At 61.1% G+C, this 112,600-nt stretch carries 106 protein-coding genes, 1 pseudogene and 1 riboswitch (2 of these 108 running past the window's edge); of the genes and pseudogenes, 57 read left to right on the top strand and 50 right to left on the bottom strand.

Annotation, left to right across the window (positions count from 1 at the left end; genetic code table 11):
- Window positions 1–470, top strand: partial view of a DNA polymerase III subunit delta' gene (locus BLJAPNOD_RS14155; RefSeq protein WP_077503537.1) — the 3' portion only. The gene continues 562 nt to the left of window position 1, outside the view; 470 of the gene's 1,032 nt are visible here — the last part of the coding sequence; the start codon falls outside the window, past its left edge; its stop codon occupies window positions 468–470.
- Here the strand turns inward: BLJAPNOD_RS14155 and BLJAPNOD_RS14150 are convergent.
- Window positions 465–770 (bottom strand): pyrophosphatase, encoded by a 306-nt coding sequence (locus tag BLJAPNOD_RS14150; RefSeq protein ID WP_115420263.1) that lies wholly within the window; start codon window positions 768–770, stop codon window positions 465–467. The genes BLJAPNOD_RS14155 and BLJAPNOD_RS14150 overlap by 6 nt on opposite strands.
- A gap of 180 nt (window positions 771–950) precedes the next feature.
- Here BLJAPNOD_RS14150 and metG point away from each other — a divergent pair, with 180 nt between their 5' ends.
- From metG to BLJAPNOD_RS14135, 3 genes are read left to right on the top strand one after another with little or no spacing between them, the layout of a single operon-like run.
- Window positions 951–2,504, top strand: coding sequence for a methionine--tRNA ligase (metG, locus tag BLJAPNOD_RS14145; RefSeq protein WP_115420262.1), 1,554 nt, complete (start codon window positions 951–953; stop codon window positions 2,502–2,504).
- Window positions 2,505–2,516: 12 nt separating this feature from the next.
- A complete protein-coding gene (locus BLJAPNOD_RS14140) occupies window positions 2,517–3,296 on the top strand; it encodes a TatD family hydrolase (RefSeq protein WP_115420261.1) in 780 nt (259 codons plus the stop codon).
- A gap of 1 nt (window position 3,297) precedes the next feature.
- Entirely contained in the window at window positions 3,298–4,134 is an 837-nt protein-coding gene (locus BLJAPNOD_RS14135) for an MBL fold metallo-hydrolase (protein WP_077503541.1), read from the top strand.
- Window positions 4,135–4,168: 34 nt separating this feature from the next.
- On the opposite strand, the gene BLJAPNOD_RS14130 is transcribed toward BLJAPNOD_RS14135, so the two are convergent.
- Window positions 4,169–5,116, bottom strand: coding sequence for a phosphoribosylaminoimidazolesuccinocarboxamide synthase (locus tag BLJAPNOD_RS14130; RefSeq protein ID WP_077503899.1), 948 nt, complete (start codon window positions 5,114–5,116; stop codon window positions 4,169–4,171).
- Window positions 5,117–5,349: 233 nt separating this feature from the next.
- On the opposite strand from BLJAPNOD_RS14130, the pseudogene BLJAPNOD_RS14125 reads away from it, so the two are divergent.
- Window positions 5,350–5,481: pseudogene (locus BLJAPNOD_RS14125) on the top strand (helix-turn-helix domain-containing protein); the annotation flags it as partial.
- A gap of 332 nt (window positions 5,482–5,813) precedes the next feature.
- Window positions 5,814–6,236 (top strand): DUF4864 domain-containing protein, encoded by a 423-nt coding sequence (locus BLJAPNOD_RS14120; protein ID WP_115420260.1) that lies wholly within the window; start codon window positions 5,814–5,816, stop codon window positions 6,234–6,236.
- A 13-nt stretch (window positions 6,237–6,249) separates the two neighbouring features.
- Here BLJAPNOD_RS14120 and tgt read toward each other — a convergent pair whose 3' ends face one another.
- The 5 genes from tgt to coaD all read right to left on the bottom strand — a co-directional run bounded on the left by tgt (window position 6,250) and on the right by coaD (window position 10,177).
- Complete coding sequence (tgt, locus tag BLJAPNOD_RS14115) at window positions 6,250–7,380, bottom strand: tRNA guanosine(34) transglycosylase Tgt (RefSeq protein ID WP_115420259.1); 1,131 nt, start codon at window positions 7,378–7,380, stop codon at window positions 6,250–6,252.
- Window positions 7,381–8,463, bottom strand: coding sequence for a tRNA preQ1(34) S-adenosylmethionine ribosyltransferase-isomerase QueA (gene queA / locus BLJAPNOD_RS14110; RefSeq protein ID WP_115420258.1), 1,083 nt, complete (start codon window positions 8,461–8,463; stop codon window positions 7,381–7,383).
- 78 nt (window positions 8,464–8,541) lie between these two features.
- Window positions 8,542–9,051 (bottom strand): peptidylprolyl isomerase, encoded by a 510-nt coding sequence (locus tag BLJAPNOD_RS14105; protein WP_077503544.1) that lies wholly within the window; start codon window positions 9,049–9,051, stop codon window positions 8,542–8,544.
- A gap of 22 nt (window positions 9,052–9,073) precedes the next feature.
- Window positions 9,074–9,646 (bottom strand): peptidylprolyl isomerase, encoded by a 573-nt coding sequence (locus tag BLJAPNOD_RS14100; RefSeq protein ID WP_115420257.1) that lies wholly within the window; start codon window positions 9,644–9,646, stop codon window positions 9,074–9,076.
- Window positions 9,647–9,682: 36 nt separating this feature from the next.
- Window positions 9,683–10,177, bottom strand: coding sequence for a pantetheine-phosphate adenylyltransferase (gene coaD / locus BLJAPNOD_RS14095; RefSeq protein WP_077503546.1), 495 nt, complete (start codon window positions 10,175–10,177; stop codon window positions 9,683–9,685).
- Between the two features lie 361 nt (window positions 10,178–10,538).
- Here coaD and BLJAPNOD_RS36380 point away from each other — a divergent pair, with 361 nt between their 5' ends.
- Entirely contained in the window at window positions 10,539–10,667 is a 129-nt protein-coding gene (locus tag BLJAPNOD_RS36380; protein ID WP_256372323.1) for a hypothetical protein, read from the top strand.
- Between the two features lie 133 nt (window positions 10,668–10,800).
- On the opposite strand, the gene BLJAPNOD_RS14090 is transcribed toward BLJAPNOD_RS36380, so the two are convergent.
- The 3 genes from BLJAPNOD_RS14090 to BLJAPNOD_RS14080 form a co-directional block, all read right to left on the bottom strand.
- Window positions 10,801–12,198 (bottom strand): MATE family efflux transporter, encoded by a 1,398-nt coding sequence (locus BLJAPNOD_RS14090; RefSeq protein ID WP_115420256.1) that lies wholly within the window; start codon window positions 12,196–12,198, stop codon window positions 10,801–10,803.
- Between the two features lie 142 nt (window positions 12,199–12,340).
- Window positions 12,341–13,639: a TCR/Tet family MFS transporter gene (locus BLJAPNOD_RS14085; RefSeq protein WP_115420255.1), complete on the bottom strand. Its 1,299-nt coding sequence runs from the start codon at window positions 13,637–13,639 to the stop codon at window positions 12,341–12,343.
- Window positions 13,640–13,806: 167 nt separating this feature from the next.
- Window positions 13,807–14,715 carry a LysR family transcriptional regulator gene (locus BLJAPNOD_RS14080; RefSeq protein WP_115420254.1) on the bottom strand — a complete coding sequence of 303 codons (909 nt, stop codon included), beginning with the start codon at window positions 14,713–14,715 and terminating at the stop codon, window positions 13,807–13,809.
- A 115-nt stretch (window positions 14,716–14,830) separates the two neighbouring features.
- On the opposite strand from BLJAPNOD_RS14080, the gene BLJAPNOD_RS14075 reads away from it, so the two are divergent.
- A complete protein-coding gene (locus BLJAPNOD_RS14075; protein ID WP_115420253.1) occupies window positions 14,831–15,826 on the top strand; it encodes an aldo/keto reductase in 996 nt (331 codons plus the stop codon).
- A gap of 69 nt (window positions 15,827–15,895) precedes the next feature.
- On the opposite strand, the gene BLJAPNOD_RS14070 is transcribed toward BLJAPNOD_RS14075, so the two are convergent.
- Complete coding sequence (locus BLJAPNOD_RS14070; RefSeq protein WP_115420252.1) at window positions 15,896–16,843, bottom strand: neutral zinc metallopeptidase; 948 nt, start codon at window positions 16,841–16,843, stop codon at window positions 15,896–15,898.
- A gap of 102 nt (window positions 16,844–16,945) precedes the next feature.
- Window positions 16,946–17,467 carry a DUF2306 domain-containing protein gene (locus tag BLJAPNOD_RS14065; RefSeq protein WP_115420251.1) on the bottom strand — a complete coding sequence of 174 codons (522 nt, stop codon included), beginning with the start codon at window positions 17,465–17,467 and terminating at the stop codon, window positions 16,946–16,948.
- A gap of 90 nt (window positions 17,468–17,557) precedes the next feature.
- On the opposite strand from BLJAPNOD_RS14065, the gene BLJAPNOD_RS14060 reads away from it, so the two are divergent.
- The 4 genes from BLJAPNOD_RS14060 to BLJAPNOD_RS14045 all read left to right on the top strand — a co-directional run bounded on the left by BLJAPNOD_RS14060 (window position 17,558) and on the right by BLJAPNOD_RS14045 (window position 23,792).
- Window positions 17,558–18,394, top strand: a complete 837-nt coding sequence (locus BLJAPNOD_RS14060; protein ID WP_115420250.1) for a LytTR family DNA-binding domain-containing protein — start codon at window positions 17,558–17,560, stop codon at window positions 18,392–18,394.
- Between the two features lie 84 nt (window positions 18,395–18,478).
- Window positions 18,479–19,507 carry a zinc-dependent alcohol dehydrogenase family protein gene (locus BLJAPNOD_RS14055; protein ID WP_115421293.1) on the top strand — a complete coding sequence of 343 codons (1,029 nt, stop codon included), beginning with the start codon at window positions 18,479–18,481 and terminating at the stop codon, window positions 19,505–19,507.
- Window positions 19,508–19,725: 218 nt separating this feature from the next.
- Window positions 19,726–23,217, top strand: coding sequence for a carbamoyl-phosphate synthase large subunit (carB, locus tag BLJAPNOD_RS14050; protein ID WP_115420249.1), 3,492 nt, complete (start codon window positions 19,726–19,728; stop codon window positions 23,215–23,217).
- Window positions 23,218–23,471: 254 nt separating this feature from the next.
- Window positions 23,472–23,792: a hypothetical protein gene (locus BLJAPNOD_RS14045; RefSeq protein ID WP_199565940.1), complete on the top strand. Its 321-nt coding sequence runs from the start codon at window positions 23,472–23,474 to the stop codon at window positions 23,790–23,792.
- Here BLJAPNOD_RS14045 and BLJAPNOD_RS14040 read toward each other — a convergent pair whose 3' ends face one another.
- Window positions 23,793–25,283 carry an MFS transporter gene (locus BLJAPNOD_RS14040; RefSeq protein WP_115420248.1) on the bottom strand — a complete coding sequence of 497 codons (1,491 nt, stop codon included), beginning with the start codon at window positions 25,281–25,283 and terminating at the stop codon, window positions 23,793–23,795.
- Between the two features lie 294 nt (window positions 25,284–25,577).
- On the opposite strand from BLJAPNOD_RS14040, the gene greA reads away from it, so the two are divergent.
- Window positions 25,578–26,054, top strand: coding sequence for a transcription elongation factor GreA (greA, locus tag BLJAPNOD_RS14035; protein ID WP_077503904.1), 477 nt, complete (start codon window positions 25,578–25,580; stop codon window positions 26,052–26,054).
- Between the two features lie 85 nt (window positions 26,055–26,139).
- Window positions 26,140–27,195 (top strand): glycosyltransferase family 4 protein, encoded by a 1,056-nt coding sequence (locus tag BLJAPNOD_RS14030; protein WP_115420247.1) that lies wholly within the window; start codon window positions 26,140–26,142, stop codon window positions 27,193–27,195.
- A 20-nt stretch (window positions 27,196–27,215) separates the two neighbouring features.
- Here the strand turns inward: BLJAPNOD_RS14030 and BLJAPNOD_RS14025 are convergent, their stop codons facing one another.
- The 3 genes from BLJAPNOD_RS14025 to BLJAPNOD_RS14015 all read right to left on the bottom strand — a co-directional run bounded on the left by BLJAPNOD_RS14025 (window position 27,216) and on the right by BLJAPNOD_RS14015 (window position 29,621).
- Window positions 27,216–28,238, bottom strand: coding sequence for a glycosyltransferase (locus tag BLJAPNOD_RS14025; protein ID WP_115421291.1), 1,023 nt, complete (start codon window positions 28,236–28,238; stop codon window positions 27,216–27,218).
- A 7-nt stretch (window positions 28,239–28,245) separates the two neighbouring features.
- A complete protein-coding gene (locus tag BLJAPNOD_RS14020) occupies window positions 28,246–29,067 on the bottom strand; it encodes a glycosyltransferase family 2 protein (protein ID WP_115420246.1) in 822 nt (273 codons plus the stop codon).
- A gap of 83 nt (window positions 29,068–29,150) precedes the next feature.
- Entirely contained in the window at window positions 29,151–29,621 is a 471-nt protein-coding gene (locus tag BLJAPNOD_RS14015) for an Lrp/AsnC family transcriptional regulator (RefSeq protein ID WP_053247447.1), read from the bottom strand.
- Between the two features lie 734 nt (window positions 29,622–30,355).
- Between BLJAPNOD_RS14015 and BLJAPNOD_RS14010 the strand changes: the two genes are divergently transcribed.
- Window positions 30,356–31,108, top strand: a complete 753-nt coding sequence (locus BLJAPNOD_RS14010) for a class I SAM-dependent methyltransferase (protein WP_147294548.1) — start codon at window positions 30,356–30,358, stop codon at window positions 31,106–31,108.
- Between the two features lie 12 nt (window positions 31,109–31,120).
- On the opposite strand, the gene BLJAPNOD_RS14005 is transcribed toward BLJAPNOD_RS14010, so the two are convergent.
- Window positions 31,121–31,945: a polysaccharide pyruvyl transferase family protein gene (locus tag BLJAPNOD_RS14005; protein WP_158556126.1), complete on the bottom strand. Its 825-nt coding sequence runs from the start codon at window positions 31,943–31,945 to the stop codon at window positions 31,121–31,123.
- 375 nt (window positions 31,946–32,320) lie between these two features.
- Here BLJAPNOD_RS14005 and trxB point away from each other — a divergent pair, with 375 nt between their 5' ends.
- The 5 genes from trxB to BLJAPNOD_RS13980 all read left to right on the top strand — a co-directional run bounded on the left by trxB (window position 32,321) and on the right by BLJAPNOD_RS13980 (window position 37,273).
- Window positions 32,321–33,295 (top strand): thioredoxin-disulfide reductase, encoded by a 975-nt coding sequence (gene trxB, locus BLJAPNOD_RS14000; protein ID WP_115420243.1) that lies wholly within the window; start codon window positions 32,321–32,323, stop codon window positions 33,293–33,295.
- 116 nt (window positions 33,296–33,411) lie between these two features.
- Entirely contained in the window at window positions 33,412–34,308 is an 897-nt protein-coding gene (locus BLJAPNOD_RS13995) for a LysR family transcriptional regulator VtlR (RefSeq protein ID WP_077503906.1), read from the top strand.
- Window positions 34,309–34,947: 639 nt separating this feature from the next.
- On the top strand, window positions 34,948–35,238 hold the full coding sequence (locus BLJAPNOD_RS13990) for a metalloregulator ArsR/SmtB family transcription factor (RefSeq protein ID WP_115420242.1): 291 nt from the start codon (window positions 34,948–34,950) through the stop codon (window positions 35,236–35,238).
- A 43-nt stretch (window positions 35,239–35,281) separates the two neighbouring features.
- On the top strand, window positions 35,282–36,403 hold the full coding sequence (locus BLJAPNOD_RS13985; RefSeq protein ID WP_115420241.1) for an alkene reductase: 1,122 nt from the start codon (window positions 35,282–35,284) through the stop codon (window positions 36,401–36,403).
- 66 nt (window positions 36,404–36,469) lie between these two features.
- Window positions 36,470–37,273, top strand: coding sequence for an aminoglycoside phosphotransferase family protein (locus tag BLJAPNOD_RS13980; protein ID WP_115420240.1), 804 nt, complete (start codon window positions 36,470–36,472; stop codon window positions 37,271–37,273).
- On the opposite strand, the gene BLJAPNOD_RS13975 is transcribed toward BLJAPNOD_RS13980, so the two are convergent.
- Window positions 37,270–37,845: an XRE family transcriptional regulator gene (locus tag BLJAPNOD_RS13975; RefSeq protein ID WP_115420239.1), complete on the bottom strand. Its 576-nt coding sequence runs from the start codon at window positions 37,843–37,845 to the stop codon at window positions 37,270–37,272. The genes BLJAPNOD_RS13980 and BLJAPNOD_RS13975 overlap by 4 nt on opposite strands.
- A 36-nt stretch (window positions 37,846–37,881) precedes the next feature.
- Between BLJAPNOD_RS13975 and BLJAPNOD_RS13970 the strand changes: the two genes are divergently transcribed.
- Window positions 37,882–38,391, top strand: coding sequence for a GNAT family N-acetyltransferase (locus BLJAPNOD_RS13970; RefSeq protein ID WP_115421290.1), 510 nt, complete (start codon window positions 37,882–37,884; stop codon window positions 38,389–38,391).
- A gap of 79 nt (window positions 38,392–38,470) precedes the next feature.
- Window positions 38,471–39,424 carry a lytic transglycosylase domain-containing protein gene (locus tag BLJAPNOD_RS13965; RefSeq protein WP_115420238.1) on the top strand — a complete coding sequence of 318 codons (954 nt, stop codon included), beginning with the start codon at window positions 38,471–38,473 and terminating at the stop codon, window positions 39,422–39,424.
- On the opposite strand, the gene BLJAPNOD_RS13960 is transcribed toward BLJAPNOD_RS13965, so the two are convergent.
- Complete coding sequence (locus BLJAPNOD_RS13960; RefSeq protein ID WP_115420237.1) at window positions 39,414–40,448, bottom strand: SDR family NAD(P)-dependent oxidoreductase; 1,035 nt, start codon at window positions 40,446–40,448, stop codon at window positions 39,414–39,416. The genes BLJAPNOD_RS13965 and BLJAPNOD_RS13960 overlap by 11 nt on opposite strands.
- A gap of 93 nt (window positions 40,449–40,541) precedes the next feature.
- On the opposite strand from BLJAPNOD_RS13960, the gene BLJAPNOD_RS13955 reads away from it, so the two are divergent.
- Window positions 40,542–41,438, top strand: a complete 897-nt coding sequence (locus BLJAPNOD_RS13955; RefSeq protein WP_115420236.1) for a LysR family transcriptional regulator — start codon at window positions 40,542–40,544, stop codon at window positions 41,436–41,438.
- Between the two features lie 64 nt (window positions 41,439–41,502).
- On the opposite strand, the gene gyrA is transcribed toward BLJAPNOD_RS13955, so the two are convergent.
- Window positions 41,503–44,280: a DNA gyrase subunit A gene (gyrA, locus tag BLJAPNOD_RS13950; protein ID WP_077503568.1), complete on the bottom strand. Its 2,778-nt coding sequence runs from the start codon at window positions 44,278–44,280 to the stop codon at window positions 41,503–41,505.
- Between the two features lie 324 nt (window positions 44,281–44,604).
- On the opposite strand from gyrA, the gene BLJAPNOD_RS13945 reads away from it, so the two are divergent.
- Entirely contained in the window at window positions 44,605–45,234 is a 630-nt protein-coding gene (locus tag BLJAPNOD_RS13945) for a MarC family protein (protein WP_077503569.1), read from the top strand.
- A 262-nt stretch (window positions 45,235–45,496) separates the two neighbouring features.
- On the opposite strand, the gene BLJAPNOD_RS13940 is transcribed toward BLJAPNOD_RS13945, so the two are convergent.
- Window positions 45,497–46,042 (bottom strand): single-stranded DNA-binding protein, encoded by a 546-nt coding sequence (locus BLJAPNOD_RS13940; RefSeq protein WP_115420235.1) that lies wholly within the window; start codon window positions 46,040–46,042, stop codon window positions 45,497–45,499.
- A gap of 280 nt (window positions 46,043–46,322) precedes the next feature.
- Here BLJAPNOD_RS13940 and uvrA point away from each other — a divergent pair, with 280 nt between their 5' ends.
- The 6 genes from uvrA to BLJAPNOD_RS13905 all read left to right on the top strand — a co-directional run bounded on the left by uvrA (window position 46,323) and on the right by BLJAPNOD_RS13905 (window position 56,481).
- On the top strand, window positions 46,323–49,244 hold the full coding sequence (uvrA, locus tag BLJAPNOD_RS13935) for an excinuclease ABC subunit UvrA (RefSeq protein ID WP_077503571.1): 2,922 nt from the start codon (window positions 46,323–46,325) through the stop codon (window positions 49,242–49,244).
- A gap of 47 nt (window positions 49,245–49,291) precedes the next feature.
- Entirely contained in the window at window positions 49,292–49,762 is a 471-nt protein-coding gene (locus tag BLJAPNOD_RS13930; RefSeq protein WP_115421289.1) for a GNAT family N-acetyltransferase, read from the top strand.
- Window positions 49,763–49,798: 36 nt separating this feature from the next.
- Window positions 49,799–50,602 carry a DUF72 domain-containing protein gene (locus BLJAPNOD_RS13925; protein WP_115420234.1) on the top strand — a complete coding sequence of 268 codons (804 nt, stop codon included), beginning with the start codon at window positions 49,799–49,801 and terminating at the stop codon, window positions 50,600–50,602.
- A gap of 789 nt (window positions 50,603–51,391) precedes the next feature.
- Window positions 51,392–55,195, top strand: a complete 3,804-nt coding sequence (locus tag BLJAPNOD_RS13920) for a vitamin B12-dependent ribonucleotide reductase (RefSeq protein WP_115420233.1) — start codon at window positions 51,392–51,394, stop codon at window positions 55,193–55,195.
- A 182-nt stretch (window positions 55,196–55,377) separates the two neighbouring features.
- On the top strand, window positions 55,378–55,800 hold the full coding sequence (locus BLJAPNOD_RS13915; protein WP_147294547.1) for a carboxypeptidase regulatory-like domain-containing protein: 423 nt from the start codon (window positions 55,378–55,380) through the stop codon (window positions 55,798–55,800).
- 252 nt (window positions 55,801–56,052) lie between these two features.
- Window positions 56,053–56,481, top strand: coding sequence for a GNAT family N-acetyltransferase (locus BLJAPNOD_RS13905; RefSeq protein WP_115420230.1), 429 nt, complete (start codon window positions 56,053–56,055; stop codon window positions 56,479–56,481).
- Window positions 56,482–56,663: 182 nt separating this feature from the next.
- Here BLJAPNOD_RS13905 and BLJAPNOD_RS13900 read toward each other — a convergent pair whose 3' ends face one another.
- Window positions 56,664–57,833 carry a PHB depolymerase family esterase gene (locus BLJAPNOD_RS13900; RefSeq protein WP_115420229.1) on the bottom strand — a complete coding sequence of 390 codons (1,170 nt, stop codon included), beginning with the start codon at window positions 57,831–57,833 and terminating at the stop codon, window positions 56,664–56,666.
- 410 nt (window positions 57,834–58,243) lie between these two features.
- Between BLJAPNOD_RS13900 and BLJAPNOD_RS13895 the strand changes: the two genes are divergently transcribed.
- Complete coding sequence (locus BLJAPNOD_RS13895) at window positions 58,244–60,340, top strand: catalase (RefSeq protein WP_115420228.1); 2,097 nt, start codon at window positions 58,244–58,246, stop codon at window positions 60,338–60,340.
- Window positions 60,341–60,560: 220 nt separating this feature from the next.
- On the opposite strand, the gene BLJAPNOD_RS36375 is transcribed toward BLJAPNOD_RS13895, so the two are convergent.
- Together BLJAPNOD_RS36375 and BLJAPNOD_RS13890 are read right to left on the bottom strand one after the other, a co-directional pair.
- Entirely contained in the window at window positions 60,561–60,692 is a 132-nt protein-coding gene (locus BLJAPNOD_RS36375; protein ID WP_256372322.1) for a hypothetical protein, read from the bottom strand.
- A gap of 299 nt (window positions 60,693–60,991) precedes the next feature.
- Entirely contained in the window at window positions 60,992–61,234 is a 243-nt protein-coding gene (locus BLJAPNOD_RS13890; protein ID WP_077503577.1) for a hypothetical protein, read from the bottom strand.
- A 252-nt stretch (window positions 61,235–61,486) separates the two neighbouring features.
- Here BLJAPNOD_RS13890 and BLJAPNOD_RS13885 point away from each other — a divergent pair, with 252 nt between their 5' ends.
- Together BLJAPNOD_RS13885 and BLJAPNOD_RS13880 are read left to right on the top strand one after the other, a co-directional pair.
- Complete coding sequence (locus BLJAPNOD_RS13885) at window positions 61,487–62,407, top strand: J domain-containing protein (RefSeq protein WP_115420227.1); 921 nt, start codon at window positions 61,487–61,489, stop codon at window positions 62,405–62,407.
- Window positions 62,404–62,718 carry a chaperone modulator CbpM gene (locus tag BLJAPNOD_RS13880; protein ID WP_115420226.1) on the top strand — a complete coding sequence of 105 codons (315 nt, stop codon included), beginning with the start codon at window positions 62,404–62,406 and terminating at the stop codon, window positions 62,716–62,718. The genes BLJAPNOD_RS13885 and BLJAPNOD_RS13880 overlap by 4 nt, the downstream gene beginning before the upstream one ends.
- On the opposite strand, the gene BLJAPNOD_RS13875 is transcribed toward BLJAPNOD_RS13880, so the two are convergent.
- Window positions 62,682–63,149 (bottom strand): nuclear transport factor 2 family protein, encoded by a 468-nt coding sequence (locus BLJAPNOD_RS13875; RefSeq protein ID WP_115420225.1) that lies wholly within the window; start codon window positions 63,147–63,149, stop codon window positions 62,682–62,684. The two genes, BLJAPNOD_RS13880 and BLJAPNOD_RS13875, sit on opposite strands and share 37 nt — an antisense overlap.
- Window positions 63,150–63,439: 290 nt before the next feature.
- Between BLJAPNOD_RS13875 and BLJAPNOD_RS13870 the strand changes: the two genes are divergently transcribed.
- Window positions 63,440–63,799 carry a hypothetical protein gene (locus BLJAPNOD_RS13870; protein WP_115420224.1) on the top strand — a complete coding sequence of 120 codons (360 nt, stop codon included), beginning with the start codon at window positions 63,440–63,442 and terminating at the stop codon, window positions 63,797–63,799.
- A gap of 31 nt (window positions 63,800–63,830) precedes the next feature.
- On the opposite strand, the gene BLJAPNOD_RS13865 is transcribed toward BLJAPNOD_RS13870, so the two are convergent.
- Window positions 63,831–64,808: a DUF1775 domain-containing protein gene (locus BLJAPNOD_RS13865; RefSeq protein WP_115420223.1), complete on the bottom strand. Its 978-nt coding sequence runs from the start codon at window positions 64,806–64,808 to the stop codon at window positions 63,831–63,833.
- A gap of 94 nt (window positions 64,809–64,902) precedes the next feature.
- The gene (locus BLJAPNOD_RS13860) at window positions 64,903–65,292 is read right to left on the bottom strand and encodes a hypothetical protein (RefSeq protein WP_115420222.1); all 390 of its coding nucleotides are present in this window, start codon (window positions 65,290–65,292) and stop codon (window positions 64,903–64,905) included.
- 161 nt (window positions 65,293–65,453) lie between these two features.
- Window positions 65,454–65,541, top strand: a riboswitch (glycine riboswitch).
- A gap of 145 nt (window positions 65,542–65,686) precedes the next feature.
- Between BLJAPNOD_RS13860 and gcvT the strand changes: the two genes are divergently transcribed.
- The 3 genes from gcvT to gcvP are packed head-to-tail and all read left to right on the top strand — an operon-like array spanning window position 65,687 to window position 70,069.
- The gene (gene gcvT, locus BLJAPNOD_RS13855) at window positions 65,687–66,826 is read left to right on the top strand and encodes a glycine cleavage system aminomethyltransferase GcvT (protein WP_115420221.1); all 1,140 of its coding nucleotides are present in this window, start codon (window positions 65,687–65,689) and stop codon (window positions 66,824–66,826) included.
- Between the two features lie 16 nt (window positions 66,827–66,842).
- A complete protein-coding gene (gcvH, locus tag BLJAPNOD_RS13850) occupies window positions 66,843–67,205 on the top strand; it encodes a glycine cleavage system protein GcvH (protein ID WP_025427112.1) in 363 nt (120 codons plus the stop codon).
- Window positions 67,205–70,069, top strand: coding sequence for an aminomethyl-transferring glycine dehydrogenase (gcvP, locus tag BLJAPNOD_RS13845; protein ID WP_115420220.1), 2,865 nt, complete (start codon window positions 67,205–67,207; stop codon window positions 70,067–70,069). The genes gcvH and gcvP overlap by 1 nt, the downstream gene beginning before the upstream one ends.
- A gap of 47 nt (window positions 70,070–70,116) precedes the next feature.
- Here gcvP and BLJAPNOD_RS13840 read toward each other — a convergent pair whose 3' ends face one another.
- The 10 genes from BLJAPNOD_RS13840 to BLJAPNOD_RS13795 all read right to left on the bottom strand — a co-directional run bounded on the left by BLJAPNOD_RS13840 (window position 70,117) and on the right by BLJAPNOD_RS13795 (window position 79,285).
- Window positions 70,117–70,545 carry a response regulator gene (locus BLJAPNOD_RS13840; RefSeq protein ID WP_115420219.1) on the bottom strand — a complete coding sequence of 143 codons (429 nt, stop codon included), beginning with the start codon at window positions 70,543–70,545 and terminating at the stop codon, window positions 70,117–70,119.
- Between the two features lie 10 nt (window positions 70,546–70,555).
- Window positions 70,556–71,359 (bottom strand): ATP-binding protein, encoded by an 804-nt coding sequence (locus tag BLJAPNOD_RS13835; protein ID WP_115420218.1) that lies wholly within the window; start codon window positions 71,357–71,359, stop codon window positions 70,556–70,558.
- 2 nt (window positions 71,360–71,361) lie between these two features.
- Window positions 71,362–72,060 carry a PAS domain S-box protein gene (locus BLJAPNOD_RS13830; RefSeq protein WP_115420217.1) on the bottom strand — a complete coding sequence of 233 codons (699 nt, stop codon included), beginning with the start codon at window positions 72,058–72,060 and terminating at the stop codon, window positions 71,362–71,364.
- A 92-nt stretch (window positions 72,061–72,152) separates the two neighbouring features.
- The gene (gene sufA / locus BLJAPNOD_RS13825) at window positions 72,153–72,545 is read right to left on the bottom strand and encodes a Fe-S cluster assembly scaffold SufA (protein WP_077503588.1); all 393 of its coding nucleotides are present in this window, start codon (window positions 72,543–72,545) and stop codon (window positions 72,153–72,155) included.
- Window positions 72,546–72,642: 97 nt separating this feature from the next.
- Complete coding sequence (locus tag BLJAPNOD_RS13820) at window positions 72,643–73,023, bottom strand: SUF system Fe-S cluster assembly protein (protein WP_115420216.1); 381 nt, start codon at window positions 73,021–73,023, stop codon at window positions 72,643–72,645.
- A 71-nt stretch (window positions 73,024–73,094) separates the two neighbouring features.
- On the bottom strand, window positions 73,095–74,336 hold the full coding sequence (locus BLJAPNOD_RS13815; protein ID WP_115421288.1) for a cysteine desulfurase: 1,242 nt from the start codon (window positions 74,334–74,336) through the stop codon (window positions 73,095–73,097).
- A 27-nt stretch (window positions 74,337–74,363) separates the two neighbouring features.
- Window positions 74,364–75,641 carry a Fe-S cluster assembly protein SufD gene (sufD, locus tag BLJAPNOD_RS13810; RefSeq protein ID WP_115420215.1) on the bottom strand — a complete coding sequence of 426 codons (1,278 nt, stop codon included), beginning with the start codon at window positions 75,639–75,641 and terminating at the stop codon, window positions 74,364–74,366.
- A gap of 22 nt (window positions 75,642–75,663) precedes the next feature.
- Window positions 75,664–76,419, bottom strand: coding sequence for a Fe-S cluster assembly ATPase SufC (sufC, locus tag BLJAPNOD_RS13805; protein ID WP_112804995.1), 756 nt, complete (start codon window positions 76,417–76,419; stop codon window positions 75,664–75,666).
- Between the two features lie 77 nt (window positions 76,420–76,496).
- Entirely contained in the window at window positions 76,497–77,966 is a 1,470-nt protein-coding gene (sufB, locus tag BLJAPNOD_RS13800; protein WP_077503592.1) for a Fe-S cluster assembly protein SufB, read from the bottom strand.
- Window positions 77,967–78,118: 152 nt separating this feature from the next.
- The gene (locus BLJAPNOD_RS13795) at window positions 78,119–79,285 is read right to left on the bottom strand and encodes a cysteine desulfurase family protein (RefSeq protein WP_115420214.1); all 1,167 of its coding nucleotides are present in this window, start codon (window positions 79,283–79,285) and stop codon (window positions 78,119–78,121) included.
- Between the two features lie 222 nt (window positions 79,286–79,507).
- Between BLJAPNOD_RS13795 and BLJAPNOD_RS13790 the strand changes: the two genes are divergently transcribed.
- Window positions 79,508–80,185, top strand: coding sequence for an alpha/beta hydrolase (locus BLJAPNOD_RS13790; protein ID WP_025427123.1), 678 nt, complete (start codon window positions 79,508–79,510; stop codon window positions 80,183–80,185).
- 18 nt (window positions 80,186–80,203) lie between these two features.
- On the opposite strand, the gene BLJAPNOD_RS13785 is transcribed toward BLJAPNOD_RS13790, so the two are convergent.
- Window positions 80,204–81,403 (bottom strand): GGDEF domain-containing protein, encoded by a 1,200-nt coding sequence (locus BLJAPNOD_RS13785; RefSeq protein ID WP_115420213.1) that lies wholly within the window; start codon window positions 81,401–81,403, stop codon window positions 80,204–80,206.
- Between the two features lie 137 nt (window positions 81,404–81,540).
- On the bottom strand, window positions 81,541–82,677 hold the full coding sequence (locus BLJAPNOD_RS13780; protein WP_115420212.1) for an anhydro-N-acetylmuramic acid kinase: 1,137 nt from the start codon (window positions 82,675–82,677) through the stop codon (window positions 81,541–81,543).
- 124 nt (window positions 82,678–82,801) lie between these two features.
- On the opposite strand from BLJAPNOD_RS13780, the gene tyrS reads away from it, so the two are divergent.
- Window positions 82,802–84,055 (top strand): tyrosine--tRNA ligase, encoded by a 1,254-nt coding sequence (gene tyrS / locus BLJAPNOD_RS13775; protein ID WP_115420211.1) that lies wholly within the window; start codon window positions 82,802–82,804, stop codon window positions 84,053–84,055.
- A 49-nt stretch (window positions 84,056–84,104) separates the two neighbouring features.
- Here the strand turns inward: tyrS and BLJAPNOD_RS13770 are convergent, their stop codons facing one another.
- Entirely contained in the window at window positions 84,105–87,551 is a 3,447-nt protein-coding gene (locus BLJAPNOD_RS13770) for a DUF3971 domain-containing protein (RefSeq protein WP_199565939.1), read from the bottom strand.
- 276 nt (window positions 87,552–87,827) lie between these two features.
- Between BLJAPNOD_RS13770 and BLJAPNOD_RS13765 the strand changes: the two genes are divergently transcribed.
- From BLJAPNOD_RS13765 to BLJAPNOD_RS13745, 5 genes are all read left to right on the top strand, one after another.
- Window positions 87,828–88,295, top strand: coding sequence for a peroxiredoxin (locus BLJAPNOD_RS13765; protein WP_115420209.1), 468 nt, complete (start codon window positions 87,828–87,830; stop codon window positions 88,293–88,295).
- 20 nt (window positions 88,296–88,315) lie between these two features.
- Window positions 88,316–89,146, top strand: coding sequence for a ferritin-like domain-containing protein (locus BLJAPNOD_RS13760; RefSeq protein WP_077503599.1), 831 nt, complete (start codon window positions 88,316–88,318; stop codon window positions 89,144–89,146).
- A gap of 88 nt (window positions 89,147–89,234) precedes the next feature.
- Complete coding sequence (locus BLJAPNOD_RS13755) at window positions 89,235–90,566, top strand: M23 family metallopeptidase (RefSeq protein ID WP_115420208.1); 1,332 nt, start codon at window positions 89,235–89,237, stop codon at window positions 90,564–90,566.
- 198 nt (window positions 90,567–90,764) lie between these two features.
- Window positions 90,765–92,273, top strand: a complete 1,509-nt coding sequence (locus BLJAPNOD_RS13750; protein WP_115420207.1) for a DEAD/DEAH box helicase — start codon at window positions 90,765–90,767, stop codon at window positions 92,271–92,273.
- A 7-nt stretch (window positions 92,274–92,280) separates the two neighbouring features.
- Window positions 92,281–92,718 carry an NUDIX domain-containing protein gene (locus BLJAPNOD_RS13745; RefSeq protein ID WP_077503602.1) on the top strand — a complete coding sequence of 146 codons (438 nt, stop codon included), beginning with the start codon at window positions 92,281–92,283 and terminating at the stop codon, window positions 92,716–92,718.
- A 97-nt stretch (window positions 92,719–92,815) separates the two neighbouring features.
- On the opposite strand, the gene BLJAPNOD_RS13740 is transcribed toward BLJAPNOD_RS13745, so the two are convergent.
- The 7 genes from BLJAPNOD_RS13740 to BLJAPNOD_RS13710 all read right to left on the bottom strand — a co-directional run bounded on the left by BLJAPNOD_RS13740 (window position 92,816) and on the right by BLJAPNOD_RS13710 (window position 98,577).
- The gene (locus BLJAPNOD_RS13740; protein WP_077503603.1) at window positions 92,816–93,133 is read right to left on the bottom strand and encodes a TfoX/Sxy family protein; all 318 of its coding nucleotides are present in this window, start codon (window positions 93,131–93,133) and stop codon (window positions 92,816–92,818) included.
- Window positions 93,134–93,137: 4 nt separating this feature from the next.
- Complete coding sequence (locus BLJAPNOD_RS13735) at window positions 93,138–94,754, bottom strand: molybdopterin-binding/glycosyltransferase family 2 protein (RefSeq protein ID WP_115420206.1); 1,617 nt, start codon at window positions 94,752–94,754, stop codon at window positions 93,138–93,140.
- Window positions 94,751–95,458 carry an XdhC family protein gene (locus tag BLJAPNOD_RS13730; RefSeq protein ID WP_115420205.1) on the bottom strand — a complete coding sequence of 236 codons (708 nt, stop codon included), beginning with the start codon at window positions 95,456–95,458 and terminating at the stop codon, window positions 94,751–94,753. The genes BLJAPNOD_RS13735 and BLJAPNOD_RS13730 overlap by 4 nt, the downstream gene beginning before the upstream one ends.
- A gap of 3 nt (window positions 95,459–95,461) precedes the next feature.
- Window positions 95,462–95,794, bottom strand: coding sequence for an XdhC family protein (locus tag BLJAPNOD_RS13725; protein ID WP_077503606.1), 333 nt, complete (start codon window positions 95,792–95,794; stop codon window positions 95,462–95,464).
- A gap of 1 nt (window position 95,795) precedes the next feature.
- A complete protein-coding gene (locus BLJAPNOD_RS13720; RefSeq protein ID WP_115420204.1) occupies window positions 95,796–97,073 on the bottom strand; it encodes a VWA domain-containing protein in 1,278 nt (425 codons plus the stop codon).
- A 2-nt stretch (window positions 97,074–97,075) separates the two neighbouring features.
- Window positions 97,076–98,005: a MoxR family ATPase gene (locus BLJAPNOD_RS13715; protein ID WP_115420203.1), complete on the bottom strand. Its 930-nt coding sequence runs from the start codon at window positions 98,003–98,005 to the stop codon at window positions 97,076–97,078.
- 122 nt (window positions 98,006–98,127) lie between these two features.
- Window positions 98,128–98,577 carry a flavin reductase family protein gene (locus BLJAPNOD_RS13710; RefSeq protein ID WP_077503609.1) on the bottom strand — a complete coding sequence of 150 codons (450 nt, stop codon included), beginning with the start codon at window positions 98,575–98,577 and terminating at the stop codon, window positions 98,128–98,130.
- 339 nt (window positions 98,578–98,916) lie between these two features.
- Here BLJAPNOD_RS13710 and BLJAPNOD_RS13705 point away from each other — a divergent pair, with 339 nt between their 5' ends.
- The 7 genes from BLJAPNOD_RS13705 to BLJAPNOD_RS13675 all read left to right on the top strand — a co-directional run bounded on the left by BLJAPNOD_RS13705 (window position 98,917) and on the right by BLJAPNOD_RS13675 (window position 104,953).
- A complete protein-coding gene (locus BLJAPNOD_RS13705; RefSeq protein ID WP_115420202.1) occupies window positions 98,917–100,005 on the top strand; it encodes a branched-chain amino acid ABC transporter substrate-binding protein in 1,089 nt (362 codons plus the stop codon).
- A complete protein-coding gene (locus BLJAPNOD_RS13700) occupies window positions 100,002–101,009 on the top strand; it encodes a P1 family peptidase (protein WP_199565938.1) in 1,008 nt (335 codons plus the stop codon). Before BLJAPNOD_RS13705 ends, BLJAPNOD_RS13700 begins: the two co-directional genes overlap by 4 nt.
- A gap of 74 nt (window positions 101,010–101,083) precedes the next feature.
- On the top strand, window positions 101,084–101,758 hold the full coding sequence (gene rpe, locus BLJAPNOD_RS13695; RefSeq protein ID WP_077503612.1) for a ribulose-phosphate 3-epimerase: 675 nt from the start codon (window positions 101,084–101,086) through the stop codon (window positions 101,756–101,758).
- Complete coding sequence (locus BLJAPNOD_RS13690) at window positions 101,758–102,501, top strand: DUF2259 domain-containing protein (protein WP_115420200.1); 744 nt, start codon at window positions 101,758–101,760, stop codon at window positions 102,499–102,501. Before rpe ends, BLJAPNOD_RS13690 begins: the two co-directional genes overlap by 1 nt.
- On the top strand, window positions 102,498–103,058 hold the full coding sequence (locus BLJAPNOD_RS13685) for a hypothetical protein (RefSeq protein ID WP_244610937.1): 561 nt from the start codon (window positions 102,498–102,500) through the stop codon (window positions 103,056–103,058). The genes BLJAPNOD_RS13690 and BLJAPNOD_RS13685 overlap by 4 nt, the downstream gene beginning before the upstream one ends.
- A 63-nt stretch (window positions 103,059–103,121) precedes the next feature.
- The gene (purB, locus tag BLJAPNOD_RS13680; RefSeq protein WP_115420199.1) at window positions 103,122–104,423 is read left to right on the top strand and encodes an adenylosuccinate lyase; all 1,302 of its coding nucleotides are present in this window, start codon (window positions 103,122–103,124) and stop codon (window positions 104,421–104,423) included.
- Between the two features lie 224 nt (window positions 104,424–104,647).
- Window positions 104,648–104,953 (top strand): PilZ domain-containing protein, encoded by a 306-nt coding sequence (locus BLJAPNOD_RS13675; RefSeq protein WP_115420198.1) that lies wholly within the window; start codon window positions 104,648–104,650, stop codon window positions 104,951–104,953.
- A gap of 56 nt (window positions 104,954–105,009) precedes the next feature.
- On the opposite strand, the gene BLJAPNOD_RS13670 is transcribed toward BLJAPNOD_RS13675, so the two are convergent.
- Entirely contained in the window at window positions 105,010–105,825 is an 816-nt protein-coding gene (locus tag BLJAPNOD_RS13670) for a DUF2189 domain-containing protein (protein WP_115420197.1), read from the bottom strand.
- Between the two features lie 161 nt (window positions 105,826–105,986).
- Here BLJAPNOD_RS13670 and BLJAPNOD_RS13665 point away from each other — a divergent pair, with 161 nt between their 5' ends.
- Both BLJAPNOD_RS13665 and BLJAPNOD_RS13660 read left to right on the top strand, forming a co-directional pair.
- The gene (locus tag BLJAPNOD_RS13665) at window positions 105,987–106,541 is read left to right on the top strand and encodes an alpha/beta hydrolase (RefSeq protein WP_077503618.1); all 555 of its coding nucleotides are present in this window, start codon (window positions 105,987–105,989) and stop codon (window positions 106,539–106,541) included.
- A 90-nt stretch (window positions 106,542–106,631) separates the two neighbouring features.
- On the top strand, window positions 106,632–109,184 hold the full coding sequence (locus BLJAPNOD_RS13660) for an EAL domain-containing protein (RefSeq protein WP_158556125.1): 2,553 nt from the start codon (window positions 106,632–106,634) through the stop codon (window positions 109,182–109,184).
- A gap of 57 nt (window positions 109,185–109,241) precedes the next feature.
- Here BLJAPNOD_RS13660 and BLJAPNOD_RS13655 read toward each other — a convergent pair whose 3' ends face one another.
- Entirely contained in the window at window positions 109,242–109,556 is a 315-nt protein-coding gene (locus tag BLJAPNOD_RS13655; protein ID WP_077503910.1) for an ATPase inhibitor subunit zeta, read from the bottom strand.
- Between the two features lie 391 nt (window positions 109,557–109,947).
- Here BLJAPNOD_RS13655 and purC point away from each other — a divergent pair, with 391 nt between their 5' ends.
- The 4 genes from purC (at window position 109,948) to BLJAPNOD_RS13635 (ending at window position 112,382) form a co-directional block, all read left to right on the top strand.
- The gene (gene purC / locus BLJAPNOD_RS13650) at window positions 109,948–110,712 is read left to right on the top strand and encodes a phosphoribosylaminoimidazolesuccinocarboxamide synthase (RefSeq protein ID WP_025427151.1); all 765 of its coding nucleotides are present in this window, start codon (window positions 109,948–109,950) and stop codon (window positions 110,710–110,712) included.
- 32 nt (window positions 110,713–110,744) lie between these two features.
- The gene (purS, locus tag BLJAPNOD_RS13645; protein WP_077503620.1) at window positions 110,745–110,987 is read left to right on the top strand and encodes a phosphoribosylformylglycinamidine synthase subunit PurS; all 243 of its coding nucleotides are present in this window, start codon (window positions 110,745–110,747) and stop codon (window positions 110,985–110,987) included.
- Between the two features lie 260 nt (window positions 110,988–111,247).
- Window positions 111,248–111,919 carry a phosphoribosylformylglycinamidine synthase subunit PurQ gene (gene purQ / locus BLJAPNOD_RS13640; RefSeq protein WP_115421286.1) on the top strand — a complete coding sequence of 224 codons (672 nt, stop codon included), beginning with the start codon at window positions 111,248–111,250 and terminating at the stop codon, window positions 111,917–111,919.
- A gap of 55 nt (window positions 111,920–111,974) precedes the next feature.
- Entirely contained in the window at window positions 111,975–112,382 is a 408-nt protein-coding gene (locus BLJAPNOD_RS13635; RefSeq protein ID WP_115420195.1) for a hypothetical protein, read from the top strand.
- 105 nt (window positions 112,383–112,487) lie between these two features.
- On the opposite strand, the gene BLJAPNOD_RS13630 is transcribed toward BLJAPNOD_RS13635, so the two are convergent.
- On the bottom strand, window positions 112,488–112,600 hold the final stretch of the coding sequence (locus BLJAPNOD_RS13630) for a DUF1127 domain-containing protein (RefSeq protein ID WP_077503912.1). 142 nt of this gene lie beyond the right edge of the window; only the last 113 of its 255 coding nucleotides appear in the window; its start codon lies beyond the right edge, outside the window; its stop codon occupies window positions 112,488–112,490.

Here is a 112,600-nt window from a genome sequence, read left to right as displayed (position 1 = left end):
GCCTGCCGCTGCGGTTGAAGCCGCTGGAGCCGCCGGCGCTGCGCCAGGCGCTCGACCACCTTGGCTTTGATCTCCAGAGCGAGAATGCCGACCGCATTCTGGCCTCGGCCAACGGCAGCGTCGCGGAGGCGCTGAAGCTGATCAACTACGGTGGTCTGGAGATTGCCGCGACCTTCGAAGGTATCCTTGCTGGGCAGGGGCCAGCGATCCGCAAGGACATGCACAAGCTTGCCGACGTTCTCTCGGCAAAGGACAGCGAAACGATCTTCGACTTCTTCACATCGCTGCTGACCGGTCGGCTCATGCGCGAGGCCCGCGATGCGGCCGTTGCCGGCGATATCATGCGCGCTGAACGTTTCGCCCGGCTTTCGGCCGCGACCGGCGAACGTCTCACGGTTAGCGACGCCTACAATCTCGATCGCAAGCAGACCATTCTTTCGCTGCTGGACGACGTCAAGGCGGCGCTATAGATCGACCCGAAACTTCCATTTGCGTTTGATCGCCGCGACGAGATCGAGATCGTGATGGTGGGCGAAAAGCAGCACGTGACCCAGCAGATCTGCCGCTTCGTTCGCCATATCGGTCTGGATTTCGTCTTCTGACTTTCCATGCCGCCTGCCGCGGCCGCTGCGCTTGTTCCAGGCTTGGGTCAGTTCGCCGATTTCCTCCTGCATCTTCAGGATAAACCAGTCGGCATCCCGCTCGATGCCGTTGTCTTCGGCGTAGCGGGCAGACGCTGCTTCAAATTGACGTTCAAGACGGCGCAGCATGGCGATTCCCCCTGTGTTCGTTTCCGTTTTGTTCTATTGTTTTGTTCGCTTTTGCACAAGCAGGCGTAGCGTCCGGCCAGTGCTTTCCAAGCGGGCTTTTCTCCCATCTCCCGGTTCCTTCCTTGCCGCGTATGCGCTAAGAGCGTCGGTAGCTTCATCCGAGATAGATTGAATCCGCCTATGAGAGACACGTCCCCCTTTTACATCACCACCGCGATTTCCTACCCGAACGGCAAGCCGCATATCGGCCACGCCTATGAGCTGATCGCAACGGATGCAATGGCGCGCTATCAGCGCCTGGACGGACGAGATGTCTTTTTCCTGACGGGCACGGACGAACACGGTCAGAAAATGCAGCAGACGGCGCGCCGGGAAGGCGTGACTCCGCAGGAGCTTGCCGATCGGAATTCCTTGGAATTCCAGAAGATGGCAGTGCTACTGAACGCATCGAACGATGATTTCATCCGCACCACCGAGAAGCGACACCACGAGGCGTCGCAGGACATCTGGGTCCGCATGGGCGAGGCGGGGGATCTCTACAAGGATTCCTATGCCGGCTGGTACTCGGTGCGTGACGAAGCCTACTACCAGGAAAACGAGACAGAGTTGCGTGCCGATGGCGTGCGCTATGGTCCGCAGGGCACGCCGGTCGAATGGGTCGAGGAGCAGAGCTACTTCTTCAAACTGTCGGAGTACCAGGACAAGCTTCTGAAGCACTACGAGGAGAACCCTGATTTCATCGGCCCGGCCGAGCGCCGCAACGAGGTGATCTCCTTCGTCAAATCAGGCCTCAAGGACCTGTCGGTTTCGCGCACCACCTTCGATTGGGGCATCAAGGTGCCGAACGATCCCGGCCATGTCATGTATGTCTGGGTAGACGCGCTCACCAACTACATCACCGCGACCGGTTACCTCGACAATCCGCAGGGACCGCGCGCCAAGTTCTGGCCGGCGAACATTCACATCATCGGCAAGGATATCATCCGCTTCCACGCGGTCTATTGGCCCGCGTTCCTGATGTCGGCCGGCCTGCCGCTGCCCAAGCGCGTCTTCGCGCACGGCTTCCTGCTCAACAAGGGCGAGAAGATGTCGAAGTCGCTCGGCAACGTCGTCGATCCCTTCAATCTCGTCGAGCATTTTGGCCTCGACCAGATCCGCTACTTTTTCCTGCGTGAAGTTTCCTTCGGTCAGGACGGAAGCTACAGCGAGGAGGGGATCGCAACCCGCATCAACTCCGACCTTGCCAATGGCATCGGCAATCTCGCCAGCCGCTCGCTGTCGATGATCGTCAAGAACTGCGACGGCCAGATCCCGGTCTGCGGTGCGCTGACCGACGAAGACAAAGCGATGCTGGCTGCTGCCGACGCCCTGCATGAGATTACCCGCGACGAAATGGGCAAGCAGATGATCCACCGCGCACTGGCGGCGATCATCGCGGTCGTTTCGGAGACTGATCGCTACTTCGCCGGCCAGGAGCCCTGGGCGCTGAAAAAGACCGATCCCGCGCGTATGGCAACCGTGCTTTACGTCACCGCAGAGGTCGTGCGCCAGATCGCCATCCTCTTGCAGCCGTTCATGCCGGAATCCTCCAGAAAACTGCTCGACCTCGTAGCGGCCCCAGCCGACAAGCGTGACTTTGCGGCATTGGGCGAGGCAGGACGCCTGGTTTCCGGAACGCCCCTCGAAGCGCCGAAGCCGGTCTTTCCGCGTTACGTCGCGCCGGAAGCCCAATAAGGCACGATCAGCATGCTTATCGATACCCATTGCCATCTGGATTTCCCCGACTTCGAGGCCGAGCGCGACGCGATCATCGAGCGCGCGCGTGCGGCCGGAGTCGGCCAGATGATCACGATCTCCACCCGCGTGAAGCGCTTCGACACGATCCTGGCGATCGCCGAGGCTTATCCGAACGTCTTCTGTTCCGTCGGTACTCATCCGCACAATGCGGATGAGGAGCTCGATATCACGGTGGACGATCTCATCCGGCTTTCGGCGCACCCGAAGGTCGTGGCGATCGGCGAGGCGGGTCTCGACTACTTCTACGACAACGCACCGCGCGACGCGCAGGTCGAAGGTCTGCGCCGGCACATAGCGGCGGCGCGCGAAACCGGCCTGCCGCTCGTCATCCACAGCCGCTCGGCCAACGACGACATGGCGGCGATCCTGACCGAGGAGATGGGGAAGGGCGCCTTCCCTTTCCTTCTGCATTGCTTCTCGTCGGGGCCGGATCTGGCCCGCATCGGCGTCGAACTCGGTGGCTACGTCTCTTTCTCGGGCATTCTGACCTTCCCGAAATCGGAGGAATTGCGCGAGATCGCCAAGACCGTTCCGCATGACCGGATGATCGTCGAAACCGATGCGCCGTATCTTGCGCCCAAGCCGTTCCGCGGCAAGCGCAACGAGCCCGCCTATGTGGCGCACACGGCTGACGTCCTGGCCGAAACGATCGGCGTAACCAAGGACGAGATTGCAGCGATCACCACGGAAAACGCGTTCCGCATCTTCTCCAAGATGCCGAGGCTCTGACGTGGCATTCAGGCGCGCCTTCACCATTCTCGGCTGCGGGTCGTCGCCTGGTGTGCCGCGCATCACCGGTGATTGGGGTGCCTGCGACCCTGAAAACCCGAAGAACCGTCGCATGCGTGCGGCCTTACTGGTGGAGCAGATCGCGCCGGATGGCGGCAAGACGACAGTGGTCATCGATACCGGTCCGGACTTTCGTGCTCAGATGGTGGCGGCAAATGTCCGTCACATCGATGCCGTGCTCTACACACATGCCCATGCGGATCATCTTCATGGTATCGACGACCTGCGCGGCTTTGTTATTGAAAACAAGAAGCGCGTGCCGATCTGGGCCGATGCCTTTACGATGGGCAGGGTCCGCGAAGGCTTTCGCTACTGCCTGGAATCGCCACCGGGAAGCGGTTATCCGCCGATCGTCGATGCACACATTATCACCGACGACCTTTCACCGGTCGTCATTTCAGGCGCCGGCGGGCCGATCGCATTCCAGCCGTTGATGCAGTTTCACGGCAACATTCATTCGCTGGGATTTCGCGTCGGCGACTTTGCCTATTGCAGCGATGTCAGCGATTTTCCGCCGGAAACGATCGGCAGGTTGGCCGATCTGGACCTTCTGGTGCTCGATACGCTGCAATACAAGTTCCATCCGAGCCACCTGTCGCTGGTGCAGTCGCTCGGCTGGATCGAGCGGCTTCGCCCGAAGCGTGCCGTTCTGACACATATGCATGTGCCGCTCGATTACGACACCGTCCAGGGCGAAACGCCTGACCATGTCGAGCCGGCATATGACTTGATGCGGCTCGAGTTTGAGGTCGACGTCACGGTACTCGGCGACGCCTGAATTTTGTTGAATTCGAAATTACTAATATATCGACTTACTTCGAAAAATAGGGCGCCAGGTTCTTGCGAATGCGCTCTAAGACGGTGCCGCCCGACAGGTTTGGCACGAATGTCCTGCCGGTGATCTTTTCATAGGCTTCGATGTAGACAGCCGATGTCTGCTCGACCAGTTCCTGCGGGATTGCCGGGACGGGATCCTTGTAGGGGTCGCAGCGCTCGGTTACCCACGCGCGTACGAAGTCCTTGTCGAAGCTTTTCGGGCGTTCGCCGGCTTCAAAGCTCTGCTGATAGCTGTCGGCGATCCAGTACCGGCTGCTGTCGGGCGTGTGGATCTCGTCGGCGAGGATGATGGTGCCATCCTTGTCGGTGCCGAATTCATACTTTGTGTCGACCAGGATGAGGCCGCGCTCGGCGGCACGCGCCTGGCCGCGGGCAAACAGCGAGAGTGCGTAGCTCCACACGGTATCGAGTTGCTCTCTCGTCAGCAGGCCTTGCTCGAGAATCTCGTCTGTTGAAAGCGGCTCGTCATGGCCGCCGTCGAAGGCCTTGCTGGTCGGCGTTATGATCGCCTGCGGAAGTTTTTGATTGTCGCGCAGACCATCAGGCAGACGGATGCCGTACATGTCACGTTCGCCGTTGCGGTACTTCGTCAGGATCGAGGTGCTGGTGGTTCCGGCGAGATAACCGCGCACGACGATTTCGACCGGCAGGATATCGAGCCGCTTGCCGATGACGACATTCGGGTCGGGATAGCTGAGCACATGGTTCGGGCAGATGTCTGCAGTTTCCTCGAACCAGTAGCGTGCCGTCTGCGTCAGCACATGGCCCTTGTGCGGAATGGACGTCAGGATGATGTCGAAGGCGCTGAGCCGGTCTGTCGCGATGATGATGCGTTCACCACCGGGAAGATCATAGTTTTCACGCACCTTGCCATTGTAGCGGTTTGGCAGTTCCGGAATGAAAGCATCTGAAAGAACGCGCAATTCGCTCATCGCATAGGGCCTTGCAAAACGAGGTTTCGTGGTGAACGACTAACCAGTCGGCAACGGCTGGGTCAAGCCAAGAGTGAGTGCAATATGCCCGGAAACCAGCATTTAGGCCTATCTGGTAGTTCCATAATCTATCTTATCCGATCTTTCTATGTGGGGGGTGCATTCAAGGATGAAGTGCGACTTGCGATAGATACCAATGGTTTGTCACTCGCAAGGAATGGTTCATGAGACGCACCTACTCCCAAATCGACATGGCTGAACGTCGTAGGATCGCCCGCTGGCGAGCGGCCGGCCTTAGTACCACTGTTATCGCCGAGAAGCTTGGACTGCATCGCTCGACGATTTTCCGAGAACTTAGCGGCAAGGCAACCGACCGGCCGTCGAACAGGCATCCATCGGTTACGCTCGCTTGCGAATGACAAACCGGTTGATTTCGGAATGTCCGGCCGGCAGCGGCATCGACCGTGAATGCCGGAGCGTTCTATCAAGGCTCAGTGACGAATATCACCAAGTTATGATGTTTAAAGTCGTTTGTATGAAAGTATCGACTAATGTGTTGAATAGGCGTGATGTTGGAACTCGGGAGTTAAAGGCAAATGCATTTGGCCGCCGTCCGCACCATTTCCAGGGGCCCAAAATGTCCTATGCTTTCTGAGGTCGGCAGAAAACGTCTGGGTGGAGATCGATGATGATCAGGACATTTGCCATTGCCCTCGGTGTCGCAGCGCAACTGGCAGGTGCGAGCCTGTGTTGGGCCGACGAACCCGTCGATACAGCGCGCTCGATCATCCAGGATCAGATCGCAGCCTTCCTGAATGACGATGCGGATGCCGCCTACTCCTTTGCATCACCGGCAATACGCGGAAAGTTCCCTGACAAGACCGTGTTTTTCGATATGGTCAGGCGCGGTTACCAGCCGGTCTATCGACCGGGCAATTTTGCCTTTGGCCGCTCCAAGGTGGTGGGCGACCAGGTCATCCAGGAGGTGTTGATCTCGGCACCCGATGGCAAGGATTGGACGGCGGTCTACCAGCTGATGAAGCAGCCCGACGGGAGTTACAAGATCAATGGCGTGATGATGCTTCAGGCAGCGCCAGGGCCGGAGATTTAAACTGTTCTGGGCCTCAAAGAGGCGCCAGATCCCCTCGCCGCCAGGTTTCCTGGGTCTCGGCCATGAAGTCGGCAAAGCGGCCCTCTTCGATCGCCAGGCGAATGCCCGCCATCAGTTCCTGATAATAGGCCAGATTGTTCCAGCTGAGCAGCATGCCACCGAGCGATTCGTTCGAGCGGATCAGGTGATGCAGATAGGCGCGCGAATAGTCGCGCGTCGCCGGGCAAGACGATTGCTCGTCCAGCGGCCGCATGTCCTCGGCGTGGCGTGCGTTGCGCAGGTTGATGCGGCCATGGCGGGTAAATGCCAGGCCGTGGCGTCCGGAGCGGGTGGGCATGACGCAGTCGAACATGTCGATGCCATGGGCAACCGATCTCAGTATATCGTCCGGCGTGCCGACGCCCATGAGATAACGCGGCTTTTCCACCGGCAGCTCGGGGCATGTGATGTCGAGCATTCTCAGCATCACCTCCTGCGGTTCGCCGACCGCAAGCCCGCCGACGGCATAACCCTTGAGATCAAGCCCCTTAAGGGCTTCGGCCGAGCGCACGCGCAATGCAGGAATGTCGCCGCCCTGAACAATGCCGAACATCGCCTTGCCTGGCTGGTCGCCGAAGGCGACCTTGCAGCGTTCCGCCCAGCGCAGCGACATTTCCATCGCGCGCTCGATTTCCTTGGGTTCGGCCGGCAATGCCACGCATTCGTCGAGCTGCATCTGGATATCGCTGTCGAGCAACCCTTGAATCTCGATGGAGCGTTCCGGCGACATGTGGAAGAGCGCGCCGTCGACATGGCTCTTGAAAGTGACGCCCTGCTCGTTGAGTTTGCGCAGGCCGGCGAGCGACATCACCTGGAAACCGCCACTGTCGGTGAGGATTGGCCCCTGCCAGCGGATGAGGTCGTGCAGGCCGCCAAGCCGCGCCACGCGTTCGGCGCCCGGCCGCAGCATCAGGTGATAGGTGTTGCCGAGGATGATGTCGGCGCCCAGATCCTTGACCTGGTCGAGATACATCGCCTTGACCGTGCCGACGGTGCCAACCGGCATGAAAGCAGGCGTGCGGATCGTGCCGCGCGGCATGGAAACCTCGCCGCGGCGCGCCTTGCCGTCGGTTGCGTGCAGCTTGAACTCGAAGGTTTCGGTCATCTAGTCTTCCCGGAAAAGCAGGCTGGAATCGCCATAGGAATAGAAGCGGTAGCCGGTCTCGATCGCATGGGCATAGGCCGCGCGCATCGTCTCCAGCCCGCAGAAGGCCGAAACCAGCATGAACAGCGTCGATTTCGGCAGGTGGAAATTGGTCATCAGCATGTCGACAGCGCGGAAGCGGTAGCCGGGCGTGATGAAGATACCTGTCGGCCCCGACCAGGGATGGATCGTGCCGTTTTCGTCGGCAGCACTTTCGATCAGCCGCAGCGACGTCGTGCCGACGCAGACGATCCGGCCGCCCCTCGCCTTGATGGCATTGAGGCGCGAGGCAGTTTCAGCGTCGACATGGCCGATCTCCTGATGCATCACGTGATCATCGGTATCGTCTGCCTTGACGGGCAGGAATGTCCCTGCTCCGACATGCAGGGTCACGAAATGGCGCTCGATGCCGAGGTCGTTCAGCTTGGAAAACAGCCGATCTGTGAAATGCAGGCCGGCTGTCGGCGCAGCAACGGCGCCCTCTTCCCGGGCGTAGACCGTCTGGTAGTCGGTGCGGTCCTGGGCATCCTCGGCGCGTTTAGAGGCGATGTAAGGTGGCAGCGGAATATGCCCGGTCGCCATGATTGCTTCGTCGAGCAGCGGCCCTGAAAGATCGAAGCGCAGCGTCACCTCGCCGGCGTCGCCCTTTTCCTCGACGGTCGCGTCGAGTGTGCCGAGCATGCAGCTGTTGCCGCCATGGCCAAAGGCGATGCCGTCGCCAACCTTGAGACGGCGCGCCGGCCGGGCAAAGGCCTTCCAGCGGTCGGGAGCGACCCGCATGTGCAGGGTCAGCGAAACCGGCGTGGTGATCTCATCGCTGCGTCGGCGAATGCCTTCGAGCTGCGCCGGGATGACCTTGGTGTCGTTGAACACCAACGCGTCGCCGGGACGCAGGAAGGAAGGCAGTTCAAGGACGCCGTGATCCGTCAGGCGTTGCGGCGCCTTTGGGTCGACGACGAGCATGCGGGCGCTGTCGCGCGGGTTGACGGGCCGCAGCGCAATCGAGGTTTCCGGAAGGTCGAAGTCGAACAGGTCTACGCGCATGATCGTTTCTGAAAAAAATGAAAAACCCGCCCCGGGGCCATCAGGCGCGACCGGGACGGGTTTGTGCATTAGCGCAAATCAGGCGTCGGCGGCAACCCGCATGGACACGATGGTATCGGGATCACGCACCGGCTCGCCGCGCTTGATCTTGTCGATGTTGTCCATGCCCTCGATGACCTGGCCCCAGACGGAGTACTGCTTGTTCAGCCACGGTGCATCCGTGAAGCAGATGAAGAACTGCGAATTGGCCGAGTTCGGCGCCTGGCTGCGAGCCATCGAGCAGGTGCCGCGGATATGGCTGACACTCGAGAACTCGGCGTTCAGGTCCGGCTTGGACGAGCCGCCCATGCCGGCGCGCGACGGGTTGAAATGCTCACCGCCGGTCTTGCCGTACTGGACATCGCCGGTCTGTGCCATGAAGTCCTCGATCACGCGGTGAAACACCACGCCGTCATAGGCGCCTTCGCGTGCCAGTTCCTTGATACGGGCGACATGACCCGGAGCCACATCAGGCTTAAGTTCGATGACGACCTTGCCTTTGGTGGTCTCCATGATGATCGTGTTTTCCGGATCTTTGATCTCGGCCATGGGTTTTCTCCTTCTGTTGACTTTACTTGCCGACCTTGACGCTGATCATGCGGTCGGGATCGGTGACGGAGCCGTTATTGGCGTCGTCGCCGAGTTTGATCTTGTCGACGTTCTCCATGCCGGAGACGACCTTGCCGACGACCGTGTATTGGCCGTTGAGGAAGTCGCCCGGGGCAAACATGATGAAGAACTGCGAATTGGCGCTGTTGGGGTCCTGCGAACGGGCCATGCCGACCGTGCCGCGCTCGAACGGGACGTCGGAGAATTCGGCCGGCAGGTCCGGCTTGGAAGAACCACCCGTGCCAGCCGCCTGAGGCTGGAAGCCCTCTTCCATATCGCCATACTGCACGTCGCCGGTCTGGGCCATGAAGCCCTTGATCACGCGGTGGAAGGCGACGTTGTTGTATTCGCCGGCCGTTGCCAGCGCCTTGATCTGTTCGACATGCTTCGGCGCGATATCCGGACGAAGCTCGACGACGACAGGGCCATCCTTCAGCGTGATCGTGAGGAAGTTATCGGCCGACTGCGCAAATGCGGTTCCCGCAAAGGAAGCAAGCGTGAGGGCACCGGCGAAAGCGAGGTGGAGGATTTTCATGGTTTCTCCCTGAGTGGTGAATGGAGTGTGGCGGCTCTAGGCCTTGCGTTTGGCCTGCAGCGCCGCGTGGACCGCCTTGGGCACGAAGGCGCTGACGTCACCGCCCATGGCCGCGATCTGGCGGACCAATGTGGCCGTAATGGGCCGCGATGCCGTGCCCGCCGGCAGAAACAGGGTCTGAACATCAGGCGCCATTTGCCGATTCATGCCCGCCATCTGCATCTCGTAGTCGAGGTCCGTGCCGTCACGCAGACCACGCACAAGCAGCTTTGCGCCGCTTTGCCGCGCGGCGTCGACCACGAGGTTGTCGAAGGAGACGACATCGATATCGGCGGCGCGCTCGGGCAGAAATTCGAGCAGCGACTCGCGAATAAGGTCCGCGCGCTGGTCGAATGAAAAGAGCGGTGCCTTGCCCGGATGGATACCGATCGCCACGATAACTTTGCGCGCCACGTTCAGCGCCTGAACAAGTACGTCGAGATGCCCGTTCGTCATCGGATCGAAAGAGCCGGGGTAGAATGCCGTCGTCATCGCACCTGTTTCCGTTTGGTGAAGCCTTTTGTCATGGACGGCGACGGATCGCAAGAGTTGTGCAGGAGAGCAAGCCTGTTCCCTGGGAAACAGCGGCGCCAAAGAAATGAATGCTAGATGAATGCCATGTTCAAGAGCGTTTCACATCGCAGACTGTAATGTGAAGCAAGAAAGAACGGAACCTTTTTGAAGATACTGCCGTTTAGAACCTGAAAGGATGACGGCTATGGGACTTGCTCTGTTTTCGATGACGATGTTTTTCGCAATGATCTTTGCGACGATACATGCACTCCGGGACGAATCCCGTGAGCAGCGCGACCGCTCAGGCAACCGTAAGATCTTCGGCTAAAGGTAAAATGTCATGGCGACAGTCTTCATGACCGCCGCGGCGGTAATCAGTTTCGTCTTTCTCGTCGACTTTGCCCGCACGATACGCGACCTCCAGCGCGATCGACTGGGCTCCAACGATACAGGCGGCTTCAACGTTTAGTAATCTGCAGAAACTTTCCTCCAGAAGTTTCAAAATAAGCGCCCGCCATTCTTCCCCTGAAGCGGTCGCTTTCTAAAGCCGGACGGCATCCCCTGCCCGTCCGGCTTTTTCTTTGTCCGGAAGCTGTCGCTGCCTAAGCCGCCGACACCTTATGCGTCCGGATCATGCGGAAGAACCGCCAGTTCAGGAACAGCGCGGCAGCGGCAAGGCCGAGCACGAATCCGAACCACACGCCTGTTCCGCCGAAGTTGAGCGGAAACGCGAAGGCCCAGGCGCAAACGAACCCGATCGGCCAATAGGAAATCATCGCCAGCATCATCGGTACCTTTGTGTCCTTGAGGCCGCGAAGCATGCCGGCGGCAATCGCCTGCAATCCGTCGACCAGTTGAAATGCGCCGGCGATCACGATGAGCGGAGCAGCAAAGGCAAGCACCTGGGCTGCATCCGGCCTGCTGGTGTCCAGGTAAAGTGCTGCAAGTTGGCTCGGAAAGAGTGCAAAGATCGCGCTGCCGATGGTCGCGAAGACGGATCCGAGCACCAGTGCGGAAATTGCTGCGCGCCGGACGCCGAGCATGTCGCCTCGGCCGTAGGAAAGGCCGACGCGCACGGTTGCCGCCTGGGCAATTCCGAGAGGGATCATGAAGGCGAGCGATGCGAACTGCAACGCGATGCCATGTGCCGCAAGCTCGATGGTGCCGATCGTTCCCATCAGCAGCGAGGCGACGGTGAACAGGCTGACTTCGGCAAGAATGGTCAGCGAGATCGGTATTCCGAGATAAACGACTTCCCTGAATGCCGGCCAATCCGGGCGCCAGAAGCGCACGAACAGCTCATACTGGTTCAGTTCCAGTTTGCTCTTGATGTAGGCGATGGTCAGCACCGTGCCGAGGACGGCCACGCCAAGGGCGGCGACGGCTGCACCGAAGATGCCCAATTGCGGGAAGCCGAAGTGGCCGTAGATCAGCACGTAGCAAAGTGCGGCATTGAGGACGAGCGTTGCCAGGGTGATATAGAGAATGATTCCTGCCCGCTCCAGGCCGCTCAGGAACGCACGCAGCACCATGAAGATGAGGCCGGGGAAGATCGCCCATTGTGCAATGTGCAGATACTCGGCGGCAAGGGCTGCGACCTCCGGCTGCTGGCCGGCGAGTAGAAGGATCGGTTCGGCAAGCCAGAGCACCGGCGCCGTCAGTACGCCGTAACAAAGCACCACCCAGAGCCCCATGCGCACGGAGCGGCGGACCGAAACCTTGTCGCCCCTGCCCTGTGCTTGTGCGGCCATCGGCACCACGGCATTGGCGAAGCCGCTGCCGAAGATGTAGACGGTGAAGTACATCTGCGTTGCCAGGATGATCGCGGCGAGCTGCGTGGCGCCGAGCTTGCCCACCATCAACACGTCGGTCGTGTTGATCGCAAGTTGTGCCAGCTGCGCGCCGATGAAGGGGACGCCGAGATAGAGGCTTGCCCGATAATGGGTGCGCCATGAATTGTCGGTTTGCACCTGGCTCGGGCTCGCATTGGCGGTCAGCATGACGGATTCCTGGATGTCGACGCGGCCGAGAACCGCAGGTCAGAACGGAGGGAAGGATGACGGAAATAGAGCACGGCCGTCGAAAGAACCAGTGACAAAGCTTCGGCTGCTCAATTTTTCATCGAAGGATCAAGAAAATTGATCAATTTCGGTGCATGGCGCCGTGGTCGGCATAGCGCGGTTCGATCGGCGGTTCCGCAGGCTCGATATCTTCGGCCGGGACGGCGAGCCGCTTCGGTACCTTGAACCAGAAGACAAGGAGTGCGCCCACCACGAAACAACTGGCAAGTGCATAAGATGCGCCGGAGAAAGTGACTGCGGTGGTCGGGCTCGTGAAGTAGCCGAAGATCTGGGTGAAGATCAGCGGGCCGATGATCGTCGTGATGCTGCCGATGCTGGTGAGCGCGCCCTGCAGCTCGCCTTGCGCCGACGCAGGCACGTGACCTGCGGCGATACTGCGCAGCGGCGGATCAGCGAGGCTCTCGAGTGCTGTGGCGATAATCACGGCGTAGATCATCCAGCCCTGCCATGCCGCGGCATAGCCAGCGGCACCGAGTGCCGTGAAGGTCAAACCAAGGACGGCCGTCCTCCATTCGCCGAGCCGTGACACGACGCGCGGCAGCACGAACGCCATCACCAAAGCGCCGCCAATGCCGAAGATGCCGAGCGACAGGCCGATTTCGCCCTCGCTCCAGCCGTAACGGTAGGAGGAGACGAACGACCAGACGGACGGATAGACTGCGTGCGCCATCCAGAACAGGAAGAAGACCAGCCCGACCCAGCCGATGCCGGGATAGTTGCGCATCTGTTTGAGCGCACCGAGCGGATTGGCGCGTTGCCATTCGAAGCGGCGGCGGTTCGCCCTGTCCAGCGTTTCCGGCAGCAGGAAAACGCCAAGCACAAAGTTGATGAAGGACAGTGCCGCAGCGCCATAGAACGGCACGCGTGGTCCCAATTCGCCCAAAAGCCCGCCAATGACTGGCCCCAGCGCAAAGCCGGATCCGAACGCGATGCCGATCAGGCCGAAATTCTTGGCGCGGTTTCCATCATGGCTGATGTCGGCAATGTAGGCTGAGGCAGTGCCGAAGCTGGCGCCGCTGATGCCGGCGAGTACACGGCCGACAAACAGCATCCAGTAGCTGGTCGCAAGGGCGCAGATCAGGTTGTCGATGGCGAAGGTGAGCACCGAGGCAAGCAGGATCGGCCGGCGCCCGAAACGGTCGCTGAGATTGCCGATGAAGGGCGCAAAGAGGAACTGCATCGCAGCGTAGACCAGCAGCAGCCAGCCGCCGTCGATGGCCGCGTCGCTGACATTGGCGCCGGTCAATTCTTCCAGATAGGTGGGCAGCACCGGCACGATGATCGCGATGCCGATGATGTCTAGAAACAGGATGAGGAAGACGAGGAACAGGCCGCGCCGCACGAACTTCTCGTCGAGCATCAAACTCTCCCCGCGCTATCCGTCGCCAGCGCGGAGACAGAACGTGAACGACGTTACCAATTTAGGTGTAACGCATGATTTCAATCGAAACAATACGTGAACATCTCAAAGTTTTTTATGAGAGCGATCGCGTTCGTTGATCCATTGCTCTCCGGCGATACGGCGCGTCAGGGCCACCGTGTCCGTTGCTCCGCCTTGAGAAAGTCGACGAAGGCTCGAAGCGGCGCTGGCATGTGACGACGGCTGGCATAATAGAGAAACGGCCCTGAAAAGGTCGTCACCCATGGTTCGAGGATCGCCACCAGCCCACCGGATGCCAGATGCGGCGCCAGGAACTCCTCGAAGGTCCGGATGACGCCGAGCCCCTCGATCGCAGCCGTAATTTCAAGATCGACGGCGTTCGCGGTGACGACGGCAGGCGGCGTGATCGTGATTGCTGCCTCGCCGTCGCCAAATTCCCAGGCGAGGCCGACACCGCTCGCAAAGCGGTGTCGGATGCAGGCATGCTCCAGCAGATCGTGCGGATGGTGAGGCATTCCGTGTCGCGCAATATACGCCGGCGACGCTGCCGTGACGTAGCGTTGCTGTCGTGGTCCGATCGGGATGGCGATCATGTCGCGTTCGACCCGTTCCTCGTAGCGGATGCCGGCATCGAAGCCGGCTGCGAGAACGTCGACGAACCCATCCTCCGCCGTCACCTCAAGCGAAATGGCCGGGTTTGCCCTCAGGAAGCGCCCGACGATCGAAGGCAGGATTTCGCGTGCGACGACCGAAGGCACGTTCAGCTTCAAAGTGCCTGCCGGGCTGTCGCGCAGTTCATTCACCTGGTCGAGCGCGCCGGCAATTTCGCCGAGTGCCGGCTGCAAGCGCTCAAGCAGCCGCATGCCGGCCTCGGTCGGTGTTACACTGCGGGTCGTGCGGTTGAGCAGACGCACGTCCAGTTTGGCTTCGAGCCGCCTCAGCGCTTCGCTGAGCGACGAAGCGGAAACACCCCGCTTCTTGGCGGCAGCGCGAAAACTTCGCTCGCGTGCGACGGCGGTGAAGGCATCGAGGTCAGCCAGCGGAAGATCATTCATTGTGCGAATTAGAGAACAGCCCGTTCGGAGTGTCCAGGATTATCGCACGATTGCGTCGGGCGTATCAATGGAGAAGAACAAGGACGCAAGGTGCGCCCATCGAAGGAGAATGAGTATGGATCAGGTTTCACTCGGAAAGACCGGCCCGATGGTTTCCGACCTTGGCCTTGGCTGCATGGGAATGTCCGGCATGTATGGCCCCTCTGACCGGGCGGAAAGCATCGCCACCTTTCATGCCGCGCTCGATGCCGGAATCACGCTCATCGATACCGGCGACTTCTACGGCATGGGCCACAACGAGATGCTGATCGGTGAAGCGCTTAAGGGCAAGGATCGCGATCGGGTTGCCCTCAGCGTGAAGTTCGGTGCGTTGCGAGACGCCGCAGGCAACTGGCAAGGCTACGATTGCCGACCGAAGGCGGTTCGCAATTTCCTCGCCTATACCCTGCAACGGCTCGGCGTCGACCATATCGATATCTACCGCCCTGCCCGTCTCGACCCGGATGTGCCGATCGAAGACACGATCGGGGCGATCGCAGACCTGGTGAAGGCCGGCTACGTCAGACACATCGGGCTCTCCGAAGTCGGATCTGCGACCATACGAAGGGCCGCGGCCGTGCATCAGATTTCGGATCTGCAGATTGAATATTCGCTGATCTCGCGCGGCATCGAGGATGATATCCTGCCCACATGCCGGGCGCTCGGTATCGGCATCACCGCCTACGGCGTGCTGTCGCGGGGCCTGATCAGCGGCCATTGGCAGAAGGGCGCCGCCGAGCGCGGTGATTTTCGCGCAGCCAGCCCGCGCTTTCAGGAAGGCAATGTGGACAGAAACCTGGCCCTCGTCGACGCCCTTAAGCGCGTGTCGGATGCCAAAGGCGCCTCTGTTGCACAGATCGCCATCGCCTGGGTTGCAGCGCAAGGCGAGGACATCGTGCCGCTGGTTGGTGCACGCAGACGCGACCGGCTGGCCGAAGCGCTGGCCTCACAAGCGGTTTATCTGACGCCGGAAGATCTGGCTGCCATCGAGCAGGTGGTGCCGAAGGGTGCGGCCGCAGGCGCACGCTATCCCGAGGCGCAACTCGCCCATATGGACAGCGAGCGCCATTAGTTCCGGACAGCGAAAGGGGCCGGCAATGCTGGCCGGCCCCTTTTGCTTTTATCTTAGGCAGTCTGGCGATCAGACCTGACCGGAGAAGGTGTCGCAGGCAGACATCTTGCCACTGTCGAAGCCGCGCTTGAACCAGCGCATGCGCTGTTCTGATGTGCCATGGTTGAAGCTTTCCGGGACGACATAGCCCTGCATGCGTTTCTGCAGCGTATCGTCGCCGATCTGGGTTGCGGCATTCAGCGCCTCTTCCAGATCGCCCTGCTCCAGGATCCCCTTCTGCTGCGTGTACTTGCCCCACACGCCGGCGAAGCAATCTGCTTGAAGCTCGACGCGTACCGACATCTGGTTGGCTTCAGTCTCGCTCATCGACTGGCGCATCTGGTTGAACTTCGGCAGCACGCCGATCAGGTTCTGCACGTGGTGGCCGACTTCGTGGGCAACGACGTAGGCCTGTGCAAAGTCGCCAGATGCCCCGAACTTCTGTTCAAGCTCGTCGAAGAAGCTCATGTCGAGATAGACCTTGCGGTCGCCAGGGCAGTAGAACGGGCCGGATGCCGCAGAAGCAAAACCGCAAGCCGAGCGTACGGAGCCGTTGAACAGCACCATCTTCGGCTCCTGATATTGTTCGCCGCTCGCCTGGAAGATGCCGTTCCAGGTGTCTTCCGTTTCGGCCAGAACCGTCGACATGAAGGCTTTCATCTCTTCTTCCTGCGCTGATCCGCGAGGGGCCGGCGAGCCGTCGCTCTGCTCGAAGCCCGGTTGGGCGACCGGACCGCCGCCACCGCCCAGCACTTGCAGCATGTCGATGCCCATGGCCTTCAGGATGAAATAGAGCACGACAAGAAAGATGATGGTGCCGAAGCTCATGCCGCCGCCGGCTCCACGCATGCCGCCGCCACCACCGGGCATGCGGAAGCCGCCACCGCGGCCGAATGGATTACCGCCCAGACCGCCGCCGGGGCTTGCCCCGCGCTGGTCCTCGACGTTTCCGGATTGGCGGCGGCCTTTCCATTCCATGATCTGTCCTCCCGGAGTGGGTCGATACGCAATATCGGTCAGATCATTTATATGTCGGGCCGAATGCAGTTGTAAAACGCAATCGGGCCCGCAAGGTTGCGATCATGCCAATCTTTTCGAGGACTTGCCGACACCGAAAAGGCGGCCATGTCGGATCGCCAGGACGGTTGCGGCAATCAGCAATGCAGCCAACGCCGCCGCCGTCGCTGCTGCCTGCCAGTTCGAAAGCCCGGAAAACAGGCTTGCGTGCATCAGCCGTCCCGGCAGCAACGTGAAGAGGCCGGCAACGACGATGCCGCCAAGATACATTCCGGCCACATGGCCGCGATGCGCGGCGATGTCGTGTCGCCGGGCAGCCGCAATCGCTTGCCTGCTTCCAAACAGCACATAGATCGACAGCAGATGAATAGGGCTGAAGTCGCCGACCAATTTGATTTCATGGATGAAGAACGTGGAGCATGCGGTCACGACCATCAGTGCAATCCAGATCTTGCCGAGCAACCTGTGCCAGCGCGTGCCTTTCGGACGGGCAAGCAGAAGAGCGCCAAGGATGGCAGCCGGAATGACGGTCGCGACGTGCAGCTGGACTGCGAAAGGTGCGTCGAGAAGCGGTGCAAGTGTCATGGGGAAATTTCTGCGCTGTTGATTTGCCCGAGCTTGCGGCAGTCTCCAGGCTGCGCTCAAATGCTTTGACTGGAACCAACGGAAAACTTCGTGAAACGCCTATTTCTGCAATCCACGCTTCGTGAGCTGCATGTTGTCGTCAAGGCGCCGCGCCTCTGGGCAACCTTTGCAGCTGTCGTACTGATCTTTTGGGTCACTGGCCCTTACGGCACCGCCGAGCGCCTTGCCGCGATACCGCGTCTCGGTTTTTGGCTCGTGCTGCATGCCGCCACCTGGGCGATCGCCATCGTTTCGGCTGTGCTTGCCAACGGTTTGCTGCGCGAAAGGGTAGGCTCCGGTTTCGTTCGCATGATGATCGGCGCGGCCGCGGCCTGCATCCCGATCGGCATCGTGACCTCTGCGATTGGCGCGGCGACATTTTCGATGGTCCCGACGGCAGCGGACGTCATGGCCGACATCGCAACGGGCCTGTTCCTGTCGCTTTCGTTCTGCGCCTTGACCTGGATGACGATGAATACGGAGGCTGCGTTGGAGTTTAACGACGCTGGTATCGCTGCAACGGCCGACGACGGCAGAAATCATGCGCCCGTCGAACCGGCTCCCAAGAAAGATACGACCCGCATACCGTTGCTGTTGCGCCTGAAGCCCGCCAATCGAGGTTTGCCACTGCATCTGACGGTCAGCGATCACTACACGGAAGTCACGACCACCGTCGGGCGTGAACTCATTCTGTTGCGCTTCACCGATGCTCTCGGGGAACTCGGGTCGGTGCCAGGTCTGCAGGTGCATCGTTCCCACTGGGTGGCGGACGCGCATGTCGTAGGCATCGTCCGTGATAACGGCCGCATCGCGATCCAGCTTGGCGGTGGAACCGAGGTGCCTGTCAGTCGCACTTACGCCGCCGTTGTGCGCCAGCGCTGGGGCTGATCTTTGTCTTAGATGGTGTGCTTGACCGTCCCTCGCTTTGACGCTCCTATTCGCCCCAGGGAAACTGGCGAGGGAGGCATGGTCATGAAGGCGTTGCGGCTCGAGGCGATCGGCAACCTGTTCGTGCGCGAGGTGGACAGGCCCTCGCCCGGCCCCGGTGACCTCCTGGTTCGCGTCGAAGCCTGCGGCATCTGCGGTACGGACCGGCACCTCCTGCATGGCGAGTTTCCGTCGACGCCGCCTGTCACGCTCGGCCACGAATTCTGCGGTATCGTCGAAGCCGTTGGCACGGATGTGAGCGATATCGCGATCGGTACCCGCATCACTGGCGACCCGAACATTTCCTGTGGTCGTTGCCCGCAATGCCGCGCCGGCCGCGTCAACCTTTGCCACGCCTTGCGCGCGATCGGCATCCACCGCGACGGCGGTTTTGCCGACTACGTGATCGTTCCGCGAAAACAGGCGCATGAAATCCCCCTCAGTCTCGATCCGGTGCATGGGGCGTTCTGTGAGCCCCTCGCCTGCTGCCTGCACGGCATCGATCTCTCCGGCATCCGGGCCGGATCGTCGGTCGTCGTTCTTGGCGGCGGAGTGATCGGCCTTCTGACGGTGCAGCTTGCCCGGTTGGCGGGTGCCACGACCGTTATCCTCTCGACGCGGCAGGCGACCAAACGCAGGCTCGCCGAGGACGTCGGCGCAACGGCAACCGTCGATCCCTCCGCGAGCGATATCATTGAAGCCATTGCCGGTCCGGCAGGACTCGTGCCCGGCGGCGTCGACGTCGTGATCGAATGTGCGGGTGTCGCTGAGACCGTGCGGCAATCGACGCGGCTTGCAAAATCGGGCGGCACCGTTGTCATTCTCGGCGTCATGCCGCAGGGAGAGAAGGTCGAAATCGAACCGTTCGACCTGCTCTTCAGGGAGCTGCGTCTGCTTGGTTCGTTCATCAATCCGTTCGTTCATAGCCGTGCCGCAGAGCTCGTCGCCTCGGGCGCGATCGAGATCGACAAGCTAATCTCGCGGCGCGTTTCGCTCGATGAAGCGACAAGCGTCATTGCGCATCCGCCTGCTGCCGGAGAGGTCAAGGTTCTGGTGGTGCCGGACCGGGTTTGACGCTTTCGATGCGGCTTTCGGGCGGCCATTCAATCCCTTGCGAAAGCGGATGCCGAAATATGTCGGCTTTCCTGTCGATTCCGGAATTTTCGGGGTTTCGCTTGCAGATACATTTGCCTATAAGCCGCTTCTAGCCTGAAAAGACCATCAATGCGTACCCGGCCGGTGACCTCCCACTTTGGCCGGTTTTTCGCGCAGCTAGAAACGGATGACCGACCATGCCGAAGCGCCAAGATATCAAATCGATCCTCATCATCGGCGCGGGGCCGATCGTTATCGGTCAGGCATGCGAGTTCGACTATTCCGGCACCCAGGCCTGCAAGGCGCTGAAGGAGGAAGGCTACCGCGTCATCCTCGTCAACTCCAACCCGGCAACGATCATGACCGACCCGGGCCTGGCGGACGCGACCTACGTCGAGCCGATCACCCCGGAAGTCGTTGCCAAGATCATCGCCAAGGAGCGCCCCGACGCGCTGCTGCCCACCATGGGCGGCCAGACTGCGCTCAACACCGCGCTGTCGCTGCGCCGCATGGGTGTCCTCGACCGCTACAATGTCGAAATGATCGGCGCCAAGCCGGACGCGATCGACAAGGCGGAAGACCGCGCGCTTTTCCGCGAAGCGATGGCGAAGATCGGCCTGGAGACGCCGAAGTCGCGGCTCGCCAACGCCACCGACATCAAGGATCACGACCGCAAGGTTCATGAAGCTGAACGCGCCGAACTGAAGAGCCGCCTTTCCGGCCCGGATCTCGACAAGGCGCTCGACGAACTGGAAAACCAGTGGAACCTCGGCGAAGGCGATCGCAAGCAGCGCTACATGAACCACGCGGTGGCAATCGCTGCGCAGGCGCTCGATGATGTCGGCCTGCCGGCGATCATCCGCCCGTCCTTCACGCTCGGCGGCACCGGCGGCGGCATCGCCTACAACCGTACCGAATTCTTCGACATCGTCAGCAGCGGCCTCGACGCATCGCCGACCACCGAAGTGTTGATCGAAGAATCGGTCCTCGGCTGGAAGGAATACGAGATGGAAGTCGTCCGCGACACCGCGGACAACTGCATCATCATCTGCTCGATCGAAAACATCGATCCGATGGGCGTGCACACCGGCGATTCGATTACCGTCGCGCCGGCGCTGACGCTGACGGACAAGGAATACCAGATCATGCGCAACGCCTCGATCGCGGTTCTGCGCGAGATCGGCGTTGAGACCGGCGGCTCGAACGTGCAGTTCGCCGTCAACCCGAAGGACGGCCGTCTCGTCGTCATCGAGATGAACCCGCGCGTTTCGCGCTCTTCGGCGCTCGCCTCCAAGGCAACCGGCTTCCCGATCGCCAAGATCGCGGCGAAGCTCGCCATCGGCTACACGCTCGACGAACTGGAAAACGACATCACCGGCGGTGCCACGCCGGCGTCGTTCGAACCGTCGATCGACTACGTCGTCACCAAGATCCCGCGCTTTGCCTTCGAGAAATTCCCCGGCGCCTCGCCAGTCCTGACCACGGCGATGAAGTCGGTCGGCGAAGTCATGGCGATCGGCCGCACCTTTGCCGAATCGCTGCAGAAGGCGCTGCGCGGCCTCGAAACCGGCCTCACCGGTCTCGACGAGATCGAAATCCCTGACATGGACGAGAACGGCGATGGCCGTAACGCCATCCGTGCGGCGATCGGCACGCCGACGCCAGACCGTCTGCGCATGGTGGCCCAGGCGCTGCGCCTCGGCATGAGCGAGGCCGAAGTTCACGAGGCGAGCAAGATCGACCCGTGGTTCATCGCCCAGTTCAAGGCGATCGTCGACATGGAAGCGCGCATCCGCGAGCACGGCCTGCCTGCCGATGCCGAGAACCTGCGCATGCTGAAGGCCATGGGTTTCTCCGACGCTCGGCTCGCGACACTCGGCGGCAAGCGCCCGAAGGAAGTGGCCGAACTGCGCAACGCGCTCAATGTCCGCCCGGTCTACAAGCGTATCGACACCTGCGCGGCCGAGTTCGCCTCGCCGACCGCCTACATGTACTCGACCTACGAGACGCCCTTCGTTGGCTCTGCCCGTTCCGAAGCCGAGGTTTCCGACCGCAAGAAGGTCGTCATCCTCGGCGGCGGCCCGAACCGCATCGGTCAGGGCATCGAGTTCGACTATTGCTGCTGCCACGCGGCCTTCGCCTTGAAGGATGCCGGCTATGAAGCGATCATGATCAACTGCAACCCCGAGACCGTTTCGACCGACTACGACACCTCGGACCGGCTCTATTTCGAGCCGCTGACAGCCGAAGACGTGATCGAGATCATGCGCGCCGAGCAGGAAAAGGGTGAGCTGGTCGGCGTCATCGTGCAGTTCGGCGGCCAGACGCCGCTGAAGCTGGCCGAAGCGCTGGAAAAGAACGGCATCCCGATCCTCGGCACTGCGCCTGACATGATCGACCTCGCCGAAGATCGTGACCGCTTCCAGAAGCTTCTGATGAAGCTCGACCTCAACCAGCCGAACAACGGCATTGCCTACTCGGTCGAGCAGGCACGCCTCGTTGCCGCCGAAATCGGCTTCCCGCTGGTCGTGCGTCCGTCCTACGTTCTCGGGGGCCGGGCCATGCAGATCATCCATTCGGAAAGCATGCTGCAGACCTACCTGCTCGACACGGTTCCGGGCCTGGTGCCCGAGGATATCAAGCAGCGCTACCCGAACGACAAGACCGGCCAGATCAACACGCTTCTCGGCAAGAACCCGCTGCTGTTCGATAGCTACCTGACCAACGCCACGGAAGTGGACGTCGATTGCCTCTGCGACGGCAAGGACGTTTTCGTCTCCGGTATCATGGAACACATCGAGGAAGCTGGCATTCACTCCGGCGACAGCGCCTGCTCGCTGCCGGTTCACACCCTCGATAACGCCATGGTCGACGAACTGGAGCGCCAGACGACGGCGCTTGCCAAGGCGCTCAATGTCGGCGGCCTGATGAACGTTCAGTTCGCGATCAAGGACGGCACCATCTACGTGCTCGAAGTGAACCCGCGCGCCTCGCGCACCGTGCCCTTCGTTGCCAAGACCATCGGCGCGCCGATCGCCAAGATCGCTGCGCGCGTCATGGCCGGCGAAGCGCTGGACGTCGCGATCGCCGCCTATGGCGAAAAGCCCGATCCACGCAATCTGAAGCACATCGCCGTCAAGGAAGCCGTGTTCCCGTTCGCCCGCTTCCCCGGTGTCGACACGCTGCTCGGCCCGGAAATGCGCTCGACCGGCGAAGTCATCGGCCTTGATACCGACTACGCGCTCGCCTTTGCCAAGTCGCAGCTCGGCGCCGGCGTCGATCTGCCGCGCGACGGAACGGTGTTCGTATCGGTCCGTGATGAGGACAAGACCCGCGTCCTGCCGGCGATCCGCATTCTGGTCGACATCGGCTTCAAGGTGATGGCGACCGGTGGCACCGCTCGCTTCCTCGGTGAAAACGGTATCGCCGCGATCAAGGTCAACAAGGTTCAGGAAGGTCGTCCGCATGTCGAGGACGCTATCCGCAACCGCCAGGTCCAGCTCGTCATCAACACCACCGACGGCAACAAGGCGATCTCGGACTCCAAGTCGCTTCGCCGCGCAACGCTGATGCAGAAGGTGCCCTACTACACCACCATGGCCGGCGCGGAGGCGGCGGCGCGCGCTATCAAGGCGCTCAAGGCTGGCAGCCTCGAGGTTCGTACGCTCCAGAGCTACTTCAAGGCCTGATTGGAGAAAAGCGACTGCGCGCATCCCCGGATGCGCGCAGTCTTAGCCTTTCGCCGAAGGCAGGCTGTCGCCGGCACGGCCTCTGAATGCGTCAACAGGCTTACCGGCAGGCGCTCCAGTCCAAGTCGCACGAGTGCGCAATCTCCCCTTCATGGTTGTGAACGCCAGCTGAACGTCGCGTTCAGCCTGCATTCGGCCGTCAGATGGTTAGATGCCCACATGCGCTCCCAAGCCGGAAACATCCGGCACTGCGCATGGGATGGGGCGACATCGTGCAGGTCTATTTCTTCGATTTGTACTGGGGCGACGAGCGGTTTGTCGACGAGGATGGCATCAGCCACTTCGACGAAGGTTCTGCGCTGTATTATGGTCAGCGGATTGCCGACAAGATCGGCCGCGATGCCGATTACGGATCTCTGAAGGTTCATGTGCGCTCAGGCAACGGCGAGCTGCTGGCGGTGATCGCGCCTTCCGATGGCCGTGGCCGTGAACAGGACGCTCTGATCGGCCGCCACAGGGTGGGCGTATTGCGCCGTCCCGTCGAAGCCGTCATCGCCCTGTCCACAGCCTGGTGATCAGTCAGCCGCCACGGGCCGTTGTGTCCGGGCCTTGGCGCGCGAGGATCTTCGGCCGCGCGCAAGCCGGACAGTCCTGATGCCGAAGAACAGCGATCCGACCGAAATCACGCAAGCAATGACGAAGACCGCCAGCAGCGCGTCGCGCATGACCGCCACCCGCGCACCTTCATCGAAGCCGCGCAGGTTGGCCGTCAGTCCGAAGACAGCCGCACCGATGGCATAACCGGCCGATTGCAGCGTCGGCAGCAGCGCCGATGTTTTGTCTCTTTCAGCCGTTGGCGACACATCCATCAGGAATTGGCTGAGGGTGCCCCAGCAGACGCCGAAACCGGCACCAATGGCAATCTGCCCGGCAAAGACCAGCCGAGGTTCGCCTGTTGCGATCGCCACCGTTAGCCCGATGAGACCGAGGCATAGAAGGAGGGGGCCTGCCGAGATCAGTCGCTCACGCGTTTCATGCGAGCGAAGGCTAGCAACCAGGATCGCCGTCAAGCTCCAGGACATCGCCATCAACGCGCTGGAGAAACCGGCCGCCGTTGGGCCGAAATCCCACAGGTGCTGCAGGCCGTAGACAAGGTAGACGGAACCGGAGGCCTGCGCCAACGGCATCAGCAGAATGATCCAGAGGCCGGTGCCGAGCGGACGTCCGATCGCAAAGGCCCCAAGCGGCAGGATCGAATGTTCGGAGCGACGGTCGAGGTGAACGGTATTGATGAGAATAGCGATCGCCACGACCAGCAGGGCCGCCATGGCAAATCCGTTCTGAAGCATGTTCGAAACCGAGATCAGCAATATGCCGAGCCCGAATGCCACCAACCGAAGAAGGGGAATAGATTGCGCGTTGCTCACCGGGGCCGACTGCCGCGGTACGATGGCAATGACAAGCGCGATGAAGATGGCGGCAGCGGGAATATTGACGAAGAACGCCGCGCGCCACGACCAATGTTCGGTGAGAAATCCTGAAATGAGCGGGCCGGCAAATGCCGCGCTCGCCCAGACGATAGCTTCGGCCCCGAAGACTTTCGGGACCAGTCGCGGCGGAAAGAGTTCAGGGATCAACGCATAACAAATGGCGGCGATGACGCCCTCGCCCAACCCTTGAAACAACCGTCCGACCAGAACCTGCGGCATGCTCGTTGCCAGCGTTGCAATCACGGTGCCAATGACGAACACAAGCGCTGCCGCGATCAGCGTGTTGCGGGCGCCGTAGCGCGCCTTGAGGTTGGCCGCCAGTGCGCCGCCGATGATCGCAAAGACAAGATAGAGCGTGAACGCCCAGGAGAGCAGTGCCGCTCCGCCAAACTCCTCGACTGCCGTTGGCAGCGCGGTCGAGATGAAGAACTCGTTGAAGGCAAAGAGCGCGACACCGAGGCAAAGCGTCACGGTTGCCGCCAGATGGTTGGGTTGCAACAACTCGCCCCAACGCCCCTCCGCTTCCGAATGCGGGTCGGATTGCCCAGCGTTGCGGCCGTCCTTTGTCATGCTCATCCTGTCATTTCCGTCTGTTCGTCGTTTCGGATATGGAACTGTTACGACCTCAACCGCGGTTGAGGTAAAGCCCAATTCTTGACGATGACGACTTTCTGAGAGCGCCTACAGGTTGCGTCCTGTGCGAAGGGGGCGGTGGATCATGGCGAAAAATCTGGCATTGGCGGTTTCCTTTCTGCTATAAGAACGGTTCGGATATTTCGGACGGTTCCGGCGCTGGCGCGCCGGAGACCGTTTTCTTTTGCGCTGGCGCCGCCCCCAAGCGGCGCCTCGTTCTTGATGAAGGACATTGAAATGGTCGACAAAGTGCCGATGACACAGGGTGGATTCGTCAACCTGCAGGAGGAGCTGCGCTGGCGCCAGCAGGAAGAGCGACCACGAATCATCGAGGCCATCGCCGAAGCACGCGCGCACGGTGACCTGTCGGAAAATGCCGAATACCATGCTGCCAAGGAAGCTCAGAGCCACAACGAGGGTCGCGTCGGCGAACTCGAAGACTTCATCGCACGCGCAGAAGTCATCGACCTCTCGAAGATGTCCGGCTCGAAGATCAAGTTCGGCGCCAAGGTGAAGCTTGTCGACGAGGACACCGAGGAAGAGAAGACCTATCAGATCGTCGGCGATCAGGAAGCGGACGTGAAGGCAGGACGCATCTCGATTTCGTCGCCGATCGCCCGCGCGCTGATCGGCAAGGAAGTCGGTGATTCCATCGAAGTGAACGCGCCAGGCGGTTCAAAGGCATACGAAATCCTCGCGGTAAACTGGGGCTGATTGCCCCTCGGGGCGACGGTTCCACCTCGCCCCAATCCGCTTCTTTCAAGACATTGGTTGTCGCATGCCCAAGGAGAGCGCTTCCGTGGCCGATATCCGGGACGTCGAGGTCATCGCTCCCAATTTCAAGCGGCGCCTCTCGGGCGTTACCTCGACCATTATCCAACTGATTCCGATCCAGCGCGCGCTGGGTCAGAAGATTGCGGTGCTTGGCCCGGGTCTTCCCGAGAGCCTGCCGTCGATCCGGTTTCTCGATCTCCTCCATCTCTGGAAAGCGCCTCAGGGCCGGCGTTGTCGCGTCTGGCACGCGCGCCGCAATGTCGAGATGTTGCCGGCGATCATCCTGCGCGACCTCTTGCGCATGAGGTTGAAGATCGCCTTCACCTCGGCGTCGCAACGCCGCCATACCGGCTGGAGCAAGTTTCTGATCGGACGGATGGATGCGGTGATCGCGACCAGTGGCAAGACCGCCGCCTATCTCGAAGTGCCGAACGACGTCATCCTCCACGGCATTGACACCAAGCGGTTCCGCCCTGCTGTCGACCCGGCTCAAGCGAAAACGGCCCTTGACGTCGACCCGGCGCAAAAGTTCGTCGGCTGCTTCGGACGGGTCCGCCGGCAGAAGGGCACGGATCTTTTCGTCGACAGCATGATTGCTCTCCTGCCCTGCCGCCCCGGCTGGAGCGCGATCGTTGCCGGCCGTGCCACTGGGCCGCACGTGGCGTTTGAAAACGAGCTCAAGGAACGCGTTGCAAAAGCCGGACTTGCCGAGCGTATCCTGTTCGTCGGTGAGCACACCAACATTCCGGACTGGTACCGGGCGCTTGATCTTTTCGTTGCGCCGCAGCGCTGGGAGGGTTTCGGCCTGACGCCGCTTGAGGCCATGGCCACGGGCGTTCCCGTCGTCGCCACGGATGTCGGCGCATTTTCCGAGCTGGTCGCAAGCGGCACGATGGAAACCGGCACGATCGTGCCGGCCGACAACCTTCAGGCCATGGTCGAAGCGACGGCCGCCTTCATGGATGATGACAGGCGGCGCACAGCGGCGGGTGCGAATGGCCTTGCACGCACCGCCACCTCGTTTGCGATCGAAGGTGAAGCCGGCGCCATCAACCGGGTGTACGAGCGGCTGATGCGCTGACCGCCGGCGCGGTCAGGCGGCTATTTCCTTGAGGCGAACAGCTTCATATAGGCGTCGGTGATTGCTTGCTTCGAGAACTGATTCATCAGCGTTTCGTGGCCGCGTTCCGCCAGGCGCAAGCCGAGTTGACGGTCGTTTGCGATGCGCTCGATGGCGCGGCCGAAACCCTCGGCATCGCCGATATCGACCATCAGGCCGTTTTCACCGTCACGCATGAACCATTGCGGACCTTCTGAGCGGCTGGAAACGACCGGCGTCCCTTGCGCCCAGGATTCGAGAACGACATTGCCAAGCGGTTCGTGGCTCGACGCCATGACGAAGATGTCGGCGGCGGCCAGGAACGGACGGACGTCTTTCTGCCACCCGGCGAAGCGAACACGGTTTGTCACACCGAGGTCCGCGGCAAGCTTTTCCAGGTTTTCGCGCTGCTCGCCATCGCCGATCAGCCATAGATGCACTTCCGGCACCTTTGCGATCGCCTCGATCAAGGTATGGAAACCTTTGCGCGGAACGAAGCGCCCCATCGACATCACCACCGGAACATTCTCCGGCGTGTCGAGCGTCGCGCGGTCGACGGCGGCGACACGTTCGGTGTTGGTGAAGTTGGAGATCACTTCGACATCGCGCTTCCAGCCGATGTTGCGCACATGTTCGGCGATACCCGGCGTGTTGCAGACGAGGCAGTCGGTGTTGCGGAAATAGTCGAGACGGAGCGGATAGTCGCCGAGCCGCGAGATCTTGATGCATCCCTTGTAGTTCGGCATCAGCCGGCTCGCGCGCGGCATCCACGCGAACAACGCGTCCGGCTTCTCGCGCCGCGCCATGCTGCTGACCTTCATCGGCAGCAGGATGCGGTCGAGCGAGAGGTTGCGGAAATTGCTTTCGACAATGCGGGTCGCGCGTTCGATGTCCTTGCGCCAGAGCCGTCCCGGACGAATGACGGCCGTCTGCTCGACACCGCGCTCAGCCAGGGAGTTGACGAGATGGACGAAAAAGCGCTCCGCGCCGCCGTCCTTGCCGAAGTGGTAGTGCATGACTTTCATGGGAACCTCACGGCTTGCGGCGCTGCCGATCCATGTCGTCATGGTTCGGATGGCGCTTCAGCGTGTGCCTCTGATAGATTTTTGCGGCGGTCAGGAATGCGTAGACGGCTCCGGTCATGGCCTCGATGAAGCCCGGAAAGCCGCAACGCCAAAGACCGTTGCGGAAGTAGAGACGATAGAAATAAAGCGGTGGGCTCGCCAGCATCTTGTATGGCCGCGGCGGCTTTCCGGCGGCGAACTGCTGATCGGCCTTCAGCGTCGAGTACTTGTTTTCCTTCAGAATCTGCTCGTCGATGACGAGCGGGCGATAGTGAAGCAGGCTGCCCTTGCGGGCGACGCCCACCTGGCCGTCCGGCACGATGCCCTCATGGACCTTCTGGTTGAGGTCATAGCGTCCCCTACCCTTGCGGATCAGGCGCAGATTGCGCCGTTCATGCACCCGCTCCGGCGTGTAGCCATAGCCGATCAGATAGGGGCGGCGCGCCACGCGCCAGCCGACGGTCTCGGCACTGGCATCGAGAAGCGAGGGCAGAAGCGCCTTTAGCGGTTCATCAAGACGCTCGTCGGAATCGATGTTGAAGCACCATGGCTGCGTGCATTGGTCCAGCGCGAACTGCTTCTGACCGGCATAGCCCCGCCATGGCTCGTGCATGAAGCGGATCGGCCAGCCCTTGTCGATGAAGGATTGCACGAGGGCAGCGGTACCATCCGTCGACCCTGAATCGACGATGACGATCTCGGCGCACTGCTCGAGGCTCTCGATGCAGTTACCGAGATAGGCCTCTTCATTCTGGCAGATGATGAAGGCGGAAAGCGGAAGTTTGCTCATGGATGACGCCACTCAACTCCGGTCGTGTCTGCGTTCTCCAAGGGAGCCTCGCTGCCGTTGCGGATCCTTAAAATCTCCGGATCCTAAATCTGGACAAGCCCGATATCCTTGACCTGACGAATGGTCAACATCGTGCGCACCGTATCGACCCGTTCGTTGGCGGTCAAAACCTCGATGACGAAATCCTGAAACGCCGTCAGGTTCTCCGCGACGCAGTGAAGCAGAAAGTCACTTTCCCCCGAGACGGTCCATGCCTGGCGCACGATCTGCCATTCGGCCGTTGCCGCGGCGAACGCCTTGAGGTCTGCCTCCGACTGCCGCTTCAGGCCGACCATGCAGAAGGCTACGAGGTCGAAGCCGAGCGCGGGCGCATTCAGAAGCGCGTGATAACCCTTGATAACGCCGGTTTCCTCAAGCTTGCGCACCCGTCTGAGACAGGGCGGCGCCGAAATGCCGACGCGTTGCGCGAGGTCCACATTGGTCATCCTGCCGTCACGCTGGAGCTCGCGAAGGATCTTGAGATCGATTGCGTCGAGCTCGACTTGTTTCGTCATGAAGGTTCGTCCTTTTCACAAAGTGACTTTGGCGTGGGGCAAAGCCTGGCAGGAGTATCTTTGTTTGGATTGCCGGTAGGTTATGGTCCCCGGGCCGATTGTGTCAGGTTAGCCACCGAGTTGTCCGATGGTCCGCCGTCCGTTCAGGCTGCATGGGATGATCGACATTGTATCTGTAGCCTCGTCTGAACCATGCACTGTCGCTGTGCAATCTTTCGCGACGCAGAGGCGCATGGAGGCGGTTCCGTTCCGCGTCCACGGCGAGGCAATTCTTCCGTCGTGAATTGACGCACGTGGCGAGTTCGCGGTCGAGCCAAACGCGGCTTGCATTCAACCCCATATGCCTCTCCAGCAAAGTGAATCCGCGTGAAATATCGCCAAACAGGTCGGACAACAAGCATCTGCACCCACTATTCGCGGGAAAAGCAGCGTTTAGCTATGCTCGGGTCGGCTTAACCGCATTTCGACAGCACGCGTGGAGAAGATCCGCCCGTGATCCGGAGGCTCTCGTCGCTCCTTGTCTTTCCGTCTCGTACATGAAGGAGTACTGATTTTAGATCGGCGGCATCGCTCTGTGGAGCTGTCTCGTCGACGGGATCCGCAGGAAATGGGAGGCGTGGCAGGTGTCGATAATCGACCACATCGACGGCAAGGCCTCCGTGCGAACCGAAACGGTTCCGTGTTTGCTGTGCGCTCGCTCCCACGCGTCACGGGTTATCCGTGCGCGTTTCGGAATGACCGCAATGGTCGCCGAGTGTGTTGACTGTCGCCTCGCTTACCAGACGCCGCGCCCGTCGCAGGAGGCTTGCATCGCCTATATGAATTGGCGGTGGTCGTCGGCGGGCGGCTACGTTACCGACAATCCTCACAAGCGCGATGTTGCCCGCAGTCAGATGGCGATTGTTTCGGCCCTGCATCCTTCGCCCGGGCATTTGCTGGATTTCGGCGCCGGATCGGGAACCTTCGTCAAGGCAGCCCTTGATGCGGGCTGGCAAGCCGCGGGCGTCAAACACAGTCCAGTCGCCGTGCAAAAGGCCAGCGACGATTATGGCTTAAACCTCTCGATGGACGTTCCCGACGGAAGGTTCGATGTCATTACTCTCTGGGACGTTATCGAGCACCTGAAGGATCCGCTCCCGCTCCTCACGCGTCTGAACGGTTGCCTGAAGCCGGGCGGCACGTTGATTGTTGAAACCGGAAACTACGAAAGCTGGATGCGCATAGCTCAGGGAGACCAATGGGGGCTCTATCTGCTCGACCACCACTATTATTTTTCACCAGCAAGCCTTGAGGAAACGCTTCACCGCGCCGGATTCGTGGATTTCCAGTTGCTGCCCGCAAAGTCTGTCAGGCCACGATGGCGGCGGCTTCTTCGTCGGCCGCTGAAAGCCGTCCGTTCGTGGCGCATCTGGAAGGAAGCGAGACGGACCTGGCCCGATCATGCCTGCATGCATGAAATGATTGCCGCAGTGAGGAGGCCCTCTTGAACGACGTGGCCGTCAAGCGAACGGGAATGCCTTGAGCAGCCTGTCGAGCGTTTCCGTGGAGGGCACGGCTGGCGCATAGTCTGTCTTTTGCATCACGGTCCGGGGAGCGACGACAAAGTCTCTGAAGTCGACAGGCCCCACGAGGTCGCGACCGCGGAAACTGGCGTAGTCCGCAAATTTGAAACGATCACCCTTGATCTCGCCATGTGGCTCCATCCAGCAGGACGGTATGCCATAGGCATCAGCGACAATCAGGCCGTGGAGGCTGCTTGAGACGACAAAGTCGGACGCTGATATCTCATTCGCAATCGTCTCGGGATCGCCGAGCAGATTGAGAATGCTCCAATGCTGTGGAAGGCAGTTTGCGAATTCATCGACAAAAGCTTGATGGGTTGCAAAGTGAGGAATGACCGTAGCGCTGCGGCGAGCCTGCTTCTTTGGCCACATCAGCGGCAACAGGATTGCCGGATCGCCGAGGGCGATGTCGTCGTGCGGCGCCACTTTCGCCCGGCTCAGCCTGCCGCGCACCGCATCGAACTTGAGCCGCTGTGGCCAGAGCGCGGGCGTATCTGAGTTCATGAAACCAGAACCCCAAACATGCAACGTTCGCCACGGCTTCCGTCGCAGGAACGTGTACCGCCCCGTCCGGTGCCTGCGGTAATAGGCATCGATGATGCTTCCGATCCCGATGAGTTCCGCGGACGAAGGCTTCACGTATTCGGGTTCTATCGCGAAGAAGTGACGGAGTATGTCCGCCATGAGATTGTCGCCGAAGTTCTCCGTTGACTGGCCGAACTGTCCCGCGACCGAGGCCGAGAACACCTTGATCTTACGCACTGCCCTTTTCCTTGCACACCTGTTGAAGCAGCGCCCGTCAGGAGCCGTTGCAGCCGACAATGACGATTGGCTTCGGCGTCGCTCGCCCGGAAAATTGCGCTCGTTCAATTGGAGAAGTGTACCATTGTCCATCGCAAGATCCGGCCATTGCCTGACGCCATCACGTGCTTGTGACTTGTGCGGCTGCGGTGCAAGCGGTGCAAAAATGCCCGATCTGGTGTCAAATCGCCTCACAGGGCTCAAGCACTTGTGTGTATTGCCGCTGCCGCCCTTGAAACTCCCCGGGGGGAATCCCTAAAGTATGGCACTATTTGCCCATGATGTAACGGAACCGGATATGGCCCCGCGGCCGCCCGGTGAGCGAAGGACAAGACCATGACTGCCCGCCACGTAAAAGTGCTGATCATCGGCTCCGGCCCTGCCGGTTACACCGCTGCCATCTACACGGCACGGGCGATGCTCGAACCGGTTCTGATCGCCGGCATGGAACAGGGCGGCCAGTTGATGATCACCACCGATGTGGAGAACTATCCGGGCTACGCCGATCCGGTCCAGGGTCCCTGGATGATGGAGCAGATGCTGAAGCAGGCGACGCATGTCGGTGCCGAGATCGTCAACGATCTGGTCACGGATGTCGACCTTTCCGTTCGCCCCTTCCGGGTCAAGACCGACAGCGGCAACGACTGGACGGCCGACGCCCTGATCATTGCCACCGGCGCCAAGGCAAAGTGGCTCGGGATCGAAACCGAGCCGACCTTCATGGGTTTCGGCGTTTCGGCCTGCGCCACTTGCGACGGGTTCTTCTATCGCAACAAGGATGTCATCGTCGTCGGCGGCGGCAATTCGGCGGTCGAAGAGGCGCTCTACCTCTCCAACCTTGCAAAGAGCGTGACGGTCGTCCACCGCCGCGATTCGTTCCGCGCCGAAAAGATCCTGCAGGAACGCCTGTTCGCCAAGCCCAACGTCAAGATCATCTGGGATCACGAAGTCGTCGAGTATCTGGGCACTGCCCCCAAGCCGCCAATGCCGGCGTCGGTCAATGGCGTCAAGCTGCGCAACACCAAGACGGGTGAATTGAGCGACATGGTGACGGACGGTGTCTTCGTTGCGATCGGCCACGCTCCGGCCGTCGAGTTGTTCAAGGGCAAGCTTCGGCAAAAGTCGAACGGCTATCTCTGGACGGCAGCTGATTCGACCGCGACGGACGTGCCCGGCGTTTTTGCCGCAGGCGACGTGACCGACGATATCTATCGCCAGGCGGTGACCGCTGCCGGCATGGGCTGCATGGCAGCGCTCGAGGCCGAGAAATACCTGGCGGGTCATATGCCCGTCGCAATTGCAGCCGAATAGAAGCTGCGAATCGGGAGGCATCCCGCAAGGAGCCTTTCCCGTGTGGGAACAGATACATCAGCCGCACCCGGAGGACATGATCCCGTCCCCCGGGGTGGTTTCATATGGGGGACTTCATGTCGCTGGATTGGGACAAACTGCGCATCTTTCACGCGGCGGCCGAGGCTGGGTCGTTCACGCATGCGGCAGACAAGCTCCATCTCTCTCAGTCGGCGATCAGCCGTCAGGTGAGTTCGCTCGAACAGGATGTCGGCATCAAGCTGTTCCACCGTCACGCACGCGGCCTGATCCTTACCGAGCAGGGCGAGATCCTCTACCGGACCGCGCATGAAGTGCTGATGAAGCTTGAAAGCGTCAAGGTTCAGCTGAGCGAAACGACGGACAAGCCGAGCGGCAAGCTGCGCATCACGACCACCGTTGGCCTTGGCCAGGGCTGGTTGACCGATAAGATCCAGGAGTTCATGTCGCTGCATCCGGACGTGCAGGTTCAGCTGATCCTCGACAACGAGGAGCTGGACGTGAACATGCGGCATGCCGATTGCGCCATTCGCCTGCGCCAGCCGCAGCAGTCCGATCTGATCCAGCGCAAGCTCTTCACTGTGCACATGCACGTCTACGCGGCGCCCTCCTACATCAACAAGCACGGCGAACCGCAGTCGCTTGACGACCTGGACAATCACCGCATCATTACCTTCGGTGAGCCAGCGCCGAACTACCTGCTCGACGTCAACTGGCTCGAAATCGCCGGTCGCGATTCCGACAACCCTCGGACGTCGCATCTGCAGATCAACAGCCAGACCTCGATCAAGCGGGCTTGCCTTCTCGGCATCGGCATAGCGATGCTGCCGGACTATATCGTCGGCCGCGACCCGGGCCTCATCCAGCTTCCGATCGCCGCCGACATTCCGTCGTTCGACACTTACTTCTGTTATCCCGACGAGATGAAGAACGCCGCCAAGCTCAAGGTTTTCCGCGACTATATCGTCGCGAAAGCCAGGAACTGGAGCTTTTGATGTCGATTGCGCCATTGCTCGTTTTGTGAGCAATTGCCAGGTATCGGCGTATCTATCTGATTTTTGGATGTAATTTCTATGGTGCGGCGCATTTTGTGCGCCGCACTTTGTCTTTTCGATGCAAAGTTGGGCAGTGATGCGCACATGACATGGCTGACATGCATATTAAATGATTGCTGCCCGCCCAAAAAAGCAGCATACCACCCTCAGCTGATGCATCTTTGGTGGCTTCTCCTCCCAGTGCCACCGCAGCAGCTGTTCCCCTCTGGAGGTTTTAATTACCTTCACAACTATAAGGGCCCAAGTCATCTTGTGGCCCTCTTTTTTTGTCTACTGTCTAGGACACGGGCGAGCCGTGACGAAATTCACAGCCGGCTATTGAAAGCCGGTCCTTCGCTTCCCATATCAAAATGCAGCTGATGCATTCTTGGTGGCTTTCTCCTCCCCGCCACCGCAGCAGCTGTTCCCCTCTGGAGGTTTTAATTACCTTCACAACTACAAGGGCCCAAGTTTTCTTGCGGCCCTCTTTTTTTGCCCATTTTCCCGTTCACGTCCCCAATTTCCCGTTCACGTCCTTGTGATTTGTATATCGATCATATCCGATACAATTATCGATAAACCACGATATGGCGATAAACGATGGATCGAGACGAAATCTTCAAGGCCCTGGCGCACCCCGCAAGAGTGAACATCCTTGCCTGGTTGAAAGAGCCGCAGGCGCATTTCCCGACGCAGGAGCATCCGTTTGAAATGGGTGTATGCGCCGGTCAGTTCGAGCGCTGCGGCCTGTCGCAATCCACCGTGTCCTCGCATCTCGCCATCCTTCAGCGCGCCGGCCTGGTGACGACCAAGCGTCTTGGCCAATGGGTCTTCTACAAGCGCAACGAAGAGACGATTGCCGCGTTCCTCAAGGACATCGGCAACCTGTGACTACCTCCTCCCAAAGACCAAACTGAAACCGAAAGGACCTGCAATGGCTACCCTCTTCGATCCCATTACCGTCGGCGACATCGCCTTGAAGAACCGCATCGTCATGGCGCCGCTGACGCGCAATCGTTCGCCGAAGGCCGTGCCCAACACGCTCAACGCCACCTATTACGAACAGCGCGCGTCGGCGGGCCTGCTGATCACCGAGGCAACCGCGATCACCCAGCAGGGGCAAGGCTATGCCGACGTCCCCGGCCTCTACACGCCGGAAGCGCTGGATGGCTGGCGCAAGGTCACAGATGCCGTGCATGCCAAGGGTGGTCGCATTGTCGTGCAGATGTGGCACGTCGGTCGCATCTCGCACGATACGCTGCAGCCGGGCGGCGGCAAGCCGGTGGCGCCTTCGGCGATCCGCGCCAAGTCCAAGACATATCTCATCAACTCGGACGGTACCGGCTCGTTTGCCGAAACCTCCGAGCCGCGTGCACTCGATATCTCCGAGCTTGATGGGATCGTCGAGGACTATCGCAAGGCGGCCCGGGCAGCCATCGACGCCGGCTTCGACGGCGTCGAAATCCACGCGGCCAATGGCTATCTCATCGACCAGTTCCTGCGTTCCGGCTCGAACGAGCGCACCGACGCCTATGGCGGCTCGATCGAGAACCGTGCCCGCTTCCTTTTCCAGGTGGTCGACGCCATCACATCGGAGATCGGAGCCGGTCGTGTGGGTATTAGGCTTTCGCCGGTGACGCCCGCTAACGACGCCTTCGATCCGGAGCCGCAACCGCTGTTCAGCTATGTCGTCAAGCACCTGGCCCGCTATCCCCTCGCCTATATCCACATCATCGAGGGTGCGACCGGCGGTCCGCGCGACCACCAGCAGGGTGAACGTCCGTTCGATTATGCTGCGCTGCGTGCCGTCTACGTTGCCGCCGGCGGCAAGGCCGCCTGGATGACGAACAATGGCTATGATCGCGATCTCGCGGCAGAAACGGTCAAGAACGGTGAGGCAGATCTGGTCGCCTTCGGTAAGCCGTTCATTGCCAATCCGGACCTCGTCGAGCGGCTGAAGGAGAACGCTGCCTTGAACGCGCCGGACCAGGCGACGTTCTATGGCGGTGGCGCCAAGGGGTATACCGACTACCCATCCCTTGAACAGGTTGCCTGACGTTCCCACATGCTCACATGCCCCGTCGCTCGACGGGGCATGTTTCCCTGGGAAGTCTCTCCATTCATGTCGTCTTCTTATTTCGAGAAATGGTCATTGCTGCCCGATGGCGAGGTGATCGTTACCCCCTCCAGTCATCTTTATCCCGTTCGCTATCGAAACGGTGCGGCGATGCTGAAGGTCGCTCACGACCCGGAAGAGAAGTTCGGCCGTCTGCCACTGGCCTACTGGAACGGGCAAGGTGCGGCGCGCGTGTATCAATCGGACGCTGACGCCGTTCTGATGGAGCGCACGGACAGTCAGAGAAACCTCTTTCATATGGCGATGACGGGAGGCGATGTGGACGTAACGCGCATCATCTGCCGCACCGTCGCCAGGCTTCATGCGCCGCGTTCGACCCCGGTTCCCTCAGATCTGGTCCCTCTCGACAAGTGGTTCGCCTCGCTCGAGGCGGCCGCTCCCGTTCATGGCGGCCTTTTTGCGCGGGCACTCGATGCGGCGAAAACCTTACTTGCCGATCCGGAACCGCCCGTCGTGCTGCACGGTGACGTTCACCACGCCAATATTCTCGATTTCGGCGATCGCGGCTGGCTGGCGATCGACCCGAAACGCGTTGTTGGCGACCGCGGTTACGACTATGCCAACCTGTTCTGCAATCCCGAACTGCCGCTGGTGACCGCGCCGGGCCGGCTGCAGCGGCATCTGCCCGTTGTTGCCGAGGAGACGGGGCTCCCGCCACGCCGGATCCTTCATTGGGTTCTTGCCTATGCCGGGCTTTCCGCCGCCTGGTTCCTCGAGGATGGTGATGATCCCGGCGTCGAAAGTGATCTGATCATGGCCGGCATCGCCATCGCCGAACTCGACCGCTAGGTTGCGCCCGTTTTCAATAGGATAACCGCGTAGGTGCAAGGCTCCGTGTCGTCGTTGCGAAAGACGCAATCCTGTGGCGCACCAAGCTCCAGGCAGTCTCCCTCGCCAAGGACATGTGTCTCGTTGCCCTCCACGAAGGTGAGGCGTCCGAGTTTCACCCATATCCATCGCCGATGAAAGGCATAGGCTGCGGCCGGGATCGGCACTTCCGTCCCTGCCGGAAGCTCGACCTCGACGAGGTCGAGCGGCTGGTCCGACATCGCCGAGACATGGCGGCGAAGATAGCCACTCTGCGGGTCGCGCCAAACCGGCTGGTCCTCGCGTCGCGACAGCCTGCCCTGGCTCATCTCGGCACGTGCAATCAGGCTCGACATCGTCAGGCCGAAAGCGCCTGCAAGTCGAGCCAGCAGCGTTGCCGTCGGGCTGCTGCCTGCGCGCTCGATCTTGTGGATCATGGTGCGGGAGACGCCGGACCGCGTGGCAAGTTCACTCAGCGACCAGCCGCGGATTTCCCTTTCGAGGCGGATACGCTCGCTGATGCGTTGATCGAGGCTGTACACTTTAGTATCCATCGCATACTTATATAGTGCACGAACATGTGGGGCAACATGCTGATCAGACAAGCAAAGGAAGATGACCTGCCGGTTATCTGCGAGATCTACAACGACGCGGTGGCCAACACGACCGCCATCTGGAACGAGACGATCGTCGATGTCGCCAATCGCTCTGCCTGGCTCAAGGCGCGAAGTGAAGCGGGATACCCGGTATTGGTCGCCATATCCGATGCTGGTGAAATCGTCGGCTACGCCTCCTTTGGCGACTGGCGGGCGTTTGATGGCTACCGGCACACCGTCGAGCATTCCGTCTATGTCCAAAGCGACAGCCGTGGCGGCGGTATCGGCCGCAAGCTGATGCTCGCCTTGATCGCCGAGGCCGAGCGGCTCGACAAGCATGTGATGGTGGCGGGGATAGAGTCGGAAAACACCGCTTCGATCCGGCTTCACCAGCAACTGGGTTTCACCGAGACCGGCCGGATGCGCGAAGTCGGAACGAAATTCGGCCGTTGGCTCGATCTGACCTTCATGCAGCTGGTGCTCACCACCGGCTCACCCGCTTGACGGAGCGGTTTTTCCGCAGCGCGCGAGATGCTATGTAGGAAGCTGGTCTGTTTCGGCGAAGCATTGTGAGCGACACGGTATGGGGAACGGCAGCTCGAAAAGTCTTGCGTTTGCTGTCCGAGCTCTGCTCGCGCTGCTGCTCGCGGTGACCATAGGGCGGCCGGATATTGCTTACGCCCGCATCGACGAATTGCCGGTGCGCGCCAAATGCATCTATGTCGGCCAATCGGCGACGGACCCGTCCAAATCACTCTGCGTCAGCAAGGAGAGCTTCGAGCGCGACGTTTGCGGCGTCATAGATCACTACGCCACAGCCAATGATCTGCCTCAGGCTTTTTTCGCACGCCTGATCTGGCGTGAAAGCCTGTTCCGTCCGAACGCGGTCAGCCCGAAAGGAGCCGAAGGCATCGCGCAGTTCATGCCGGGTACGGCGAAAATGCGCGGCCTTTCCAACAGCTTCGATGTCATTGCCGCCCTGGGGAAATCGGCCGAGTATCTCGGTGAGCTGAAGGCGCGCTATGGCAATCTCGGGTTTGCGGCTGCCGCCTACAATGCGGGCGAAAATGGGCTGGAGCGTTTTCTCGAGGTGGACTGGCTGCCCTCAGAGACGCGCAATTATGTGCTGGCAATCACTGCCTTTAGCGTCGAGGACTGGCGGGACAATCCGCCCAAGGTGCTCGATCTGACGCTCGACAAGAACAAGAATTTCCTCGAAGGCTGCGAGGCGCTGGCAAGCACGCGCCAGCTGCGCGAGATCGACGTGATCGACGAGGCGGAGTGGGCGCCCTGGGGCGTGCAGCTTGCAGCCCATTTTCAGAAGTCCATTGCGCAGCGGTTGTTCGTCAATGCCATCAAACGCCTGCCGGACCCTATCCGCAGCGAAAAGGCGCTGCTGCTGCGCGAACGCAACGCCAGCTTCGGCCGCCGCATTCGCTATGCCGCTCGCATCGGCCGAGACAGCCAGGCGGACGCCAATGCGCTATGCGCCACCATCCGGAAAAACGGTGGCGCCTGTCTGGTTTTCAGGAACTGACTGCCATCTTGGCAGGCGCCAACGCCTCACCGGCTTCAATGTATCCGGCGGTCTGCGGCAGGCAGCCAAGGGACTTCAGGGTTTTCGTCACGGCTTCATCGATCGGCGTATGCGGCTCCTCACCGAATAAGGCCAGCAGCCGGTCGTTCGGCATCTGCAGCGGTTGGCGCCAGAGGTAGCGCATCTTGCGCAACTCGCGAAACAGCGGCACGACGGGAGACGCCAACGTCACCAGCCACCATGGAAAGGCGCGTGCGGGAAGGTTTTTCAATCCAGCCGCACGCGCTATGGCGGCAACCATCTTCGTGCCGTCGTCATCGACGAAACCGCGCATATGGTAGACGGAGAAGGCCGGCAGATCCTCGGCGCGCTCGATCAGGCGGATCATCGTCTCGGCCACGTCGGGCAAATAGGCCCATTGATGCGCAATGCCCTTCTTTCCGGGGTAGCTGACGGCGCTCAGCGGCTTGCCCGGCTTCACCAGCCCTTGCGAGAACCAGTTGTTGGCCGCGTCGGGACCAAAGAAATCCCCTGCCCGCAGGATGATCACGCCGACACCGGCGTCCGACGCAGCCTTGAGCTGAAGCTCCATCTCTTTGCGGATCATGCCCTTGTCCGTATGCGGGTGCTGAGGGCTGTCTTCGGTCAGCACAGGGAAGGCATCGGGGCCGAAATTGTAGATTGTTCCAGGAAGAAGAATGCGAGCACCTTCCGCTTTTGCAGCGGCAATGGTGTTGTCGAGCATCGGCAGCACCAGCTGACCCCAGTTGCGGTAGCCGGGTGGATTGACGGCATGGACGATCAGTTTGACGCCTTCGGCGGCGGCGCGTACGTCCCGTTGCTTCATCGCGTCACCCTCGATCCATTCATACATGGGCGCCTTCTGGGCAGCCTTGGCGACATTTCGGTTGAGTGCGCGCACTTTCCATCCGCGCTGGCTGAGGCCGCGAGCAACGGCACTACCGATGCCGCCGGTCGCGCCCAATACCAGTACTGTTCTTGCCTTTTCCAGATTGTCGGTCATTGCGTGTCTCCATCGGTTTTGATGGCAATACTGTCCTGCAATGCGCTGATAAACGGAATTGTCGTTTTCTGTTTAGTTGCTATACATTTATGTATGAGCAAGATCGAACCCAGCTGGGACTACTACCGGACATTTCTGATGGTGCTGAAAGGGGGCTCGCTTTCAGCGGCCGCACGCGAACTCGGCCTGACGCAGCCGACGGTCGGGCGCCATGTCGATGCGATGGAGGAGATGCTCGGGTTTCCGCTCTTCACCCGCTCCCCGCAGGGCCTGCTGCCGACCGATGCCGCCCGCGCGCTGCAACCCTATGCAGAAACGCTGGCGGCGACGTCAGCCGCCCTGCTTCGCGCCGCCTCCGGCCAGCAGGGCACCGTCAGCGGAACGGTGCGCATCAGCGCCAGCGAAGTCATCGGTATCGAGGTCCTGCCGCCTATCCTTGCCGACCTGCACGAGCGATACCCGGATTTGACCATCGAGCTGTCGGCTTCCGATGCGATCGAGGACATCCTTCGGCAGGAGGCGGACATAGCGGTGCGCATGGCGGTGCCCGGCCAGGATGCGCTGGTGGCGCTTCATATCGGCCCGGTGCCGCTCGGCTTTCATGCCCATCGGCGGTATCTCGACCGGTGCGGGATGCCGGAGACGCTTGCCGATCTGGCCCGGCACAGTCTGATCGGCTACGACCATGAGACGGCGGCAATCCGTGCCATCATCGCCCGCACACCCGGTTTGCCGGAGGTACGCTTTGCGCTGAAGGCGGATAGTAACCTCGCACAACTGGCCGCCATTCGCGCCGGTTTCGGCATCGGCATCTGCCAGAATGCGCTTGCTGCCCGCGATCCCAATATTCTTCCGGTTCTGGCGGACGGTTTTGCAATGAAGCTTGAGACCTGGCTCGTCATGCATGAAAACCTGAAGACCGCGCCCCGTTGCCGCGTGGTCTTCGATGCATTGGCCAAGGGCCTGAGAACCTATATCCGCCAGCCGTGACGTGTTGTGCTTCAATAGATAAGCCCGCCAATTGGCGGGCTTTTCGGTCGATTGAAGCAGTCTATCAGGCTTCGGCTTCAGGCGTTTCCGGTGCGCCGTTCTCAGCCACCACCAACTCTTCGCCGTCTTCTTCGCCTTCCGGCTCGCTGATGCGCTCGACAGAGACGACCTTTTCATCCTTGGCCGTCGAGAAGATCGTCACGCCCTTGGTGGCGCGGCTGGCAAGCCGGACGCCATTGATCGGCACGCGGATCAACTGGCCGCCGTCGGAGACGAGCATGATCTGGTCGTTGTCTTCGATCGGGAAGGTTGCGACCAGTTGGCCGATCTCTGCCGTCTTCGAGGTGTCGGTGGCGCGGATGCCCTTGCCGCCGCGACCCGAGGTGCGGAAATCGTAGGAAGACGAACGCTTGCCGAAGCCCTTCTCCGAAACCGTCAGCACGAACTGCTCGCGTGCCTTCAGCTCTTCGAAGCGCTCATTGCTGAGTTCCCCACCTTCGGTGACTTCTTCACCGACCAGCGCGATTTCTTCTTCATCGCCGTTGGTCGCACGCCGCTCGGCAGCGGCCCGTTTCAGATAGGCGGCCCGTTCCCATGGCTCCGCGTCGACATGGCCGAGGATCGCCATCGAGATGATGCGGTCGCCATCGCCAAGGTTGATGCCGCGAACGCCGATCGAGTTACGGCCGGCAAAGACGCGCACGTCGTCGACGGGGAAGCGGATGCACTGGCCGAGCGCCGTCGTCAGCATGACGTCGTCATGCTCGGTGCAGGTGTCGACCGAGAGGATCTCGTCGCCATCCTCGTCCAGCTTCATCGCGATCTTGCCGTTGCGGTTGACCTGGACGAAGTCCGACAGCTTGTTCCGGCGAACCGTCCCGCGGGTCGTCGAGAACATCACATCGAGGTTTTCCCACGTCGTTTCGTCTTCGGGCAGCGGCATGATCGTGGTGATGCGTTCGCCAGGCTCCAGCGGCAGCATGTTGATCAGCGCCTTGCCACGCGATTGCGGCGTGCCGATGGGCAGACGCCAGACTTTCTCCTTGTAGACGATGCCACGCGAAGAGAAGAACAGAATCGGCGTGTGGGTATTGGCAACGAATAGCCGGGTAACGAAATCCTCGTCCCTGGTCGCCATGCCGGAGCGGCCCTTGCCGCCGCGGCGCTGCGCACGGTAGGTCGTCAGCGGCACGCGCTTGATATAGCCAAGGTGCGAGACGGTCACGACCATGTCTTCGCGGGCGATCAGATCCTCGTCGTCCATGTCGGGACCGCCTTCGGCGATCTCGCTGCGGCGCGGCGTGCCGAACTCCTGGCTGATGGCGGTGAGCTCGTCCTTGACGATCGTCATGATGCGAAGGCGCGACGACAGGATGTCGAGGTAATCCTTGATTTCGTCGCCGATCTTGTTGAGTTCGTCACCGATTTCGTCGCGACCGAGCGCGGTCAGGCGCTGCAGACGCAGGTCGAGAATGGCGCGCGCCTGCTCTTCCGACAGGTTGTAGGTGTTGTCCTCGTTGATCCGGTGACGCGGATCGTCGATCAGCCGGATGAGGCTGTCGACGTCATGCGCCGGCCAGCGGCGTTCCATCAACTGTTCGCGTGCGGTCTGCGGATCGGGCGCTTGCCGGATCAGCTTGATCACTTCGTCGATGTTGGCAACGGCGATGGCGAGACCGACGAGCACGTGGGCGCGGTCGCGCGCCTTGCGCAGCAGATACTTCGTTCTCCGGCTAACGACCTCTTCGCGGAAGGAGACGAAAGCCCTGAGCATGTCGAGCAGCGTCATCTGCTCCGGCTTGCCGCCGTTGAGCGCCACCATGTTGCAGCCGAAGGACGACTGCAGCGGCGTGTAACGGTAGAGCTGGTTGAGGATGACGTCGGCGTTGGCGTCGCGCTTCAGTTCGACCACGACGCGGTAGCCCTGGCGGTCCGACTCGTCGCGCAGGTCCGAGATGCCTTCTATGCGCTTGTCGCGCACCAGTTCGGCCATCTTCTCGATCATCGTCGCCTTGTTCACCTGGAAGGGGATCTCGGTGATGATGATCTGCTCGCGGTCGCCGCGCATCGGCTCGATATGGGCACGACCGCGCATGATGACTGAGCCGCGGCCGGTCTCGTAGGCCGAGCGGATGCCCGAGCGGCCGAGGATGAGCGCGCCGGTCGGGAAGTCCGGACCGGGGATGATTTCCATCAGTTCCGGCAGTTCGATCGCCGGATTGTCGATCAGCGCCATGCAGCCGTTGATGACTTCGACGAGGTTGTGCGGCGGAATGTTGGTGGCCATGCCGACCGCGATGCCGCCGGCGCCGTTGACGAGCAGGTTCGGGAACTTCGCGGGCACCACCACCGGCTCGCTCAGCGTGCCGTCGTAGTTGTCGCGGAAATCGACCGTTTCCTTGTCGAGGTCGTCGAGCAGCGAGTGCGCGGCCTTTTGCAGGCGGCATTCGGTGTAGCGTTCTGCCGCCGGCGGGTCGCCGTCGACGGAGCCGAAGTTGCCCTGACCGTCGATCAGAGGCAGCCGCAGCGACCAGTCCTGCGCCATTCGCGCCAGTGCGTCGTAGATCGCCGAGTTGCCGTGCGGGTGGTACTTACCCATCACGTCCCCGGTCACGCGGGCGCATTTGACGTACTTCTTGTTCCAGTCGATGCCGAGTTCGCTCATCCCGTAGAGGATGCGGCGATGAACGGGTTTCAGACCGTCACGCACGTCTGGAAGCGCGCGGCTGACGATGACGCTCATGGCGTAATCGAGATAGGACCGCTGCATTTCCTCGATGATGGAAATCGGCTCGATGCCTGGCGGAGTCTTTCCGCCGCCGGGAGTGCTTTGCTCAGTCAATTGTGATCACGATCTTTGTTCAGAATCAGTCGGATATTTATAGCGGAATGCGCCTGGAAGCGCCAATTTTGGCCCGTGGTTGTGAACAGTCTTTTGCCGTCGGAATAGGCTTTTCTAGGGCATTGCGGCGGAAATCGGAAGTGCTGGCGACAAAGTCGGCTGCCGGGCCTGAACGGCTGTGAGAAGGTTCCGTCACACCCTCATTAAGCTATTGCTCAAGCTTTGGCCACCGACCCCTTCCCAAGCCCGCCCCGCTTGCCTAACAATGCTGTCCTGCCACCGAGAAAACTCGGGGCGCGCATGATAATCCGGAAGGGGAAACGGATGTTCAATGTCGACCTGCTGGTCAACGCACTCACCACGCTGCTCGTCACGCTCGATCCGCCGGGTCTGGCTCCGATCTTCCTGAGCCTCACGGTCGGCCTCAGCCGACAGGAGCGCTTTCAAGTGGCCACGCGCGGCTCGCTGATCGCCTTTTTCATCCTTGCCGCCTTTGCCGTCTTCGGCAATGGCATCCTCGGGCTGCTCGGCATTTCCATCGGCGCGTTCCGTATCGCCGGCGGTCTGCTCCTGTTCTGGATCGCCTTCGAGATGATCTTCGAGAAGCGTCAGGAGCGGAAGGAAAAGACCGGCGAGAACGCCACGGTGAAAGATCACATCCATAACATTGCCGTGTTTCCTCTGGCCCTGCCATTGATTGCCGGACCGGGCGCGATCTCCGCGACGATCCTGCTCGCGGGTTCGTTCCCGACCGCGGTCGAGCGCACGCAGCTCTTGATCGTCATCGCGCTGTCGATGTTCAGCCTGTTCCTGGCGCTTGTCATCGCCGAACGCATCGACCGCTTTCTCGGGGTCACCGGCCGGGCGATCCTCACCCGCCTGCTCGGGGTCATCCTGGCTGCACTGGCGGTCCAGTTCGTCGTCGACGGCGTGAAATCGGCGATGGCCGTTTGAGGCCATTGGGATGTCCGAGCATTTCCGCTTTGGTTAGAGCCGCGGAGGCATCCCATCTCTTTGTCCGATGCACTTCAGGACGGAACACCGCTTCGCCCTTTTCGGAAGTGCTGTCAGCTGACAGAAGCTTTCGCTTGAACGCAAGAAGGACCGGTTTCCCGGCCCTTCTTCAATTCATTGTATTTCCAACAAAGCCCGTGCTGACCCGGTCCGCTCTTCATGAGGCGTCCGAAGCACCCGACCGCTGTGCCCGAGGCGTGGCTCAGAACGGGATGTCGTCGTCGAGATCGCGCGAGAAATTGCCGCCGCCCTGGCTGCCCTGACCACCCTGGCCGCCGCCAGAGCGTCCGCCACCGGAGGACTGGCGCGGCTGCTGGTCGTAGTCGTCGTAACCGCCGCCACTGCTGGCTCCACCGAAGTCGCTACCGCCGCCCCGGCTGACGCCGCCGCCCTCGCCGCGACCGTCAAGCATGGTCAGCGTCGAGTTGAAGCCCTGCAGCACGATTTCCGTCGAGTAGCGGTCGTTGCCGGTCTGGTCCTGCCATTTGCGGGTCTGCAGCGCGCCTTCGATATAGAGCTTGGCGCCCTTCTTGACATATTGCTCGACGACCTTGCACAGGCCCTCGTTGAAGACGACGACGGTGTGCCATTCGGTCTTCTCCTTGCGCTCGCCGCTGTTACGGTCGCGCCAGGTTTCTGAAGTCGCGATGCGCAGGTTGGCGATCGGCCGGCCGTCCTGCGTGCGCCGGATTTCCGGGTCTGCCCCGACGTTTCCGACCAAGATCACCTTGTTGACGCTACCAGCCATATTGCTTTTCCCGTGGTTTTGCCGCGCCACCGGCACGGCTTTCGAATTTCAAGAGCGCGCATCTTAGCGGCCCGCAGCCGCGGATACGCCCCGCATCATACATAATCCACAACAGATTTAGTCGATTTGCGCGATGTTTGTTCTTTCTTTGTTCTAATATTTCCCTATGATCCTGTCAACCGAATCGAAATGGCCACCAGTTTTGCCGATTGCGCCTCGACATGGGCGTTAGCGTCATTACATAGGGGGCTTTCAACCGACATGCAAAAGCTGGCTTCCGATGAGCGAACTCAAGACCATCTCCATTCGTGGCGCGCGCGAGCACAATCTCAAGGGTATCGATCTCGATCTGCCGCGCAACAAGCTGATCGTGATGACGGGACTTTCCGGCTCCGGCAAGTCGTCGCTCGCCTTCGATACAATCTATGCCGAAGGTCAGCGCCGCTATGTCGAGAGCTTGTCTGCCTATGCGCGCCAGTTCCTTGAGATGATGCAGAAGCCGGATGTCGACCAGATCGACGGCCTGTCGCCGGCGATTTCTATCGAACAGAAGACGACCTCGCGTAACCCGCGCTCGACGGTCGGTACGGTCACCGAGATCTACGATTACATGCGCCTGTTGTTTGCGCGCGTCGGTGTGCCCTATTCGCCGACAACGGGCTTGCCGATCGAAAGCCAGACGGTCAGCCAGATGGTCGACCGGGTCCTCGCCTTCGGTGAAGGCACGCGTCTTTACATCCTCGCGCCGCTCGTGCGCGGCCGCAAGGGCGAGTACAAGAAGGAACTCGCCGAACTGATGAAGAAGGGTTTTCAGCGCGTCAAGGTTGACGGCACCTTCTATGAAATCGCCGAGGTCCCTGCTCTCGACAAGAAATACAAGCATGACATCGACGTCGTCGTCGACCGTGTCGTCGTGCGGCCTGACCTTGCTTCGCGCCTTGCCGACAGCCTGGAAACCTGCCTGACGCTCGCCGATGGTCTTGCTGTCGCGGAGTTCGCCGACAAGCCGCTGCCGCCGGAAGAGACGGCTGCCGGCGGCTCGGCCAACAAGTCGCTCAACGAAACCCATGAGCGCGTGCTGTTTTCGGAAAAATTCGCCTGCCCGGTCTCCGGCTTTACCATTTCGGAGATCGAGCCGCGTCTTTTCTCGTTCAACAACCCCTTCGGTGCCTGCCCGACCTGCGACGGTCTCGGCAGCCAGCAGAAGATCGACGAGGCACTGATCGTGCCGGAAGACCACAGGACGCTGCGCGACGGAGCGATTGCACCCTGGGCCAAGTCGTCGTCGCCCTATTACAACCAGACGCTGGAAGCGCTCGGTAAGGTTTTTGGCTTCAAGCTCGGCAATCGCTGGAGCGAACTGTCCGCCGACGCGCAGAAGGCCATCCTGCACGGTACGGAAGAGAAGATCGTCTTTCATTACGAGGACGGCGCCCGCTCCTACAACACCACCAAGAATTTCGAGGGTATCGTGCCCAACCTCGAGCGCCGCTGGAAGGAAACCGACAGTGCCTGGGCGCGCGAGGAAATCGAGCGCTACATGTCGGCGGCACCCTGCCCGGCCTGCGCAGGCTTCCGCCTGAAGCCGGAAGCGCTTGCCGTCAAGATCGACAAGCTGCATATCGGTCACGTCACCCAAATGTCGATCCGCGTGGCGCGCGACTGGTTCGAGGCGCTGCCGTCGCATCTCAACACCAAGCAGAACGAGATCGCCGTTCGCATCCTCAAGGAAATCCGCGACCGCCTGCGCTTCCTCAACGATGTTGGTCTCGAATATCTGAGCCTCTCGCGCAACTCCGGCACGCTGTCGGGCGGCGAAAGCCAGCGCATTCGACTGGCGTCGCAGATCGGTTCCGGTTTGACGGGCGTGCTTTACGTCCTCGACGAGCCGTCTATCGGCCTGCACCAGCGCGACAACGCCCGCCTGCTCGATACGCTGCGCCACCTGCGCGATATCGGTAACACGGTGATCGTTGTCGAACATGACGAGGACGCGATCCTGACGGCTGACTATGTCGTCGACATCGGGCCTGCTGCCGGCATCCATGGCGGCGAGGTTATCGCGCAAGGCTCGCCCGCCGACGTGATGTCCAATCCGAAGTCGTTGACGGGAAAATACCTCTCCGGTGAACTATCGGTTGCCGTTCCGGGCGAGCGCCGCAAGCCGAAGAAGAAGAAGGAAATCACCGTCGTCGGTGCCCGCGCCAACAATCTGAAGAATGTCACGGCGTCCATTCCGCTCGGCATTTTCACGGCGGTGACCGGCGTGTCCGGTGGCGGCAAGTCCACCTTCCTGATCGAGACGCTCTACAAGGCCGCCGCGCGCCGCATCATGGGCGCGCGCGAAAACCCGGCCGAACACGATCGTATCGACGGCTTCGAGCATATCGACAAGGTGATCGATATCGACCAGTCGCCGATCGGCCGCACGCCGCGCTCGAATCCTGCGACCTATACCGGCGCTTTCACTCCGATCCGCGACTGGTTCGCGGGCCTGCCGGAAGCCAAGGCCCGCGGCTACCAGCCCGGCCGATTCTCCTTCAACGTCAAGGGTGGACGCTGCGAAGCCTGCCAGGGCGACGGCGTCATCAAGATCGAGATGCACTTCCTGCCGGATGTCTACGTCACCTGCGACGTCTGCCACGGCAAGCGCTACAACCGCGAAACGCTCGACGTCCACTTCAAGGGCAAGTCGATTGCCGACGTGCTCGACATGACCGTCGAGGAAGGCGTCGAGTTCTTCGCGGCCGTTCCGGCCGTGCGCGACAAGCTGGTGACGCTGAACCAGGTGGGACTTGGCTATATCAAGGTCGGCCAGCAGGCAAACACGCTTTCGGGCGGCGAAGCCCAGCGCGTCAAGCTTGCCAAGGAGCTGTCGAAGCGCTCGACCGGACGCACGCTTTATATCCTCGACGAACCGACGACAGGCTTGCATTTCCACGACGTGGCAAAACTTCTTGAAGTGCTGCACGAACTCGTCAACCAGGGCAATTCGGTCGTGGTCATCGAGCACAATCTCGAGGTCATCAAGACCGCCGACTGGGTGATCGACTTCGGTCCCGAAGGCGGCGATGGCGGCGGCGAAGTTATCGCCAAGGGAACGCCGGAGGACGTGGTCAAGGAACCACGCTCCTATACCGGCCAGTTCCTTAAGGAGCTTCTGGAGCGCCGTCCGATGAAAAAGGTCGAGGCAGCCGAGTGAACGTCTCGGGCGTCGGCCGGGGAAACGCTGTTGCCGGTTTCGCTCAGATGCGGCCGGCGACGGTCAACGACCTACCCATTGTGCGGGGCATCACTGCGGCAGCCTACGCACCATACACTGACTTGCTCGGCGGGCCACCATTGCCCGTGACCGAGGACTACGTGCCACGCATCGCGCGAAACGAAGTCTGGCTTCGCGACGATGGTGAAGTGATTTCCGCTCTTGCCGTCTTCGAGCGGCACGAAGATCACCTCTTGATCTTCAGCCTTGCGGTCGCGCCTTCCTGTCAACGTCAGGGACTTGGCATGGAATTGCTGCGGTTTGTGGATGCGCAGGCTGTCCAACAGGGCGTGCCGGAGGTGCGGCTTTATACCAATGCGCGGATGGAGCGAAACATCGCGCTCTACCGAGCCTATGGTTTTCAAGAAACGGGTCGCCGTCAGCACCCCTATCGGCCAGGGTGGATGCTGGTGGATATGGCCAAGCCTGCGGAGCGGATGGCAGCCGAAGTAAATTGACATGCGGCCTGATCGTGCCGCCATGAGGAGGATGGGATGACGAAATCCGGAAAGATCCGCGTTGGTATCGGCGGTTGGACGTTTGAGCCCTGGGAGGGCACGTTCTATCCCGACACTCTGCCGAAGAAGCGCCAGCTCGAATTTGCGGGCAAGGAATTGCGGGCGATCGAAGTCAACGGCACCTACTACTCGTCGCAGAAACCGGAGACCTTTGCCAGGTGGGCAGCGGAAGTGCCGGAGGATTTTGTCTTCTCGCTGAAGGCCAGCCGCTTCGTCACCAATCGCAAGATTTTGGCTGAAGCCGGTGAATCCATGCAGAAATTCCTGACGCAGGGGTTGACGGAACTCGGCCCCCATCTCGGGCCGATCCTGTGGCAGTTCGCGCCGACGAAGAAGTTCGAGCCGGAGGATTTCGAAGGCTTCCTCAAGCTCCTGCCTGAAAAGCAGGATGGCCTGCCACTCAGCCATGTCGTCGAGGTGCGCAATCCGACGTTCCAGGCGCCAGACTTCGTTAGCCTGCTTGAAAAATACAAGGTGGCCGTCGTCCTGGCGGAACACGCGGACTATCCGATGATCGCCGACGTCACCGCCGATTTTGTCTATCTGCGCCTGCAGAAGGGCAGCGACGACATCAAGACCTGCTACGCGAGCGACCAGCTCGACCTCTGGGCGGACCGTGCCAGGTCGTTTGCTGACGGCGGAGAGCCCGACGGGCTTGCCAAGAGAGCGCCCGATCGCAAGGCAAAGAAGGAGCCGCGCGATGTCTTCGCTTTCTTCATCACCGAAGGCAAGGTGAATGCGCCAAACGGTGCGCGCGAATTGCAGAAGCGCGTCGACTAAGGCTTGCCACACAAAAGAGTGCGCTGAGGTTTGGCGATGGCCACATACGCGACCGCAAAACGTAATGCACGGCTAGTGGATCTGAAGGCTCGCCACGCGTTTTGACCGCAGTTTCAGGCACGGGGACCTGCCCGCGCCTCCCCAACGCGGCGCTATTGGGCAGCCTCCATATCTGGAAACGAATCAAATCGCGCTACCCGTCACATCGGCGGCGCTTGCGCAACCGCGCCTGCCCCTGGGGATGCCATTTATATGCTTTTTTACCCTTCAAAAATTTGATTTTTCGCCTGCCGCTGCGGCAGCGTCGCAGACAACCTGCGGAAGTGCCTGATTTTCAAGGCATTGGCCGCTTTCCCCGTTTTCCACAGTCGATCCACACAACATCTAGCGCTCAAACTTCCGTCACAAACCACCCCTTGACGCCCTAGGACGATTCACGGTTAATGGATTTCACGTTGCGACGGCGGCGGACCGGAATGTTTTGAGCCCGGTTCATTTCACGAAATCGTCGGTTCTGACATGCGGCAAACGCGGGTTCCCCGCTTGAGCCGCAGTGAGGAATTCTGTGCGTCATTTCGAGCCCGCTTGAGCAACATTTGGCTGGCATCAGGAAGCTGTTAATACTATATTTAGTGCTTGCAGCCAGCCTATCTCACAAGATACAGGGTCACCCAAATCTGGGTTTCCCTTCAATGACGGAAGCTGAGACTGGCTGCGGAATGGCTCCGCGGCCGGGCGGGGACAATTGCGCCTGTGGCGGGCGCATGGCAACACGAAGGACACGGGACAATGCTGATCGAACGTCGTTTCACCAAGGCAGGGCAATCCGCCTATGCGGAGATAGAGTTCCGCAAAGCTACGAGTGAAATCAAGAATCCCGACGGCTCGATCGTTTTCCGTCTGGCCGATATCGATGTTCCGGCCCAGTTCAGCCAGGTCGCCGCCGATATTCTCGCCCAGAAGTATTTCCGCAAGGCTGGCGTGCCGGCGAAGCTGAAGCGCGTCGAAGAGAACGATGTCCCCTCCTTCCTCTGGCGCTCGGTTCCCGACACGGAAGCGCTGAAGGCGCTGCCGAAGGACGAACAGTACGGCTCCGAAACCGATGCGCGCCAGGTTTTCGATCGCCTGGCCGGCACTTGGGCCTATTGGGGTTGGAAGGGCGGCTACTTCGCCAGCGAAGAAGATGCTTCCGCCTTCCGTGACGAACTTGCCTATATGCTCGCCACCCAGCGCGTTGCCCCGAACTCCCCGCAATGGTTCAACACCGGCCTGCATTGGGCCTATGGCATCGACGGTCCCGGCCAGGGCCACTTCTATGTCGACCCCTTCACTGGCAAGCTGACCAAGTCCAAGTCGGCCTACGAACACCCGCAGCCGCACGCCTGCTTCATCCAGTCGGTTGCCGACGACCTCGTCAACGAGGGCGGCATCATGGACCTGTGGGTGCGTGAAGCGCGCCTGTTCAAGTATGGCTCCGGCACCGGCTCCAACTTCTCGCATCTGCGCAGCGAAGGCGAAAAGCTTTCGGGCGGCGGCAAGTCCTCGGGCCTGATGTCGTTCCTGAAGATCGGTGACCGCGCTGCCGGCGCCATCAAATCGGGCGGCACCACCCGCCGCGCCGCCAAGATGGTCGTCGTCGATATCGACCACCCGGATATCGAGGAATACATCAACTGGAAGGTCAAGGAAGAGCAGAAGGTTGCAGCGCTCGTCACCGGCTCGAAAGTCGTCGCCAAGCACCTGAAGGCGATCATGAAGGCCTGCATCAACTGCGACGGCACCGACGACGCCTGCTATGACCCCAAGCAGAATCCGGCACTCAAGCGCGAGATCCGCGCTGCCAAGCAGTCGCTGGTTCCTGAAAACTATGTCCAGCGCGTCATCCAGTTCGCCAAGCAGGGTTACAAGGACCTCGAGTTCAAGACCTACGATACCGATTGGGATTCGGAAGCCTATCTCACGGTTTCGGGCCAGAACTCCAACAACTCGGTCTCGATCAAGGACGACTTCCTGCGCGCTGTCGAAGCCGATGGCGACTGGCACCTGACCGCCCGCAAGGACGGCCGCGTGATGAAGACGCTGAAGGCGCGCGACCTCTGGGAATCGATTTCCTACGCCGCCTGGGCGTCGGCCGATCCGGGCCTGCACTTCAACACGACGATGAACGACTGGCACACGAGCCCCGCCGCCGGCCCGATCCGCGCGTCGAACCCGTGCTCGGAGTACATGTTCCTCGACGACACCGCCTGCAACCTCGCCTCGCTGAACCTGATGATGTTCAAGGATGCGGCAACGAAGCGCATCAACATTGCCGATTACGAGCACGCCGTGCGTCTGTGGACCGTCGTTCTCGAAGTCTCCGTGATGATGGCGCAGTTCCCGTCCCGCGAGATTGCGGAACTGTCCTACGAATACCGCACGCTCGGCCTTGGCTATGCCAACATCGGCGGCCTGCTGATGTCGTCGGGCATTCCCTATGACTCGACCGAAGGCCGCGCCATTGCCGGCGCGCTGACGGCGATCATGACCGGTGTTTCCTACGCCACCTCGGCGGAGATGGCCGCCAAGCTCGGTCCGTTCCCAGGCTTTGCCCCGAACCGCGACAACATGCTGCGCGTCATCCGCAACCATCGCCGCGCCGCCTACGGCGAGACGACGGGTTATGAAGGTCTCTCGGTCAACCCGGTCGCGCTCATCCACAGCGAAAATCCCGACCAGGACCTCGTCATCCACGCGATGAGCGCCTGGGACAAGGCGCTGGAACTCGGCGAGAAGCACGGCTACCGCAATGCACAGTCGACCGTCATCGCGCCGACCGGCACGATCGGCCTTGTCATGGACTGCGACACCACCGGCATCGAGCCTGATTTCGCCCTGGTCAAGTTCAAGAAACTCGCCGGCGGCGGTTACTTCAAGATCATCAACCGCGCCGTTCCCGAAGCCTTGCGGTCGCTCGGCTACTCCGAGAGCCAGCTTGCCGAGATGGAAGCCTATGCGGTCGGCCACGGCAACCTCAACCAGGCGCCGGCCATCAACCCCTCGACGCTGAAGGCCAAGGGCTTCACCGACGAGAAGGTCGAGGCGGTCAACGCTGCCTTGAAGTCGGCCTTCGACATCAAGTTCGTCTTCAACCAGTGGACGCTCGGTGCGGACTTCCTCAAGGGCGCGCTCAAGGTCTCCGACGAGCAGCTCGCGCAGATGGACTTCAACCTGCTCGACCACCTGGGCTTCTCGAAGAAGGACATCGAAGCGGCCAACATCCACGTCTGCGGTGCGATGACGCTCGAAGGCGCGCCGTTCCTCAAGAACGAACACCTGCCCGTTTTCGATTGCGCCAACCCTTGCGGCAAGATCGGCAAGCGCTACCTCTCGGTCGAAAGCCACATCCGAATGATGGCTGCGGCCCAGCCGTTCATCTCGGGTGCGATCTCCAAGACGATCAACATGCCGAACGAGGCGACCGTCGAGGATTGCAAGAACGCCTACATGCTGTCGTGGAAGCTGGCGCTGAAGGCCAACGCGCTCTACCGCGATGGTTCAAAGCTCTCGCAGCCGCTCAACGCCTCGCTGATCGAAGACGAGAACGACGAGGATGCGCTGGAGGATCTGATCCAGGCACCGGCCGCTGCCCAGGCTGTCACCATCACCGAGAAGATCGTCGAGCGCGTCATCGAGAAAGTGATCCGCGCCCGCGAGAAGCTGCCGAACCGCCGCCAGGGTTACACCCAGAAGGCTGTCGTCGGTGGCCACAAGGTTTACCTGCGCACCGGTGAATTCGGCGATGGCCGTATCGGCGAGATCTTCATCGACATGCACAAGGAAGGCGCTGCCTTCCGTGCGATGATGAACAACTTCGCCATCGCCATCTCGCTTGGCCTGCAATATGGCGTGCCGCTGGAAGAATATGTGGAGGCCTTCACCTTCACCAAGTTCGAACCGGCCGGCATGGTCCAGGGCAACGACGCGATCAAGAACGCAACGTCGATCCTCGACTACGTCTTCCGCGAACTGGCCGTGTCCTACCTCGGCCGTCACGATCTGGCCCATGTCGACACGTCGGACTTCAGCAACACGGCACTCGGCAAGGGTATCCAGGAAGGCAAAACCAACCTGATCTCCACCGGCTGGACCCGCGGCTACAAACCGACCATCGTCGGCGGCACCGCTGATCGCGCTGGCGAGCCGAAGGGTTCGGCAACCGCTGCCCCTGCCCGCGCCTCGTCCGGTGCAACGGTCACCTCGATCGCCGGCAACACGGTTCGCAAGATCGAGCAGACGACGTCGATCGCAACTTCCGAAATCGTCGCCTTCAAGCGCGATTACGAAGAGCGCGCGGCGGAACTTGCCGAAGAGATCGCAGAGGAAACCGTCGAGACGGTAACGGAAGTGACGGCGCTTTTCTCCGACAAGGCAGCCGCAGAAGCGGCATCGGCGAAGTCCGACGCCAAGAAGCTCGAAGCCGAACGCCGCGCCCGCTCGATCATGCAGGGTTACACCGGAAACATGTGCTCCGAGTGCCAGAACTTCACCATGGTGCGCAACGGCACCTGCGAGAAGTGCGATACCTGCGGCGCCACCAGCGGCTGCAGCTGATCGGAACTGCACTCACCCCTTGTGTGTGTGAGCATGCAGTGCAAGACTAAAGAAACGAGAGACGCCCCTTTGCTTGGGCGCCTTTCGCGTTTCGTCGGACGCCGGATCTTCGTCTAACCTGATTGCCCCAGACGCGACGTAATGGATTGGGTTTGCTCTTTCGGACAGAATAGGCCGTTAAAATGCATGTGACGCGTCTGTTGCCATTGCTGCTGCTTGTCTTGCCAGTTGGGTGCGCATACCCAATTTACAAGCAACTGAAGCCGGGAGCTCATGTCTCCGTCCACGACACCAGCGGGATGCCGATTTCAGGCGCGAAGGTGTACCTCGGAACAACCATCTATCCCTACGGCGACGAGGGGCAGACAGAGGTGGCGGAGACGGATGCGTCGGGTATCGCACGCTTTTACAGAAAGAATGAGTGGCGCACTGAGAGTGTGATGATGCATGGCGCCCAAGTCTTCGTTTGGCGCTGGTGCGTCGCGAAGGCTGGCTACCAGACATATCGCGTCAGTTATGGCGAGTGGCTTACCACCAAACTGCCGATTGTCCTGCGCGAAGGCGTGTCGCAGCCCTGTGAGGTCCACGACCGCAAGCATGAATGAAAAACTGTCAGCTGACGCATTCGTATGTCCGTTGTGACGGAGACTTTGCGGACAAGATGCCGAGCGTTTCCATCAGGTTCAGAGTTTCAGAAATGCTCTATCTGTCTGTTTTTGCGGATTTCCTGACGGAAAGCCGCTTCGCACGTTCCCTGGAGATGCTCTATTGGCGTTTTCCACCGCATCCGTAACGTCGATCGCAGTGGTCCATCAGCGTGTCACCTCTTCAGCTTCCCGTTTTCTGGTTCGTTCCAAATGACAGTCCCCACCATCGACATCATTCTTGAAGATCCGAGCAAGGACGATCTGCGGGCGATCGTCTCGACGCTCGATGCCTACAACGATGCGCATAGCGGCATGGTCGACCTGCCCGGCTTTGCCGTCCTCATCCGCGATCCGGAAACGACGGCGGCGATCGGCGGGCTCTATGCGACGGATGGCTATGGCTGGGCGTTCATCCGTTATCTCGCGATACCCGAAAGCCTGCGCGGCCAGGGCTTTGGGCAGCGGCTGATCGCTGAGGCCGAGAAGATCGCACGCGGGCGCGGTTACATCGGTCTTTGGCTCGATACCTTCGAATTCCAGGCGCGGCCCTTTTACGAGAAGCTCGGCTTCGAGGTTTTCGGTCAGCTGGAAGGCGGAGCCGGCGCGATACCGCGGTATTTCCTGAAGAAGCGTTTTTAGACTTCGACACCCGCATGCAGATGGCACCCGTCTCGCGGCGCAGACATGGCGCTAAAGGTTGGCGAGCTCCTGCCAGCGGGACTGAAGCGTCAGCTCGGCCATGCCAGACAGTTGATTGACGCCATTCGATTGGTTGCCGCCGGCGCCCGGATCGGACTTTTCGCCTGGACGCCGAAGCGGGTCTATTTCATCAGCCCTGCGGCGCGCAAAGCGTCTTCGATGATCTTCTGGACGCCGGAGGAGTGTGCCTTCGCCGTTTCGGTCTGACGCCGCCTCGCCTGCTCCTCTTCATCCTCGGTGACGAGCGTGCCCGGCATAAGGATGTCACCCGTATGGACGAAACCCTCCGACTGCGCGCCCTTCTCATCGTCTTGCCGATGATCCGCGTCAACGGTCACGAGCCCCCAGAACGTGGCAATCCGTAACGTGGAGGATATGCCGGTATCGAGCATATAGGGGCCTGCCTTGCCGTAGCCGTCAGGACCGGCCGTTGCCAAGGGCGTGCCGTGGCCCATCCCGTTGATTGCGTAGGCTTCGATGACGCCTCGTCCGCCCGCATCATGCCAGACCCGGCGCAGATGGCCCTTCCCAGGCTCGCTGGTGAAGTCTGTCGTCTTGACGTTGTGAAGCCCCGCCCACTGCCGGACAATCGCCTCCATGTTCGACACATCGACCGTGCCATCGGCAGTTCCGTGCCACACAGATATCGTCGGCCATCGTCCTTCGTAGGATGACGCGCTGCGAACCAGATTCTGTAGGCCGGCTTCGCCCGGAACGCCATGTCCCCGCATGCGGTCGAACGCTTCCGGAATGGAAGTTGCCGTGCCATAGGGCAACCCGGCGATGATCGCTCCGCCCGCGAAAACTTCCGGGTAACTCGCCAGCATCACCGATGACATCGCACCGCCGGCCGAAAGACCGACGATGAAGATGCGGCTTCGGTCCAAATTGTAGGTCGAAACCATGGTCTCGATCATCTGGCGGATAGAGAGGGCTTCACCGGCGTCGCGTTTCGAATCGCCAGGCTCGAACCAGTTGAAGCAGAGATTGGCGTTGTTGGCGCGCTGTTGCTCCGGGAAAAGAAGCGCAAAATCGTATCGATCGGCCAGCTCCGACCACCCCGACCCCTCGTCATAAGCGGCGGCGCTCTGGGTGCAGCCGTGCAGGACGACCACCAGTGGAGCACCTGCGGCAAGGTTTTGTGGAATGAACATCCGGGCTTTGAGCGCCCCAGGGTTGGCGCCCGCTATGTTCATATCCTTCAGGCGGTCACGGGTGGAATGCGCGTTCACCTGACCATAAGCAGCTTTCAGTGCGGCAAGGCGGGCAATGGTGTCCTGCAGATTTCTCATTTCAGGCATCCCTCATGGTGAAATTGCCAACATGGCGCTGACACCTCCCAACGCATTCGCAGCGGATTGGTTGCTGCACTGCACAAATTACTGCTGGCTGACATCAGAAGATCAGGCAGCTTTCTAAGCGGAGCCTGGAGAGTGTTTATTTCAGGCGTCTGGGAACCATCCGTCCGCCGGTGGGTTGCGTCTCCGTGTGCTCGACAACAGCATATGGAGCTTCAGTGCTCATGCCGGTTGCAGCTTTCGATGCCGAATTCGGCGGCACGCTGCAGCCAAAAACTGTATCCGCCGGAACTTCACTCAGCGAAGTTTTGAGATGGACCGGCGATCTCGCCGCCACAAGCCGGCTTCCAAACTCAGCTGACGGGCCGCGCCGACACATTACGCGTAAGCAAGGATGAAACCTCATGGCAAAGAATACTTTTGAAACCCGCACGGGTGAAGGCGGCGAAACGCATCAGCAAGTCGCTGGCCACGACAGGGGCAAGGCGGAAGCGGCCCATCTGACCACAAATCAGGGCATCCGCATCAGTGACAACCAGAACAGCCTTAGGTCTGGAGAGCGTGGCCCGACGCTTCTCGAAGACTTCGTCCTGCGGGAAAAAATCTTTCATTTCGATCATGAGCGCATTCCAGAGCGCATCGTTCATGCCCGAGGTTCGGGCGCTCACGGGTATTTCGAGCTTTTCGAATCCCTCGCCGATGTAACCAAAGCTGACCTGTTTCAGCGGGCGGGCGAGAAAACACCGCTGTTTGCGCGCTTTTCGACGGTCGCGGGCGGTGCAGGGTCGGTCGACACACCGAGAGATGTTCGCGGCTTTGCGGTGAAGTTCTATACACGGGAAGGCAACTGGGATCTGGTCGGCAACAACATCCCCGTCTTCTTCATCCAGGACGCCGTCAAGTTTCCTGACCTTGTTCATGCCGTCAAAATGGAATCCGATCGCGCCTTTCCTCAAGCCGGCAGCGCTCACGACACCTTTTGGGACTGGGCGTCCCTGATGCCGGAAACGACCCACATGCTGATGTGGGCTATGTCCGACCGTACCATTCCACGTTCATTGCGCATGATGGAAGGCTTCGGCATCCATACCTTCCGTCTGGTCAGTGCCGAAGGCAAATCGACTTTCGTCAAGTTCCACTGGAAGCCGAAGCTCGGCATTCAATCGACCGTTTGGGATGAGGCCCTGAAGCTGCAGGCTGCCGACAACGACTTTCATCGCCGCGATCTTTGGGAAGCCATTGCGACCGGTAGCTTTCCCGAATGGGAACTCGGGCTGCAGTTGTTTGACCAGGAGTTTGCCGACGCTCAGCCCTATGACGCGCTCGATGCGACAAAGCTCATTCCTGAAGAGGTCATCCCTGTGCGGATCGTCGGTCGCATGGTTCTGGATCGAAACCCCGACAATTTCTTCGCAGAGACCGAGCAGGTCGCATTCTGTCCGGCAAACATCGTGCCGGGGGTGGATTTTTCCAACGATCCTCTCCTGCAGGGTCGGTTGTTCAGCTACCTCGACACGCAGAAATCCCGGCTTGGAACGGCGAATTTTCATCAGATCCCGATCAACGCACCCAAATGTCCCGTCATGAATTTTCAGCGCGACGGGCAGATGCAGATGAACGTCCCGAGGGGGCGCGCGAACTATGAGCCTAACAGTCTTGCCGAACACGGCGAAGATGGTGGTCCGCGCGAGTGCCCGGTGACGGGGTTCAGTACGTCGGAAGGGCGTGCCGACCGGCACGAACAGGGGGACAAGTTACGTGCACGCGGTGAGCTTTTTGCCGATCATTACAGCCAGGCCCGATTGTTCTGGATCTCGCAGCAGCCGGCGGAGCAGGCCCATATCGCCTCGTCTTTCGTTTTCGAGTTGTCCAAGGTCCAACTTGCGCAAGTTCCTCCACGCATGCTCGCCAACCTACGCAATGTCGACGAGGATCTGGCCAGGCGTGTGGCTGATGGGCTGGGTCTGGTGCTGCCGGACAAGAGCCTTGCCGCTCGGGAACCTTTCGCCATGGAGCCGTCGCCGGCGCTGAGTATCCATGCGAACATGAAGGCTCTCCTCACCGGCCGTAAAGTCGGCATCCTGATCGCTGATGGCACCGATGCAACGGAGCTGAAGGAGATTGTGGCGGCGGTCGAGAAAGCGGGAGGCACCGCCTTCCTTGTCTCACCGAGGATAGGTAGAGCCAAGCTCACCGATGGGAAGGTCATGAAGGCGGACGGGCAATTGGCTGGATCGCCGTCGCAGCTTTTCGACGCTATTGCCCTGGTCCTCTCGAATGCGGCGGCCATCGATCTCGCCAAGCAGGCAGCTGCGGTTCAATGGGTTATGGATGCATTTGGTCACTTGAAGGCAATAGGCTCAAGCGAAGCATCGAAGCCTCTGCTGGATAAGGCGGGCGTGGCGCCGGATGCGGGAATTGTCGGATTGGCAGAACCTTTTGTCGAGGCTGCCGCGACGCGGTATTGGGGCCGTGAGCCGAAGGTTCGTGCACTCGCGTAGCTTCGAACGCCATCAACCGTTCCATTGGGCCGGGATCAGCCATCGGGCTTGCCTGCTGCCAAAGCCCCCGCTTGTGTCGCCATGCGGGTGCTTTGTTCTTCAATGGCTGCCACCGGCATCACCGATTCGGTTTACTGGAGCGTGGGAGATCGCGCCTGTGAAGCCGTAGCGGTTCTGGCGAATGCCATTTCCAGGGGGATTGCTGCCCGCCTTGACCGGGTTACTTCGGTGCGACGATGCCCTGATAATAGTCGCCGTCGCCGCCCACATAACCCACACCCAGACTACCACCCGTGGTTTGCGCACAGGCAGACAGGGTGGTGAGAACGAGTAGCAACATCGCGGTTTTCATAAGCTTTTGCTCCTTCAGCGTCGTTTGAAATTCGGCCGTGCGCTACCGCCGGGGCGACGCATGACGATTTGACCCAGCAATTCTATGATACTCCCTGGAGTATCGATCAAGGGCGTTGATTGTCTAAAGCTAATTTGTGCTTGTCTGTGATGTTTTCAACGCCTGCGCGCAATGCGGTAGCGCATTTTTTGGGCGCGGCACGGTGCCACAGCTTTTGCTCAAGGACGCGCAATACAAAACGATACGCTGCCTCTGGCGTTGGAGTTAAGCCAGCCCCCGGAGAGACCCTGGACAAAATCTCACGTCGACAGATGTTTGCCCGATTGCTCCCGCTCTCGCCAGTAGCGCAGCCTGAGGCGTGGCGCCATCAGCCAGGCGATGAAGGGCGTGAGGATGAAACACGTGACGACCACGACAGGAAGAGCATACTTGGCGTTGTCGGCCAGCGCCGGGATGGAGAGGACAATCACCGCGCCGATGCCGAACAGCACCGCATTGATCATCAACCCAACCATGATGGCAAGCTGCAGGCGTACGGACATGTCGGCCTCCCCTAAAAACCACTTGATGGGAACGCTGCCTTTTTCGGATGGTTCCGAAGTCTGGATTGTAACAGAAACGGGTCACTCGCGAAATGAGGGCAAAAACCGGCCGCCATTCGTTTTCTGCCTGTCGTTTCGGCTCGGCTGCCCTATGCTTGTCCTCAAGCGAACGATCACCCAAATGCATTGCGGTGTGAGCTGTATTGCCTCACCCTAATCCACTGCCGATCGCTTCAGTCTGAAGGAGTCCGCATGCCGAGCAGTCCGTACGAAACCCTTGGTGTCAGCCGGGACGCCACGCAGAAAGACATTCAGAGCGCCTACCGCAAGCTCGCCAAGAAACTTCATCCCGATCTCAATCCTGGAGATAAGGGAGCGGAGGAGCGATTCAAGGCGGTATCGGCTGCCTATGCGCTTTTGAGCGACGAGGAGAAGCGCGGCAAGTTCGATCGCGGCGAAATCGACGAGACCGGCGCGGAGACGGCGCCGCGCAACTTCTACCGTGACTATGCCGGCGCCGGCGGCACCGCCGGGCGTTATGAAAGCGCCCACGGATTTCAGGATTTCGGCGACAAGGACGATATCTTCTCAAGCTTCTTTTCTCGTCGTGGTCGGGGTCAGCAATCCATGCGCGGGCAGGATTCACATTTTTCCATGGAGATCGATCTGCTCGAGGCGGTCAATGGCGCCAAGAAACAGATCAGTCTGCCCGGTGGCGGGCCGGCCCTTGATCTGACGATCCCGCCGGGCACGCGCGATGGACAGACGCTGCGTCTGCGTGGCAAGGGCGAGCCTGGCCACAACGGCGCAGCCGCCGGCGACGCACTGATCGACATCCGTGTGCGGCCGCATCCGCTGTTCCAGGTGGATGGCGAGGATGTGCGCTACGACATCCCGATTTCGCTCAGCGAAGCGGTGCTTGGCGGCAAGATCCGCGTTCCAACCATGGATGGGGCTGTCAATGTCACCATCCCGCCGCACTCCAACACCGGGAAGGTCTTGCGGCTGAAGGGCAAGGGCATGCGTAAGCCGGGTGGCGGCCATGGCGATGCCTATGTGACGCTGAAGATCACGCTTGCGCCGCATGCCGATCCGTCACTCGCCGCCTTCGTTGAAGGCTGGGCAGCCGGCAAGGCGGAGGATCCGCGCAGGAACCTGGGAGGCAACGCATGAACGATAGCGAGTTTTGCGAACACCTCGAAATCGAGGTTACGGTACTCGAAGTCTGGGTCGAACAGCGTTGGCTTGTGCCGCGCCGGGCCGAAAATGGCTGGGTCTTCGAAGACGATGATCTCGCCCGAGCCCGCCTGATCAAGGACCTGACCGGCCCCATGGGCGTCAACGACGACGGTATCGACGTCGCAATGCAGCTGCTCGACCAGATTCACGGCCTTCGCGGCCGCTTGAGTGCCTTGATGACGGCGATCCGCAGCCAGGATCCAGACGTTCAGAGGTTGATACTGTCTCGCGTGGACGACGAATAATCGACGGCGATCGCCGGCATCGGCACAAGACCAACGGTTTCGGCGACGAGCAAGGTGTCGACGAACTCGGTCAAGTCGGCCAATTGCCCATCCAGGAAGGTGAGCCGGTCAAGGATTTCCGTATCGAACTGGGCGCCGGTGGGAACGAAGCGGACGGATCCGACTCGATGGACGTAGACCGTGTTGCCATCGACATTGAGCTGTGCCGTTTCCATCTGGCTGAGATCCCATTCATCGAAGAGGCTGCGGAACGCCGAGCGGACAGATTCCCGATCGCATAGCTTCTGCGTCATTGGACCAAGTCGGCCGTTTCCGACCATGCGGAAGCTGAAGCTGGGGTGCACGTAGGCTAACATCCCCTCCAGATCGCCGACTTTGCGGGCTTCATATAGCGAGTGCACCGTTTGCTCGAGTGCGTTTCTATCAGCCATTGCATGCCTCCCCCTCGGCGGTGTTTGGGCAAAGTGTGCGCGTATTTCAGGATGACTGCAAGTATACGCGTGGGCTGCGGCGCAACCCTTGCTCCGTGTGAACTTGTGGAGGTGTGAGGCGACGGCACAATGCTCGGGCCGGATCGGCACTCGGAAAAAGATCGGGCAGCCTTTGTCCCGCGAGGCAATTGTTAGGATTTGACTTAAAGGCGACTGCCAGTTTTCACCTGGATTCAAGCGAAACAGCGCAAAATGAAAGGGATTGATAACAAGGAAGTAAGGGGAAGAAGGTGGTACAGGTCGTTACGGTATCCGCGACCACAGCGGCCTATGCGGCAGAGGCCGTCAAGCCGAAGGCGCGCGTGTCCGGTGACGGCCCGGCCGATGAGGCGATCACGCTGCTTTCGACCCGCCGCTCCAGCGAGCCGGCGATCACGCCTGTTTCCGTTCCCAAGATGAAGGGTGCGCTGCCGCTGTCATTGATGCTGATGAGTGCCGACGGCCGCCTTCCCCAGCAGTCAGAAGCGGAAACACTGCGCCGTTATCTCGAATACATGCGCGACGACGAAGACATGTCCGACGACCGCGAAAACAAAAGCCGGCAGGAAGATCCCGCCGGCCAGGAAGATGAGAGCGGCGCTGCTGCCTAAGGCAGAGCAGCCGTTCGTCTCGTCGGTTTTCTCAGTGGTGCGAGTGGCCGCCAGTTGCCGCCGCGCCGCCGCCAGCCGTTCCCACGGCAAGGGTGAAATCGACCTTGCCCGCCTTCTCGAACACGAGCGTAACCGGCACCGTTTCGCCCTCGGCAAACGGCTTCGACACCTGCATGAACATCAGGTGCAGACCACCTGCCTTGAGTTCGACTGTTTCTCCGGCCGGGAGGGCAACGCCGTCATCGAGCTTGCGCATCTTCATCACGTCGTTTTCCATCGCCATTTCATGGATCTCGACGCGGCCCGCGACCGGGCTCTCGACAGCCACGAGGCGATCGTCGGCACCGCCGCCGTTCATGATCTTCAGGAAGCCGCCGCCCACCTTGGCGCCCGGCAGCATCGCCTTGGTCGAACCGCCGGAAATCTCGAGATCGCCGAGCTTGACCGGGCCGTCGGCAGCCATGTGTCCAGCGTGCTCGTCGCTGGCGGCGGCCAGCTTCACCGTCACTGTGGGCGCTGGGCTTTTCAGGTCGTGTGCACTCTGCCCCTCGGCCGCAACCTGGTCCCAAACCACTTTGCCGTCCGTGCCGCACAGTTGCACGGTCGGGAAGGCAAGCACGGTCTCCTTGTCAAAGCCCGAGATCTTACCCTTGACGACGAAGGTGTCATAGAACTCGTCGGGCAGATTGCCGCCTTTCCAGCGGATCTCGACCGCGCCGGACGAGACCTTGTCACCGTGATTGTCATAGGTCTTCTGGTAGTCGCCCTTGATGATCTCCACCTCCCAGCCGGGCTTCGGCTGTGGCTTGGCGAAGACGAAGCCTTCGGGCAGCTTCATCTGCACTTCGGTCGTTGCCTTGCCGTCGCAGCCATGCGGGACCTGCAACACCGCCTTGAAGCTCTTTTCAGGTTGGGCGCTGTCGTTCTCAAACGTCGCATGAGCGTGTGCGATGCCGGCGGTCGTAAGCGCTAGGCCGAGGGTGAGCGCAGTCAGTCTTGTCGTGTTCATGTCGTAATCTCCTGACCACGGGCCGGTGGGAGCCCGGTCCTGACGTGGTCGATGCCGCCAATGCGGCGCATTGAATTGAATGAGTTTGGAAGCGTTACGACTGGTGAGGAGGTCCGCGCGGCGGCGGCAGGAGACGGACCTGCTTGATGGCGACGTTGTCGTGCGCATGATTCGAATCGGCAAGCCAGTTGCCGGTCTCGGCGCGTTCGCTTTGCTGCGGCGGCGTCGGCAGCATAGCCGTGCCCGCGAGCCGGCAGGCTTCGCAGACCGGCGCCATGGATTGCGACTTGCCGCTATCGTGGTCGATGCCATCCATGCCGAAGCAGATGTCGGCGATGGTTCCATCGGGGAGCTGGTAAGCTGCGATCTCAGCGGGCGGGAGGCTTTTCGCCATCGCCGGCTTATGGGCGAAGGACAGGAAAACAAGCGCGAAAGCGGCGACGATGCGCACAGCTATCGGCAAATGTCCCTTACACCTAGTCATTGTCGTCCCCGGTATCGATCCTGAGTTATCCTCAAGCGGAGGAGAATGCAAAGGCAGAATTGACGCACCCTTTTGTCGCGACGGAAAATCGCTGCGACAAAAATGTGTTTGACCGCGACACCGCCCCCTTGCCAAGTTCACGGGTTCGCCGTTATTTGGAGGCGATCTTGTTGGGAGAAACCGGTTCACTCCGGTGCCGAAGGAGCAACCGCCCCGGAAACTCTCAGGCCAAAGGACCAGCAAGGTGCCGGTAGGACTCTGGAGAGAAGCGTTTTTAACGCTCGCCGAAGGGATAACAATCTCAGGCAAAGGGACAGAGGGGGCTCGAATTTGACGGCGTCTGACGCCGGAAGTGTGAGCCGGCGCGCGTGCGCGCCAGACCTGGAGGCCGGAGTTGGAAGACATTTCCCATTTGAAACATACGCCGTTGCGCGCGCTGCATCTTTCGCTGGGTGCCCGCATGGTGCCCTTTGCCGGCTACGAGATGCCGGTCCAATATCCTGATGGCGTGATGAAGGAGCACCTGCATACGCGCACCGCGGCAGGCCTTTTCGACGTCTCGCACATGGGCCAGGTCATCGTTCGGCCGAAGTCCGGCAAGATCGAGGACTCGGCGCTTGCGCTGGAAAAGCTGGTGCCGGTCGACGTGCTCGGCCTTGGCGAGGGCCGTCAGCGCTATGCGATCTTCACCAATGCCGAAGGCGGCATCCTTGACGACCTGATGATCGCCAACCGCGGCGACCACCTCTTCCTTGTCGTCAACGCCGCCTGCAAGGATGCCGATTTCGAGCATCTGAAGAAAGGTCTCTCCGACAGCTGCGAAGTGACGATGCTCGACGACCGGGCGCTGATTGCGCTGCAGGGTCCCCACGCAGAGGCCGTCCTCGGTGAATTGTGGGCCGACGTCTCGGCCATGCGCTTCATGGATGTCGCCGAAGCCGACCTGCATGACGTGACCTGCATCATCTCTCGTTCCGGCTACACCGGCGAAGACGGTTTTGAGATTTCGATTCCCTCGGTATCGGCCGCCGATGTGACCCAGCGGCTGCTGGAACACCCTGACGTCAAGCCGATTGGCCTTGGCGCGCGTGATTCGCTGCGTCTCGAAGCAGGGCTTTGTCTCTATGGCAACGATATCGACACCACGACCACGCCGGTCGAGGGCGCGATCGAATGGGCAATGCAGAAGGCGCGGCGCGCCGGCGGCGCACGCGAGGGCGGCTTTCCCGGTGCCGATCGCATTCTTGGTCAGTTCGCAGAAGGCGCGTCACGCCGCCGCGTCGGCCTGAAGCCCGAAGGCCGCGCGCCCGTGCGCGGTGGTGCCAATCTGTTTGCCGACACCGAGGGCAAGACCCTCGTCGGCAAGGTGACCTCAGGTGGCTTCGGCCCCACCGTCGATGGCCCCATTGCCATGGGTTATGTCGACGCCACCCATACCGACAACGGCACGACCGTCTATGCGGAGGTGCGCGGCAAATATCTGCCGGTCGCCGTCGCCGCCCTGCCCTTTGTCAAACAAACCTACAAACGCTGATCAGGAGAGAGCGCAAATGTTGAAGTTCACCGACGAACACGAGTGGCTGAAGGTCGAAGCAGGTGTCGCAACGGTTGGGATCACCGAACACGCAGCCGGTCAGCTCGGCGACCTGGTCTTTGTGGAACTGCCGGAAACCGGCTCCACCTTCGCCAAGGGCGATACCGCTGCAACCGTCGAATCCGTCAAGGCCGCATCCGACGTCTATTGTCCACTTGATGGCGAAATCGTCGAAGTCAACCAGGCGATTGTCGACGACCCGTCGCTGGTCAACAGCGATCCGCAGGGCGCTGCCTGGTTCTTCAAGCTGAAACTCGCCGATCCGAACGCAGCCGACGCCCTTCTCGACGAAGCGGCCTACAAGGAGCTCGTCGCCTGATGAGCATGCCCAAGGACTTCACCTTTACCGACTACAAGCCGTATGACTTCGCCAACCGGCGTCATATCGGCCCGTCGCCGGCGGAAATGGATGAGATGCTGAAGGTCGTCGGTTATCCGTCGCTTGACGCGCTCATCGATGACACCGTGCCGCCGTCGATCCGCCAGAAGACGCCGCTTTCCTGGGGCGCGCCGATGACCGAGCGCGAAGCGCTCGACAAGATGCGCGAAACGGCCAACCGCAACCAGAAGCTCGTGTCGCTGATCGGCCAGGGCTACTACGGCACGATCACGCCGCCGGTCATCCAGCGCAACATCCTGGAAAATCCGGCCTGGTACACGGCCTATACGCCCTACCAGCCCGAAATCAGCCAGGGCCGCCTGGAAGCGCTGCTCAACTACCAGACCATGGTCTGCGACCTGACCGGTCTCGACGTCGCCAACGCCTCGCTGCTCGACGAAGCGACGGCTGCCGCCGAAGCGATGGCGATGGCCGAACGTGTGTCGAAGTCCAAGGCGAAGGCCTTCTTCGTCGACGAGAGCTGCCATCCGCAGACGATCGCGCTTCTGAAGACCCGGGCCGAGCCGCTCGGCTGGCAGATCATCATCGGCAACCCCTTCACCGATCTCGATCCGGTCGATGTCTTTGGCGCCATCTTCCAGTACCCGGGCACCTACGGCCACGTGCATGACTTCACCGGCCTGATCGCTCGCCTGCACCAGACCGGCGCAATTGCGACGGTCGCCGCCGATCCGCTGGCGCTGGCCCTCCTGAAGTCGCCGGGCGAAATGGGCGCCGATATCGCTATTGGCTGCACCCAGCGTTTTGGCGTTCCAGTCGGTTATGGCGGCCCGCACGCTGCCTACATGGCCGTCAAGGACGCGCACAAGCGCTCGATGCCCGGCCGCCTCGTCGGCGTCTCGGTCGATGCGCGCGGCAACCGCGCCTATCGTCTGTCGCTGCAGACCCGCGAACAGCACATCCGCCGCGAAAAGGCGACGTCGAACATCTGCACCGCGCAGGTGCTGCTCGCCGTCATGGCCTCGATGTACGCCGTCTTCCATGGACCGAAGGGCATCAAGGCGATCGCCCAGAGCGTTCACCAGAAGACCGTTCGCCTGGCCATGGGCCTTGAAAAGCTCGGTTACACCGTCGAGCCGGACGTGTTCTTCGATACGATCACCGTCGATGTCGGCAAACTGCAGGGCATCATCCTCAAGACTGCGGTCGCCGAGGAAGTGAACCTGCGCAAGATCGGCGAAACCAAGATAGGCATCAGCCTCGACGAGCGCTCGCGCCCCGTCACGCTCGAAGCCGTCTGGCGCGCCTTCGGCGGCGACTTCAAGGTCGAAGAGTTCGAGCCCGGCTACCGCCTGCCGCAGCCGCTGCTGCGCACCAGCGAGTACCTGACGCATCCGATCTTCCACATGAACCGCGCCGAAAGCGAAATGACACGGTATATCCGCCGTCTTTCGGACCGCGACCTTGCGCTCGACCGTGCGATGATCCCGCTCGGCTCCTGCACGATGAAGCTCAACGCCACGGCCGAGATGCTTCCGATCACCTGGCCGGAATTCGCCGAAATCCATCCCTTCGTTCCGAAGGATCAGGCGGCCGGCTACCAGCACATGATCGAGGATCTGTCGGAAAAGCTCTGCGCCGTCACCGGCTATGACGCGATCTCCATGCAGCCGAACTCCGGTGCTCAAGGCGAATACGCTGGTCTCCTGACGATCCGCGCCTACCACCTGGCACAGGGCAACGATCATCGCGACGTCTGCCTGATCCCGACCTCGGCGCACGGCACCAATCCGGCCTCCGCCCAGATGGCCGGCATGAAGGTCGTCGTCATCAAGGTGAGCGACAACGGCGACATCGACATGGACGATTTCCGTGCGAAAGCCGAGCAGTACGCCGAAAACCTCTCGTGCTGCATGATCACCTATCCCTCGACGCACGGCGTGTTCGAAGAGAATGTGCGCGAGGTCTGCGAGATCGTGCACAAGCACGGTGGCCAGGTCTATCTCGACGGTGCCAACATGAACGCCATGGTCGGCCTTGCCCGTCCCGGCGACATCGGCTCCGACGTCAGCCACCTGAACCTGCACAAGACCTTCTGCATTCCGCATGGCGGCGGCGGTCCCGGCATGGGCCCGATCGGCGTCAAGGCCCATCTGGCGCCCTACCTGCCCGGCCACCCGGAAACGGACGGCAATGACGGCGCGGTTTCGGCGGCTCCCTTCGGTTCGGCCTCGATCCTGCCGATCTCCTGGAGCTACTGCCTGATGATGGGCGGCGAAGGCCTGACGCAGGCGACGAAGGTGGCGATCCTCAACGCCAACTATATCGCTGCCCGGCTGAAGGGCGCCTATGAGGTGCTCTACAAGTCGTCCAAGGGCCGTGTCGCGCACGAGTGCATTATCGACACCCGTCCGCTGGTCGAAAGCGCCGGCGTCACTGTCGACGACGTTGCCAAGCGCCTGATCGACTGCGGTTTCCACGCTCCGACCATGAGCTGGCCGGTTGCCGGCACGCTGATGATCGAGCCGACCGAATCGGAAACCAAGGCCGAGATCGACCGTTTCTGCGATGCGATGCTGGCGATCCGCGAGGAAGCCCGCGCCATCGAAGAAGGTCGGATGGACAAGGTCAACAACCCGCTGAAGAATGCTCCGCACACGGTCGAAGACCTGGTCGGCGATTGGGATCGTCCCTATTCGCGCGAGCAGGCCTGCTACCCGCCGGGCGCCTTCCGAGTTGACAAGTACTGGTCGCCGGTCAACCGCGTCGACAACGTCTTCGGTGACCGCAACCTCGTCTGCACCTGCCCACCGCTGGAAAGCTACGCGGAAGCAGCCGAATAAACCGATGACAAGCGGGGCGCGCCAGATGGCGCGCGCCGATCTCCATTCTACTGGTGAAGCACGACGCCGCGCGGCGGCAGAGTATTCTCTATCCAGAATCGGACGAAGGCCTCGGCAAACTGCCGGTAGCCCGCGAGCGATGACGGTTTGGCTGCATAGGCGTTTGCACCGGCCTTGTAGGACCTGAGAACGTCGCTCGGATTGGTGGATGACGTCAGCACGATGACCGGCACCACGGATGTGCCTTCATTGCTGCGAATGCGCTCCAGCAACTCCATGCCGTCGACGCCGGGCATCTTGATATCCAGAAGCACGTAATCGAAGTGTTCGCGCGCGAGGCGCGCCACTGCTTCGTCGGCGTGAGTGACGTGGACAATGTCGAGCGTATCGTCGGTCTGCGAAAGCGCGCGCGTAACGAACCGCGCGTCGTGCACGTTGTCTTCCACCACAAGCAGTCGCTTCGGTGACTTGGCCAATCTCTTTGCCTTATTTGGTCTTCCGCATGCGCTTGGGAAGCGTCACGATAAATCGTGCGCCTTCGGCAAAGCCCGTGTCAAGATGGATCGAGCCGTTGTGGCTTTCGACGATCCGCTTGGCGAGCGCCAGACCGATTCCCGTGCCGCCATAGGTGCTTTCGTCGTGATGCAGACGCTGGAAGACTTCGAAGATCCGCGTTGCAAAACGCGGGTCGATACCGATGCCGTTGTCCTCAACCACAAGCTCGATCTGCTGATCGGCAATGCGACCGTTGATGCGCACGACCGGTCCGCGGTCCGGGTGGCGATACTTGATGGCATTGCCGATCAGATTCTGAACGAGCCGGCGCAACAATTCCGGATCGCCTTGCACCCTCGGCAGCGAGCCGATCTCGAATCTGACATTCGCCTCACGGGCGTGGCCGTCCAGCACACTGAGCGTGTCGGCGACGATATCGCTGAGGTCGACATCCGACCATGTGCTGATCTGATAGGCGATCTGCGAATAATCGAGCAGGCTGTCGATCACGCGGTTCATCCGCTTGGCGCTGTCGCGCAGGTGGCGGGCGCTGGCTGAAACTTCATGCGAGTTGCCGGCGGCCAGCTCGTCCTCGATCATCTCGGAGAACATCGAGATGTGCCGCAGAGGCGCTTTCAGATCGTGAGACACGGTTGCCGTGAACTGGTCCAGGGCCTCGTTCTTGTGCTCGAGTTCCTGGCGCTGGCGCTCAAGCGCCAGTTCGGCGCGTTTCAGTTCGGTCACGTCGACGCGCAGGACGACGGTGTTTCCGTCCTTGGTTCGGATGTTCTCCACCCTCAGCCATCGGTCGTCGCATAGCGGTAGATCTTCGCCCGGTTATCCGGCTGGCGAAAGTCCTGCAGGCGGTGCGCCACCCAGGCAGGCCAGTCCGGGTTGCCGGGCAAGGCTTCGGGATAGTGACCTGCTCTCTGCGCGAGCAGAAGGATCTCTTCAGCGGTCATGCCAGGGCGAAGCAAAGGGCCGGCAGGCCCGCAGATCGTTACATAGGCGCGATTGTAGACCAGCAGCCTTTCCTCGGCATCGAAGATCGCGAACCCTTCGGGCATGACGTCGAGTGCTGCGTCAAGCATGTCCGACGCCCGCTGCCGCTCCAACACGGCCTTGGCGAGGTCGGAGACATCACGAATGATGCCGATCAGGGCGAGTTCCCGCCCACTGGCATCGACGAGCGGCGTGGTGCGCAAATGACCCGAGAATGTCGATCCATCGCGCCTGACATAGCTATATGTCGAGGTGCGCGCGATCCTTTCATCCACGTTCGCCGCGCGATTGTGCAGGCGTCTCGCATATTCGCTGTCGTCGGCATAGATCAGGCGCGCCGGTTGGCCGATGAACGCATCCGCTGCATAACCGAATTGCGCCAGCGCCGCCGGGTTGGCCGAGCGAATAATGCGCGCCGCATCAAGTATGATCACCGGATCCGGAAAGGTCTCATAGAGCGCCTTGAAGACAAGCTCCTCGTCGAACGCCGTCACGCCGATCTCCCCCCGTCACCCGGCCGCATATCAGCAGAAAAAAGGCCCGGCGAAAACCCGGGCCTGACATCTCTTGAAGCGTAAAGGGCGTATCAGCTCGCGCGTACGACGGCGTCGCCACGCTCCGCAAGCGCTGCCAGATCGGCAGGTTTCAGCTCAACCGATTCGCCACAGCCACAGGCAGACGTCTGGTTGGGGTTGTTGAAGGTGAAGCCCGAGCGAAGCGTCGTCACCTCGAAATCCATCTGCGTGCCGAGCAGGTAGAGCACTGCCTCCGGTGCGACCCAGACCTTTGCGCCTGCATGCTCGATCAGATCGTCTTTCGCATTGGGCTCGGTAACGAGGTCAACGGCATATTCCATGCCGGCGCAACCGCCCTTCTTGATGCCGACCCGAATGCCCAGGGCATCGCCACCGGCATTTTCAACGATCGACTTGACGCGCCCTGCGGCCGCATCGGTCAAGCTCATCACGGCAAAGCCCATCGGCTCTTCTCCTTGTCGCCACCGGGGTTAAGGCCCGGCGCCTTCCAGAATCAAATGTAGTGTCCGCAGCTTAACGGATCAATATGGCGCCTTGCGGTCAGTACCAGCCGATAGCGACCTGGGCTTCTTCCGACATCCGGTCGGGCGTCCACGGCGGATCGAAGGTCATCGCGACCTCGACGCCCGACACGCCCTCGACGGCGCCAATGGCGTTTTCGACCCAGCCTGGCATCTCGCCGGCAACCGGGCAGCCGGGTGCGGTCAGCGTCATGTCGATCTTGACCATGCGGTCGTCTTCGATGTCGATCTTGTAGATCAGGCCGAGCTCGAAGATGTCGGCAGGGATTTCCGGGTCGTAGACGGTCTTCAGCGCGCTGATGATATCGTCGCTCAGGCGTGCCAGTTCTTCGGCCGGGATGGCCGAATGCACGATGCCCTCGCGCACGTCGATCTTGTCTTGCGTTGCATCCAGGCTCATGTCGGCCTCCTAGACTTTCTCTTTCAGTTCAGATGCTTGCTTAAAAAATCTGAACCATTTTTCAAACTCGGTCAGGCGAAGAACTTGCGGGCATGCTCCAGCGCGTCTGCCAGTGCGTCCACTTCGGCGCGCGTATTGTAGAGGCCGAAGGATGCGCGGCATGTGGAGGTGACGCCGAAGCGTTTCAAGAGCGGCTGCGCACAATGGGTGCCGGCACGCACGGCAACACCGGCGCGGTCGATTACCGTCGAGATATCATGGGCGTGAACACCTGCGATCTCGAAGGAAAAGATGCTGCCCTTGCCCGGCGCATTGCCGAACACCTTCAGCGAATTGATCCTGGAGAGGCGCTCGTTGGCATAGGCGGTCAGGTCGGCTTCGTGCCTGGTGATCGCTGCCCGGCCGATCTTTTCCATGTAGTCGAGCGCATAACCAAGCCCGATTGCCTGGACGATCGGCGGCGTTCCGGCTTCGAAACGATGCGGCGGATCGTTGTAGGTGACGCGATCTTCGGTCACTTCCTCGATCATTTCGCCGCCACCCATGAACGGGCGCATTTCCTTCAGCCGATCCATCTTGCCGTAAAGCACGCCGATACCCGAGGGACCGTAGAGCTTGTGACCGGTCATCACGTACCAGTCGCAGTCGATGTCCTGCACGTCGACAGGCATGTGGACGGCGCCCTGGCTGCCATCGACCAGCACCGGAATGCCGCGCTCGCGGGCGATGCGGCAGATCTCCTTGACGGGAACGACCGTGCCGAGAGCGTTCGACATGTGGGTGATGGCGATGAGCTTGGTGCGCTCCGTCAGGCACTTGACGAAATCTTCGATGTGGAACGCGCCTTCATCGTCGATCGGCGCCCAGACCAGCTTGGCGCCCTGGCGTTCCCGGATGAAATGCCACGGCACAATGTTGGAGTGATGCTCCATGATCGACAGCACGATCTCGTCGCCCTCACCCAGCTTCGGCATGCCGTAGCCATAGGCGACCGTGTTGATCGCCTCGGTGGAGGACTTCGTGAAGATGATGTTGTCGGCCGATGGCGCATTCAGGAAGCGGCGCACTTTCTCGCGCGACGCTTCGTAGGCTTCGGTGGCTGCATTGGAAAGGAAATGCAGACCGCGATGCACGTTGGCATATTCATTGGAGTAAGCATGGCTCACCGCGTCGATAACGACCTGCGGCTTCTGCGCCGATGCGCCGTTGTCGAGATAGACAAGCGGTTTGCCATAGACGGTTCGCGACAGGATCGGAAAATCCCTGCGGATCGCTTCGACATCGTAGGCGGGCACCGGCACAGTGTGTTCCATGTCATTCAATCCAATCAGACGCGCCGATCAGGCGTGCTTTTCGAGCCAGGCCGAGATCACGCTTTCCAGCGCTTCGACCAGCGGTTCGTCGTCGAGTTCTTCGACGATCTCGGCGACGAAGGCATTGACGAGCATCGCCCGCGCCTTGTTTTCCGGGATACCGCGCGCCATGAGGTAGAAGAGCTGCGTGTGGTCGATATCGGCAACGGTGGCGCCGTGGCCGCACTGCACGTCGTCAGCGAAGATCTCGAGCTCCGGCTTTGCCGAGAGATCGGCATCGTCAGAAAGCAAGAGCGTGTTGCACGCCATCTTCGCGTCGGTCTTCTGTGCGTCCTTGGCGACCAGGATCTTGCCCTGGAACACGCCCTTGGCGCGGTCGAAAACGACGTTGCGGATGATCTCCGTCGACGTCGTGTGCGGTACATTATGGCCGAGCGTGAAGGTCACGTCCGTGTGGCTTTCGCCGCCGAGCAGGTTGATGCCGCGCAGCTTGAAATCGGCACCCTCGCCGCTCGTCTTGCCGTGGATTTCCTGGCGCACCAGCTTGCCACCGGCATTGATGAGGAACAGATGCAGCTTGGCATCCTTGGCGAGATCGAAGCGGATCTGGCCGAGATGGGTATCGGCCGCACCCTGCTGCTGCAGGATGATCCAGGTGATATCGGCGCCTTCGCCAACCGTAACATCGCTCACCGACGAAACGAGGCTCTCGGCGGAATTGGTCGACAGGTGTCGCTCGATCACGGTCGCCTTGGTGTTGGCACCGAAGGAGACCGGGAAGCGCGTGTGTGCCTGTCCGAGGCTCTGCACCAGCTGGATTTCCAGCGGATCTTCCAGCTCTGTACCGTCGGCGACCGAAAGCTCAAGGCCGCCGCGCACGAGGCCGCCATTGATACGGCCGATGGCGTCGTCCGAGCCGAGCACGGCAAGGCCGGCAGCGGCCGAACCGTCGAGCAGGCTGTCGGTGTAGGACCGGATCGTCACGCCCTCTGGCGCATGGCTCTTGAGGTCGGCATTGCCGTTGCGCACGGCAAGCACGGTCGCACCGGCGACGAGTGCCTCGACGCGGTCGGCAAATGCCGCCGGATCGGCGGCAGGCACCGCCCGCAGCAGCGTGCGCAGGTCTGTATAGTGCCAGGACTCGACGCGGCGCGTCGGCAGACCCGCCGTCTTCAGTTCGTGCACCAAGGTGTCACGCACCGACAGCACCGAGCCGTCACCGGGCAGATCGCCGATCTGCGCGGTATAGGCATCGACGAGCGCCGTTTCGGCTGCCGTCATCTTGATTGCCTGTTGCATATTCATTCGAACACTCCTTCATCAGGCCCTAGGCTGCAGCTTCGATGATGTCAGCGTAGCCGTTGGCTTCGAGTTCGTGTGCAAGCGTCTTGTCGCCCGACTTGATGACCTGGCCCTTGTAGAGAACGTGGACCGTGTCCGGAACGATGTAGTCGAGCAGGCGCTGGTAATGGGTGATGACGATCACAGCGCGGTCTGGCGAACGCAGCGCGTTGACGCCGTCGGCAACGATCTTCAGCGCATCGATGTCGAGGCCGGAGTCGGTTTCGTCGAGCACGCAAAGCTTCGGTTCGAGCAGTGCCATCTGCAGGATCTCGGCGCGCTTCTTCTCGCCGCCGGAGAAGCCGACGTTGAGCGGGCGGCGCAGCATTTCCGGAGCGATCTTCAGCTCGGCTGCGGCTTCCTTGACGCGGCGCATGAATTCCGGCGTCGTCAGTTCGTCTTCGCCGCGATACTTGCGTTGTTCGTTCATCGCCACCTTGAGGAACTGCATGGTGGCAACACCGGGGATTTCGACCGGGTACTGGAAGGCGAGGAAGATGCCCTTGGCGGCGCGCTCGGACGCCTCCAGCTCAAGGATGTTCTCGCCGTTGTAAAGGATCTCGCCCTCGGTCACTTCATAGTCTTCGCGGCCCGACAGAATGTAGGAGAGCGTCGACTTGCCGGAGCCGTTCGGGCCCATGATGGCAGCGACTTCGCCGGCCTTTACGGTCAGGTTCAGGCCACGGATGATTTCGGTACCGTCTTCGGCGATGCGGGCGTGCAGGTTCTTGATTTCAAGCATTTCTATCGTCCTCTTGGGAAACGAACGTCTGTTTGCGCGCAATGCGATGCGCGCCATTCAATTACGGGTTCGGAGCCTTAGCCGACCGAGCCTTCGAGCGAGATGCCGATCAGCTTCTGCGCTTCGACGGCAAATTCCATCGGCAGCTCCTGGATGACTTCCTTGACGAAGCCGTTGACGATCAGCGCGATCGCCGCTTCCGTCGGGATGCCGCGCTGCAGGCAGTAGAACAGCTGGTCCTCGGAGATCTTTGAGGTTGTGGCTTCGTGCTCGAACTGCGCCGTCGAGTTCTTTGCCTCAATGTAGGGCACGGTGTGCGCGCCGCACTTGTCGCCGATCAGAAGCGAATCGCACTGGGTGAAGTTGCGGGCGTTTTCGGCCTTGCGGTGGGCCGAGACCTGGCCGCGATAGGTGTTTTCCGAAACGCCGGCAGCGATGCCCTTGGAGACGATGCGGCTCGACGTGTTCTTGCCGAGATGGATCATCTTGGTGCCGCTGTCGATCTGCTGATGGCCGTTCGAGACGGCGATCGAGTAGAACTCGCCGCGCGAACCGTCGCCGCGCAGGATGCAGGACGGATACTTCCAGGTGATCGCCGAACCGGTTTCCACCTGGGTCCATGAGATCTTGGAGTTCTTGCCGCGGCAATCGCCACGCTTGGTGACGAAGTTGTAGATGCCGCCCTTGCCGTGCTTGTCGCCCGGATACCAGTTCTGGACCGTCGAATACTTGATCTCGGCCTCATCGAGGGCGACCAGTTCGACGACAGCCGCGTGCAGCTGGTTTTCGTCGCGCTGCGGCGCCGTGCAGCCTTCGAGATAGGATACGTAGGCGCCGTCTTCGGCGATGATCAGCGTGCGTTCGAACTGACCGGTGTTCTTCTCGTTGATGCGGAAATAGGTCGACAGTTCCATCGGGCAACGAACGCCCTTCGGCACGTAGACGAACGAGCCATCCGTGAAGACGGCGCAGTTCAGCGTCGCGTAGTAGTTGTCGGTCGGCGGCACGACGGAGCCGAGATACTTCTTCACCAGATCGGGATGCTCCCGGATCGCTTCGGAAATCGACATGAAAATCACGCCGGCCTTCTTCAGCTCTTCCTTGAAGGTCGTGACGACGGATACGCTGTCGAAGACGGCATCGACGGCAATCTTCGACTTCTGCACTCCGGCCAGCATTTCCTGTTCTTTCAAGGGAATGCCGAGCTTCTCATAGACCTTCAGAAGTTCGGGATCGACTTCGTCGAGCGACTTCGGACCCGTCGTGCCCTTCGGCGCGGCGTAGTAATAGATGTCGTTGAAGTCGATCTTCGGATAGTTGACGCGCGCCCAGGTGGGCTCTTCCATCGTCAGCCACCGGCGATAGGCATCAAGGCGCCATTCGAGCATCCATTCCGGTTCGCTCTTCTTGGCGGAGATGAAACGGATGATGTCTTCGGAAAGGCCCTTCGGCGCCTTCTCGACTTCGATGGTGGTTTCGAATCCGTATTTGTACTGGTCCACGTCGATCTGACGGACCTGATCAATGGTCTCCTGCACGGCAGGCATGTCGTTCTCCAATCTTTCCGGATCCAAGGTCCGGTAGCTTGTCAACACGATGCGAACTTGGCGCACCGCTTATGTAATGGCTAAAAGGCGCTTTTCACCCCATTTGCCAAGCGGAAAATTGCTTTTCCGCAATTTCGTTCAACTGCACATTCTCATGCGGCCTGACCTGTCGTTCGGCGCCGCGCGGCAACCTTGGCGAACACCGCCGCGCAACGCTCGATCTCGGCCTCTGTGGTGGCCGGGCCGATCGAGATGCGCAGTGCGCCCTGGCGCGGGTCGTAGCCCATGGCCGTCAGCACGTGGCTCTGGCCGACCTTGCCGGACGAACAGGCCGAGCCCGCTGAAAGCGCCACGCCTTCGAGATCGAAGGCGATCTGGCCTGTTTCCGCCTTCATGCCAGGAAGCGTGAAGAAGATGGTGTTGCCAACGCGCGAAACGTCGCGGCCGTGGATGACCACATCCGACGCCGATGCCCGCATGTCCTGCTCCAGCCGGTCGCGAAGTGCTGCGACGGAAATCATGCGGTCAGCGAGGTTGTCTGCCCCCTTGCGGGCTGCTGTAGCAAAGCCGGCGATCGCAACGGCGTTTTCTGTACCTGAGCGATGGCCCTTTTCCTGGCCGCCGCCGCGGATCAGCGGTGCCGGCATCATGATCTCGCCACGAGCGACAAGCGCGCCAGCGCCCTTGGGGCCGCCGATCTTGTGCGAAGAGAGGATGAGAAAATCTGCGCCCAACTCTTCGATGACGAGCGGCAATCGCCCGGCAGCCTGCACTGCGTCAACGACCATTATACCACCATGACCACGAACGATCTCGGCAATCTCGGCAATGGGCTGGATGATGCCAGTTTCGTTGTTGACCAGCATTACCGCGACCATCGGCAACCCGTTTTCGCGGTCGTGGGCAGCCAAGAGCGCACGCAAGGCTTCTAGATCGACGACACCGGCTGTTGTCACCGGGATCTCCGACACGGCCTCACGCGCAAATCGCCCGCCTTCGCGCACAGCCGGGTGCTCGATCGCAGACGCATAGAGCCGGCCGATCTTCATCGGTGTTCGGCCCATGCGAAAATCGGGCGTCAGCACCATATTGGCGGCTTCAGTGGCGCCACTGGTGAAGATCACGCTGGCTGGCTTGGCGCCGCAAAGGGCGGCCACGTCGCGGCGCGCATTTTCGATCAGCGTGCGGATCGCCCGGCCCTCGCCATGGACGGATGAAGGGTTGCCGATGAGGTCAAGCGCAGACAGGCACGCGTCGCGCGCTTCGGCAAGAAGCGGCGCCGTGGCGTTCCAGTCCATATAGATGCGCGAGGTCGACATAATTTCCTTCGCTAGAACAATAGCCTCATCGCAGACAACCGCTGACGATGCATTTTCCTTGAATTTTCTGCACCGCTTGCCTTATGAGACGAAACACGGCGGAATGCCCGCACAGAAGTTTTGAACGGTTCTAAACTAGGTTTTAGAAAAGCTGAGTGCTTGCGTCAAGACTCATCGCGATCCGAAACCAAGATTCGAACCAGGAACACCCCCGGAGAGCCAATGCCCGAAATTATCTTCAACGGACCTGCCGGCCGCCTCGAAGGCCGCTATCAGCCTTCGAAGCAGAAAAGCGCCCCGATCGCCATCATCCTGCACCCGCACCCGCAGTTCGGCGGTACGATGAACAACCAGATCGTCTACCAGCTTTTCTACATGTTCCAGAAGCGCGGCTTTACGACGCTGCGTTTCAATTTCCGGGGCATCGGCCGTAGCCAGGGCGAGTTCGACCACGGCGCCGGCGAGCTTTCGGATGCCGCATCGGCGCTCGACTGGGTGCAGAGCCTGCATCCCGATTCGAAGAGCTGTTGGGTTGCCGGTTATTCCTTCGGCGCCTGGATCGGCATGCAGCTCCTGATGCGTCGTCCTGAGATCGAAGGTTTCATGGCCGTCGCGCCGCAGCCCAACACCTATGATTTCTCGTTCCTGGCGCCGTGCCCGTCGTCCGGTCTCATCATCAATGGTGATTCGGACAAGGTTGCGCCCGAGAAGGACGTCAACGGTCTCGTCGAAAAGCTGAAGGCGCAGAAGGGTATTCTCATCACCCACAAGACCGTGCCGGGCGCCAACCACTTCTTCAACGGTCAGGTCGAAGGCCTGATGGCGGAATGCGAGGACTATCTCGATCGTCGCCTCAACGGCGAACTGACGCCGGAACCGGCTGCCAAGCGCATCCGCTGATCAAGATCCGGGCGGCTCTTAAGGCCGCCCGATCCACTGTGGGACCTGTGGATTGACCACAGTCTGCGGCGCTGCGGCGCATTCCACACGGTTGCGACCGTTTTCCTTCGCCGCATAGAGAGCCTTGTCGGCGCGCTGCATCGCCAGTTCGAGCGGCTCGTCCTTTGCAATGGCCGCCACTCCGAAGCTTGCCGTCACCCTCGCCTGTTCCGCCAGGCCGTCGATCTGCTGCGACATCATCGCGGCGCGCATTCCGTGCGCCACCACCCGTGCCTCCTCCAGCTCGGTGGACGGCAGAAACACGGCAAACTCTTCGCCGCCGAGACGACCGGCGATCGCGTGGTTCGGCATGACATCCTTCAGAACGCGCGCGAACTGGCGGATCACCTCGTCACCGGTGTGGTGACCGTAGCTGTCGTTCACCAGCTTGAAACGGTCCAGGTCGGCCAGAATCAAAGTGCCCGGCAGGCGGCCTTCGCGACGTTGAAGCATGGGGGCGACCCGTTCGGTAAACCCACGCCTGTTGAAGAGCCCGGAAAGCAGGTCGATCTCAGAGCGCGCGCGCGCGTCGTCGACGATTTCCATGACCATCACGCCAAGCATGGCGAGACCGGTGCCGACGATAAGGACTGCGCCGAGTGCTTGGGAAATCAGCGCGAACGGGCTTGATATATAGTCCTGAGCTGTTGCTCCCGAGCCGGCGGCCACCGCCACAAAGACCTTCAGCACGTAGTAGCCGCAGGTCAGAGCCAGCAGCGACAGCAATATTCGGTCCGCTGCCGAGCGTCGCTTGGAGCGGACGATGACCGATGCCGACCACGCCTGAATGATGAAGAACGGCAGCTGATAAAGGGCTGCGTGTTGCAGCGTTCCTCTCGGCCAATGATAAATGACCAGATCAAGCGCGACCGAAGCCAGGAAGAACGCAGCAAGCATCTGCCAGTTGGCCGGTACGCGATAAAAGATACCCAGGCCAAAACGCAGCAGGCAGAAACCGGCAAGCACGCTCGCAAACGCGCTTATCGCGAAAAGACGTGGCGTGGATGTAAACGGCACGACGGTTTCGAACACGGCCGCGAGCGATGCAACGGCAAAACCGCCGGCGCAGTAGAGTGCGGCCCGTCTGGACCGACTCTTCGCCGCTATGACAAGAAATGCTGCAGTGAAAATCTGGGCGATGACGAAGTTCACAGCCAGCAGAGAAATCGCACCACCCATCGACGAACCTGAATTGTCTGTTGCTACGGCAGGGCCGCTTCGTGCTGCCTCATGTGGCAACGCCGGACGATACTAAGAGCGGCAGGCGAAAATTTGATTAATCTGTCAAATGCAAGCGCGGCGGGCGAAGCCTTCTGTCAGCGGGCGCCATGGAATGCGTACTTCCCGCCGGTAACCGGTTGGCGCACCCCGGTTGTGCCGGGATAGGTGAGCGGTAATCCTTGCCGCGCCCGAACAGCGAGATAGGCCCAGGCCTCCGCCTCCATCGAATCGCCATTGAAGCCCACTGCCTCGGCCGCGAGCACGTTTGCGCCGTGGGCTTTCGCCTGCGATTCGAGATCCCGCATGATCACTGGATTAAGCCGGCCCCCGCCGCACACGATATAGGTGCGGGGTGTTGTTGGCAGGTGACCGGCCGATTTGACGATTGCAGCTGCCGTCACGTAGGCCAGCGTGCGCGCACCGTCTTCGAGATTGGCGTCCTTCCCCTGTGGCGGAGCAAAATCGTTGCGATCGAGCGAACGACGTCTGTCCGCCGAGAAGAAGGGATTGAGAAGATAGCGTTCGGCAAGCTCCGGCAGCACGCTGCCTTCGCTGGCGATCATACCGCCCTGGTCATAGGGAATGCCGGCATGTGCCTCGACCCATTGATCGATCAGCGTGTTGCCGGGACCGCTGTCGTAGGCAATCAGTCCGCCGTCCGATCCGATGAACGTCAGATTGGAGATGCCGCCGATGTTGACGAAGACCACCGGCGTCACCAGTTTGCCATCCGTTGCGGCGTTGCGGGCAAGCGCCGCGTGATAAGCGGGAATGAGCGGCGCACCCTGGCCTCCATGCTCCATGTCGTTGGCGCGCATGTCATAGACGACATCGATGCGCGTTTCGCGGGCGAGCAGCGCGCCGTCGCCAATCTGAACGGTCAAGGCATCGTCGGGACGGTGAAGCACCGTTTGTCCATGAAAGCCAATGATATCAATATTTTCTAGTGTGATATTATTGTTCTGCATAAAGGTCCGAACGGCTTCGGCGTGCCTCAGCGTCAGGTCCCGTTCGAGGTCTGCGAGGATCCCTGGCCGTTGCTCACGGCTTGTGATCGACCTTGCTTCTTCGAGGCCCTGCTTCAGCCGGTCGCGGAAACGCGCATCGTAGGCGTAGCCGGCAGAAGGCCCCCGTTCGACAATCGCGTCGCCGTCGGTGCGCAGCAGCGCCACGTCGATTCCGTCCATGCTCGTCCCGCTCATCAAGCCGATTGCGGTCATGATCTTGCCCATGCATTCCTCCAAGGCGTTGCCTGTCTACATAGCAAAAACATCGGCCAAGCAAAGACGTGCACTTTTGCCCAAACAGTGCTAAACGCCGCGCGCAGACGTTCTACCCAGCCGAAAGAGACAGGTCATGTCCGAGTTCAAGTCCGATTTCCTCCACACCCTCAGCGAGCGCGGTTTCATTCATCAGAGTTCGGATGACGCCGGCCTCGACCAGCTGTTCCGGACGGAGACCGTGACTGCCTATATCGGCTTCGACCCGACGGCGCCGAGCCTTCATGCCGGCGGCCTCATCCAGATCATGATGCTGCACTGGCTGCAGGCGACCGGCCACCGTCCGATCTCGCTGATGGGCGGCGGCACCGGCATGGTCGGCGACCCCTCCTTCAAGGACGAGGCGCGTCAGTTGATGACGCCGGCGACCATCGACGCCAACATCGCCAGCATCAAGACGGTGTTTTCGAACTACCTGACCTATGGCGACGGCCCCAAGGACGCGTTGATGATCAACAACGCCGACTGGCTGCTTGGCATCAACTACCTTGAGTTCCTGCGCGATGTCGGCCGCCACTTCTCGGTCAACCGCATGCTGTCGTTCGACAGCGTCAAGACGCGGCTCGAGCGCGAGCAGTCGTTGTCGTTCCTCGAGTTCAACTACATGATCCTGCAGGCCTACGATTTCGTCGAGTTGCACAAGCGCACCGGCTGCCGCCTGCAGATGGGCGGCTCGGACCAGTGGGGCAATATCGTCAACGGTATCGACCTTGGTCACCGCATGGGAACGACGCAACTCTATGCGCTGACCTCGCCGCTTTTGACGACGTCGTCGGGCGCGAAGATGGGCAAGTCGGTCAACGGCGCCATCTGGCTCAACCCGGACATGCTGTCGGCCTACGATTTCTGGCAGTACTGGCGCAACACCGAGGATGCGGACGTCACCCGCTTCCTGAAGCTCTACACGACGCTGCCGATGGTCGAGATTGCCCGACTTTCACAGCTTGGCGGTTCGGAGATCAACGAGGTCAAGAAGATCCTTGCGACCGAGATCACCGCCATGCTGCACGGCCGCGCCGCTGCAGAACAGGCGGCAGAGACGGCCCGCAAGACTTTCGAGGAAGGCGCCGTTTCCGAAAACCTGCCGTCGGTCGATGTTCCCGCGTCCGAGCTTGAAGCCGGTATCGGCCTGTTGTCGCTGGTTGTTCGTGCGGGTCTCGCCGCATCCAACGGTGAAGCCCGCCGCCACGTTCAAGGTGGCGCCGTGCGCATCAACGATCAGGCGATCAGCGACGAACGCCGGCTGATCGGTAGCGGTGACGTGACTTCGGATGGCATCGTCAAGCTGTCTCTCGGCAAGAAGAAGCACATCCTGGTTCGCCCTGCCTAAGTCGACGCACATCTTGAGAATTTCGAAGGCCGGCCGTTGCGCCGGCCTTTTATTGAAATTCGAAGATGCTGCGGATGACGCCCGGCGCGATGAACGACAGCGGGTTGATCGTCAGCTTCGGCTGATTGAACGGGCCATTGAGCTTGAAGGTGATGCCGAGCAAGCCGCGGTCGCGGCCATTGCCGAGCAGGACGCCGATCAGCGGCAATTCTCCGAAAATGCGGTTCAAGCCGTAGGCGGGCATGAAGGTGCCGGTCATGTCCATGATGCCGTTGCCGTCACGCACGATTCCCTGGAAGGTTGCGCCGACATCGGTTCCCCTGAGGACGCCGCCATCGACCCGAATGGCGCTGCGATCGAGGGCGAGTTGGGCAAAACCGCGCTCGAAGCGCGCGGTGCTGACGTCGATGTCGCGTTTTACCGCCTGGTTGAGGCTTCGCCCGTCCTGGCCCGCCGGGGTCGATACCATCGACTGCAGGCGCTGCTCGCCGACCAGCGAAAACTTGCGAATGTCGATCGAGCCGCGCCAGGATCGGCCGCCGCGATCGCGCAGCTTCAAGTTCAACAGCCCGCCGCGCATGTTGCGGTAGATGTCGGCAAAGCGGGCCAGCGAACCGGCGTCGCCGGTGGTCAGTTCAAGGATGTTATCGGCGCCGGATTTGGCGAGCTTGGCCACGAGCGCTTGGCCGCTGCCGGTTACGGCCGACAGATTGATGTCTTCGATCTGCTGCCCCCGTTCCGAATAGACGAGGTTGACGTTTGAAAGCGCTTCGCCGTTGAAACCGGCAACGCGACCAAGTTGGCCCTGGATCGTTATGTCATCGCCGCTACCGCCGCCATTGCCGTTCGATCCGCTCTTCATCTGAGCGAGGATGGGCCGGATGTCTGCAGCCGCTCCGCTCAACGTCACGACGTGAACGCCCTTGCGGCGGTCGATGGCAACGTTGAAATCGTCGCCCTGCGCCAGGCGGACATTGCTGAGTTTTGCGCTGGAGATGCCGGCATCGTCAACTTGCAGGGTGCCGCGTGCGCCAAAACCATCGCCGGCGATGGCAAAGTCTTTGATGGTTGTAACGCTGTCGTTGATATCGGATGTGTATCGCACCTCGGCAGAAATGCCTGCACCTTTGCTCCAGCCAATCCACGGAAGCGAGAGCCTGGCCTTGGTCAGATCGATGGTGGCATGCTGGATATCCGCCTCGTCGATCACCAGATCGACGTCCATCGGTCCCGAAATGATCCGCGAGAGGCCCGGCGCCAGCTTCTCCCGGGCCGCGTCATTGATCGTGCCGCTGATTTCTCGTTTGCGCTTGACCTTCGATTTGCTGTCGACCGGCTCGATCAAAGCAAGCTTGATTTTCGCTCCCTCCACCATTGCCTCGGCATCGAGGACGGCCTGCGCGTTGTCGACCCGGAACGTGCCGGAAACGTTGGAGACGGCTCGTCCGGCGATCGGGCGCGTGACGGTAACGTCATCGAGTTGCATCTCCACCTGCCAGAGCGGCGGCGGCGGGTGCTGGTCGGTCACCAGGCCGAACCGCGCGCCGACCTGTGCCTTGACCGGGCCGGTAAAGTCGCCGGGAACGAAGGGCGTCTTTTGCAGCGCCTGTATCGGCTTGTAGGTTACGAGCTCGGCGATCGCATCCGCCTCGCCGCCGACCTCGATCTTCATCTCGGCAATCAGTGGTTTGGTATAGACATCGGGAATGATGAAGTCGCCGCCGTTGAGCGCGACCGATCGCCCGGAGGTGAAATAGGCCGCCCCCTGTTTGACGCCGACTTCCATGCGCTGGCCGCTCAGCTTGAACGTGCCCGAAGTGTCGCGCAGCGGCGGTATCTCGCCGGCGATGTTGATGCGTGTACCGTCAATGTTGAACGCGATGTTCAGTTCTTTTTCGTCAAGCTTCAGCTCGCCTTCGTTGGCGGCGATCCGCCCCTCCGCCACCGATACCTCGATGCGCGCATCTGTAACCGTGCCGCCGAAGAGATTGCGGATCGCCCAGCGGCGGGCGCCCTTGGCGAGCCACCACGGCCAGAGTTGCTTGACGGCCGTCGGCTGCATACGATCGCTGATGGCGGCAAAACTCACCTGCGGCGAGGTCTTGCCGAAGGCGACCGAGAGCGACCCGAACATCGAGCCGAGCGGGCTGGAAACGGCGAGCTGATCAAAGATTAGGCGATGACGCGCGTCGGATGTGAAGCGACCGCTCGCCTTGGCGTCAAAGATCAAGGGGCGTTCCGCAATATCCTCCGGTGCCGAGCTTGCATTCCTGAAAAGGAGATCGATGGCAAAACCCTGGTCGGTTGCGCCTGCGATCCGGTCAAGATCTTTCACCGCGCCGGTAAAGGGGAAAACAGAGCGACCGACATTGACGGTGGATGGCAGGATTTCGACTGAAGCCCGCTCGAAATCATAGGCGATATCCATCTGGGAGGGATTGATCGTCGAGACGAGCCCGCCCGCGTGGAACGCGCCTTCGGACGTCCTGACAGCCACGCGAAGATCTGGCTTGGCGCCCTCGGCGGCGCGCGTCGCGGTGAGCGTCAGTCCCGCCGTTGCGTCGATGCCAAAGGCTGCCTCTTTTCCGAACGGGCCGTGATAGAAGAACGGTTTCAACGGAACGTTGGAGATTGACGCTTCGAAACCAGTGACATGATTCTGTGCGCCAAGAGCGTTGGCGTTCAGATCGACATCGACACCGTCGACGGTGAGGCTGCCTTTGACGTGCATGGAGCCATCGGCATCACGATTGAACTCCAGTTCCTTGGCTTCAACAGGCACCACACTGTCACGCGCACCGGCAACCGTGAAGGAAAAATTGGAAAGCAAGACCGTCTGGTCGCCGCGCCCCGCTGCCATCTGTGACATGCGATCGACGTGCGCAAAAAGCGTCTCCAGCGCCTCGCCGACATCCGCGATCTTGATCTTCGTCAGATCGATAGGCTCGCCGCGTGGTAGCAGGCCGGTGTCGAAGTCACCGCCTTCGGCTTCGAGGCGCGAAACCGCAATCCGGCCCGTCAGCAACGCGATAGGGTCGAGCGCGATGGATATGGAACTCAATTTTGCGACCGGCTGACCGGATGCGGCCTCGCTCAGCGCCACTTCCCGCGCCTTCAGTGCCAGTGCCCCATTTGAGGTCATGCGTACGACGGTGCTGCCAACCTCGGCGCGATAGGCCCCGCCGAGTGCCGCGTTCAGCGCCGTGCGCGCGCGCGCATTGAGCGTCCTGTCGATCGCCCCGCTCTCGACGACGGCGATCAGGCTGGCTGCGATGATGAAGACAAGCAGAAAACCGCAAAGAGCTATCTTGCCGAGAAAGCGCAGCAGCCCGCGCTTGTGTGGTGCATGCACGATAACGGGTTCGTGTGCCTGCGCCGAGGGCAACGCATGCAACGCGACGATGTCTTTCTTGCGAAAGCCGACTTTTTCGCCGCGGATATCACTCATCGGCGCGGACGCCCTCCAGTTCAAGACGGGAAAGCCCGACTCTCCCATCGACGCATCATGCGGCAATGGGTCGACGGGTCATTATCACCGTCACGTAGACCACATCTGGCCGGACGGTGTCACCACGCCGCGCTGACCATGCTGTGGAAAGCATTCACACATCCGTGGGTTTCGTGTGAGCGAATGCCGGGCAAAGTGTCCTATCGACGCAACCCGTCCAGAACCTGTCAAATCTAGCACAAATCCGCTGGACGCAGGTCGCCGAATTTCGATATGCCCTAGCCGGCGATTGTTCACAAATCTTGGCGCAAGGAAGGTTTATTCATGGCAGGACTCACCACCGGAGATCTCGCTCCTGACTTCACGCTTCCCCGTGACGGCGGCGGTTCGATTTCTCTCTCGGCGTTTCGCGGTCGCCCCGTCGTGCTGTTCTTTTATCCGAAGGACGACACCAAGAGTTGCACTCTGGAAGCGATTTCGTTCACTGAACTTGCCCCTGACTTTGCTGCCGCAGGCGTCGAGCTGATCGGCATCTCTCCTGATTCGGTGAAGCGTCACGACCGTTTCGCCAAAAAACACGACCTGACGGTCACGCTTGCTGCCGACGAGGAAAAAACCGCCATCAGCGCCTACGGGCTCTGGGTGGAAAAGAGCCTCTACGGGCGCAGATACATGGGCGTCGAACGCAGCACGTTTTTGATTGCCGCCGATGGACGGATCGCGCGCGTCTGGGAAAAGGTCAAGGTCAACGGCCATGCCCAAGAGGTACTCGAGGCCGCCAAGGCACTCTGAGTGGGAACGACGAGGCGAAAATGACGAGACTTCCCACCTTTCACAGTCTGCGCGGCGCCGCCGTCGAGGCGATCAGCGCTGCAGATCTCGACGTCAAGACTGAGCTTGCGCAGGAAGCCTCGCGCCGTTGGCAGCGCCGCGCGTTGTCATTGCGTTCACCGCTCGACCGGCCTGTTCCACTCAGGCCGGGGCGGCCGGAAAAGCCTCTTCTGACACCGCCAACCCAGGTGAAGAAACGATCGCTGGGCTCACTCAAGGGGCGGATCGCGCTCCTGCATTCGATCGCCCATATCGAACTCAATGCCGTCGATCTCGCGCTCGATATTGTCGCGCGTTTTGCGTCCGAATCAGTGCCGAATTCGTTTTTCGATGGTTGGATGAAGGTGGCATTCGAGGAGGCAAAGCATTTCCGCATGGTGCGCCAGCGGCTGAACGACCTCGGTGCGGACTACGGCGACCTGCCTGCCCACGATGGTCTCTGGCAAGCTGCGCACGACACCCGCAACGACCTGACCGCCAGGCTTGCCGTCGTCCCGCTGATTCTGGAGGCGCGCGGGCTGGACGTGACGCCGGCGCTGCAGGCGCGCATGCGCGAGACCGGAGACTTCGAGACAGCCGCCGTACTCGACGTCATCTACGAGGACGAGAAAGGCCATGTGGCCGTCGGCGCCAAATGGTTCCGGTTCCTCTGCGCGCGGGAAAGGAAGGATCCGGCGGCGACCTTCCAACAGCTCGTTCGCGCCAATTTTCGCGGTCCGCTCAAGGCGCCGTTCAACGACATCGCGCGCGCCGAAGCCGGCCTGACGCCATCCTTCTACCGCTCGATGACGGCTTCCACCAACCTCTCGTAGCGCAGACACTCAACCAAATATTAACCCTAACGAAGTGTAATGCCCGTCAAGCAATGCGAGACAATTCGCAGATGGCGGGAGTGGTGGAGTGTCTGAACGTTCGGCAAATCGCACCTTCGGAAAGCGCGCGCAAGACCATGTTCTGATCCTGGCGAGCGGCGACAAGGTTCGCCATATGACCGTGCGTCCGTGGATGGCTGCCTTTGCCGTCTCGGCAGTGGGCGTCTTCAGCATCGGCTACCTTGCTGCCACCTCCTATCTCGTCCTTCGCGATGATCTGATCGGCGGGACGATCGCCCGTCAGGCGCGCATGCAGCACGAATACGAAGACCGAATCACCGCGCTGCGGGCTCAGGTCGATCGCGTGACGAGCCGACAGCTGCTCGATCAGCAAGTCGTTGAAGAGAAGGTCGAGAAGCTGCTTCTGCAGCAGCAGGCGCTTTCCTCTCGCAACGGCAAGCTCGGCGCGCTGATCGAGCGGGCGGAAAATTCCGGTCTGACGACCGATTTCGCCCAGCCGGCACCGGTTGAACCCCTCGCCTACGAAAAACGCGCCGATGTCACCGGTGGTGTGCAGGCAATAGAAAAGCTGATGGGGCTGAGCGGCGGGCAGGCTGCCGCCCCTGCCCGTGTCGCCGCCCTGGCCTACGCTCGGCCTTCGTCAGGCGAAAGTACTTCCGATCGCGCCGATCGGCTTTTTTCGAAGGTGACGCTCTCGCTGAAGGATGTGGAGCGTGACCAGATGCAGCGGCTTGAGCAACTGACTGATGGCGCGGCCAGAACGTCGCAGGCGATCCGCAAGATCGTCGGTCGCACGGGTGTCGCGCTGCCGGAAAATGACGTCGCCGAGCTGGCGCCTACAGATGAAGCCACAGGTTCCACGGGCGCCGCAATCGGCGGCCCTTTCGTAGAGCCGGTTAACGACGACGGATTCGGCCAGTCGCTTGCGGCGCTCGATTCGGCCCTTGTCGAGCTCGAGCGGACGCGTTCGCAGGTCCGCGAACTGCCCTTCGGCAACCCGTCGCCGGCAAGCGATATCACCAGCGACTTCGGCAACAGGCTTGATCCGTTTCTCGGTCGCTTGGCGCTGCACGCAGGTATCGACTTTCGCGCCACGGTCGGTACCCGTATCCGCGCGACGGCCCCGGGCACCGTTACCAATGCCGGCCAGACGGGCGGCTACGGAAACATGGTCGAGATCGATCACGGCAACGGCGTTGCCAGCCGCTATGCCCACCTCTCGACGGTACTGGTCAAGGTTGGCGACCGGATAAAGGCCGGTGATGTTGTTGCGAAGTCCGGCAACACGGGTCGTTCGACAGGCCCGCACCTGCACTACGAGATCCGGCTGAACGGTCAGGCGGTCGATCCCATGCGGTTTCTCAACGCCGGCAGCAAGCTCGCGAGCTACATGAAATGAGCAGGATGCCGACGCGTTCTACCCGCGCCACTTGACAAGAAACACAACAGATTCGTTGCCATCAAGCTTTTCCTGCTTCAACGTGCTGGATTTCTTGACTTTCGACCGTATTCGGCTTAAGAGCCCGGCCACGCGGTGGTGTGTTTTCCACCGATCGAGCAGTGTTCTTATCGAACCGGAACGGAAACAGATTTCCCTTTGACCAATTTTGCTGACCTTGGCCTTAGCCAAAAAGTTCTCTCCGCAGTTACCGATGCGGGCTACACAATCCCGACCCCGATCCAGACCGGCGCCATTCCTCCGGCGTTGCAGCGTCGCGACATCCTCGGCATCGCGCAGACGGGAACAGGCAAGACGGCATCCTTCGTGTTGCCGATGCTGACCCTGCTCGAAAAGGGTCGTGCACGTGCGCGCATGCCGCGCACGCTGATTCTGGAGCCGACGCGCGAACTGGCGGCCCAGGTCGCTGAGAACTTCGACAAGTATGGCAAGAACCACAAGCTCAACATCGCGCTTCTCATCGGCGGCGTCTCGTTCGACGAACAGGATCGCAAGCTTGAGCGCGGCGCCGATGTGCTGATCTGCACGCCCGGCCGCCTGCTCGACCATTTCGAGCGCGGCAAGCTTTTGATGAGCGGCGTCGAGATCCTGGTCATCGACGAAGCCGACCGCATGCTCGACATGGGCTTCATCCCGGATATCGAGCGCATCGCCAAGATGATCCCGTTCACGCGCCAGACTCTGTTCTTCTCGGCCACCATGCCGCCGGAAATCCAGAAGCTTGCCGATCGCTTCCTGCAGAACCCGGAACGCGTCGAAGTTGCCCGTCCGGCATCGACGGCTCAGACTGTGACGCAGCGCTTTGTCGCCACGCATGCGAAGGATTACGAGAAGCGCGCCGTTCTGCGCGATCTGATCCGCGCCCAGGACGACCTGAAGAACGCCATCATCTTCTGCAATCGCAAGAAGGATGTCGCCGACCTCTTCCGGTCCCTCGAACGTCACGGTTTCTCCGTCGGCGCCCTGCATGGCGACATGGACCAGCGCTCGCGCATGGCCATGCTTGCCGGCTTCAAGGACAATCTTATCACGCTGCTCGTCGCCTCCGATGTGGCCGCTCGCGGTCTCGATATCCCCGATGTCAGCCACGTCTTCAATTTCGACGTGCCGATCCATGCGGAAGACTACGTCCATCGCATCGGCCGTACCGGCCGCGCCGGCCGCTCCGGGGCGTCCTTCACGCTGGTGACCAAGCGCGACATGAAGTTCTCCGACGCCATCGAAAAGCTGATCGGTCAGAAGGTCGAATGGCTGAACGGTGATCTGTCGAACCTTCCCGAGCCGATGGAAAGCCACGACACCGGTCGCCGTGACCGCGGTCGCGACGGCCGCAAGGACCGTAAAAAAGATGGGGACCGTGCACCGCGTGGCCGTTCCGATCACAAAACCGATACGGTTCGTGCCGATAGTGAGGCCGAAATTGAAGCAGTCGTCGAAAGGGTAGAAGCGGTGAAACCGGCACGCAACGCAGAGACAAAGCAGAGCAACGGCCATCGTCCGGAACGTCCGGTTCGTGCGGCAAACCCTGCCAATGACGACAACCGCGATCGCCGCAATCGCCACCGTCGCGATCATGACGACGGCCCGACACCTGTTGGTTTCGGCGATGAAATCCCCGCATTCATGCTGATCGCCGGCAAGGCCTGACCCAGCCATGGGTCGGCCAGGCATCGACTTTCCGGGCTTCGGTTGCGGACTGGCGATTATGCGCGACGGCAAGCTGCTGTTGTGCAAGCGCCTGAAGGCGCCTGAGGCCGGCCACTGGAACATCGTGGGCGGCAAGGTTGATCACATGGAGCGCAGCGAACTTGCCGCGCGCCGTGAAGCGGAAGAGGAAAGCGGCCTGTCGATCCGTTCGACCCGCTTTCTCTGCCTCAGCGAGCAATTGATCGAAGCCGACCGTCAGCACTGGATCTCGATGATCTACGTGACCGACGATTTTTCGGGCGAACCGCAACTGACCGAGCCGGACAAGCTGTCCGACATCGGCTGGTACGATCTCGATGCCCTACCCCAACCGATGTCGCGTTTTGCCGCTGACGCCGTGCGTGCCATTCGGACGCAGACGAAGGCGCTCGTCGAGGCTGTCTGAGTAAATCGTTTTCCCACCAGGGAATGCGCAGAAGCGAAAGAGATAGATCGTTTCCACGGTTCCGTCTGAACCGGTAACGACATCAGCATCGGCCCGCCTATGTCTTGGCCCGCAACGCCGCCTCATAGGCAAGTCTGACCCATCGCGCCATTTCATCAGGATCGTCGTAGGCCTCTTCCGGGATGCTCCAATAGGGCATCTTCACCGGTTTTCCCTTGCCGTCATACGCCCATCGCCGCGATCCGGCCGCCTCGAAGGTCGGGCCCGTCCTGTCGTCGCCCTTCAGGAGAATTTCTCCATCGACTTCGAGTGCGAAGATGACGCCTTCGAAATAAACGCCCTTGCCGCCGAACATGCGTTTGATGGTCACCGGCCCAAGCGTTTCGAACATTTCCTCGATCGCAGCATTGTCCAAGCGTCTATTCCTCCAAAGTTCCGCCGGCAGCGATGATTTGCTCAGGCGTGTCGAGGTCGAGACGGGCGGCAGCGCCTAGCTCGACATCGATGACCGGCAATCCGCATTTTTCGACGATATGCCTTGCGCCGACATCGCCAAGCAATTGGCTGACGGCGGAAAATGTCTGGCGCGGCAGGATGACCGGGTTGCCGCGCTGGCCGTCAGCGGTTGCTCGGATCACCGCACGCCCACCTTCAGCGGTAAATGCATCGACGAGCCGGCGCAGGTCGCTCGCCGTTATCCCCGGCATGTCTGCCAGCATCACCAGCATGCCGCCGGCCCCGCGATCGAGTGCCGAGAGCGCTGCTGTCAGAGACGATGCCATGCCGGACAGGTAATCGGGATTGGAGACGAGGACCACCGGAAGGTCACCGAGCGCTGCGCGAATTTCCGGCTCGCGATGTCCGGTGACGACGATCACCCGGCCGATATCGGCTGCAAGCGCACTGACGACGGTGCGGCGAACGAGCGGCACGCCATCGAAGGTTGCTAGCAGCTTGTGGCCGCCCTCCGGCCCCATGCGACTGGCGCGGCCGGCTGCCAGCACGACGGTTTCCACCGGCCCCAAAGCCACCGCCGCTGCGGGCTCGCGCGGCTGTGGTCGGGTGGGTATCTCCTTCAGCAAGCCGCCGACGCCGAGCCCAGTAATGTCATGCGCGCTTGGCCACTCACCGGCGAGAATGCGATCGAGCACCCAGTCGAAACCGTTTTCGCGCGGACTGCGGGCGCAGCCGGGTGCTCCGACCACGGGCACCGTCCCAACGCGGCCGAGCACGATGAGATTGCCGGGGTCAACAGGCATGCCGACGTGATCGACAATCCCGCCCGCCCGGCGGATCGCGGCAGGAATGACATCGTCCGAATCAGCAACTGCCGACGCGCCGAAGACGATGATGAGGTCGTGGTCGGCCTTAAGATCGTCGATGGCGGCGGCCACTGCGTCTTCCGTATGGGCAACGCGACGCTCCGTCTTAAGCGCGCTTGCGGATTGTCGCAGGCGCGCGGCGAGCACGGCATGGGTCTTGTCCATGACCTGGCGTTTCAATGAAGGCAACTCAGTTGCTATCAGTGCGGCATTGCGTGCGGAAAAGGGCTTCACCTCGAAGGCCGTGGCAGTGCGTAGCAACATCTCTGCCTGCCCCACGAGCGATCCAGCCACCGCCAGCGGTATGATCTTGATCGTCGCAACCATGTCGCCAGGCTGCACCGGCACATGGTCGGCAAGGCAGGCGAGCGTGATGGCCGGATCGATGCGGTTCAGCCGGTCTATGGTGTCGCGGGTGGCGACGAACAGTCCGTGTACCCGGGAGTATATGTTTACGCGGCCGGTTGCCGCCGAGGAAAACCGCAGATGGTCGGGAGCAATCGCTGCGGCGATCCGCGCCGCCGCTTCATCTTCCAGCAAATCACCCTGATCCGGTTGGGCGACGATAATCTCGTCGAGCCCCGCTTGCATCAGAATGGCAAGATCGCTTGAGGTGAGGACGTGCCCTTTCGGCAAGCGTCGATCGCCGGCCTTGACGGCATGCGCGAGCACGGCGCCTTCAGCCGCGGAAAGCGTGAGGGCTCCAAATCTCATCGAGGCTCCTCGCTGCCGGACAGGATATCCCGACGCCTGAGCGCTTCGATAATTTCCGCGAGGATTGCAACCGCGATCTCTGCCGGGCTTGTCGCGCCGATGTCGAGCCCGATGGGCGCCCTCACCCGCGCGATAGCCTCATCCGAGAGCCCCAGCCGACGCAGGCGCTCGACGCGGCTTGCATGCGTCTTTCTGCTGCCAAGGGCGCCGACATAGAAACAGCCTGCGGCAAGGGCTGCCCTGATCGGTTCGTCATCGATCTTCGGATCGTGTGTGACGGCGACCAGCGCCGTGAACCGATCAAGCGGCCGGGCCTTGAGGACGTCTTCCGGCCAATCCGCTATCAGTTCGACGCCGGAAAAGCGTTCGGCCGTCGCAAAGGCGGTGCGCGGGTCGAGTATGGTAAGGTCGAAGCCTGCGACAGCAGCCATCCGCGCAAGCGCTTGCGAGATATGGACCGCGCCGACAACGAGGATGCGCGGTGGCGGCAGGTACACATTGAGGAACAAGGACCGCCCGCCAGCCATGATCATTCCGGGCTTGCCAGACCGAAGTGCCGCCGTCATCGCGTCGATCCATTCGTCTGCACAGCGTTCGCCTTCGACGCAGAGAACGCTCTGATCGGTCTCAAGATCGGTAAAGACAGCCGCGGCCCGCCTGATCGTGCGCGCTGCATTCAAAGCCTGAAGGGTTGCGAGATCCATGGTTCAGCCATCAACCCGCTCGACAAGCACCCGGATCCGGCCACCACAGGACAGACCGACACGCCATGCCGTCTCGTCGGCTACGCCAAATTCGAGGATTTTTGCCTTGCCGGTCTCCAGAATATCGGCCGCTTCGCCGATCACCGCACCCTCGACGCATCCGCCGGAAACCGAGCCTTCGAAATTTCCGGCCCCATCGATCACCAGATGGCTGCCGACCGGTCGCGGTGCGGATCCCCAGGTTTCGATCACCGTTGCAATCGCCACTTGGCGCCCTTCACAGACCCAGGCTTCGGCGACTGCGAGTGGGTCGAGGGTATCGGTCGATGCCTGCATGTCAGCTGCCTCCCAGCACAGTGCGATGCTCGTTCATGAACCGCCGAGGGTCGGCCTCCCCGGACCTTTGACCCGACAGCGACTTCACCAGCTCGCCCACGGACTCAAGATTGTGTACGGCCCGGAATTCGTCAACATGCGGCAGCATCGCTTTGACGCCGCGGGCGCGCGCCTCGAAACCATCGAACCGTAGCAGCGGATTGAGCCAGATCAGCCGGCGGCAGGAGCGATGCAGGCGACCGATCTCCTGCTCCAGCTCTCGCGTGTCGTCCCGCTCGAGCCCGTCGGTGATCAGAAGCACGATGGCGCCCTGTCCAAGCACCCGCCGCGACCAGCGTCGGTTGAACTCATGCAGGGTTTCGCCGATGCGTGTGCCACCGGACCAATCCTTGACCGCGGAGATGCATTCGTCGAGTGCGACATCCGGGTCGCGATTTCGCATCGGCCGCGAAACATTGGTCAGCCGTGTGCCGAAGAGGAAGGTGTGAACGCGCTGGCGTTTTTCACTGAGGGCGTGGAGGAAATGCAGGAAGATGCGGGTGTATTGGCTCATTGACCCGGAAATGTCGGCAAGCACCACCAGCGGCGGATGAACGAGGCGCCGTTCGCGAAAGCGCGGCAGGATCAGTTCGCCGCCGAAGCGCATGGCGTCGCGCATTGTCGCGCGCGGATCGATGCGGATCTGCCGCGAGGACGGCTGGTATCGCCGTGTCCGAACCCGGTCGAGCGGCAGTATCAGCGACGACAACGCCCGCCTCGCCTCGGTGATTTCGGCAGCGGTCATCTGGGCGAAATCGGCCTTGCGGAAAAGCTCCCTGCCCGAAACGGTATAGCGGGCGTCGACCTCGATCTCGGGTTCCTCGCGTGTCGGCCGGGCATCATCATGACCAGACATCAATGCATCGCTGACACGCGTCTCACCCGCCCGTCGCCGCTGGCGCTCGCTGTCGCGTTGCGGTGCGAGCGGAGACATCATCGCGATCATCTTCTCGACAAGGCCACGCGAACGCCAGAACAGCCGAAAAGCCTCGTCGAACACCGGCTGGTCCTCGTGGCGCTTGACGAAAATACATTGAAGGGCCGCGTAGAATTCGTCGCGGGCGCCGATGCCGATCAGCGTGACCGCGTCGATGGCGTCGGCCACTGCCCCAGGTCCGACTTTCATCCCGGCGCGCCGCAGGGCGCGGGCAAAGTACACAATGTTGTCGGCCAGCTTTCCGTCTCCGGGCGGGATCGGCGGGAGAATAGCACCATCAGGCGGATGTTCTCCCGGCTCCATGGTCAACCTGCCGCCAGCAGCTCAGCCTTGACTTCGGCAAGCAGCTTGCGCCCTTCGGCTCCGTCGATCCGGGCGATGTCGTCTTGATACTTCAGCAACGTGCCCAGCGTATCGGCGATCGTTTCGGGATCGAGCGCGAGCCGGTCAAGCTCGGTCAGGGCCGTCGCCCAATCGATCGTCTCAGCGACGCCGGGGTTCTTGAAAAGATCGATCGTGCGGAGCCGCTGCACATAGGCGATGATTTCGCGCGACAGGGCGGCGTTGCAGCCCGGAACCTTGCGGCGGATGATTTCGAGTTCCTGCATTGCCTTGGGATAATCGACCCAATGATAGAGGCAGCGTCGCTTCAAGGCGTCGTGGATCTCACGCGTGCGATTGGTGGTGATGATCACAATGGGCGGTTCAGTGGCGCGGATGGTGCCGAGTTCCGGAATGGTGACCTGGAAATCCGAGAGGACCTCGAGCAGGAACGCTTCGAAGGCTTCGTCGGTGCGGTCGAGCTCGTCGATCAGAAACACCGGTGCCCGGCCGCTCTCACCGGAAATAGCCTGAAGCACCGGGCGTCGGATGAGAAATCGCTCCGAGAAGATATCGCTTTCGACCCTGCGACGATCGACTGTTCCGGCCGCTTCCGACAACCGAATCTCCAGCATTTGCGCCGGGTAGTTCCACTCGTAGACCGCGGAGGCGACATCCAGCCCCTCGTAACACTGAAGGCGGATCAAGGGGCGATCAAGGGCGCGGGCCAGCACCTTGGCAATCTCGGTCTTGCCGACACCGGCCTCGCCTTCGAGAAAGAGCGGGCGCTTCATCCTGAGCGCCAGAAACAGCACCGTCGCCAGTGCCGTGCCGGCGAGATAATCCTGTGCCTCCAGCATCGCCATCGTTTCATCGATGGATTGGGGCAGTACGCCTGTCGCCGGTGCCGCCATGAATCCTCCGCCACGGCCAATTCAAGTCACTAGGAGTCTTGGTCGATATGATCTTTTAGATCATGTACTTGCAGGATTGTTCTCATGTTTTCATAGAGGATGTATTATCCTCTCCTGAAAACCTACAGCGAGTGATATCCGCGGTCCACATAAATGAGCGGCGGACGTGTCGGGCCAAGCGCAACGTCCACCACCTCGCCAAACAGCACAAGATGAGTTGCAATGGTCTTGACCTCGATCAGCCGGCAATCGAACGCGGCCGTCGCGTTGACCAGGATCGGCGAACCGGTTGCCAGTTGCGTCCATTGCCCAAGCGCGAAGCGGCGGTCCATGTCGAGCTGGTCACGGCCGGAAAAGGCGTGGGCAAGCGCGCGGTGCTCGTCGCCAAGCAGGTTCAGGGCAAAGCTGTCGCCCCGCACGAAGACGTCGTTGCGCGGGTTGGCGCCGTTCAGGCAGACGAGGACGGTCGGCGGACTGTCGGAAACCGAGCAGGAGGCCGTGACCGTGACGCCGCGGCGCTCGCCACCATTGGCGGCGGTGATGAGCTGCACGTGGCCTGCCAGGCGGCTCATCGCGTCGCGATAACTTATCGGGTCCAGTCGGGTTCTCTCCAACACATCTCTCTCCGGGCGATGTCAGGCACATATAGCCGCTGTTGGGAAATATGAAACCCGCCGGACGGAGATTCTTGCAGATGCGCGACATGGCCATGGCGCGGATCGGATGGCGGTTGTTTCCACTTGCATCTTTTCCTTTGACGCCGGTGAACACATCCTTAAAACATGCGGCAACGACAGCGCCGCGGGTGACGAAGGTCATGCCGAGGACTGCGGTAACCTTTTTGGACTCGCTGCATAATCTCTCCTTGAAACCGTTCCGGGCTTGGGAACACTGCAGCAGTGGGGAATTGCATGCTTCGATCGATCGTTTTGACCCTCATCGTTGCGGGAATGGCGCAAGCTGCACCTGCCGCCGCTGCCGGCGTCAAGGTCGCGGTCGTCGCTCCCGTCGAAGGGCCGTTCGCCTTGCTCGGCAAACAGATCATCGATGGCGCCTCGTTCCAGGCGAGCGATCGCGGCAGTGAAATCGTCGTCATTCCGGAAACATGCGACGCGGCCGGTGCTGATGCCCTGACGAAGGCTCTTCTGGCGGCAGGCGCCGAGGCGGCCATCGGCTTCCTCTGCACAGAGAGCCTCGAGGCGACGCTGCCGGCACTCGCAGAGGCGAACATTCCCGCGATCACGCTAAGCGTCCGCTCCGACATCCTGATGGAAGACGTGCTCAAGAAGAACTGGCCGCTGTTCCGCCTCGCTCCGAGCGGCAAGGCTGAATCCGCAAGCATCGTTGCCGCCATTACCGCGCTTTGGAAGGACAAGCCGATCGCCTTGATCGACGACGGCACCATCCACAGCCGCGAACTGGTCGAAAGCGTGCGCTCGGCGCTTAGCGAAATAGGGCTGACACCGGTCTTCACAGATGCCTATCGCCCCGCTCAGGAGCAGCAGGTCAGTCTCGTACGCCGCCTCGTCAAGAGCGGCGCCACCCATGTTTTCACCGGTGGCGACCGGCAGGATGCCGCCGTGATCGCGCGCGATGCGCAGGAGGAAGGCGCAAGCCTGACCCTGCTCGGCGGCGATACGTTGAACGCAGCCGACGTGAGCGTGCCGCTCGCCGATGGCGTTCTGGCTCTCACATTGCCTGATGCGGCACAGTCAGCCGAAGGCAAGCCGGTCGCCGACGCCATGCGTGCAGCCGGCATCGAGCCCGAAGGCTACGTGCTGCCGGCATTCGGCGCCATGTCTCTTCTGGAACAGGCCAAGGATCAGGCTGAGAAGGACGAAAAACCGTTGGTGGAAGCCCTGCTCAAAGGACCCTACCAGACCGTCCTGGGGCCGATTGCTTTCGATGCCGGGCATGAGCGCGCCGACAATTCCTATCGGTTGATGCAGTGGCAGGCCGGTCGCTTCGTGCCCGTTGCGGATCCTGCCGGAGCACAATGATGCAGCCTGGCCCGCGCAACCTCATCACCGATGTCGCCGGCCTTTCCGTCGGCAACGCCGAAGACCAACGTTTGAAATCCGGCGTTACAGCTATCGTTTGCGATCCGCCGGCAACGGCTGCCGTTCAAGTGCTCGGCGGCGCGCCCGGCACGCGCGAAACGGATCTTCTGGAACCGCACAACACCGTGCAGACTGTCGATGCCATCATTCTATCAGGCGGTTCGGCCTTTGGGCTGGACGCTGCCTCCGGCGCGCAGGCAGCCCTCAGCGAGATGGGACGCGGATTTGCCGTCGGGCCGCACCGGGTGCCGATCGTACCGTCGGCAATTCTCTTCGACCTGATCAATGGCGGCGAAAAAGATTGGGGCAAGTTTCCGCCCTATCGCGAACTTGGCTACGAGGCTGTGTGCAAAGCAGGCCCGAGCTTTTCGACGGGCTCGGCAGGCGCCGGCACCGGCGCCCTGACCGCGACCTTCAAGGGTGGCCTCGGCTCCGCCTCGATCGTGCTGCCGAACGGGATCACCGTCGGCGCGCTCGTTGCCGTCAACGCCCTCGGTTCGGCGACCGTCGGCGACACCCGGCATTTCTGGGCTGCCCCCTTCGAAAGGCGTGAAGAGTTCGGTGGGCTTGGTCTGCCTCATCCCCTGCCGGCGGATGCATCCGAAATCCGCACGAAACTGCGGCCCAGCCAGTCGGCAGCCGCCAACACGACGATCGCGGTCATCGCCACCGACGCGGTTTTGACGAAGGCTGAGGCCAAGCGGCTGGCTATCGCTGCGCATGACGGATTCTCCCGGGCGTTGTGGCCGGCGCATACGCCGCTTGACGGTGACCTCGTCTTCGCGCTCGCTACCGGTGCAAGCGGCAGGACATTGGAACTCGAGGATTTCATCGATCTCGGTGCAGCTGCCGCGGCGACCATGGCGCGCGCGATCGCCCGCGGCGTTCACGACGCGACACCTGCGGAAAACGATCCATTGCCGAGCTGGTCGAGCCGCCGATAAAGCGCGATTGCCACCGCGCATGTTGTTTGCGCAGCTGCGGAGTGCTATTGCGCGGGAAACAGCCGGAGCTTCTCATGACCCATCCCATCCGCATTGCACCGTCGATCCTGGCGGCCGATTTCTCGAAGCTCGGACAGGAAGTCCGCGATGTCGTCGATGCCGGCGCGGACTGGATCCATCTCGATGTCATGGACGGCCACTTCGTGCCCAACATCACCTTTGGGCCCGACGTGATCAAGTCGCTGCGCCGTTACACCGAGGCGACCTTCGATTGCCACCTGATGATCTCGCCCGCCGACGGTTTCCTCGAAGCCTTTGCCAAGGCCGGCTGCGATATCCTGACGGTTCATGCCGAAGCCGGGCCGCACCTGCACCGCTCGCTGCAGACCGTTCGCTCACTCGGCAAGAAGGCGGGTGTCTCGCTCAATCCGGCAACGCCGGAGAGCGCCATCGAATATGTTCTCGACACCGTCGACCTGGTGCTGGTGATGACGGTCAACCCAGGTTTCGGCGGCCAGAAGTTCATCGACGCGACGGCGGAAAAGATCCGCCGGATCAAGGCGATGATCGGCGACCGGCCGATCGAGATCGAAGTCGACGGCGGCATCGCTCCGGAAACGGCAGCGATCCCTGCCGGTGCCGGCGCCAACGTGCTCGTCGCCGGTTCTGCGATCTTCAAGGGCGGTTCGGTCGATGCCTATCGCTCTGCCATCCAGGCGATCCGCACCCCCGCCGAAAAGGCCCGCTGATGATAACGCGCCTGGCGACGTCAGGGCTGCTTCTTGGGGCGGTTGCGCTTGCGGCGTCGCAGGCCTCGGCTGGTGACTACGCAGCCTTCCAGCCGATCGGGTTTTCCTCCGACGGCAATGTCTTTGCGTTCGAAGAATACGGCGTTCAGGATGGTTCGGGTTTTCCCTATTCGACAATCTTCGTCATCGATACACGCAACGACACGTTTCTGCCGGGCGCGCCCGTGCGCGCAGTCGGTCGCGAAGACGGCGCGCCGCTGCACCGGACGAGACACGAGGCGCATCGCCGCGCAGCCCCCTTGATCGATGCCTACAGGCTCGCCGATGCGCCGGGCCTGCTTGCGGCCTACAATCCGATTACCGAAGTGAACGCAACGCCGCTGGCGTTGACCTACGATGCCTTTGCAGCAGATGATGCTTTCCGCGAGACCTACAGCCTGAAACTCGAAGAAAAGATCTTCGAACCGGGCGGGCTGTGCAAGGATTTCCTGAAGGAGGTCAAAGGTTTCCGCCTGTCGATGACGATGAAGGCCGGCAAGCCGGCAAGCGACATATTGCAGGACGACACCCGTGTGCCGGAAAGCCGGCGTTGTCCGACGGGTTATCGTATCGGCGGTGCCGTGACCCATATGAATGACGACGGCACGCAAACCCATGTCGTGATGGTGCTGGTCAAATCGCTCGGGTTCGAAGGTACGACCGACGGACGATGGATTGCGGTTCCGACCCGGATCGTAAAATGAATGACACGGGCGCCGGGGCCGAGGCAAAATCAGCATATGCTTCTGCGCCGGCCCTGAAGCGCTCACGGTTCCTGCGGGCGTTTCCATCCACCATCGAGCTTGTCTTCGGCACGCCAGTCTGGGGGGTGGCGATGGTCGCTTCCGCTTGGGCCGCGCTCTGGCTGCGCGAGAGCGCCTTGACCTTCCATCTGGTCGAATTGCTGGTGATGTATGGGCTCGGTGGCATGCTGGCTTGGCCGCTTGCCGTTTTTCTCGCGCGTTTCGCAACGCTTGGCCGTCCCGCCGAGACCCGGTTTGCGGCCTATCTGCTGTGTCTGTCGCTCGGCACGATTGCGGTGACTGCGATGCTGTTTGCGCTCGACTATCGCGTCTTTTACGCGCGCTGGCATGCCGATACGGGTACCCGGACCTGGCTCTACCAGTTCGCATTTACGTCGCTTGTTGCCTTCTACCAGTTCCTGGTGCTGGGCGTTCGGCTCTATCTTCCGGTCGGCGGCGCCGCGCTTCTGGCGGTCAGTTTGTGGCTTGCGGGCTCTGAAGGTCGTCAACAACGTTGAGCTTGCCGGGCATCTTTGCTAGAGGCACAGCCATCCTCCACTGATGACGAAAGCTGAGAGCCCATGATCCCCCGTTATTCCCGACCGGAAATGGTGGCCATCTGGTCGCCGGAAACCAAGTTCCGCATCTGGTTCGAGATCGAGGCCCATGCCTGCGATGCGCTGGCCGAAATCGGCGTGATCCCGAAAGATGCCGCGAAGACGATCTGGGAAAAGGGTGGCGCTGCCAAATTCGACGTCGCTCGCATCGACGAGATCGAAGCCGTCACCAAGCATGACGTGATCGCGTTCCTGACGCATTTGGCAGAGTTCGTCGGTCCTGACAGCCGCTTCATCCACCAGGGCATGACATCCTCCGACGTGCTCGACACCTGCTTCAACGTCCAGCTGGTGCGCGCGACCGACCTGCTGCTGGCCGATATGGACAAGCTGCTGGAAGCGCTGAAGCGCCGCGCCTTCGAACACAAGGATACGGTCACGATTGGCCGCTCGCACGGCATTCATGCCGAACCGACGACCTTCGGCGTCAAGCTGGCGCTTGCCTATGCTGAGTTCGACCGCTGCAAGCAGCGCCTGATCGCGGCCCGCGAGGAAATCGCCACTTGCGCCATCTCCGGCGCTGTCGGCACCTTCGCCAATATCGACCCGCGCGTCGAGGAACATGTCGCCAAGGCGCTTGGGCTGAAGCCGGAACCGGTCTCGACCCAGGTCATCCCGCGTGACCGCCATGCGATGTACTTTGCCACCCTTGGTGTCGTCGCCTCGTCGATCGAGCGCCTGGCAACTGAAATCCGCCATCTACAGCGCACGGAAGTTCTGGAAGCCGAAGAGTATTTCTCGCCGGGCCAGAAGGGCTCGTCGGCCATGCCGCACAAGCGCAACCCGGTGCTGACGGAAAACCTCACGGGCCTTGCCCGCATGGTCCGCGCCTTTGCCATTCCGGCCATGGAAAACGTGGCCCTCTGGCACGAGCGCGACATCTCGCACTCCTCGGTCGAGCGCATGATCGGTCCCGATGCGACGGTGACGCTGGACTTCGCGCTTGCTCGCCTGACCAACGTCATCGACAAGCTGCTCGTCTACCCGGATAACATGACCAAGAACATGAACAAGTTCCGCGGTCTCGTTCACTCGCAGCGTGTCCTGCTCGCCCTGACGCAGGCCGGCGTGTCGCGCGAAGATGCCTATCGCCTGGTTCAGCGCAATGCGATGAAGGTCTGGGAACAGGGCAAGGACTTCCTTGAAGAGCTGCTTGCCGACGTCGAGGTCCGTGCGGCCCTTTCTGAAGCCGACATCCGCGAAAAGTTCGACCTCGGTTACCACACCAAACACGTCGACACGATCTTCCGCCGGGTATTTGGCTGACGCATGCTGCGCAAAACTGCGTAGTGGTTTTGCGATAAGGATATGCACAAAAGCCGGGCGCCAAAGCCGCCTGGTTCGTGCGAGGAACGAAGCACGTTTCTGTTGTAGTCCGCTATTGTGCCCGCATTTGATGCAGTTCGCTCGAATGCGGGCATTTTTGTTAGCAAGGAATTCAATCTTTGCGTGAGATGATCGAGGCTGATCAATTCAGATCGAGGGTTCACATGGCCTACAAGGACAGTGTTCAGCGCACGACGACGCGCACGCAGACGAAGATTACCGGGACTGTCACCGTCAAGACCGGCGCCAGCAACGGTATCGTCACGGATCTTTCCGCCGAAGGCATCTGCTTTCAGCTTTATTTCGACATCAACGCACGAACCGGACAGGAAGTGACGATCCGCAGCGAAGAGCTCGGATTTCTGACCGGCATGGTGCGCTGGTATCGCGGCGACAAGATTGGCATCAAGCTCAATCTCTCATCGAACACCGCCGCCCAGATTTCGTCCTACTACAAGCATTTCAAGTAGGTCGGGCGATCATAGCATGAGGAAGAGCCAGCCTCCCGGAGGCTGGCTCTAGGTCATTATCGCGCCCGGCTGCGAGCCCCTGGCTCTACCATCTTGCGATACATATGCCATGTCGCGTGACCGAGGATCGGCATGATCACGGCGAGGCCGACGAAGACCGGGATCGACCCGATCAGGAGGCCAGCCGCAACGATCAGGCCCCAGAAGGCAACTGGAATGGGGTTGACGAGGGTTGCTCGAATCGAGGTCTCGACGGCAGCCACCGCGCCGACGTCACGATCGATCAGCATTGGGAACGACACCACGCTGATCGACAGCACGATGACGGCAAAGACGAACCCGACGGCGTTGCCGACCAGGATCAGATTCCAGCCCTGTTCCGTGCTGACGATGCCATTCCAGAAGGCGGCGAGCGATGCCGGCGGTTCGGCACCGAATATTCTGACATAGAGCGCCTGTGCGACCAGCAGCCAGGCGATGAAGATGACAAAAAGCATCGCCGCGACGGCGATGATGGATGGCAGCGCCGGAGAACGATGCAGACGGAAGGCGTGAGGCCAGGACGTATCCATGCCGAGTTCGCGCCGCCTGCTGATTTCATAGAGCCCGATCGCGGCGACCGGCCCGATGAGGGCAAAGCCCGACGCAAGCGGATAGAGCAGCGGCAGCATGTTGGCACCCGCGCTCCACGTCATGAGCACGGCGCCGGCAATGGGGTAGATCAAGCAGAGAAAAACATAGTGAGACGGCTTTTCGCGAAAGTCGTTGAACCCGAGACGCAACGCGTCAATCACGTCCGCCAGGCCGATCTTTCGTATTCCGGGATGGGCGACGTTTGCGTCCGCTCCCGACAGAACATGGAATGTTGTCATGGCTCACACTCCTTAACCACCACAGGGCGGCCACGGACCAGCGACAACGGCAAAACTCGAGCCGCATCGACCGCGACCTGCATTGTCGATTATACATAAAATGATGCCTCTGTCGCCTGCGCCTTGACTTCGACGACTTTCGACGCCACATCGCGGCCATTATGAAACTTTCCGACGCCCATATCCTGATCGTTCCCGGCTACACCAATTCCGGCCCTGAGCATTGGCAGTCCCGCTGGGAGAGAAAAATGTCGACCGCGCGCCGCGTCGAGCAGGCCGAGTGGGCCAAGCCCGTGCGCGAGGACTGGGTGGCGCGCATGGTTGAGGAGGTCAATGCCGCCGAAAAGCCGGTGGTCATTGTCGCCCACTCGCTTGGCGTCGCGACGGCCGTCCATGCCTTGCCACACTTCGAAAAGAAGATCGCCGGTGCCTTCCTGGTGGCTCCGCCTGACGTGGCGAATACTGCGATCCGGCCGAAGCACCTGATGACCTTCGGCCCCTACCCGCGCGATCCGCTGCCGTTCCCCTCGCTGATGGTTGCAAGCCGCAACGACCCGTTCGGCTCCTATGAACATGCGGACGATATCGCCAAGTCCTGGGGCTCGCTGTTGGTCGATGCCGGGGAATCCGGCCATCTCAATACCGAGTCAGGCCACGGTCCCTGGCCGGAAGGCACGATGGTTTTCGCGCAGTTTCTCAGCCGCCTCCAACCCTGAGGCTACTGCGAATAAGACGACTCGGCATTAATCCGAAGTTCATGGTCCGCGATCATGATCTGCCTGCAACAATGCTGGATCGTTGGATACGTGACCGGACCGAAAGATCCCATCAAGGGCGAACGCCGCGTGCCGGCGAAGCAGGATATTCTGACACAGTCGGCGCTGGACCAGCTGCCGATGGCAGTCCTCGTTGTCGATGAAAAAGGGAAAATCGTTTCGGCGAACCCTTATCTCTGCAAAGTTCTGCGCCTGCCGTCGTCTGAGTTGCTCAACCGGTCTATCCATGAGCTCGTTCATGCCGACGACCATCACCTGCTGGCCTCAGCGGCGATGTCACATGCTTCCGCGTCCGCCCAGACAATCCGCTTGCATGCCGCAGACGACACCGTTTCGGTGGTCTGCACGTCTTCTGCCGTTGCAAACAACCGTTTGCTGCTGATGCTCCCGGTCGACCACCTGATCTGCGAGATTGCCGGGCTTCGCAACGACGAGACGCGGTGGAAATATGCGCTGGATAGTGCGCTCGAAGGCGTCTGGGATCACGATTTCTCGACCGGAAACCTTTTCTATTCCGCGACGTGGAAGCGCCTTCGCGGCATGGCGGAAGATGCCGTCGTCGATGGCTCGCTCGATACGTGGATTAAGAGCGTGCATCCGGACGACCGAGCCCATGTGCTGGCGTCGATCGAGCGTCAGGACACTGGGCAGGTTACCTACAACACCTTCCAGTACCGCGAACGCCATGCGGACGGTCACTGGGTGTGGATCGAAAGCCGAGGCGCGTCGGTCGCATACGGGCCGGACGGCAAGCCCAGCCGCATCATCGGCACCGACACGGATATTACCCCTCGAAAGGAGGCCGAAGCGCGGCTCGAGGAAATCTCGCGGCGGCTGAGACTCGCGCTCGACGTTTCGAAGATCGGTGTGTTCGACCACAATCTCGAAACCCAGGAAACCATTTGGGACGAACGTATCCTGGCCATCTACGGCCTCGATCCTGATGACGGCGCCCCGAGCGGCGGCAGTTGGGAGGATATGCTGCATCCCGACGACCGCGAAATGGCGATCGCCCGCGTCAACGACGGGGTCGCGGCGGGGGCGCCCTTTACCAATGCGTTCCGCATCATCCTGGCGGATGGTGAAATCCGGCACATTCGTGCCAACACGGCATTTTATGTCGACCGCGACGGCACCCGCAAGCTGATCGGGGCCAATTGGGACGTGACCGAAGACATCGCGCTGCAGGAGGAACTGCGCAAGGCCAAGGCCGCAACCGAGGCCCGCAACCGCGAGCTGGAGGAAGCGCGCATCCGCATCGAATACAACGCACTGCACGATTACCTGACGGATCTGCCGAACCGGCGTTATCTCGACCAGATTCTGGCTGACGATCCGACGCTCAACGCCATCCTCCATCTCGACCTCGATCGTTTCAAGCAGATCAACGACACTCTGGGGCATCAGGCCGGCGATGCGATGTTGACCCACGCGGCCGCGATCCTGAGGTCTCACGCCGACGAGGACGATTTCATCGCCCGCATCGGTGGCGACGAATTCGTCATTCTTTGCCGGCGCGGCCGCAGCCTCGACGAGCTCGGCGATCTCGCCGCCCGCATCGTGCACGCCTTCCGGCGACCCATCCCCTATGACGGCCAGCTTTGCCGGCTCGGCGCCAGCATCGGTATCGCCTGGAGGGGCGAGAGCGACACCGATCCCAAACAATTGCTGATGAATGCCGATATCGCGCTCTATCGAGCCAAGAGCCTCGGGCGTGATCGCTTCGAGGCATTTTCCGAGCAGATCCAGAACCAGATCCTCAGCGCCAAGAGAACCGGCGACGATATCCGTCAGGCGATCGAGGAAGGGCAGTTCGTGCCCTACTACCAGCCGCAATTCGACGCCCGCTCACTGGAACTCACCGGCGTCGAGACGCTGGTGCGATGGGACCATCCTGAACGCGGCATCCTCGCACCGATCCATTTCCTGAAGGTTGCCGAAGAGATCAACGCCCTGCCCGCGATCGACAAGAACATCGTCGAGATGGCCTATGCCGATTTTGAAGCCTGGCGCCGTGCCGGTCTGGTGGTGCCGAAGATTTCGGTCAACGTCTCCTCGCGGCGGCTGCGCGACCAGAGCCTGATCTCCGACCTTCGCGCCATGCGCATTCCGCCCGGTGTCATGTCGTTCGAGCTGCTGGAATCCATCTTCCTCGACGATCTCGAAGACGAGATTGCCGAGACGATCGCCGCGCTGAACGCACTCGGCATTGAGATCGAGATCGACGACTTCGGCACCGGCCACGCCTCGATCATCGGCCTGCTCAACCTCAACCCGGCCCGCCTGAAGATCGATCGGGCGCTGGTGGGACCGATCGCCGAAAGCGCCAAACAAGCCAAACTCGTCCGCGCCATCATCGACATCGGCCATTCGCTCAACATCGAGGTGGTGGCGGAGGGCGTCGAGACCTGGGAGCATGCTGCGATACTGAGGGATCTCGGCTGCGACATTCTGCAGGGCTACGCGCTGGCAAAGCCGATGAGCCGTCAGGATTTCGAAGATCGCCTCAAAAGCGGCTGGAAACCCTCGCCGCAGGGCGATGCGACGGCGCAGAAGCGGCCACGCATGAGGGCCGCCAAATAAAGAGCCACCCGGCCTTTCGGCCGAGCGGCGATGTCGGGGTCTTCTGTCTGCCCGGAATTACTTGCTCTGGATCTGCTCGATCGCCTCGCCAAGAAGCTCGAGCATGCGAACGCGGATCTGCTCCTCGGTCTGCGCCACGCCGGCAGCGTCGAAGTCTGCCTTGATCTTGCGCACGACGTCCTCGTGGCCGGCTTCCTCGAAATCGGCGGCGACGACTTCCTTGGCATAGGCTTCCGCATCGGACTTGCCGAGCAAACCGGCCGCCCAAAGGCCGAGCAGCTTGTTGCGGCGTGCTTCCGACTTGAATCTCAGTTCCTCGTCCAGCGCAAACTTCGCTTCGAAGGCCTTTTCGCGATCCTGCATACCAGTCATCTTGATCTCCCGTGAGAATTCCATGCCGTAAAGAGTTATGGCCATAAACCAAAACAGTGGTCAAAGTGCAATGCGAAGTTTTCTCCTTTTGCGACTTTCGTGGTACCGTAAGCATGCTGCGGAAAAGTGCGAAGCGGTTTTGCGACAACGGCATGCGAAAGCTGACAAAGCATGTCGCGGAAAAGTGCGAACTGGTTTTGCGATCACCGCTTGCCACAAACCAGGGATCTAGGGCGCAAGGAGTGAATCCGGTAGGTGGTGACACGCTTTAGGTAAATCAGGGGATCGGAAGATGCACCGATTGTTAAATCTGTTCATTTCAGCTATGGACCCCCGGAGAAGACTCCACTAGCGCGACCCAAGAGCGCCAACAACCACAGAGACAACATCCATGAATCGTCGCCGCCGTATCTACGAGGGCAAGGCAAAGATCCTTTATGAGGGTCCCGAGCCGGGCACGCTGATCCAGTTTTTCAAGGACGACGCGACCGCCTTCAATAAGAAAAAGCATGACGTCATCGACGGCAAGGGTGTGCTGAACAACCGGATTTCCGAGTATATCTTCACGCATCTGAACCGCATCGGCATTCCGACGCACTTCATCCGTCGTCTCAACATGCGCGAGCAGTTGATCAAGGAAGTCGAGATCATCCCGCTTGAGATCGTTGTGCGCAATGTTGCTGCCGGATCGCTGGCCAAGCGTCTCGGCATCGAGGAAGGCACCGTCCTTCCCCGCTCGATCATCGAGTTCTATTACAAGGCCGATGCGCTCGACGACCCGATGGTCTCCGAAGAGCACATCACCGCGTTCGGCTGGGCAAGCCCGCAGGAGCTGGATGACGTCATGGCGCTTGCCATCCGCATCAACGACTTCCTGACCGGCCTGTTCCTGGGCGTCGGCATCCAGCTCGTCGATTTCAAGATCGAGTGCGGTCGCCTGTTTGAAGGCGACATGATGCGCATCATCCTGGCGGATGAAATTTCGCCGGACAGCTGCCGTCTGTGGGACATCGAGACCAAGGAAAAGCTCGACAAGGACCGCTTCCGCCGCGATCTCGGTGGTCTGGTCGAAGCCTACCAGGAAGTGGCCCGCCGTCTCGGCATCATGAACGAGAACGAGCCCGTGCGTGGCACCGGCCCGGTTCTGGTCAAGTAGTTTCTGGTCAAGTTAGTTCGGGGAAGTGTAAAGTGATCAAGGCACGTGTAACCGTGACGCTGAAGAATGGCGTTCTCGATCCGCAGGGCAAGGCAATTGAAGGCGCACTCGGCGCACTCGGCTTCGATGGCATCGGCCAGGTCCGTCAGGGCAAGGTATTCGATCTGCAGATCGAAACCGGCGATAAGGCCAAGGCCGAAGCCGACCTCAAGGCGATGTGCGAAAAGCTGCTCGCCAACACGGTGATCGAAAACTACAGCATCTCTTTCGCTTAACGGCCGGGGAGTGCTGCGGACCGCCTGATGCGCGGCTCGGTTGATCGCTAAGTGTCGAGCGGGCTGTCATGGTCCGCTCAAGCAGATCAGGCCAGGCACTGCAGATGGATGTTCGTTCCGCGGCTCGATCGTTTCGAAGTAACAGGATGCGTATCGCATCGAATATCGGCCTGATCGCGTGGAATTGCGCTTTGGCCGCATCGGAAACCGCCTCGAATTGCATGAGCTTCAAGAGGCGCAGGCAGGGTTTGAACCGCACCATGAAGTCAGCCGTCGTCCAGCTTCCAGGCCTCAATCGCGATCGCGACATGATCGCCGCCCTCACCAAGATCTCCGGCAAGGCGCCCGTGACCGTCTGGCAGACGGAAACGGAACTGCCCGATGTCGACCTGATCGTCATCCCCGGCGGTTTCTCCTATGGCGACTATCTGCGCTGCGGTGCGATTGCCGCGCGCATGCCGGTGATGCAGGCAATCAAGGCGAAGGCCGAACAGGGCGTCAAGGTACTGGGCGTCTGCAACGGCTTCCAGATTCTGGTCGAGGCCGGCCTGCTGCCGGGAGCGCTGATGCGCAATGCCTCGCTCAAGTTCGTCTGCCGCGAAGTCAAGCTCGAGGTCGTCAATGCCGATACCGATTTTACCCGGGCATACGCCAAGGGTCAGATCATCCGCAGCCCGGTCGCCCATCATGACGGCAACTACTTCGCCGATGCTGAAACGCTGCAGTCGATCGAAGGCAACGGTCAGGTCGTCTTCCGTTATGCCGAAGGCACCAATCCGAACGGTTCGATGGGCGATATTGCCGGCGTGATGAACAAGGCCGGCAATGTCCTCGGCATGATGCCGCACCCGGAAAACCTGATCGAGGCCGCCCATGGCGGATCCGACGGTCGCGGCATCTTCGCTTCGGCTCTCGAAGTAATCGCCGCTTAACCGCCACGCTGATAGAAGGCAGTCGACCATCCCCTTAACGCAAGCGAGACCGTCGATGCCTTCACTCTTCACTGGACGCCTGATCGGCCCTGCTTGCGCGGCTTTCGCCGTGGCACTTCTGGCGTCATGCCAATCGCCGCGCCCACCGGCGCCGACGGCAAACACGGCGGCACTGTCGACGATGGAGCGCGTTGCGCTCGGCGCGAACAACTGCTGGTTCAAATCGGGCGACCCGGCGTTCAAGAGCTACCGGCTCGCGCCGGAGCTCAATTCCTTCTCGGGCCGTCCCCGTATCCTGATCGTGCCGCGCAAGTCGCCAGAGGCCCGGCCGCTGGCCGTTGTCCAGGCGGAAGGCCAGCCGGCGCGACTGCAGGCTTTCGGGCCGCTCATGAGTGAACCCGTCGGCACGCGCATGAGCGCAGATATCCGCCGTTGGGCGGCTGGCGGTCAGGGCTGCAAATAATCAAAGTACTAGTGCAAACGGACACTGCAGGTTTGACGCCTGCGGTGTCCGTTTCTTTTTATGCCTAGGTTGGTGAGAATCTGCCGCGGATCTCCTCGGAAAGCCCTATCGCCAGAACGGCACCGACGATTCCCGCCGGGCATCCCTTTCGCAGACGCCGATATCGCTCAATTGCCAGTCGCTCATCTCTTCGAGCGCGATACGACTGCGCCTTTTGG

This window comes from Ensifer sp. M14 (genome assembly GCF_003355565.1).
Taxonomy (GTDB): Bacteria; Pseudomonadota; Alphaproteobacteria; order Rhizobiales; family Rhizobiaceae; genus Ensifer.
The sequence above is the reverse complement of the archived record's forward strand: the minus strand, read 5'-3'. Positions and strand labels throughout refer to the sequence as shown.

Bases quoted from the DNA above. Each gene is read 5' to 3' on its own strand.
- BLJAPNOD_RS13705 (WP_115420202.1), top strand. From the start codon at position 98,917: ATGCTTCGATCGATCGTTTTGACCCTCATCGTTGCGGGAATGGCGCAA.
- tyrS (WP_115420211.1), top strand. From the start codon at position 82,802: ATGTCCGAGTTCAAGTCCGATTTCCTCCACACCCTCAGCGAGCGCGGT.
- purC (WP_025427151.1), top strand. From the start codon at position 109,948: ATGAATCGTCGCCGCCGTATCTACGAGGGCAAGGCAAAGATCCTTTAT.
- BLJAPNOD_RS13710 (WP_077503609.1), bottom strand. From the start codon at position 98,577: ATGAGCCGCCTGGCAGGCCACGTGCAGCTCATCACCGCCGCCAATGGT.
- BLJAPNOD_RS13675 (WP_115420198.1), top strand. From the start codon at position 104,648: ATGGCCTACAAGGACAGTGTTCAGCGCACGACGACGCGCACGCAGACG.
- BLJAPNOD_RS13895 (WP_115420228.1), top strand. From the start codon at position 58,244: ATGGCAAAGAATACTTTTGAAACCCGCACGGGTGAAGGCGGCGAAACG.
- BLJAPNOD_RS13635 (WP_115420195.1), top strand. From the start codon at position 111,975: ATGCCTTCACTCTTCACTGGACGCCTGATCGGCCCTGCTTGCGCGGCT.
- BLJAPNOD_RS13715 (WP_115420203.1), bottom strand. From the start codon at position 98,005: ATGGCGGCACCGGCGACAGGCGTACTGCCCCAATCCATCGATGAAACG.
- BLJAPNOD_RS13685 (WP_244610937.1), top strand. From the start codon at position 102,498: ATGAATGACACGGGCGCCGGGGCCGAGGCAAAATCAGCATATGCTTCT.
- gcvP (WP_115420220.1), top strand. From the start codon at position 67,205: ATGAGCATGCCCAAGGACTTCACCTTTACCGACTACAAGCCGTATGAC.
- BLJAPNOD_RS36375 (WP_256372322.1), bottom strand. From the start codon at position 60,692: ATGAAAACCGCGATGTTGCTACTCGTTCTCACCACCCTGTCTGCCTGT.
- BLJAPNOD_RS13930 (WP_115421289.1), top strand. From the start codon at position 49,292: ATGCGGCCGGCGACGGTCAACGACCTACCCATTGTGCGGGGCATCACT.
- BLJAPNOD_RS13955 (WP_115420236.1), top strand. From the start codon at position 40,542: ATGAGCAAGATCGAACCCAGCTGGGACTACTACCGGACATTTCTGATG.
- BLJAPNOD_RS14015 (WP_053247447.1), bottom strand. From the start codon at position 29,621: ATGACGAAACAAGTCGAGCTCGACGCAATCGATCTCAAGATCCTTCGC.
- gcvH (WP_025427112.1), top strand. From the start codon at position 66,843: ATGTTGAAGTTCACCGACGAACACGAGTGGCTGAAGGTCGAAGCAGGT.
- BLJAPNOD_RS13890 (WP_077503577.1), bottom strand. From the start codon at position 61,234: ATGTCCGTACGCCTGCAGCTTGCCATCATGGTTGGGTTGATGATCAAT.
- BLJAPNOD_RS13665 (WP_077503618.1), top strand. From the start codon at position 105,987: ATGAAACTTTCCGACGCCCATATCCTGATCGTTCCCGGCTACACCAAT.
- BLJAPNOD_RS13770 (WP_199565939.1), bottom strand. From the start codon at position 87,551: ATGGGAGAGTCGGGCTTTCCCGTCTTGAACTGGAGGGCGTCCGCGCCG.
- BLJAPNOD_RS14100 (WP_115420257.1), bottom strand. From the start codon at position 9,646: ATGAAAATCCTCCACCTCGCTTTCGCCGGTGCCCTCACGCTTGCTTCC.
- BLJAPNOD_RS14070 (WP_115420252.1), bottom strand. From the start codon at position 16,843: ATGGAATGGAAAGGCCGCCGCCAATCCGGAAACGTCGAGGACCAGCGC.
- BLJAPNOD_RS13690 (WP_115420200.1), top strand. From the start codon at position 101,758: ATGATAACGCGCCTGGCGACGTCAGGGCTGCTTCTTGGGGCGGTTGCG.
- BLJAPNOD_RS14075 (WP_115420253.1), top strand. From the start codon at position 14,831: ATGGATCAGGTTTCACTCGGAAAGACCGGCCCGATGGTTTCCGACCTT.
- BLJAPNOD_RS14105 (WP_077503544.1), bottom strand. From the start codon at position 9,051: ATGGCCGAGATCAAAGATCCGGAAAACACGATCATCATGGAGACCACC.
- BLJAPNOD_RS13990 (WP_115420242.1), top strand. From the start codon at position 34,948: ATGGATCGAGACGAAATCTTCAAGGCCCTGGCGCACCCCGCAAGAGTG.
- sufB (WP_077503592.1), bottom strand. From the start codon at position 77,966: ATGCCTGCCGTGCAGGAGACCATTGATCAGGTCCGTCAGATCGACGTG.
- sufA (WP_077503588.1), bottom strand. From the start codon at position 72,545: ATGGGCTTTGCCGTGATGAGCTTGACCGATGCGGCCGCAGGGCGCGTC.
- queA (WP_115420258.1), bottom strand. From the start codon at position 8,463: ATGCGCGTAGACCTGTTCGACTTCGACCTTCCGGAAACCTCGATTGCG.
- BLJAPNOD_RS13670 (WP_115420197.1), bottom strand. From the start codon at position 105,825: ATGACAACATTCCATGTTCTGTCGGGAGCGGACGCAAACGTCGCCCAT.
- BLJAPNOD_RS13780 (WP_115420212.1), bottom strand. From the start codon at position 82,677: ATGGGCAAGATCATGACCGCAATCGGCTTGATGAGCGGGACGAGCATG.
- BLJAPNOD_RS13790 (WP_025427123.1), top strand. From the start codon at position 79,508: ATGCCCGAAATTATCTTCAACGGACCTGCCGGCCGCCTCGAAGGCCGC.
- BLJAPNOD_RS14045 (WP_199565940.1), top strand. From the start codon at position 23,472: ATGGGATGGGGCGACATCGTGCAGGTCTATTTCTTCGATTTGTACTGG.
- BLJAPNOD_RS14040 (WP_115420248.1), bottom strand. From the start codon at position 25,283: ATGAGCATGACAAAGGACGGCCGCAACGCTGGGCAATCCGACCCGCAT.
- BLJAPNOD_RS13795 (WP_115420214.1), bottom strand. From the start codon at position 79,285: ATGTCGACCTCGCGCATCTATATGGACTGGAACGCCACGGCGCCGCTT.
- BLJAPNOD_RS13960 (WP_115420237.1), bottom strand. From the start codon at position 40,448: ATGACCGACAATCTGGAAAAGGCAAGAACAGTACTGGTATTGGGCGCG.
- sufC (WP_112804995.1), bottom strand. From the start codon at position 76,419: ATGCTTGAAATCAAGAACCTGCACGCCCGCATCGCCGAAGACGGTACC.
- trxB (WP_115420243.1), top strand. From the start codon at position 32,321: ATGACTGCCCGCCACGTAAAAGTGCTGATCATCGGCTCCGGCCCTGCC.
- BLJAPNOD_RS13885 (WP_115420227.1), top strand. From the start codon at position 61,487: ATGCCGAGCAGTCCGTACGAAACCCTTGGTGTCAGCCGGGACGCCACG.
- BLJAPNOD_RS13985 (WP_115420241.1), top strand. From the start codon at position 35,282: ATGGCTACCCTCTTCGATCCCATTACCGTCGGCGACATCGCCTTGAAG.
- BLJAPNOD_RS13975 (WP_115420239.1), bottom strand. From the start codon at position 37,845: ATGGATACTAAAGTGTACAGCCTCGATCAACGCATCAGCGAGCGTATC.
- BLJAPNOD_RS14120 (WP_115420260.1), top strand. From the start codon at position 5,814: ATGATCAGGACATTTGCCATTGCCCTCGGTGTCGCAGCGCAACTGGCA.
- BLJAPNOD_RS14140 (WP_115420261.1), top strand. From the start codon at position 2,517: ATGCTTATCGATACCCATTGCCATCTGGATTTCCCCGACTTCGAGGCC.
- BLJAPNOD_RS13860 (WP_115420222.1), bottom strand. From the start codon at position 65,292: ATGACTAGGTGTAAGGGACATTTGCCGATAGCTGTGCGCATCGTCGCC.
- BLJAPNOD_RS13905 (WP_115420230.1), top strand. From the start codon at position 56,053: ATGACAGTCCCCACCATCGACATCATTCTTGAAGATCCGAGCAAGGAC.
- BLJAPNOD_RS14010 (WP_147294548.1), top strand. From the start codon at position 30,356: ATGACCGCAATGGTCGCCGAGTGTGTTGACTGTCGCCTCGCTTACCAG.
- BLJAPNOD_RS13900 (WP_115420229.1), bottom strand. From the start codon at position 57,833: ATGAGAAATCTGCAGGACACCATTGCCCGCCTTGCCGCACTGAAAGCT.
- BLJAPNOD_RS13815 (WP_115421288.1), bottom strand. From the start codon at position 74,336: ATGGAACACACTGTGCCGGTGCCCGCCTACGATGTCGAAGCGATCCGC.
- BLJAPNOD_RS13785 (WP_115420213.1), bottom strand. From the start codon at position 81,403: ATGGGTGGTGCGATTTCTCTGCTGGCTGTGAACTTCGTCATCGCCCAG.
- BLJAPNOD_RS13880 (WP_115420226.1), top strand. From the start codon at position 62,404: ATGAACGATAGCGAGTTTTGCGAACACCTCGAAATCGAGGTTACGGTA.
- BLJAPNOD_RS13915 (WP_147294547.1), top strand. From the start codon at position 55,378: ATGCATGTGACGCGTCTGTTGCCATTGCTGCTGCTTGTCTTGCCAGTT.
- BLJAPNOD_RS13655 (WP_077503910.1), bottom strand. From the start codon at position 109,556: ATGACTGGTATGCAGGATCGCGAAAAGGCCTTCGAAGCGAAGTTTGCG.
- uvrA (WP_077503571.1), top strand. From the start codon at position 46,323: ATGAGCGAACTCAAGACCATCTCCATTCGTGGCGCGCGCGAGCACAAT.
- BLJAPNOD_RS13700 (WP_199565938.1), top strand. From the start codon at position 100,002: ATGATGCAGCCTGGCCCGCGCAACCTCATCACCGATGTCGCCGGCCTT.
- BLJAPNOD_RS13760 (WP_077503599.1), top strand. From the start codon at position 88,316: ATGACGAGACTTCCCACCTTTCACAGTCTGCGCGGCGCCGCCGTCGAG.
- BLJAPNOD_RS13875 (WP_115420225.1), bottom strand. From the start codon at position 63,149: ATGGCTGATAGAAACGCACTCGAGCAAACGGTGCACTCGCTATATGAA.
- BLJAPNOD_RS13735 (WP_115420206.1), bottom strand. From the start codon at position 94,754: ATGAGATTTGGAGCCCTCACGCTTTCCGCGGCTGAAGGCGCCGTGCTC.
- BLJAPNOD_RS13725 (WP_077503606.1), bottom strand. From the start codon at position 95,794: ATGCAGGCATCGACCGATACCCTCGACCCACTCGCAGTCGCCGAAGCC.
- BLJAPNOD_RS14090 (WP_115420256.1), bottom strand. From the start codon at position 12,198: ATGCTGACCGCCAATGCGAGCCCGAGCCAGGTGCAAACCGACAATTCA.
- metG (WP_115420262.1), top strand. From the start codon at position 951: ATGAGAGACACGTCCCCCTTTTACATCACCACCGCGATTTCCTACCCG.
- BLJAPNOD_RS13940 (WP_115420235.1), bottom strand. From the start codon at position 46,042: ATGGCTGGTAGCGTCAACAAGGTGATCTTGGTCGGAAACGTCGGGGCA.
- carB (WP_115420249.1), top strand. From the start codon at position 19,726: ATGCCGAAGCGCCAAGATATCAAATCGATCCTCATCATCGGCGCGGGG.
- BLJAPNOD_RS14055 (WP_115421293.1), top strand. From the start codon at position 18,479: ATGAAGGCGTTGCGGCTCGAGGCGATCGGCAACCTGTTCGTGCGCGAG.
- rpe (WP_077503612.1), top strand. From the start codon at position 101,084: ATGACCCATCCCATCCGCATTGCACCGTCGATCCTGGCGGCCGATTTC.
- greA (WP_077503904.1), top strand. From the start codon at position 25,578: ATGGTCGACAAAGTGCCGATGACACAGGGTGGATTCGTCAACCTGCAG.
- BLJAPNOD_RS14020 (WP_115420246.1), bottom strand. From the start codon at position 29,067: ATGAGCAAACTTCCGCTTTCCGCCTTCATCATCTGCCAGAATGAAGAG.
- BLJAPNOD_RS36380 (WP_256372323.1), top strand. From the start codon at position 10,539: ATGGCGACAGTCTTCATGACCGCCGCGGCGGTAATCAGTTTCGTCTTT.
- BLJAPNOD_RS13865 (WP_115420223.1), bottom strand. From the start codon at position 64,808: ATGAACACGACAAGACTGACTGCGCTCACCCTCGGCCTAGCGCTTACG.
- BLJAPNOD_RS13970 (WP_115421290.1), top strand. From the start codon at position 37,882: ATGCTGATCAGACAAGCAAAGGAAGATGACCTGCCGGTTATCTGCGAG.
- BLJAPNOD_RS14080 (WP_115420254.1), bottom strand. From the start codon at position 14,715: ATGAATGATCTTCCGCTGGCTGACCTCGATGCCTTCACCGCCGTCGCA.
- purB (WP_115420199.1), top strand. From the start codon at position 103,122: ATGATCCCCCGTTATTCCCGACCGGAAATGGTGGCCATCTGGTCGCCG.
- BLJAPNOD_RS13745 (WP_077503602.1), top strand. From the start codon at position 92,281: ATGGGTCGGCCAGGCATCGACTTTCCGGGCTTCGGTTGCGGACTGGCG.
- BLJAPNOD_RS13765 (WP_115420209.1), top strand. From the start codon at position 87,828: ATGGCAGGACTCACCACCGGAGATCTCGCTCCTGACTTCACGCTTCCC.
- BLJAPNOD_RS13965 (WP_115420238.1), top strand. From the start codon at position 38,471: ATGGGGAACGGCAGCTCGAAAAGTCTTGCGTTTGCTGTCCGAGCTCTG.
- BLJAPNOD_RS13820 (WP_115420216.1), bottom strand. From the start codon at position 73,023: ATGAGCCTGGATGCAACGCAAGACAAGATCGACGTGCGCGAGGGCATC.
- sufD (WP_115420215.1), bottom strand. From the start codon at position 75,641: ATGAATATGCAACAGGCAATCAAGATGACGGCAGCCGAAACGGCGCTC.
- BLJAPNOD_RS13945 (WP_077503569.1), top strand. From the start codon at position 44,605: ATGTTCAATGTCGACCTGCTGGTCAACGCACTCACCACGCTGCTCGTC.
- BLJAPNOD_RS13995 (WP_077503906.1), top strand. From the start codon at position 33,412: ATGTCGCTGGATTGGGACAAACTGCGCATCTTTCACGCGGCGGCCGAG.
- BLJAPNOD_RS14150 (WP_115420263.1), bottom strand. From the start codon at position 770: ATGCTGCGCCGTCTTGAACGTCAATTTGAAGCAGCGTCTGCCCGCTAC.
- BLJAPNOD_RS13730 (WP_115420205.1), bottom strand. From the start codon at position 95,458: ATGGATCTCGCAACCCTTCAGGCTTTGAATGCAGCGCGCACGATCAGG.
- purQ (WP_115421286.1), top strand. From the start codon at position 111,248: ATGAAGTCAGCCGTCGTCCAGCTTCCAGGCCTCAATCGCGATCGCGAC.
- BLJAPNOD_RS13925 (WP_115420234.1), top strand. From the start codon at position 49,799: ATGACGAAATCCGGAAAGATCCGCGTTGGTATCGGCGGTTGGACGTTT.
- BLJAPNOD_RS13980 (WP_115420240.1), top strand. From the start codon at position 36,470: ATGTCGTCTTCTTATTTCGAGAAATGGTCATTGCTGCCCGATGGCGAG.
- BLJAPNOD_RS13720 (WP_115420204.1), bottom strand. From the start codon at position 97,073: ATGGAGCCGGGAGAACATCCGCCTGATGGTGCTATTCTCCCGCCGATC.
- BLJAPNOD_RS14085 (WP_115420255.1), bottom strand. From the start codon at position 13,639: ATGCTCGACGAGAAGTTCGTGCGGCGCGGCCTGTTCCTCGTCTTCCTC.
- BLJAPNOD_RS14065 (WP_115420251.1), bottom strand. From the start codon at position 17,467: ATGACACTTGCACCGCTTCTCGACGCACCTTTCGCAGTCCAGCTGCAC.
- BLJAPNOD_RS14025 (WP_115421291.1), bottom strand. From the start codon at position 28,238: ATGAAAGTCATGCACTACCACTTCGGCAAGGACGGCGGCGCGGAGCGC.
- tgt (WP_115420259.1), bottom strand. From the start codon at position 7,380: ATGACCGAAACCTTCGAGTTCAAGCTGCACGCAACCGACGGCAAGGCG.
- coaD (WP_077503546.1), bottom strand. From the start codon at position 10,177: ATGACGACGGCATTCTACCCCGGCTCTTTCGATCCGATGACGAACGGG.
- BLJAPNOD_RS13920 (WP_115420233.1), top strand. From the start codon at position 51,392: ATGCTGATCGAACGTCGTTTCACCAAGGCAGGGCAATCCGCCTATGCG.